105 protein-coding genes and 3 tRNA genes are annotated in these 110,284 nt (G+C 62.7%); 61 read left to right on the plus strand and 47 right to left on the minus strand.

Annotation, left to right across the window (positions count from 1 at the left end):
- Positions 1–141, minus strand: a 141-nt coding sequence (locus AC1DYQ_RS00005; RefSeq protein ID WP_477685834.1) for a winged helix-turn-helix transcriptional regulator, incomplete at its 3' end; no start/stop codon positions are given.
- Positions 142–280: 139 nt separating this feature from the next.
- Here AC1DYQ_RS00005 and AC1DYQ_RS00010 point away from each other — a divergent pair.
- Entirely contained in the window at positions 281–3,253 is a 2,973-nt protein-coding gene (locus AC1DYQ_RS00010; protein ID WP_477685053.1) for a type I restriction endonuclease subunit R, read from the plus strand.
- A gap of 75 nt (positions 3,254–3,328) precedes the next feature.
- Here AC1DYQ_RS00010 and argG read toward each other — a convergent pair whose 3' ends face one another.
- Positions 3,329–4,660: an argininosuccinate synthase gene (argG, locus tag AC1DYQ_RS00015; protein WP_477685054.1), complete on the minus strand. Its 1,332-nt coding sequence runs from the start codon at positions 4,658–4,660 to the stop codon at positions 3,329–3,331.
- An 89-nt stretch (positions 4,661–4,749) separates the two neighbouring features.
- Complete coding sequence (ppnP, locus tag AC1DYQ_RS00020; protein WP_477674520.1) at positions 4,750–5,076, minus strand: pyrimidine/purine nucleoside phosphorylase; 327 nt, start codon at positions 5,074–5,076, stop codon at positions 4,750–4,752.
- 220 nt (positions 5,077–5,296) lie between these two features.
- On the opposite strand from ppnP, the gene AC1DYQ_RS00025 reads away from it, so the two are divergent.
- Positions 5,297–5,872, plus strand: a complete 576-nt coding sequence (locus AC1DYQ_RS00025; protein ID WP_477665541.1) for an RNA polymerase sigma factor — start codon at positions 5,297–5,299, stop codon at positions 5,870–5,872.
- Complete coding sequence (locus AC1DYQ_RS00030) at positions 5,872–6,642, plus strand: anti-sigma factor (RefSeq protein ID WP_477685055.1); 771 nt, start codon at positions 5,872–5,874, stop codon at positions 6,640–6,642. The genes AC1DYQ_RS00025 and AC1DYQ_RS00030 overlap by 1 nt, the downstream gene beginning before the upstream one ends.
- 76 nt (positions 6,643–6,718) lie before the next feature.
- On the opposite strand, the gene AC1DYQ_RS00035 is transcribed toward AC1DYQ_RS00030, so the two are convergent.
- A complete protein-coding gene (locus AC1DYQ_RS00035; RefSeq protein WP_477685056.1) occupies positions 6,719–7,426 on the minus strand; it encodes a glycine zipper 2TM domain-containing protein in 708 nt (235 codons plus the stop codon).
- A 206-nt stretch (positions 7,427–7,632) separates the two neighbouring features.
- The gene (locus AC1DYQ_RS00040) at positions 7,633–7,977 is read right to left on the minus strand and encodes an ArsC family reductase (protein ID WP_477685057.1); all 345 of its coding nucleotides are present in this window, start codon (positions 7,975–7,977) and stop codon (positions 7,633–7,635) included.
- Between the two features lie 190 nt (positions 7,978–8,167).
- Between AC1DYQ_RS00040 and pip the strand changes: the two genes are divergently transcribed.
- From pip to AC1DYQ_RS00090, 10 genes are all read left to right on the plus strand, one after another.
- Entirely contained in the window at positions 8,168–9,139 is a 972-nt protein-coding gene (gene pip, locus AC1DYQ_RS00045; protein ID WP_477685058.1) for a prolyl aminopeptidase, read from the plus strand.
- 133 nt (positions 9,140–9,272) lie between these two features.
- Positions 9,273–10,583, plus strand: a complete 1,311-nt coding sequence (gene folC / locus AC1DYQ_RS00050; RefSeq protein ID WP_477685059.1) for a bifunctional tetrahydrofolate synthase/dihydrofolate synthase — start codon at positions 9,273–9,275, stop codon at positions 10,581–10,583.
- An 89-nt stretch (positions 10,584–10,672) separates the two neighbouring features.
- Positions 10,673–11,464, plus strand: coding sequence for an SPOR domain-containing protein (locus AC1DYQ_RS00055; RefSeq protein ID WP_477685060.1), 792 nt, complete (start codon positions 10,673–10,675; stop codon positions 11,462–11,464).
- Positions 11,465–11,486: 22 nt separating this feature from the next.
- Positions 11,487–11,972: a CvpA family protein gene (locus AC1DYQ_RS00060; protein WP_477685061.1), complete on the plus strand. Its 486-nt coding sequence runs from the start codon at positions 11,487–11,489 to the stop codon at positions 11,970–11,972.
- Positions 11,973–12,006: 34 nt separating this feature from the next.
- On the plus strand, positions 12,007–13,527 hold the full coding sequence (gene purF, locus AC1DYQ_RS00065) for an amidophosphoribosyltransferase (RefSeq protein ID WP_477685062.1): 1,521 nt from the start codon (positions 12,007–12,009) through the stop codon (positions 13,525–13,527).
- Between the two features lie 2 nt (positions 13,528–13,529).
- Entirely contained in the window at positions 13,530–14,744 is a 1,215-nt protein-coding gene (locus tag AC1DYQ_RS00070) for an O-succinylhomoserine sulfhydrylase (RefSeq protein WP_457279914.1), read from the plus strand.
- A 16-nt stretch (positions 14,745–14,760) separates the two neighbouring features.
- A complete protein-coding gene (gene gltX / locus AC1DYQ_RS00075; protein ID WP_477685063.1) occupies positions 14,761–16,155 on the plus strand; it encodes a glutamate--tRNA ligase in 1,395 nt (464 codons plus the stop codon).
- A gap of 74 nt (positions 16,156–16,229) precedes the next feature.
- Positions 16,230–16,305: transfer RNA gene (locus AC1DYQ_RS00080), tRNA-Ala, on the plus strand.
- Between the two features lie 83 nt (positions 16,306–16,388).
- A tRNA-Glu gene (locus AC1DYQ_RS00085) sits at positions 16,389–16,464 on the plus strand.
- 104 nt (positions 16,465–16,568) lie between these two features.
- A tRNA-Asp gene (locus AC1DYQ_RS00090) sits at positions 16,569–16,645 on the plus strand.
- A gap of 120 nt (positions 16,646–16,765) precedes the next feature.
- On the opposite strand, the gene AC1DYQ_RS00095 is transcribed toward AC1DYQ_RS00090, so the two are convergent.
- On the minus strand, positions 16,766–17,896 hold the full coding sequence (locus tag AC1DYQ_RS00095; RefSeq protein ID WP_477685835.1) for an ABC transporter substrate-binding protein: 1,131 nt from the start codon (positions 17,894–17,896) through the stop codon (positions 16,766–16,768).
- A gap of 137 nt (positions 17,897–18,033) precedes the next feature.
- Positions 18,034–19,020, minus strand: coding sequence for a Bug family tripartite tricarboxylate transporter substrate binding protein (locus AC1DYQ_RS00100; protein ID WP_477685836.1), 987 nt, complete (start codon positions 19,018–19,020; stop codon positions 18,034–18,036).
- A 264-nt stretch (positions 19,021–19,284) separates the two neighbouring features.
- Between AC1DYQ_RS00100 and AC1DYQ_RS00105 the strand changes: the two genes are divergently transcribed.
- From AC1DYQ_RS00105 to AC1DYQ_RS00155, 11 genes are all read left to right on the plus strand, one after another.
- Positions 19,285–19,785 (plus strand): Lrp/AsnC family transcriptional regulator, encoded by a 501-nt coding sequence (locus AC1DYQ_RS00105; RefSeq protein ID WP_477685837.1) that lies wholly within the window; start codon positions 19,285–19,287, stop codon positions 19,783–19,785.
- Positions 19,786–20,085: 300 nt separating this feature from the next.
- Positions 20,086–20,664 (plus strand): sigma-70 family RNA polymerase sigma factor, encoded by a 579-nt coding sequence (locus tag AC1DYQ_RS00110; RefSeq protein ID WP_477685064.1) that lies wholly within the window; start codon positions 20,086–20,088, stop codon positions 20,662–20,664.
- A gap of 99 nt (positions 20,665–20,763) precedes the next feature.
- Complete coding sequence (locus AC1DYQ_RS00115) at positions 20,764–21,828, plus strand: FecR family protein (RefSeq protein ID WP_477685065.1); 1,065 nt, start codon at positions 20,764–20,766, stop codon at positions 21,826–21,828.
- A gap of 126 nt (positions 21,829–21,954) precedes the next feature.
- Positions 21,955–24,348 carry a TonB-dependent siderophore receptor gene (locus AC1DYQ_RS00120; RefSeq protein ID WP_477685066.1) on the plus strand — a complete coding sequence of 798 codons (2,394 nt, stop codon included), beginning with the start codon at positions 21,955–21,957 and terminating at the stop codon, positions 24,346–24,348.
- 92 nt (positions 24,349–24,440) lie between these two features.
- A complete protein-coding gene (locus tag AC1DYQ_RS00125; protein WP_477685067.1) occupies positions 24,441–25,754 on the plus strand; it encodes a lysine N(6)-hydroxylase/L-ornithine N(5)-oxygenase family protein in 1,314 nt (437 codons plus the stop codon).
- A 21-nt stretch (positions 25,755–25,775) separates the two neighbouring features.
- Positions 25,776–27,014, plus strand: a complete 1,239-nt coding sequence (locus AC1DYQ_RS00130; protein ID WP_477685068.1) for an MFS transporter — start codon at positions 25,776–25,778, stop codon at positions 27,012–27,014.
- Positions 27,004–27,609 (plus strand): GNAT family N-acetyltransferase, encoded by a 606-nt coding sequence (locus AC1DYQ_RS00135; protein WP_477685069.1) that lies wholly within the window; start codon positions 27,004–27,006, stop codon positions 27,607–27,609. Before AC1DYQ_RS00130 ends, AC1DYQ_RS00135 begins: the two co-directional genes overlap by 11 nt.
- The gene (locus tag AC1DYQ_RS00140) at positions 27,606–29,489 is read left to right on the plus strand and encodes an IucA/IucC family protein (protein ID WP_477685070.1); all 1,884 of its coding nucleotides are present in this window, start codon (positions 27,606–27,608) and stop codon (positions 29,487–29,489) included. Before AC1DYQ_RS00135 ends, AC1DYQ_RS00140 begins: the two co-directional genes overlap by 4 nt.
- Entirely contained in the window at positions 29,486–30,310 is an 825-nt protein-coding gene (locus AC1DYQ_RS00145) for a siderophore ferric iron reductase (RefSeq protein ID WP_477685071.1), read from the plus strand. Before AC1DYQ_RS00140 ends, AC1DYQ_RS00145 begins: the two co-directional genes overlap by 4 nt.
- A 73-nt stretch (positions 30,311–30,383) precedes the next feature.
- Complete coding sequence (locus AC1DYQ_RS00150) at positions 30,384–31,538, plus strand: aromatic ring-hydroxylating oxygenase subunit alpha (protein WP_477685072.1); 1,155 nt, start codon at positions 30,384–30,386, stop codon at positions 31,536–31,538.
- 32 nt (positions 31,539–31,570) lie between these two features.
- Positions 31,571–32,230, plus strand: a complete 660-nt coding sequence (locus tag AC1DYQ_RS00155; protein WP_457279927.1) for a DUF1345 domain-containing protein — start codon at positions 31,571–31,573, stop codon at positions 32,228–32,230.
- Positions 32,231–32,276: 46 nt separating this feature from the next.
- On the opposite strand, the gene AC1DYQ_RS00160 is transcribed toward AC1DYQ_RS00155, so the two are convergent.
- The 4 genes from AC1DYQ_RS00160 to AC1DYQ_RS00175 all read right to left on the minus strand — a co-directional run bounded on the left by AC1DYQ_RS00160 (position 32,277) and on the right by AC1DYQ_RS00175 (position 35,633).
- The gene (locus tag AC1DYQ_RS00160; RefSeq protein WP_477685073.1) at positions 32,277–32,441 is read right to left on the minus strand and encodes a hypothetical protein; all 165 of its coding nucleotides are present in this window, start codon (positions 32,439–32,441) and stop codon (positions 32,277–32,279) included.
- Positions 32,438–33,391, minus strand: coding sequence for a DMT family transporter (locus AC1DYQ_RS00165; protein WP_477685074.1), 954 nt, complete (start codon positions 33,389–33,391; stop codon positions 32,438–32,440). Before AC1DYQ_RS00165 ends, AC1DYQ_RS00160 begins: the two co-directional genes overlap by 4 nt.
- Positions 33,388–33,909 carry a methylated-DNA--[protein]-cysteine S-methyltransferase gene (locus AC1DYQ_RS00170; protein WP_477685075.1) on the minus strand — a complete coding sequence of 174 codons (522 nt, stop codon included), beginning with the start codon at positions 33,907–33,909 and terminating at the stop codon, positions 33,388–33,390. The genes AC1DYQ_RS00165 and AC1DYQ_RS00170 overlap by 4 nt, the downstream gene beginning before the upstream one ends.
- 215 nt (positions 33,910–34,124) lie before the next feature.
- Positions 34,125–35,633: a DNA-3-methyladenine glycosylase 2 family protein gene (locus tag AC1DYQ_RS00175; protein WP_477685076.1), complete on the minus strand. Its 1,509-nt coding sequence runs from the start codon at positions 35,631–35,633 to the stop codon at positions 34,125–34,127.
- A gap of 224 nt (positions 35,634–35,857) precedes the next feature.
- Here AC1DYQ_RS00175 and AC1DYQ_RS00180 point away from each other — a divergent pair, with 224 nt between their 5' ends.
- The 3 genes from AC1DYQ_RS00180 (at position 35,858) to AC1DYQ_RS00190 (ending at position 39,912) form a co-directional block, all read left to right on the plus strand.
- Positions 35,858–37,243 (plus strand): phosphomannomutase/phosphoglucomutase, encoded by a 1,386-nt coding sequence (locus AC1DYQ_RS00180; protein WP_477685077.1) that lies wholly within the window; start codon positions 35,858–35,860, stop codon positions 37,241–37,243.
- A gap of 234 nt (positions 37,244–37,477) precedes the next feature.
- The gene (gene waaC, locus AC1DYQ_RS00185; RefSeq protein ID WP_477685078.1) at positions 37,478–38,536 is read left to right on the plus strand and encodes a lipopolysaccharide heptosyltransferase I; all 1,059 of its coding nucleotides are present in this window, start codon (positions 37,478–37,480) and stop codon (positions 38,534–38,536) included.
- Positions 38,533–39,912, plus strand: coding sequence for a 3-deoxy-D-manno-octulosonic acid transferase (locus AC1DYQ_RS00190; RefSeq protein ID WP_477685079.1), 1,380 nt, complete (start codon positions 38,533–38,535; stop codon positions 39,910–39,912). Before waaC ends, AC1DYQ_RS00190 begins: the two co-directional genes overlap by 4 nt.
- On the opposite strand, the gene AC1DYQ_RS00195 is transcribed toward AC1DYQ_RS00190, so the two are convergent.
- From AC1DYQ_RS00195 to AC1DYQ_RS00240, 10 genes are all read right to left on the minus strand, one after another.
- Positions 39,909–40,352 carry a hypothetical protein gene (locus tag AC1DYQ_RS00195; protein ID WP_477685080.1) on the minus strand — a complete coding sequence of 148 codons (444 nt, stop codon included), beginning with the start codon at positions 40,350–40,352 and terminating at the stop codon, positions 39,909–39,911. The two genes, AC1DYQ_RS00190 and AC1DYQ_RS00195, sit on opposite strands and share 4 nt — an antisense overlap.
- A gap of 77 nt (positions 40,353–40,429) precedes the next feature.
- Entirely contained in the window at positions 40,430–41,452 is a 1,023-nt protein-coding gene (locus AC1DYQ_RS00200) for a cupin-like domain-containing protein (protein ID WP_477685081.1), read from the minus strand.
- A gap of 56 nt (positions 41,453–41,508) precedes the next feature.
- Positions 41,509–42,870, minus strand: coding sequence for a TolC family outer membrane protein (locus AC1DYQ_RS00205; protein WP_477685082.1), 1,362 nt, complete (start codon positions 42,868–42,870; stop codon positions 41,509–41,511).
- Positions 42,871–42,925: 55 nt separating this feature from the next.
- On the minus strand, positions 42,926–43,288 hold the full coding sequence (locus AC1DYQ_RS00210; RefSeq protein WP_477685083.1) for a rhodanese-like domain-containing protein: 363 nt from the start codon (positions 43,286–43,288) through the stop codon (positions 42,926–42,928).
- A 63-nt stretch (positions 43,289–43,351) separates the two neighbouring features.
- Positions 43,352–44,035 carry a protein-L-isoaspartate O-methyltransferase family protein gene (locus tag AC1DYQ_RS00215; RefSeq protein ID WP_477685084.1) on the minus strand — a complete coding sequence of 228 codons (684 nt, stop codon included), beginning with the start codon at positions 44,033–44,035 and terminating at the stop codon, positions 43,352–43,354.
- A 62-nt stretch (positions 44,036–44,097) separates the two neighbouring features.
- Positions 44,098–47,328, minus strand: a complete 3,231-nt coding sequence (locus tag AC1DYQ_RS00220; RefSeq protein ID WP_477685085.1) for an efflux RND transporter permease subunit — start codon at positions 47,326–47,328, stop codon at positions 44,098–44,100.
- A 12-nt stretch (positions 47,329–47,340) separates the two neighbouring features.
- Entirely contained in the window at positions 47,341–48,534 is a 1,194-nt protein-coding gene (locus AC1DYQ_RS00225; protein WP_477685086.1) for an efflux RND transporter periplasmic adaptor subunit, read from the minus strand.
- Complete coding sequence (locus AC1DYQ_RS00230; RefSeq protein ID WP_457279942.1) at positions 48,531–49,232, minus strand: TetR/AcrR family transcriptional regulator; 702 nt, start codon at positions 49,230–49,232, stop codon at positions 48,531–48,533. Before AC1DYQ_RS00230 ends, AC1DYQ_RS00225 begins: the two co-directional genes overlap by 4 nt.
- A gap of 176 nt (positions 49,233–49,408) precedes the next feature.
- Positions 49,409–50,185, minus strand: coding sequence for a YdcF family protein (locus AC1DYQ_RS00235; protein ID WP_477685087.1), 777 nt, complete (start codon positions 50,183–50,185; stop codon positions 49,409–49,411).
- A 74-nt stretch (positions 50,186–50,259) separates the two neighbouring features.
- Positions 50,260–51,456, minus strand: coding sequence for an acyl-CoA dehydrogenase (locus AC1DYQ_RS00240; RefSeq protein ID WP_477685088.1), 1,197 nt, complete (start codon positions 51,454–51,456; stop codon positions 50,260–50,262).
- A 138-nt stretch (positions 51,457–51,594) separates the two neighbouring features.
- On the opposite strand from AC1DYQ_RS00240, the gene AC1DYQ_RS00245 reads away from it, so the two are divergent.
- From AC1DYQ_RS00245 to msrA, 3 genes are all read left to right on the plus strand, one after another.
- Complete coding sequence (locus tag AC1DYQ_RS00245; RefSeq protein ID WP_477685089.1) at positions 51,595–52,488, plus strand: LysR family transcriptional regulator; 894 nt, start codon at positions 51,595–51,597, stop codon at positions 52,486–52,488.
- A gap of 134 nt (positions 52,489–52,622) precedes the next feature.
- Positions 52,623–52,901, plus strand: a complete 279-nt coding sequence (locus AC1DYQ_RS00250) for a hypothetical protein (protein WP_477685090.1) — start codon at positions 52,623–52,625, stop codon at positions 52,899–52,901.
- 118 nt (positions 52,902–53,019) lie between these two features.
- Positions 53,020–53,562 carry a peptide-methionine (S)-S-oxide reductase MsrA gene (msrA, locus tag AC1DYQ_RS00255; protein ID WP_477685091.1) on the plus strand — a complete coding sequence of 181 codons (543 nt, stop codon included), beginning with the start codon at positions 53,020–53,022 and terminating at the stop codon, positions 53,560–53,562.
- 314 nt (positions 53,563–53,876) lie between these two features.
- Here msrA and AC1DYQ_RS00260 read toward each other — a convergent pair whose 3' ends face one another.
- Positions 53,877–54,854: a succinylglutamate desuccinylase/aspartoacylase family protein gene (locus tag AC1DYQ_RS00260; protein WP_477685092.1), complete on the minus strand. Its 978-nt coding sequence runs from the start codon at positions 54,852–54,854 to the stop codon at positions 53,877–53,879.
- A 147-nt stretch (positions 54,855–55,001) separates the two neighbouring features.
- Here AC1DYQ_RS00260 and AC1DYQ_RS00265 point away from each other — a divergent pair, with 147 nt between their 5' ends.
- The 3 genes from AC1DYQ_RS00265 to AC1DYQ_RS00275 all read left to right on the plus strand — a co-directional run bounded on the left by AC1DYQ_RS00265 (position 55,002) and on the right by AC1DYQ_RS00275 (position 59,421).
- Positions 55,002–58,760: a DUF2339 domain-containing protein gene (locus AC1DYQ_RS00265; protein WP_477685093.1), complete on the plus strand. Its 3,759-nt coding sequence runs from the start codon at positions 55,002–55,004 to the stop codon at positions 58,758–58,760.
- Positions 58,761–58,903: 143 nt separating this feature from the next.
- Positions 58,904–59,209, plus strand: coding sequence for a hypothetical protein (locus AC1DYQ_RS00270; RefSeq protein ID WP_477685094.1), 306 nt, complete (start codon positions 58,904–58,906; stop codon positions 59,207–59,209).
- 38 nt (positions 59,210–59,247) lie between these two features.
- Positions 59,248–59,421 carry a hypothetical protein gene (locus AC1DYQ_RS00275; RefSeq protein ID WP_477685095.1) on the plus strand — a complete coding sequence of 58 codons (174 nt, stop codon included), beginning with the start codon at positions 59,248–59,250 and terminating at the stop codon, positions 59,419–59,421.
- 36 nt (positions 59,422–59,457) lie between these two features.
- Here AC1DYQ_RS00275 and AC1DYQ_RS00280 read toward each other — a convergent pair whose 3' ends face one another.
- On the minus strand, positions 59,458–60,039 hold the full coding sequence (locus AC1DYQ_RS00280) for a TetR/AcrR family transcriptional regulator (protein ID WP_477685096.1): 582 nt from the start codon (positions 60,037–60,039) through the stop codon (positions 59,458–59,460).
- Between the two features lie 102 nt (positions 60,040–60,141).
- Between AC1DYQ_RS00280 and AC1DYQ_RS00285 the strand changes: the two genes are divergently transcribed.
- From AC1DYQ_RS00285 to AC1DYQ_RS00300, 4 genes are all read left to right on the plus strand, one after another.
- The gene (locus tag AC1DYQ_RS00285) at positions 60,142–61,323 is read left to right on the plus strand and encodes an FAD-dependent oxidoreductase (protein WP_477685097.1); all 1,182 of its coding nucleotides are present in this window, start codon (positions 60,142–60,144) and stop codon (positions 61,321–61,323) included.
- A gap of 92 nt (positions 61,324–61,415) precedes the next feature.
- Positions 61,416–61,685, plus strand: coding sequence for a hypothetical protein (locus AC1DYQ_RS00290; protein ID WP_477685098.1), 270 nt, complete (start codon positions 61,416–61,418; stop codon positions 61,683–61,685).
- Positions 61,686–61,764: 79 nt separating this feature from the next.
- The gene (locus AC1DYQ_RS00295) at positions 61,765–62,067 is read left to right on the plus strand and encodes a hypothetical protein (protein WP_477685099.1); all 303 of its coding nucleotides are present in this window, start codon (positions 61,765–61,767) and stop codon (positions 62,065–62,067) included.
- A 35-nt stretch (positions 62,068–62,102) separates the two neighbouring features.
- Positions 62,103–62,507: a hypothetical protein gene (locus tag AC1DYQ_RS00300; protein ID WP_477685100.1), complete on the plus strand. Its 405-nt coding sequence runs from the start codon at positions 62,103–62,105 to the stop codon at positions 62,505–62,507.
- 49 nt (positions 62,508–62,556) lie between these two features.
- Here the strand turns inward: AC1DYQ_RS00300 and AC1DYQ_RS00305 are convergent, their stop codons facing one another.
- Genes AC1DYQ_RS00305 through AC1DYQ_RS00315 form a run of 3 tightly spaced genes read right to left on the minus strand, consistent with a single transcriptional unit; the run spans position 62,557 to position 65,197 of the window.
- Positions 62,557–63,471, minus strand: coding sequence for a metal ABC transporter substrate-binding protein (locus tag AC1DYQ_RS00305; protein WP_477685101.1), 915 nt, complete (start codon positions 63,469–63,471; stop codon positions 62,557–62,559).
- Positions 63,472–63,500: 29 nt separating this feature from the next.
- The gene (locus AC1DYQ_RS00310) at positions 63,501–64,403 is read right to left on the minus strand and encodes a metal ABC transporter permease (RefSeq protein WP_477685102.1); all 903 of its coding nucleotides are present in this window, start codon (positions 64,401–64,403) and stop codon (positions 63,501–63,503) included.
- A complete protein-coding gene (locus tag AC1DYQ_RS00315) occupies positions 64,403–65,197 on the minus strand; it encodes a metal ABC transporter ATP-binding protein (protein ID WP_477685838.1) in 795 nt (264 codons plus the stop codon). Before AC1DYQ_RS00315 ends, AC1DYQ_RS00310 begins: the two co-directional genes overlap by 1 nt.
- 327 nt (positions 65,198–65,524) lie before the next feature.
- Between AC1DYQ_RS00315 and AC1DYQ_RS00320 the strand changes: the two genes are divergently transcribed.
- From AC1DYQ_RS00320 to AC1DYQ_RS00360, 9 genes are all read left to right on the plus strand, one after another.
- Positions 65,525–66,085 carry a Fur family transcriptional regulator gene (locus AC1DYQ_RS00320; RefSeq protein WP_477668042.1) on the plus strand — a complete coding sequence of 187 codons (561 nt, stop codon included), beginning with the start codon at positions 65,525–65,527 and terminating at the stop codon, positions 66,083–66,085.
- Positions 66,082–66,738: an ATP-binding cassette domain-containing protein gene (locus tag AC1DYQ_RS00325; RefSeq protein ID WP_477685103.1), complete on the plus strand. Its 657-nt coding sequence runs from the start codon at positions 66,082–66,084 to the stop codon at positions 66,736–66,738. Before AC1DYQ_RS00320 ends, AC1DYQ_RS00325 begins: the two co-directional genes overlap by 4 nt.
- Positions 66,735–67,952, plus strand: coding sequence for an ABC transporter permease (locus AC1DYQ_RS00330; protein WP_477685104.1), 1,218 nt, complete (start codon positions 66,735–66,737; stop codon positions 67,950–67,952). The genes AC1DYQ_RS00325 and AC1DYQ_RS00330 overlap by 4 nt, the downstream gene beginning before the upstream one ends.
- Positions 67,953–67,959: 7 nt before the next feature.
- Positions 67,960–68,244 (plus strand): hypothetical protein, encoded by a 285-nt coding sequence (locus AC1DYQ_RS00335; protein WP_477685105.1) that lies wholly within the window; start codon positions 67,960–67,962, stop codon positions 68,242–68,244.
- 69 nt (positions 68,245–68,313) lie between these two features.
- Positions 68,314–68,895 carry a DUF3299 domain-containing protein gene (locus AC1DYQ_RS00340; protein WP_477685106.1) on the plus strand — a complete coding sequence of 194 codons (582 nt, stop codon included), beginning with the start codon at positions 68,314–68,316 and terminating at the stop codon, positions 68,893–68,895.
- A 108-nt stretch (positions 68,896–69,003) separates the two neighbouring features.
- Entirely contained in the window at positions 69,004–69,966 is a 963-nt protein-coding gene (locus AC1DYQ_RS00345; protein WP_477685107.1) for an AEC family transporter, read from the plus strand.
- 21 nt (positions 69,967–69,987) lie between these two features.
- Positions 69,988–70,350 (plus strand): DMT family protein, encoded by a 363-nt coding sequence (locus AC1DYQ_RS00350; protein WP_457279960.1) that lies wholly within the window; start codon positions 69,988–69,990, stop codon positions 70,348–70,350.
- A gap of 363 nt (positions 70,351–70,713) precedes the next feature.
- Complete coding sequence (locus tag AC1DYQ_RS00355; protein ID WP_477659753.1) at positions 70,714–71,361, plus strand: DUF47 domain-containing protein; 648 nt, start codon at positions 70,714–70,716, stop codon at positions 71,359–71,361.
- A 17-nt stretch (positions 71,362–71,378) separates the two neighbouring features.
- Positions 71,379–72,416: an inorganic phosphate transporter gene (locus AC1DYQ_RS00360; RefSeq protein ID WP_477646378.1), complete on the plus strand. Its 1,038-nt coding sequence runs from the start codon at positions 71,379–71,381 to the stop codon at positions 72,414–72,416.
- 140 nt (positions 72,417–72,556) lie between these two features.
- Here the strand turns inward: AC1DYQ_RS00360 and AC1DYQ_RS00365 are convergent, their stop codons facing one another.
- Positions 72,557–73,033 (minus strand): hypothetical protein, encoded by a 477-nt coding sequence (locus AC1DYQ_RS00365; RefSeq protein ID WP_477685108.1) that lies wholly within the window; start codon positions 73,031–73,033, stop codon positions 72,557–72,559.
- Between the two features lie 7 nt (positions 73,034–73,040).
- Positions 73,041–73,577, minus strand: coding sequence for an N-acetyltransferase family protein (locus AC1DYQ_RS00370; RefSeq protein WP_477685109.1), 537 nt, complete (start codon positions 73,575–73,577; stop codon positions 73,041–73,043).
- A 186-nt stretch (positions 73,578–73,763) separates the two neighbouring features.
- On the opposite strand from AC1DYQ_RS00370, the gene rpsP reads away from it, so the two are divergent.
- From rpsP to hisC, 7 genes are all read left to right on the plus strand, one after another.
- Positions 73,764–74,024: a 30S ribosomal protein S16 gene (rpsP, locus tag AC1DYQ_RS00375; protein ID WP_477685110.1), complete on the plus strand. Its 261-nt coding sequence runs from the start codon at positions 73,764–73,766 to the stop codon at positions 74,022–74,024.
- A gap of 25 nt (positions 74,025–74,049) precedes the next feature.
- The gene (gene rimM, locus AC1DYQ_RS00380; RefSeq protein ID WP_477685111.1) at positions 74,050–74,658 is read left to right on the plus strand and encodes a ribosome maturation factor RimM; all 609 of its coding nucleotides are present in this window, start codon (positions 74,050–74,052) and stop codon (positions 74,656–74,658) included.
- Positions 74,659–74,716: 58 nt separating this feature from the next.
- Positions 74,717–75,496 carry a tRNA (guanosine(37)-N1)-methyltransferase TrmD gene (gene trmD, locus AC1DYQ_RS00385; RefSeq protein WP_477685112.1) on the plus strand — a complete coding sequence of 260 codons (780 nt, stop codon included), beginning with the start codon at positions 74,717–74,719 and terminating at the stop codon, positions 75,494–75,496.
- Positions 75,497–75,638: 142 nt separating this feature from the next.
- Positions 75,639–76,004: a 50S ribosomal protein L19 gene (rplS, locus tag AC1DYQ_RS00390; RefSeq protein WP_077595343.1), complete on the plus strand. Its 366-nt coding sequence runs from the start codon at positions 75,639–75,641 to the stop codon at positions 76,002–76,004.
- 66 nt (positions 76,005–76,070) lie between these two features.
- Entirely contained in the window at positions 76,071–76,778 is a 708-nt protein-coding gene (locus AC1DYQ_RS00395; RefSeq protein WP_477685113.1) for a CoA pyrophosphatase, read from the plus strand.
- 241 nt (positions 76,779–77,019) lie between these two features.
- Positions 77,020–78,048 carry a CobD/CbiB family protein gene (locus tag AC1DYQ_RS00400; protein WP_457279969.1) on the plus strand — a complete coding sequence of 343 codons (1,029 nt, stop codon included), beginning with the start codon at positions 77,020–77,022 and terminating at the stop codon, positions 78,046–78,048.
- Entirely contained in the window at positions 78,045–79,139 is a 1,095-nt protein-coding gene (gene hisC / locus AC1DYQ_RS00405; RefSeq protein WP_477685114.1) for a histidinol-phosphate transaminase, read from the plus strand. Before AC1DYQ_RS00400 ends, hisC begins: the two co-directional genes overlap by 4 nt.
- A 36-nt stretch (positions 79,140–79,175) precedes the next feature.
- Here the strand turns inward: hisC and rsgA are convergent, their stop codons facing one another.
- Genes rsgA through AC1DYQ_RS00420 form a run of 3 tightly spaced genes read right to left on the minus strand, consistent with a single transcriptional unit; the run spans position 79,176 to position 81,762 of the window.
- Positions 79,176–80,159, minus strand: a complete 984-nt coding sequence (rsgA, locus tag AC1DYQ_RS00410) for a ribosome small subunit-dependent GTPase A (protein ID WP_477685115.1) — start codon at positions 80,157–80,159, stop codon at positions 79,176–79,178.
- On the minus strand, positions 80,156–80,476 hold the full coding sequence (locus tag AC1DYQ_RS00415; protein WP_436157846.1) for a 4a-hydroxytetrahydrobiopterin dehydratase: 321 nt from the start codon (positions 80,474–80,476) through the stop codon (positions 80,156–80,158). The genes rsgA and AC1DYQ_RS00415 overlap by 4 nt, the downstream gene beginning before the upstream one ends.
- Positions 80,473–81,762 (minus strand): M48 family metallopeptidase, encoded by a 1,290-nt coding sequence (locus AC1DYQ_RS00420; protein WP_477685116.1) that lies wholly within the window; start codon positions 81,760–81,762, stop codon positions 80,473–80,475. Before AC1DYQ_RS00420 ends, AC1DYQ_RS00415 begins: the two co-directional genes overlap by 4 nt.
- A gap of 35 nt (positions 81,763–81,797) precedes the next feature.
- Here AC1DYQ_RS00420 and orn point away from each other — a divergent pair, with 35 nt between their 5' ends.
- Positions 81,798–82,361, plus strand: a complete 564-nt coding sequence (orn, locus tag AC1DYQ_RS00425) for an oligoribonuclease (RefSeq protein ID WP_477685117.1) — start codon at positions 81,798–81,800, stop codon at positions 82,359–82,361.
- A 380-nt stretch (positions 82,362–82,741) separates the two neighbouring features.
- Positions 82,742–84,676, plus strand: a complete 1,935-nt coding sequence (locus AC1DYQ_RS00430) for a DEAD/DEAH box helicase (RefSeq protein WP_477685118.1) — start codon at positions 82,742–82,744, stop codon at positions 84,674–84,676.
- Between the two features lie 196 nt (positions 84,677–84,872).
- Here AC1DYQ_RS00430 and AC1DYQ_RS00435 read toward each other — a convergent pair whose 3' ends face one another.
- From AC1DYQ_RS00435 to AC1DYQ_RS00450, 4 genes are all read right to left on the minus strand, one after another.
- A complete protein-coding gene (locus AC1DYQ_RS00435) occupies positions 84,873–85,769 on the minus strand; it encodes an NAD(P)-dependent oxidoreductase (protein ID WP_477685119.1) in 897 nt (298 codons plus the stop codon).
- Positions 85,770–85,838: 69 nt separating this feature from the next.
- Complete coding sequence (locus AC1DYQ_RS00440; protein ID WP_477685120.1) at positions 85,839–87,197, minus strand: NAD(P)H-dependent oxidoreductase; 1,359 nt, start codon at positions 87,195–87,197, stop codon at positions 85,839–85,841.
- 4 nt (positions 87,198–87,201) lie between these two features.
- Positions 87,202–88,083 (minus strand): phytanoyl-CoA dioxygenase family protein, encoded by an 882-nt coding sequence (locus tag AC1DYQ_RS00445; RefSeq protein WP_477685121.1) that lies wholly within the window; start codon positions 88,081–88,083, stop codon positions 87,202–87,204.
- A 30-nt stretch (positions 88,084–88,113) separates the two neighbouring features.
- Complete coding sequence (locus tag AC1DYQ_RS00450) at positions 88,114–88,800, minus strand: GntR family transcriptional regulator (protein ID WP_477685122.1); 687 nt, start codon at positions 88,798–88,800, stop codon at positions 88,114–88,116.
- 136 nt (positions 88,801–88,936) lie between these two features.
- Between AC1DYQ_RS00450 and AC1DYQ_RS00455 the strand changes: the two genes are divergently transcribed.
- Positions 88,937–89,827, plus strand: a complete 891-nt coding sequence (locus AC1DYQ_RS00455; protein ID WP_477685123.1) for an alpha/beta hydrolase — start codon at positions 88,937–88,939, stop codon at positions 89,825–89,827.
- A 9-nt stretch (positions 89,828–89,836) separates the two neighbouring features.
- On the opposite strand, the gene AC1DYQ_RS00460 is transcribed toward AC1DYQ_RS00455, so the two are convergent.
- The 4 genes from AC1DYQ_RS00460 to AC1DYQ_RS00475 all read right to left on the minus strand — a co-directional run bounded on the left by AC1DYQ_RS00460 (position 89,837) and on the right by AC1DYQ_RS00475 (position 95,361).
- The gene (locus AC1DYQ_RS00460) at positions 89,837–90,226 is read right to left on the minus strand and encodes a tautomerase family protein (RefSeq protein ID WP_477646360.1); all 390 of its coding nucleotides are present in this window, start codon (positions 90,224–90,226) and stop codon (positions 89,837–89,839) included.
- A gap of 73 nt (positions 90,227–90,299) precedes the next feature.
- Entirely contained in the window at positions 90,300–91,277 is a 978-nt protein-coding gene (locus AC1DYQ_RS00465) for a GMP reductase (protein ID WP_477646359.1), read from the minus strand.
- Between the two features lie 277 nt (positions 91,278–91,554).
- Positions 91,555–94,557: a VIT domain-containing protein gene (locus tag AC1DYQ_RS00470; protein ID WP_477685124.1), complete on the minus strand. Its 3,003-nt coding sequence runs from the start codon at positions 94,555–94,557 to the stop codon at positions 91,555–91,557.
- Between the two features lie 78 nt (positions 94,558–94,635).
- Positions 94,636–95,361 (minus strand): hypothetical protein, encoded by a 726-nt coding sequence (locus AC1DYQ_RS00475; protein ID WP_477685125.1) that lies wholly within the window; start codon positions 95,359–95,361, stop codon positions 94,636–94,638.
- Between the two features lie 222 nt (positions 95,362–95,583).
- On the opposite strand from AC1DYQ_RS00475, the gene AC1DYQ_RS00480 reads away from it, so the two are divergent.
- The 3 genes from AC1DYQ_RS00480 to AC1DYQ_RS00490 all read left to right on the plus strand — a co-directional run bounded on the left by AC1DYQ_RS00480 (position 95,584) and on the right by AC1DYQ_RS00490 (position 100,066).
- Positions 95,584–96,927, plus strand: coding sequence for an NAD(P)/FAD-dependent oxidoreductase (locus AC1DYQ_RS00480; protein ID WP_477685126.1), 1,344 nt, complete (start codon positions 95,584–95,586; stop codon positions 96,925–96,927).
- A 255-nt stretch (positions 96,928–97,182) separates the two neighbouring features.
- Positions 97,183–99,615 (plus strand): UvrD-helicase domain-containing protein, encoded by a 2,433-nt coding sequence (locus AC1DYQ_RS00485; protein ID WP_477685127.1) that lies wholly within the window; start codon positions 97,183–97,185, stop codon positions 99,613–99,615.
- Between the two features lie 49 nt (positions 99,616–99,664).
- A complete protein-coding gene (locus AC1DYQ_RS00490) occupies positions 99,665–100,066 on the plus strand; it encodes a hypothetical protein (RefSeq protein WP_477685128.1) in 402 nt (133 codons plus the stop codon).
- Here AC1DYQ_RS00490 and AC1DYQ_RS00495 read toward each other — a convergent pair.
- Positions 100,059–101,192 (minus strand): ABC transporter substrate-binding protein, encoded by a 1,134-nt coding sequence (locus tag AC1DYQ_RS00495; RefSeq protein WP_477685129.1) that lies wholly within the window; start codon positions 101,190–101,192, stop codon positions 100,059–100,061. The genes AC1DYQ_RS00490 and AC1DYQ_RS00495 overlap by 8 nt on opposite strands.
- A gap of 209 nt (positions 101,193–101,401) precedes the next feature.
- Between AC1DYQ_RS00495 and AC1DYQ_RS00500 the strand changes: the two genes are divergently transcribed.
- On the plus strand, positions 101,402–102,238 hold the full coding sequence (locus AC1DYQ_RS00500; protein WP_477685130.1) for an IclR family transcriptional regulator: 837 nt from the start codon (positions 101,402–101,404) through the stop codon (positions 102,236–102,238).
- A 21-nt stretch (positions 102,239–102,259) separates the two neighbouring features.
- On the opposite strand, the gene AC1DYQ_RS00505 is transcribed toward AC1DYQ_RS00500, so the two are convergent.
- From AC1DYQ_RS00505 to AC1DYQ_RS00520, 4 genes are all read right to left on the minus strand, one after another.
- A complete protein-coding gene (locus AC1DYQ_RS00505; protein ID WP_457279991.1) occupies positions 102,260–102,979 on the minus strand; it encodes a FecR family protein in 720 nt (239 codons plus the stop codon).
- Positions 102,976–103,812 carry a BPSS1780 family membrane protein gene (locus AC1DYQ_RS00510; protein ID WP_477685131.1) on the minus strand — a complete coding sequence of 279 codons (837 nt, stop codon included), beginning with the start codon at positions 103,810–103,812 and terminating at the stop codon, positions 102,976–102,978. The genes AC1DYQ_RS00505 and AC1DYQ_RS00510 overlap by 4 nt, the downstream gene beginning before the upstream one ends.
- 136 nt (positions 103,813–103,948) lie before the next feature.
- Positions 103,949–104,899 carry a homoserine kinase gene (locus AC1DYQ_RS00515; RefSeq protein WP_477685132.1) on the minus strand — a complete coding sequence of 317 codons (951 nt, stop codon included), beginning with the start codon at positions 104,897–104,899 and terminating at the stop codon, positions 103,949–103,951.
- 50 nt (positions 104,900–104,949) lie between these two features.
- Entirely contained in the window at positions 104,950–105,297 is a 348-nt protein-coding gene (locus AC1DYQ_RS00520) for a hypothetical protein (protein ID WP_457279994.1), read from the minus strand.
- Positions 105,298–105,450: 153 nt separating this feature from the next.
- Between AC1DYQ_RS00520 and polA the strand changes: the two genes are divergently transcribed.
- Positions 105,451–108,282 carry a DNA polymerase I gene (gene polA, locus AC1DYQ_RS00525; protein ID WP_477685133.1) on the plus strand — a complete coding sequence of 944 codons (2,832 nt, stop codon included), beginning with the start codon at positions 105,451–105,453 and terminating at the stop codon, positions 108,280–108,282.
- A gap of 4 nt (positions 108,283–108,286) precedes the next feature.
- Here the strand turns inward: polA and AC1DYQ_RS00530 are convergent, their stop codons facing one another.
- The 3 genes from AC1DYQ_RS00530 to AC1DYQ_RS00540 are packed head-to-tail and all read right to left on the minus strand — an operon-like array spanning position 108,287 to position 110,250.
- The gene (locus AC1DYQ_RS00530) at positions 108,287–109,228 is read right to left on the minus strand and encodes an SAM-dependent methyltransferase (RefSeq protein WP_477685134.1); all 942 of its coding nucleotides are present in this window, start codon (positions 109,226–109,228) and stop codon (positions 108,287–108,289) included.
- Positions 109,229–109,253: 25 nt separating this feature from the next.
- Positions 109,254–109,676 (minus strand): hypothetical protein, encoded by a 423-nt coding sequence (locus AC1DYQ_RS00535; protein WP_477685135.1) that lies wholly within the window; start codon positions 109,674–109,676, stop codon positions 109,254–109,256.
- 52 nt (positions 109,677–109,728) lie between these two features.
- Complete coding sequence (locus tag AC1DYQ_RS00540) at positions 109,729–110,250, minus strand: thiol-disulfide oxidoreductase DCC family protein (RefSeq protein WP_477685136.1); 522 nt, start codon at positions 110,248–110,250, stop codon at positions 109,729–109,731.
- Positions 110,251–110,284 lie beyond the last annotated feature (34 nt).

Raw genomic sequence — 110,284 nt, forward strand, 5'->3', positions numbered from 1 at the left:
CTTAGGCTCGCTCTCCTCTGATCGCAGGTGCTTCTTCACGGTGTTGCGAGCCAGGCCTGTACGCCTTGAGATCTCGCGGATGGACATCTGATCCCGCAATGCCCAACGTCTGATGACATTCAATGTCGCCACGTCTATCACTCCTAATTTCCCCCTGCTTTTAAAACAAGCAGAGTAGTGCCTACGTGGGTCAGTTTTGGATGGAAATTACTGCGCTAAGTGGATCAGATTTCGACGGAATTCAACAGTTACTGGACAGATTAAGGTGTAGGGAGTGAAAATGGTCAGTCAAACCAACGAAGCCGCGCTTGAGTCGCACATCGAAAACGCACTTGCGAGGGACGGCTATCGCGTTAGCGACCCGGCTGACTTTGACCGGGAGTTCGCTGTTGACGGCAAGCTCTTTTGGGAGTTTCTCGAAGCCACCCAGCCCAAGGAGTTGGCGAAGCTGAAAGACCGGCCCAACTGGCAGCGGCTGGTACTGGAGCGGCTGAACAAGAAGATCAAGAAAGACAGCGTACTGGCCGTTCTGAAGAAAGGGCTCGATATTGACGATGCTCACTTCGATCTGCTCTACCGCCTGCCATATAACGACCTCAACCCGGAGGTGGTGGCCAACTTCGAGGCCAACCGCTTCAGCGTGACCCGGCAGGTGCATTACAGCCAGACGGACACCTTCAAATCAGTGGACATGGCCCTGTTCGTCAACGGTTTGGCGGTGGCAACGCTTGAACTCAAAAACCCGTGGACCGGCCAGAACGTGCAGAACGCTGTGCGGCAGTACCGCACCGACCGTGACCCCAAGGAGCCGCTGTTCGAGTTTGGCCGCTGCCTGGTGCATTTTGCGGTGGACCCGGACGAGGCTTTCATGTGCGCCCAACTGGCGGGTAACGACAGCAACTTTCTGCCGTTCAACAAGGGCAACAACCACGGCAAAGGCAACCCGGTCAATCCCAACGGGCACAAGACGGCGTACCTGTGGCAAGACATTCTGCCGCGCCGCAGCCTGACCAACATCATTGAGCAATTCGCCAAGTTCACGGTCGAGAAGGACAAGAAGACGGGCAAGGAGCGTAAGACGCTGTTCTTCCCCCGCTATCACCAGCTCGACGTGGTGCGCGGCATTCTGGCCGATGCTCAGCAGAAGGGCGTAGGCCAGACCTATCTGATTCAGCATTCGGCTGGCTCAGGTAAGTCCAACTCCATCACGTGGCTGGCGTATCAACTGGTGGAACAGTACGACACCACGGGCACGGCAAACTTGTTTGGTTCCGTGGTGGTAGTGACAGACCGGCGCGTGCTGGATACCCAGCTCAAGGACAATATCAAGCTGTTCTCTGAAACCAAGAATATCGTCGCCCACTGCGAAAGTGCGCAAGAGCTGAAATACAACCTTGAGCTTGGCAAGAAGATCATCATCACTACGGTGCAGAAGTTCCCCTTCATCGTGGATGGCATCGGGCAGCTGTCTGACCGAAAATTTGCCGTCATCATCGATGAGGCGCACTCTTCCCAGTCTGGCGTAGCCGCCGACAAAGTCAACGAGACCCTTGCTGGGCAGGATGGTGAAGAGCCAGTGGATGTGCAAGACCAGATTCTGGCGGCGATGGACGAACGCAAGATGAGCAAAAACGCCAGCTACTTTGCCTTCACTGCCACGCCAAAGCCAGCCACGCTGGAAAAGTTTGGCCGCCAAGCCCCTGACGGCAAGTTCTACCCCTTCCACCTGTATTCCATGAAGCAAGCCATCGAGGAGAAATTCATTCTCGACGTGCTGGAGAAGTACACCACGTACAAAAGCTACTACGAGGTTCAGAAGTCAGTGGCAGACAACCCTTTATTCGATACCGCCAAGGCACAGAAGAAGCTGAAAGCCTTTGTCGAAGCCAGCCCAAAGACTATTGAGGTAAAGGCCAAGATCATGGTCGACCACTTCACGGCCAGCGTTTGGCAGGCCAAGAAGCTGAAAGGCAAGGCCAAGGCCATGGTAGTGACGCGCAATATCGAATGCGCCATCCGATACTTCTTTGCCATCCGCTCCGCATTAAAAGAGGCCAATGCCCCGTTCAAGGCGTTGGTGGCGTTCTCCGGCGAAAAGATGGTGGACGGCATCAAGCACACCGAAGAGTCCCTGAACGGCTTTTCTGCGCGTGACTTGCCCGACGAATTCGAGAAAGACGACGCCAAGATTCTGGTGGTTGCCAACAAGTACCTGACCGGCTTCGACGAGCCCATGCTGCACACCATGTATGTGGACAAGAAACTGCAAGGTGTTCTGGCCGTGCAAGCGCTGTCCCGGCTCAATCGCTGCAACTGGAAGCTGGGCAAGACTGATACCTTCGTGCTCGACTTCTACAACTCCGTGGACGACATTAAGGCGGCGTTTGACCCCTTCTACACGTCCACCAGTCTGAGCGAGCCAACGGACGTGAATGTCTTGCATGACCTGAAAGACGTGCTCGACAACTTTGGCATCTACGACTGGACTGAAGTGATGACCTTCAATGAGAAGTTCTTTGCCAGCGCCGAAGCCGAAGAACTCGCTCCCATCATCGACACGGTGGTGGTCCGCTTTGATGCCGACTTGAACGACGAGCAACGCATCGACTTTAAGATAAAGGCCAAGCAGTTCGTCAAGATTTACGCGCAAATAGCAGCCATCATTCCGTTCAACAACGTGAACTGGGAAATGCTGCATTGGTTTCTGAAGTTCCTGATCCCCAAGCTGAAAGTGAAAGACCCTGACCAGGACAAGTTGGATGAATTGCTGAACAGCGTTGATCTCTCTACCTATGGGCTGGAACGCTCACGGCTCGAAGCCAAGATTGGCCTTGATGCCGCTGAAACCGAACTAGAGCCGCAAAACCCGAACTTACGGGGCCCACACATGGGACCGGGAGACAAAGACCCGCTGGAAGAGATCGTCCGCGCCTTCAACGACCGCCACTTTGCCGGGTGGGAGGCCACGCCCGAAGAGCAACGGGTAAAGTTCATCAATATCGCCCAGCACGTGGCAAACCACGCAGACTACAAGGCACAGGTCGAAGACAACCCTGATGCCCAGAACCGGCAGTTGGCACTGGAGAAGCTAATCCAACACGCCGTCAGTATCGAGCGCCGCCGGGAGCTGGACTTGTACAAACGCTACGCGGGTGACCCCGATTTCAAGCGAGCCTTTGATGCGAGTATTTCAAGGTTGCTGAGCATGCAAGGCGCCGGTATCAATGGCATTCTTGGGTCTAAGCCGACTTGATGTAGTGCCCAATTTGCAATCGCGCCGTAAAAAAGCCCGCATATGCGGGCTTTTTTATGTCAACTCGAAGGCGCCTTACTTCCCCAGCTTCAAGAAATCATCCCCCTTGCCCAACTCCAGCATCCCAGCATTGGAATAAATCCCCAGCTTGGCACGCGTATCGGTAATGTCCAGATTGCGCATCGTCAACTGCCCAATGCGGTCGAGCGGCGAGAACGGCGCGTCTTCCACCTTTTCCATGCTCAAACGCTCAGGCGCGTAGGTCAGGTTGGGCGACTCGGTGTTGAGCAGCGAGTAATCGTTGCCGCGGCGCAGTTCCAGCGTGACGGTGCCGGTGATGGCGCTGGCGATCCAGCGTTGGGCGGTTTCGCGCAGCATGATGGCCTGGCTGTCGAACCAGCGGCCCTGGTACAGCAGGCGGCCGAGCTTGCGGCCGTTGTCGCGGTACTGCTCGATGGTGTCTTCGTTGTGGATGCCGGTGACCAGGCGCTCGTAGGCGATGAACAGCAGGGCCAGGCCGGGGGCTTCGTAGATGCCGCGGCTCTTGGCTTCGATGATGCGGTTTTCGATCTGGTCGCTCATGCCCAGGCCGTGGCGGCCGCCGATTTCGTTGGCCTTGAGGATCAGGCTCACCAGGTCGGGGTACTGCACGCCGTTGAGCGCGACGGGGCGGCCTTCTTCAAAGGTCACGCTGACTTCTTCGGCCTTGACGACGCAGTCGTCTTTCCAGAACGGCACGCCCATGATGGGGTTGACGATCTTGATGCCGCTGTTGAGGTTTTCAAGGTCTTTGGCTTCGTGCGTGGCGCCCAGCATGTTGCTGTCGGTGCTGTAGGCTTTTTCGGCGCTCATCTTGTAGCCAAAGCCGTTGGCTGTCATGAACGCGCTCATCTCGGCGCGGCCACCCAGTTCGTCGATGAACTGCTGGTCCAGCCAGGGTTTGTAGATCTTCAGCGCGGGGTTGGTCAGCAGGCCGTAGCGGTAGAAGCGCTCGATGTCGTTGCCCTTGAAGGTGGAGCCATCGCCCCAGATGTTCACGTCGTCCTGCTTCATGGCAGACACCAGCATCGTGCCCGTCACAGCGCGGCCCAGCGGCGTGGTGTTGAAGTAGGTCACGCCGGCGGTGGTGATGTGGAAGGCGCCGCTTTGCAGCGCGGCAATGCCTTCAGCGGCGAGCTGCGGGCGGCAGTCGACCAGGCGGGCCTTGATGGCGCCGTATTCCATGGCCTTGCGCGGGATCTCGTCGTAGTCCGCTTCGTCGGGCTGGCCCAGGTTGGCGGTATAGGCGTAGGGCAGGGCGCCCTTCTGTTTCATCCACAACAGCGCGGCGCTGGTGTCCAGGCCGCCAGAGAACGCGATGCCGACCTTTTGGTTGGCGGGAATGTTTTGCAGAATGGTGTTGGACATGTTTTAGGCCTGAATATCGCTGTAAGCCGCGCAGAACGGGCGCGAGCAGCTATAAAAAAAGGAGCGGTTCTTGGTGGGGCTAGACGTTTTTAACCGAAATGGCAGATGTAGTGATAAGCCGCTTCGCCCGCTGCAACGCGGATTTCGAATTTGGCGTTGCCGGGCACGCTGAATTTTTCGCCGGCTGAAGACTTGACCCAGCTGTCGCTGCCGGCCAGCTTGTATTCGCAGGCACCGGCCACGCATTCCATGATTTCGGGCGCGCCGGTGTTGAAGGTCAGGGTGGCCGGCAGGATCACGCCCACCGATTTTTTGGTGCCGTCGGCCAGCGTGATGCCGTGGCTCACGCATTTGCCGTCAAAGTAGACGTTGGCCTTGGTGGTCACGCTGATGTTGTCGATTTTTTCGGTAGGCATGGGAAGGTGCTGAAAAGAGACTGAAAGAGGCGAAAAGAGACGAAAGGGGCCGTTCCGGGCTGCGGGAAAGCACCGCGTGGCGCCCAAACCGCTGATTTTAGGTCACCCGGAGCCCTTCGCCGGGCCCGCGGTGAATCCGGTTGGCCCTTTGTGGCGTATCCCCAATGCCAGCCGCTTGCCGGTGTTTCCCGATAGCCACCAATACCTGACAATGTTCTTCATGAAGCCAGAAAGCCCGGACAGACAATTGATCGCACTGATTGACCGCGTGGCCCAGGCCGATGAGTCGGCCCTGCGGGAGCTGTATGAGCTGACTTCGTCCAAGCTCTACGGTGTCGCGATTCGTGTGGTGACCAACCGTGAATGGGCTGAGGACGTGTTGCAGGAAGCTTTTTTGAACATCTGGCGCATTGCCGGCGACTACAAGGCGACCCTGTCGCCGCCCATGGCCTGGATGGCGCTGGTGGTGCGCAGCCGCGGCCTGGATTTTTTGCGGCGCCGGGCTTCGGACCGGGCCGACCTGATGCAGGAACTCGACGATGTGATTTCCGACACCGTGGCGGGCGATTCGCCCAACCCGATGGACACGACGCAGGCCAGCGAACAGGCCTGGGCGCTGCACCAGTGCCTGGGTCAGCTGGAACACAAGCAGCGCGAGGTGGTGAGCCTGGCGTACCTGCGGGATTTGAGCCATGGTGAGCTGGCCGAGCAGCTGAAGCTGCCTTTGGGGACTGTCAAAACATGGATCCGGCGCGGGCTGGAGCAGCTTCGCGGTTGCATGGCGAGGTTTGCCTGATGAATTTACAAAGTAATCCCGCCCTGATGGAGCAACTGGCGGCCAGCTACGCGCTGGGCACCTTGCGCGGCGGCGCGCGTCGCCGGTTTGAGACGTTGGCACGCGACAACGCCACTTTGCGCGCGGCGGCGCTGGTCTGGCAAAGCCGGCTGTCGTCGGTGGCTGAGCTGCAGCCGCAGGCAGCGCCCAGCCCCGCAGTGTGGAAACGCATTGAAAACCTGGTGCGGGCCGACAAGGAGGCGCGGGCCATGCAGGCGGCACGGGTCGCTCCGGGTGCCATGGGTTGGTGGTCCAGCCTGGGCCTGTGGCGCGGCGGGGCCGTGGCGGGCGCACTCGCGACTGCAGCGGCGGTTGTCGTGGGGCTGAACGTGAACGGCCGGCTGAGCGGGCAGGTGAGCGAGCTGACCGCCAAACTGACAGCCACGCCCGAGATCGAATACGTGGCCGTGCTGACGGATGACAAGGCTTCGGCGTCGCTGCTGGTGACGTTTGATCCGAAGAACAAAACACTTTCGCTCAAGCGCGTGGGCAGCTTCAGGGAGCAGCCCGACAAATCCCTGGAACTCTGGGCTTTGCCGCCCGGCGCGGCGCCCAAATCGCTGGGTGTGATGAGTGCGGACCCCGTGGTTCGCCTGACGGCCGCAGGCACCGACATGCGTCAGGTGCCGACGCTGGCGATCACGCTGGAGCCCAAGGGTGGCGTTCCGCCGGGCAGCGGGCCGACCGGGCCGGTGCTGTTCAAGGGCGCCCTGATTGAAACGCCCAAATAGCAACAGTCGAATATTCGCGGACAGCAAAAAGGGGCGTTGCAAACGCCCCTTTTTTTTGGTTCTGCCGGACCGCGATTTAACGCCAGTGACGGTGGCCACCGTAGCCCCGGCTGTAACCGAAGTTCAACGACAGGCCGATAGGTGCGTAGTACGGCTGGTAATAGGGACGGGGGTAGTAAGCCGGGTAAACCACCGGCTGCTCCACGTAAGTCACGGCAGGCTGGACATACACCGGCTGGGGCGCCGGTTGCACATAGGTCTGGGGCTGCTGCGGCGCGGACTGGAAGGTCTGCGGCGCAGGGGCCATGGCGCCAACCGGTGTGACCTGCAGGCGCACATACTGGCCGGGGTCGGTGGCCATCTGCGTGCTGTACTGCGTGCCCTGGTATTCGTACACCACGTTGTAGTGGCTGGGCCGGTTTTCGTAATAGGTTTGCGTTGTGCACTGCTGCACGTTTTGAATCTGGTTGTTTGAGCCTTCGATGCGGTCGCCAACGATGGCGCCGCCTACCAGCCCGATCATGGTCGCGACGGCACGGCCGCCGCCATTGCCGATGGCGTTACCGGCTGCACCGCCCGCGAGGGCGCCCATCAGTGCCCCTGCGCCCGAGTTCGGCTGCTGGACGACGACGGGTTGGTTGCTGCAGACCTGGCGCGGCACAGCCACTTGCTGCACCACCGGCGTGCTTGAAATCACCCGGGCCAGGATGTCCATGGCGGAGGCGGGTACAGCGGCCAACCCGGAGGCGGCAGCAAGAGCAGAGAGAACAAGCGCTTTTTTCATGATTCAACCCTTTTCAGCACCTGGCTGAAGTTGCACCGCCAAAGGGGTAACCCGTGGTGGGGTAATGACTCGGCGGCAACCCTAATTTTAGTAAGTCAGAGTCATTTTGGGGCGTGGAGTTCGGTAAATCGACGGTAAAGCTGCCCTTTTAGTCTCGTTGGAGGCAAAACAGGCTGCAAAACGTAACCGGTCGGCCTGCCGTGCGTTCAAACCCTTGCTGCCCAGCCCTGGGCGTCAAAACCGACGGTGATGTCCTTGCCCCAGTCCATCACCGGCCGCTTGATGACGCTGGGGTTGGCCAGCATCAGCGTTTGGGCGCTGGCGCTGTCATGCACGCCGGCCTGCAGCGCCGGGTCAAGCTTTCGCCAGGTGGTGCCCTGGCGGTTCAGCAGCTTTTCCCAGCCGGCCGCCTGGGCCCATCGCGCCAGCTGGTCGGGCGGCACGCCCTGCTTCTTGAAATCATGAAACTGGTAGTCAACACCTTGTTCGCCAAGCCATGCGCGGGCCTTTTTGACGGTGTCGCAGTTGGGGATGCCGTAAAGAATGATCATGGCCCGATTTTCGCAGATTTAAGGAAAATAGGCCTTTCGGCCAAGCGGGACGAGCGCCAGCAGCTATCAAATTGGTAGCGTTGCCGCAAATGCAGGCAAGGGCCCGGGCGCGTGGGCAGGCCTGTGGCAAGGCTGGAATAATGAAGAACGCCAACCGGCCCAACCTTTTTTTGTATGGATGCCTTGCCTCATGACCGCTGCTTCAGCCACGCGCACTGCCCCCGCCGTTCTTTACCCGCCTCTTGAGCCCTTTCGCACAGGCATTCTTGAAACCGGTGACGGCCATTCGGTGTACTGGGAGTTATGCGGCAACCCCAAAGGAAAGCCGGCGGTGTTTTTGCATGGTGGTCCGGGCGCGGGCTGCTCGCCCGAGCATCGCCGCCTGTTTGATCCCGAACGCTATTGCGTGCTGCTGTTCGACCAGCGCGGCTGCGGCCGCTCCCGCCCCAGTGCCTCACTGGAAAACAACACGACCTGGCACCTGGTAGCCGACATCGAGCGCTTGCGCACCCTGCTGGGCGTGGAGCGCTGGCTGGTGTTCGGCGGCTCTTGGGGCAGCGCACTGGCGCTGGCGTATGCCCAGGCTCATCCGGCCCGGGTGTCGGCGCTCGTCGTGCGGGGCATTTTTGCGCTGCGCCGCGCCGAGCTGCTCTGGTACTACCAGGAGGGGGCGTCCTGGTTGTTCCCTGATTTGTGGGAAGAGTTCGTCAAACCCATTCCCCCGGCGGAGCGCGGCGACCTGATTGCCGCCTACCGCAAACGCCTGGTGGGTACCGACCGTGCTGCGCAACTGGCGGCAGCCCGCGCATGGAGTCTGTGGGAAGGCCAGACGATCACCTTGTTGCCTGACCCGTCCTTTACCGCGCAGCATGGTGACGACGCCTTTGCCCTGGCGTTCGCGCGCATAGAAAACCATTATTTTGTGCATGCCGGCTGGCTCGAAGAGGGGCAACTGATTCGCGACGCGCACAAGCTGGCCGGGATTCCCGGCGTGATCGTGCAGGGCCGCTATGACGTGGCCACGCCGGCCAAAACCGCCTGGGACCTGCACCGCGCCTGGCCCGAGGCTGAATTCCACATGGTGGACAACGCCGGCCACGCCTTCAACGAGCCCGGCATTCTGCGCCAGCTCATCGCCGCCACCGACCGGTTTGCCAAATAGCTCGAACACCCCCGTTGACGCTCACTGCGTGTAGCGTCCTCCCCCCTTGCAGGGGGCGGCGCCTGCGACCGGCAGAGCCGGACCGCGGCCCCCGCTTGGAGGAAAGGCCGGCTTTGCGACAATAGGGGGCTGTATGCAAAATTTGAAAACTCTCGACGACTGGCTCGCTTACTGCGAGCACCTGCACCCCGTCGGCATCGACATGGGCCTGACGCGCATCAGCGCTGTGGCAAAGCGCATGGGCCTGGCCTTTGACTGCCCCATCATCACGGTGGCCGGCACCAACGGCAAAGGCTCGACCTGCGCGATGCTTGAAGCCATCTTGCTGCAGGCCGGCTACCGCACCGGCGTCTTCACTTCGCCGCACCTGGTGCATTTTGAAGAGCGCTGCCGGGTGCGCGGCGACATCGTGAAGGCTGATGATCTCGTCACCCAGTTCGCGCGTGTCGAAGCAGCGCGCACGCAGGGCGGTGACGCGATCTCGCTCACTTATTTCGAATTCACCACCCTGGCCATCCTGCAACTGCTGGCCGACGCAAAGCTCGACGTCGTCATCCTCGAAGTCGGCCTGGGTGGGCGGCTGGACGCCGTCAACATGCTGGACGCGGACTGCGCGGTGATCACCAGCATCGACCTGGACCACATGGAATACCTGGGACCCGACCGCGAAAGCATAGGCCGCGAAAAGGCCGGCATCATGCGCGCCGGCAAGCCGGTCATCGTGAGCGACCCGGTGCCGCCGCAAAGCATCATTGACTACGCCGCTGCAGTGGGTGCTGACTTGTGGCGCTTTGGTACGGACTTCAATTTTTCGGGCGACAAGCAGCAGTGGGGCTGGGCCGGGCGCGGGCGCCGTTATGCCGGCCTGGCGTATCCGGCCTTGCGCGGCGCCAACCAGCTTGTCAACGCCTCGGGCGTGCTGGCGGCGCTGACGGCCTTGCGTGAGCGCCTGCCAGTGACGGCCCAGGCGGTGCGCAACGGCTTGTCGATGGTCGAGCTGCCGGGGCGTTTCCAGATCGTGCCCGGCCAGCCCACGCTGGTGCTGGACGTGGCGCACAACCCCCATTCGGTGGCTGCGCTGGCCGAAAACCTTGATGCCATGGGCTTTTACCCCTGCACACACGCCGTGTTCGGTGCCATGGCCGACAAAGACCTGGCCCCTATGCTGGCGCGGGTGGCGCCGCTCATCGACAAGTGGTATTTCACCGATTTGCCGACGCCGCGGGCCGCTTCTGCCGAGGGTTTGCAGGCCCGGTGGACGGCGGCCAATACCCGGCCTGATGCAAGCGCCGGCACTTACAAATCCCCCGAAGCGGCGCTGCAGGCGGCGGTCGGGGCCGCAACCCCCGCTGATAGAATTGTCGTGTTCGGCTCCTTCTACACGGTGGGCGGCATTTTGAAGGACGGTGTGCCGCGTCTTTCGGCCCCGCACCTGGCCGCCTGAGGCCGGACAAGCCGGTCCGTCAAGCATTCCAAGGGCCGTCAGCCCGCGTTCACCGTTAACGTCACCCCTTATCGGATCCAAGCCACACCATGCCGTTTTTCAACTTCCGCCGGGGCGGCTCCAACGCTGCCTCCAATGCCGGGTCAGCCGCTCAAACGGAAAGCGTGGAAGTGATCCGCAAGCGTGCCAAACACCGGCTGATCGGTTCTGCCGTGCTCGTGCTGATCGGCGTGTTGGGTTTCCCGCTGCTGTTTGACACCCAGCCCAGGCCCATTCCGGTCGATATCCCGATTGAAATTCCGGGGAAGGGCACGGTCAAGCCCCTGGTGATTCCCGGGCCTGGTGCCCCGGCAGCCACTTCCGCGTCCGCCCCCAAGGTGGCCGACAAGCCCGCCGAAAAAGTGACCGCTGACGCCAGCCTGGCACCCAAGGAAGAAATTCTCTCATCAAAACCGGCTCCAGCCATTGCTGCATCTGCGCCACCAGCTATCAAAAATGAAGCAAAGCCGGAGGCCAAACCTGAGGTGAAGCCTGCGGTCAAACCGGAACCCAAGCCGGCCAAGCCCGCTGCGAATGACGACGCCACACGTGCCGCCGCGCTGCTGAACGGCACCGCCGCGCCGGCCGCCAAACCGTCTGCCAGCGAGGCGGACGGCCGTTTTGTGGTTCAGGTCGGCGCGTTTGCCGATGTGGCCAAGGCCCGCGAAGCGCGCCTGAAGGTGGAAAAGGCGGGCCTGAAAACCTATACACAAGTGGCGGAAACCAAAGACGGCAAGCGCATCCGGGTCCGCGTGGGCCCGTTTGCCACCAAGGCCGAGGCCGACAAGGCGGCGACCAAGATCAAGGCCCTTGATTTACCCGCTGCCATCCTGACCTTGTAATGGGTACTGCCCCGGTGGTGTCGTGACGGCTGTTGACTGGATTTTGCTGGGAGTGCTGGGTTTTTCCATGCTGTTGGGCGCATGGCGCGGGCTGGTGTATGAGGTGTTGTCGGTGCTGGGCTGGGTGGTGTCGTTTTTTGTGGCGCAATGGTTTGCGCCCGACCTTGCCACCCGGTTGCCACTGCAGTCCGCTGCTGATCCTGTGCGCTATGCGGCGGCGTTTGTGCTGATATTTATTGCCGCGGTGTTTGCGGCGGGCTTGCTGGCTTTTTTGCTGAAGAAACTGGTGGCCGCCGTCGGCCTGGCGCCGGTAGACCGGGTGTTTGGAGCGGCCTTCGGCGTAGTGCGCGGCATTATTTTGTTGCTGGCCGCCACGGTGGTCATCAACATGACGGCATTGAAGTCCAGCGACTGGTGGGTGCAGTCCAACGGTGCGCCGATGTTGACGGCCACGCTCAAAGCCCTGAAGCCGGTATTGCCCGAACAGTTTGCCAAGTATTTAATTTAACTTTGAAGAGTCAACTCATCATGATCGGAACACCATGTGCGGGATAGTCGGCGTCGTCAGCAAAGCCCCGGTCAATCAACTGATTTATGACGGCCTGCTGCTTTTGCAGCATCGCGGCCAGGATGCCGCGGGCATCGTCACGCAGCAGGGGCGCAAGTTCTACATGCACAAGGCCAAGGGCATGGTGCGCGACGTCTTTCGCACCCGCAACATGCGTGCGTTGCCGGGCACGGTAGGCCTGGGCCAGGTGCGCTACCCTACAGCAGGCAACGCCTACAGCGAAGACGAAGCCCAGCCGTTTTACGTCAACGCGCCGTTCGGCCTGGTGCTGTCGCACAACGGCAACCTGACCAATGCGGCCGAGCTGAAGGCCGAGCTCTTCAACACCGACCATCGCCACATCAACACCGACAGCGACTCTGAAGTGCTGCTCAACGTGCTGGCGCATGAGCTGGAAAAAACCACACGCGGCCTGCCGCTCAAGCCGGTTGATGTATTCGCCGCCGTGCGCGGCGTGCACAAGCGTGTGAAGGGCTCTTATGCCGTGGTGGCGCTGATCGCCGGTCACGGCTTGCTGGCTTTCCGTGATCCCTTTGGCATCCGACCGCTGTGCATCGGCCGCGGCGAGAATGAAAACGGCACTACCGTCATGGTGGCCAGCGAATCGGTGGCGCTCGAAGGCACTTCGCACCAATTCGAGCGCGACATCGCCCCGGGCGAAGCCGTGTATGTAGACATGGAAGGCGTGGTGCACGCCGAGCAGTGCGCACCCAACGCCAAGCTCAATCCCTGCATCTTCGAATTTGTGTACCTGGCGCGCCCCGACTCGGTGCTGGACGGCATCTCGGTCTACCAGGCCCGCCTGAACCTGGGCGAGACGCTGGCCAAACGCGTGGTCTCTACCGTGCCACCCAGCGAGATCGATGTGATCATCCCGATCCCCGAATCCAGTCGCCCCAGCGCCACGCAGCTGGCGCACCTGCTGGGCATTCCTTACCGCGAAGGTTTCGTCAAGAACCGTTACGTGGGCCGCACCTTCATCATGCCGGGGCAGGGCGTGCGCAAGAAGTCCGTGCGCCAGAAGCTCAACGTGATTGCCAGCGAGTTCAAGGGCCGTAACGTGCTGCTGGTCGACGATTCCATCGTGCGCGGCACCACCAGCCGCGAGATCGTGCAGATGGCGCGTGACGCCGGTGCGCGCAAGGTCTACCTTGCCAGCGCTGCGCCACCCGTGCGCTATCCCAACGTGTACGGCATTGACATGCCCACGCCGGACGAACTTGTGGCCCACGGCCGCACGATTGAAGAAATCCGTGAAGTCATTGGCTGCGACGCATTGATTTACCAGGACGTGGAAGGCATGAAGCGCGCCATTGGCTCACTCAACGGCAAGCTCGACGGCTTTGACGCCTCCTGCTTTGACGGTGTTTACATCACGGGCGACGTGACTGCAGAGACCATCGCAGCGATGAACTCGCAGCGCGCCGATAGCGCCGGCGAAGAAGGCGACGTGGACGTTTCCCGCCTGGCGCTGCCCAATCCGCAAGAAGCCTGAGCATGACGAAAAGAAAACTGCCCGACAACCTGCACCGCGACACGCTGGCCGTGCGCGTGGCGCTGGAGCCCAGCCAGCACGGTGAAAACTCCGAAGCGCTGTACCTGACCAGCGGCTTTGTCCAGCCCGACGCCGAGACCTCTGCGCGGCGCTTTGCCGACCCGACGGAGGGCTACACCTACGGCCGCACGTCCAACCCGACGGTCACAAGCTTTGAACGCCGCCTCGCCGCGATGGAGGGCACCGAAGCCGCCATCGGCGCCTCGACCGGCATGGGCGCGATCCTGATGATGTGCATGGGGCTGTTGAAGTCCGGCGACCACGTCATTTGCTCGCGTTCCATGTTTGGCTCGACGATTGCCCTGATAGGCCGCGAGTTCGGGAAGTTCGGCGTTGAAACCACGTTTGTGTCGCAGACGGACGTCAGCGAGTGGAAGGCCGCATTGCGACCCGGCACCAAGCTGCTGTTTGCTGAAACCCCGACCAATCCGCTGACCGAAGTCTGCGACATCCGGGCGCTGGCTGACCTGGCGCACAGCGTGGGCGCCTTGCTCGCGGTGGACAATTGCTTTTGCTCACCGGCGCTGCAGCGTCCGGTGGAATTCGGCGCCGACCTCATCATGCATTCGGGCACCAAATACCTGGACGGCCAGGGCCGTGTGATGGCGGGTGCGCTCTGCGGCTCGTCCAAACTGATCGTTGATGTGTTCGGCCCGATCGTGCGCACCGCCGGCATGACGCTCGCGCCCTTCAACGCCTGGGTCGTGCTCAAGGGCCTGGAGACGTTGAACATCCGCATGCAGGCACAGAGCGCCAACGCGCTGGCCGTTGCCAGGTGGCTTGAAACGCAGCCTGCGGTTGCGCGCGTTTATTACCCTGGTCTTGAGTCGCATCCCCAGCATGAGCTGGCCATGCGCCAGCAATCGGGACTGGGTGGCGCGGTGCTGTCGTTTGACGTGCTTGGCGACACACCGGAAGCGGCACGCGCAAATGCCTTCAAGGTGATCAACAGCACGCAAGTGCTCAGCATTGCGACCAACCTGGGCGACACCAAGACCATCATCAGCCATTCAGCCACCACCTCGCACGGGCGCCTCAGCGAAGAGCAGCGCCAGGCCGCCGGCATAGGCCAGGGCCTGGTTCGCGTGGCCGTCGGGCTGGACCACGTAGACGACATCAAGGCCGACCTGTCCCGCGGCCTGAGCCTTATCGTATGACTGCATGACTGCCCCAATGACCCAAAAGACAAGAACCCGTTTCGCCCCTTCCCCGACCGGATTCATCCATCTCGGCAATATCCGCTCAGCGCTTTACCCCTGGGCTTTTGCCCGTGCCACCGGCGGCGACTTCGTTCTTCGCATTGAAGACACCGATGTGGAGCGCTCCAGCCAGGAAGCCGTCGACGTGATCATCGAAGGCATGCGCTGGCTGGGCCTGAACCACGACGAAGGCCCGTTCTTCCAGATGCAGCGCATGGACCGCTACAAGGCCGTGCTGGCGCAGATGCAGGTTGATGGCCTGGTCTACCCCTGCTACATGAGCGTGGCCGAGCTCGACGCCTTGCGTGAAAAGCAGATGGCCGCCAAAGAAAAACCGCGCTATGACGGCACCTGGCGCCCCGCGCCCGGCAAGACCCTGCCCACCGTGCCCGAAGGTGTGCAGCCCGTGCTGCGCTTCATGAATCCGCAAGGTGGCAGCGTGGTCTGGGACGACAAGGTCAAGGGCCGCATCGAGATCAGCAACAACGAACTCGACGACCTGGTGATCGCGCGGCCCGACGGCACGCCGACTTACAACTTCTGCGTGGTGGTCGACGACATCGACATGGCCATGACCCACGTGATCCGCGGCGACGACCACGTGAACAACACGCCGCGCCAGATCAACATCTTCAAGGCCCTGGGCAAAGAGCCGCCGGTGTATGCCCATCTGCCGACCGTGCTCAACGAGCAGGGCGAAAAACTCAGCAAACGCAACGGCGCCAAGCCGGTGACGCAGTACGCCGCCGAGGGTTACTTGCCCGACGCCATGGTCAATTACCTGGCGCGCCTGGGCTGGAGCCACGGCGACGACGAAATCTTCAGCCGCGAGCAGTTCATTGAATGGTTCAACCTTGATCACCTGGGCAAGAGCGCCGCGCAGTTCGATGAAGCCAAGCTGCGCTGGGTCAATGCCCAGCACCTGAAAGCCACTCCTGATGACACACTGGCAACGCTGGTGCAGCCCTTCCTGGCAGCCCAGGGCATTACCGGCGTGGACCCGGTATGGGTGACGCGCGGCTGCGGGCTTTTTAAAGACCGCTGCAGCACACTCGTAGAGCTGGCCGGCTGGCTGCAACTGCTGGTGACCGGGGGCAAGCCCAGCGCTGAGGACATCAGCACGCACGTCACGGAGGCAGTGCGCCCGGCCATTGCAAAACTGAGCAGTTCCCTGGTGGCCTGCGAGTGGAGCAAGGCCGCGATCTCGGCCGCCATCAAACAGGTGCTGGCCGACACCGGCCTCAAGATGCCGCAGCTGGCAATGCCCGTACGCGTGCTGGTCATGGGCACGCCGCAAACCCCGTCCCTCGACGCGATTCTGGAGCTCATGAAGCGCGAAGATGTAGTCTCCCGGTTGAAGCTTGTTTGAGGATTTGAAATAGGCCAATTTTTCGGGCTATAATTCAAGGCTCGACAATTGCAGGGAAACCTCAATAACTTGACGGGGGTATAGCTCAGCTGGGAGAGCGCTTGCATGGCATGCAAGAGGTCAGCGGTTCGATCCCGCTTACCTCCACCAAAAGTTAAAAGTTAGTCGGGAAGAATTTGAAGTTTTGTGGGTCCGTGTGAAAGCAGGGGCTCATCCGGAAGTTCCAAGGTTTTGACCCTATCGTCTAGAGGCCTAGGACACCACCCTTTCACGGTGGCTACAGGGGTTCGAATCCCCTTAGGGTCGCCAGAATTCATCGCACCTTGTGTGTGGTGCCCAAGGCGCAAGTTGACAACCGCCGGCCCGCAAGGGCCGAGCGACTTGGCTCGAAAGAGCGAATGTTGTCACTACCAGGAGTGGTAGTTCAGTTGGTTAGAATACCGGCCTGTCACGCCGGGGGTCGCGGGTTCGAGTCCCGTCCACTCCGCCAATATTGATAAGGGTTAGCAGGTAAGTATCTGCTAACCCTTTTCTCTTTTCCGGCCCTTGTTTCGTAACTGCATCCTCAGATTGGATGAGTGGCGCAAAGCAGCGGTATCGCCGCTGCTTTCTATTGCCGGATTCTTCCGTTCCCGCTGATGATCGTCATCTCCACGAAGCGTGAACCACTGTGCATCCCCGGGCGAAATCCGATGACATATCCTCCCAGGTCAAAGCTGTCCAGTCCATCCAGAGCGGAAGCAAAACCTTCACGGGTCACACGCGAGCCTTGGCGCCGGGCCGCTTCAACAATCACCTTGGCCGCGATGAAGCCTTCCATCATTGCGTAGCTGATCGGAACATCCTGCGCGCCGGCTGTTGCCGCGATGTCGTTGAACTCCTTGGAAAGCCGATTTGTCAGTTTGTAGGGACTGGGCGTAACCTGGGCGATCGCGATGCCTTGCATTTGCTCGTCAGAAAGCCGTTTCGCCATCTGCTCAATGTCCGCGCCCGAGTGTGCAAACAGCTGAGCCGTTCCTCCGGCCGAGCGGTATTTCTCAATAAAACCGGAAGCAGCGCCTCCGCTTGCAATCATGATGATCGCCTGCGGCGAGGCTTGCAGCATGGCGTCAGCGGCGGCAGTCACGCGGCTGGTCCCGGCGTCATAACCCGCCGTTTGCACGATCCTCGCCTTGGCATTCGCCGCTGCTTCCTGTGCGGCGGCGATGAGTGGCGCAGCACCGGAGCCGTTTTCGTAAAACAAGCCAAGCCTGGTGATTCCGACTGTCGCCAGGTGCGCCGTGATTCTCGCAAGTTCGTCTCGCAATGTGGCGCGCACGCCATAAAGTTGTGGCACGTCCAGATTCAGTTCGGTCGCGCGAAAGCCGACCAGCACGATGCGCTCGCGCTCAAATACGCCCGCGCTGACCAGTTGGGCGATATTGCGGCTTCCAAAATAGCCGGCAAGCACCACGGGCTTGTCCTCGGCCAGAAGCGCGCGCGTTTGGGTGAGTGTTTCATCGGGGCGTCCAGCGTCGTCGCGGCGCGCCAGGATGAAGGTGTTTCCGTTGACCCCGCCCGCCTTGTTCACGGCGTTGAAATGCAACTGCATTCCAGCCGCGTAGGCGCGGCCCTGGCTCGCGTCAATGCCGGTCAACGGCGCCACCTGACCGACTACAAGCTGAGCGGCCAGCACGGACGACGCTATACCGCTTGCGATAACCAGGCCCGCCAAGCGGGCAATCAACTGACCAGTTCTCATTTCCAGTTTCCTTAACGCGGTCCAACTCGCACGTGCAACGCTTTCACCTGTCAAGCCTGAGGCTGTAGATAGTGAATCCAGCCCCATGGGTAACAATCAATCGGAGAAGGCCACGAGGTCCTTGCCGGCCGCCACTTTCAATCGATCCGGATGTTGGAACGCAGGGCAATCACGCGCATGCGGGGCAGCTCGTTTTCGATGCGCGCCGCAACCGTGGCAGCGGGCTCCCAGGCGTATTCGAGTCCGTTCGCGACGAGTTTTTCGCGAAGCTCCGGATCCTTCATGGTTTCAGCCAGCGCCTTCTGCAGCTTGGCTTTTACATCCGCCGGCACCCCCTTGGGCGTGGCAATGGCCAGCCAGGAATCGGCCGAGAAACCTTTGAAACCGCTCTCCGCCACGGTCGCCACCGTGGGCATTTGCGTCGCGCGGCTTTCGCCGGTGACGGCGATGGCTTTGATCCTCGGCTTGGCCGCCTTCAGCTGCGGCAGCGCCGCCGCGACGGTGTCAATCGAGAAGGGGATCTGGCCGGCCATCAGGTCGGTCATCGCTGGTGCGCTGCCTTTGTAAGCGATGTGCTGCAGCTTGATGCCAGCGGCGCTCCAGAGCATTTCACCGGCGAAGTGCCCTGTGGTGCCGTTGCCGAACGAGCCGTACACGTACTTGTCCGGTGCGCGTTGCACCGCTGCGATCAGCTGCTTCAGGTCGTTGATCGGGACATCGGAGTTGGCCAGAAGAACAAGGGGAACGCGCGCCACCATCCCGACAGGCTCGAAACTCTTGATCGGGTCGTAAGGCAGCTTGGGCATGAGTGCCGGGTTGACCGTGAAAGTGGATCCCGAGCTGATAAGCAGCGTGTAGCCGTCCGGCGCCGCCTTGGCAACAAAAGCGGCACCGACGATGGTGCCGGCGCCCGGCCGGTTGTCGATGACCACAGGTTGCCCCAGGCGCTCACCCAGCTTCTTGGCGACCAGCCGTCCGGCGATGTCGGTGGCGCCGCCCGGCGGAAAAGGAATGACCAGTTGGACCGGCTTGGACGGATAGCCCTGCGCGTGAACGCTGGCCCATGGGGCCAGCAAGACCAGCGCCATGGCCAGGAAGAAGCGCTTCTCATACCTTGGGTTCATCATCGTATTGCTCCTCTTTGATACGGCATGGGCCGCGTTGATCAACCGTTGCGAAACAGGAAACTGCAGGCATTGCGTTTCGACGTATCCAGAATCCCAAGCGGCAAAGTTGGAGGGCATGTCGGAAATCCGCTTGAGGAGTCAAGGAAAGTCTATCGCCGAGGCCGCGCAACAGGGTTGCAACATAATTGACTTTTAAGATTAGGTATTCGAATAATTGGATACAAAAACTTGGAGAAGTGTGTGATTAAAGAAAAAAGAGAAATAAAAGTGCGTTTACAGAATGAAACAACTGCCCCGAGGCCTGACCTGGACCGGGTGGATCGCGTGATCCTGCGCTTGCTTCAGCGCGATGCATCGATTTCCAATGTGGCACTGGCGGCCAAGGTGCACCTGAGCCCCGCAGCCTGCTTGCGCCGGGTGGAGCGCCTGAAATCGATGGGCCTGGTGCAGCGCATCGTCGCGTTGCTCAATCCTGCCTCGCTGAACCTTGGCATGCTGGTTGTGATCGGCGTGGTGTTGGACCGGTCCACACCGCAGTCCTTCGCCGACTTCGAAAAAGCGGTGCAGAAGGTGCCGGGCTGCCTGGAATGCGTGGTGGTGACGGGCGAGTTCGACTACTTCGTCACCGTCCGCACGCAGGACAACGAATCGTTTAACCGCCTGCATGCCGCGGAGCTGCTCTACCTCCCGGGGGTGAGGCAGATCCGCACCTTCGTCGTGCTGAAGCAGGTGCTCTCAACGACGGAACTGCCGGTTATGTAGTTTTCGGGGGTTAACAAACCTGATGGAAATTGCCGCATACCCGATTGGGGCCGTCGCGCATTTCCTCGCTGGCTTCTCACGATGTCTCAGGCCTTCAAGACTCGCATGTGAATTCAGGAGCGACCGCTCAACAGGGCAGTGGTGGTATCAAAGGTAACGATGGTCCCCGCAGCAGAGTCCGATAGCGTGCTTCGTTCATAATGAGAATAATTCCCATCTACGACGCGCGCCTGGTCAGCCACCGCCACATCTCGTCTGCCGCTTGAAGGGATCCGTCACCTCCATGGCAATGACCGACCTGTGCTTGAGCGCTATTACCAAGAACTGCTGAACTTCTGTTCCCGCACGGTGCGAAACCGCAATGCCGCGGCTGATGTCGTGCAGGAGAGCTATGCGCGCGTCCTGGCGGTGCAGCATTCCGGCCAGGCGGTGCCCGAGCCGCGCGCACTGCTCTACCGCACAGCACGCAACCTGCAGATCGACCAGCACCGCCGCAGTGAAGTGCGCGGCGAGGCGCTGCATCCGGATGCCGAGGCTTCGGCGGCCGAACTTGATAACCTGGCGGCGCCGCAGGCCTGTGAGCCGGATGTGGCTGCGTCTTCTGCGCAGGGGGTGAATGCCCTGCTGGCCACCATTGATGCCCTGCCTTTGCGCTGCCGCGAGGCTTTTATCCTGCACAAGTTTGACGGCCTGCCTCATGCGGAGGTGGCCGAGCAGATGGGCATCTCGCGCAAGATGGTCGAGCAGCACATCAAGCTGGCCATGGACGCCTGCAGGCGTTGCAAAGACGCGCTCGACGGGGCGCCCGCCGCCGCCGGCCCAACTTCTACCCCCATCTCTACCCCGGTGCTCCGACGAAGAAAACCTGCCCGCGAATGACTTTCGGCTTTCGAATGAATTTTTATTTGTACTCTTGCTTTCCCGGCATAGGGTTTCAGCTTGTTCGTGCGTCTACATCCAAGAGCCGATAAGCACACCATGAACACCCCGCCGCCAGCCCACCCGCCAGCCGCACCGTCCACAGAGCCCGACGAAGCGGCGCTGGACTGGTTCGTGCGGCGTACCGGTGGGCAGCTTGGGGCGGTGGACGAGGCTGCGTTCCAGGCCTGGCTGGCGGCGGACAGCGCCCATGGCGCGGCCTTTGCGCGCCACCAGCGTGACTGGCGTTTGCTCGACGCGCTGCCGGCAGATGGCTTGCGCACGCTGAGACAGAACCTTGCCGATGACAAGGCTGCTGTCGCCCGTACCGCGCCGCGCCGGCGCGCCTGGTGGCAGGGGCTGTCTGCCTGGGTGCCGCGGGGCGCACTGGCCGCCGTGGCGTTGATGGTTTCCTGCGGGGGCTATATGGCCTGGAGCCTCTGGCGGCAGCAACCGGTGTTCGAGCAGAGTTTTTCCACCACGCGAGGCCAGCAGCTGGAGGTGGTCTTGCCGGAAGGCAGCCGCCTGAGGCTGGACACCCTGACCACCGCCGACGTCACGCTTTACCGTGAGCGCCGTGAAGTGCGCCTGCCGCAGGGAGAGGCAATGTTCCAGGTCAAGGGTGACCCGGCGCGTCCTTTCGATGTGCTGGCCGGGCCCTTGCGCATCACGGTGGTCGGCACGCGGTTTTCTGTGCGCTACACGCCCGGTGTGCCGGGCCGTGCGGGTGTGCAGGTCGCCGTGGAAGAAGGGCGTGTGCGCGTTGCGCGCGCCGAACGGTCCGCTACCGATGCGGTGGTTGAGCTGGTCGCCGGCCAGCAGATCGCGAGCGACATGTCGGGATTGCTGGGCGCGGTGTCTGCCTTGCCCGCAGCCGGGATTGCGCCCTGGCGTGAAAGCCGCGTCAGTTTTGACAACACGCCTCTGAACCAGGCTCTGGCCGAGTTCGAGCGTTACGGCCCGGTGCATCTGACGGTGCGGGAGCCGGCCGTGGCCGCGCTGCGCGTGACGGGCACGTTCGACCCGCGGCGGCCGGGCAACTTCGCCCGCATCCTGCCGCAGGTCTTGCCGGTGCGGCTGCGCGAGCAGGGCGGCGAGGCCGAGATCGTCGCCGCCGGTCATTAGTCATTAGCCCGGACGGGGCTGACATCAGGACACAAAAAAACTTTGTGCCCGACCTAGGGTTTCCCGGGACCCACGCGTCTACATGAGAAGGATTCTTATTTAAACCTTCTCCCGGAGATTGCACGCATGCCTCGTTCCCGCTTCCACCTGCCCCCATTGGCCCTGATTCTGGCCCTCGGCAGCTCGGTGGTTTACTCCCAGGGGGCCGCCAGCGCGCGTGCCGCCACCCCCATGCAGATCAGCCTCGCGGCGCAGCCACTGGCTCAGGCGCTCAACAACCTGGCGCAGCAGGCCGGGCTGGAGTTGATGGTCCAGCCCGCTCTGGTGGCTGGCAAGACGGCGCCCGCGGTATCGGGCCGGTTGACGCCGCAGCAGGCGCTGGACCGGTTGCTGGCCGGCAACGGCCTGGCGGCGACCATCGACGGCAATGTGTTTGTGGTCAAGCCTGTTTCAACGTCATCGGGCGCGGCAACCTTGCCGCTGGTGACCGTGACGGCCGGCGCGGAGCAGGAAACGGCCACCAGCGGCGGCAACGGCTACGTCGCCAAACGCAGCGCATCGGGTTCCAAGACCGACACTCCCATCATCGAGACGCCGCAGTCCATCTCGGTGGTGACCAAGCAGCAGCTGGAAGACCAGAAGCCGCGCAGCGTTTCCGAGGCCTTGAATTACTCGCCCGGCGCCTTCACCGGGCTGGTGGGCGCGTCCAACCGCTACGACTACGTGGCGCTGCGCGGCTTCAAGGACAGCAGCGTAGACAGCACGCTGCTTGACGGCCTGCGCATGCTGAGCGACCAGGGCAGCTACACCTCGATGCAGGTGGATCCTTATTTCCTGGAGCGCATTGACGTGGTGCGTGGCCCGGCCTCTGTGCTGTACGGGCGCGCGTCGCCGGGCGGCCTGGTGGCGCTGACCAGCATGACACCGCAGTTCCAGCCTTACCGGGAAGTGCAGCTCACCATCGGCAACCGCAACCGCCGGGAGGCGGCTGTCGATCTTTCGGGGCCCATCGACAAAGACGGTGTGATGGCCTTTCGCCTGTCGGCACTGACGCGCTCGCTCGACTCACAGTTCAGCACGGTCAAGGAAGAGCGCCAGGCAATCGCGGCATCTCTTGCCATCAACCCGTCAAACGACACGCGCCTGCTGCTGCAGGCTTATCTGCAGGACGACCCTGAGGGCAGCTACCACAGCGGGGTTCCGGCGGACGGCAGCCTCAATGCCCGCCACAACGGCCGGTTGATCTCGCGCTATTTCTTTGATGGAGATTCCAGCGTCGAGAAATACCAGCGCAAGCAACGCTTCCTCGGCTACCAGTTCGAGCATGCCTTTAACGATGCGTGGAAGTTCCGGCAGAACTTCCGCCATGTGACGGCAGACACCACGCTGCGCCAGATCTACGGCTACGGCTGGGCCAGCGCCAATGAGTTGACGCGCTACTATTCCGGCGCCACGGAGTCGACACGCGGCAACACGGTCGACAACCAGCTCGAAGGCCACTTCCAGACCGGCGCGCTCAAGCACACCCTGCTGACCGGGCTGGACTATCAGAAGCGCCGCGTCAGCGGGAGCTGGGAATCGGGCAGCGCACTGCCCATCAATGTGTTCAACCCGAGTTACGGCGCCCCGGGCCTGACCGGCGTGACCAGCGACCCGATCGACCGCAAGCTGGACCAGACCGGCCTCTACCTGCAAAACCAGACCGAGCTGGACCGCTGGCGCTTCACGCTGGGCGGCCGCATGGACTGGGCCAAGGCCTCCAACCAGTATGGTTCGGGAAATCCGGCGCAGTGGAGCGGCTCCAAATTCACCAAGCGGGCCGGCGTTGTCTATCTGTTTGACAACGGCGTTGCGCCCTATGTGGGTTATTCGGACGGCTTTAATCCCAGCCTGCGCAATGACCGGCAAGGCAACAACCTGCCGCCCGCGGAGACCCAACAGCTGGAAATCGGCATCCGCTACCAGCCCAAGGACTCCAACACCCTGCTGTCGGCGGCGGTGTACGACCTGTCGCAGAAAAATGTCGCCACACGCCCGGTAGGAGCCACCTACTTTGAACCTACCGGGAAGGTGCGCTCGCGCGGCCTGGAGCTGGAGGCCCGTTCGCGGCTGAGCAGCAAGGTGTCGGTGCTGGCGAGCTACACCTATACCGACATGAAGTTCACCGAATCGTCGGACGGCTTCACCGGCAACACGCCGTACCAGGCGCCGCGCCATATGGCCTCGGTCTGGGGCGACTGGAACTTCGCACAGGGCTACACCATGGGTGCGGGCGTGCGCCATGTGGGCTCGAGCTGGGTCGACAACGCCAACAGCATGAAGGTGCCGCCCTACACGCTGGTGGACCTGATGCTGCGCGTCGATCTGGCCCAGCTGAATCCGTCGCTCAAGGGCGCCAACCTTCGCCTGAGCGTCAATAACCTCCTCGACAAGACCTATGTGGCGTCGTGCCTGAGCCAGCAGTACTGCTACTGGGGCGACGCGCGCAGCGTCAACGCGACCCTGACGTATCAGTGGTAGGAACGCGGCCCGGTGCTGTAGTCAGCGGCGGGCATTCTTTTGATCACCATGCGCCACCGGATGGCGCACCAGAAATCAGGGAGTTCAGTGCAATGAAAAATGATGTCTATGACTTTATTGCGATCGGGCTTGGACCCTTCAATCTGAGCCTGGCCTGTCTGGCGGAGCCGATCACCGAGGTGAACGCGGTTTTTCTGGAGCGCAATGCGGAGTTCAACTGGCACCCCGGGATGCTGATTGACAACACCACACTGCAAAACCCCTTCCTGGCCGACCTGGTGAGCCTGGCGGACCCCACCAGCTGCTTCAGCTTTCTCAACTACTGCAAGGAAGAAGGGAAAATCTATTCGTACTACTTCCGCGAGAGCTTCTACCTGACGCGGGCTGAGTACAACGCCTACTGCCGTTGGGCGGCGGCGCGCCTGTCCAACGCGCGCTTCGAGTATGACGTGCAGGAGATCGTCCACGACATCGAGAACGGCTGCTATGTCGTGACCGGTGTGCAAGGCCCGCAGCGCGAGCCTTTTGTCATGCGCTGCCGCAAGCTGGTGCTGGGCGTTGGCTCCAAGCCCCGTTTCCCACAATGTTGCGCGCCGGGCGGGCATCGCTACCTGCATACCGCCGACTACATCACCCGCAAGGCCGAGCTGCAGAAGAAGCGCTCCATCACCATCGTCGGCAGTGGCCAGAGCGCGGCCGAGGTCTACCACGACCTGCTCAAGGACGCCGACGGGCACGACTACAGCCTGACCTGGATCACCCGCTCTTCGCGCTTCTTCCAGATGGAGACCACCAAGCTCACGCTGGAGATGTTCTCCCCGGACTACATCGATTACTTCTACAACCTGGCCGATGGGAAGAAGGAGCGCATCGTGCGCGCGCAGGACAGCCTGTACAAGGGCGTCAATGCCAGCCTGATCAACCAGATCTATGACCTGCTGGACGACAGGCGAAAGCAGGGGCCGCTGCGCACGCACCTCATTACCAATTGCGAGTTGCAGGGGTGTCGCTACGACGCCGGAAGCGACAGCTACGAGATCGAATTCCGCCAGCTTGACTGCGACGCACGTTATGCGCATCGCAGCGAGGGGCTGGTCTTCGCCACGGGCTACCGCGAGAACATCCCGTCTTTCGTTGACGGCATCCGCCACCGCCTGCGTTGGGACGAACAAGGCCGCTATCGCCTCGCGCGCAATTACGCCGCCGATTTCAACGGCAACGAGATATTCGTGCAGAACGCCGGCCAGCACACCCACGGCATGACCAACCAGGACCTGGGCATGAGCTGCTACCGCAACTCCTACATCCTGCGCGAACTCACGGGCGTGGAGCACTACAAGATTGAGCGTCGCGTCGCGATCCAGGATTTCACTATTCCGTCCACAGCGGACTTCGTCCTGCTCTGAGGCCTGAGGCGCACAACAAACATGAACCTGAGATTTCACATCATCACGATGACGGTACTGGCCGTTATCAGCGACGCCATCCTGATTCCCTTCTACCCGCAGTTTTTCAGCGCGCGCTACGGTATCGACAGCCCTGTGCACGTGGGCGCCTACGTGGCGGCGATCTCCATCGCCGTGATGTGCACCCTGCCATTGTGGGCACGCGTGGCACGCCGCGTCGAACCGCTGCACCTGCTGGTCTACACGCAGTTTGCCGCCGGCACCTTCAGCCTGCTGAGCGACTGGGCGCCTTCCGTGGAGATCTACTGGATACTGTCGATGCTGATGTTCATGTGCAAGAGCAGCTACCTGCTGATGTACCCGTACATGATGCGCCTGACCCCCAAAGAGCAGCATGCGGCCACCATTGGCATTCTGTCGGTGGTAGTCCACTTCGGCGCCATCTTCGGCGCGGTGGTGGGCGGCTTTGTGCTGCAGACCTGGGGGCCGCGCGCCAGCATTTTTGCCATGGCGGCCGGCGACTATTTTCAGATGGCCGTCTGCTTCTACCTGATCCGCAGCGGAAAGATCATTCGCGTCAACACCGGTGAGCAGGCAATGGCCGAAGCCACCGAGGCGCGCCGCGTCGGGCTGCTGGCCCGCCTGCCCATCCTGAAGCTGGCGCTGGTGATGCTGATGTTTGACTTCAGCGCCTACCTGATCCGCCCCTTCTTCGCGCTGTACTGGCAGAAGATCACTGGCAACGACAGCGAGCTGCTGTCGGGCATGGCCTTCGCCATACCGGGCGTGGTGGCCATCGTCGCGTTGCGCCTGCATGCCTGGATACGGGCACGCGGCGGGGACCTGCCCGACCACACGGTGGGCAACCTGCTGCTGGGTGCGGTCGGGTTGCTGCTGCATGCCGCACCCGATCCTTTCCTGGTCGTGCTGGGGCGCGTGCTGTACGGCTGGGCCTTCTTCCAGATCATTGTCAAGCTGGAGGTCAACCTGTTCCGCCTGTCTACGCCGCAGCGCTATGCGCAAGACTACAGCATCACCAACTTCTTCCAGAACATGGGCGTGTTGCTGTCCTCGTTTGCGGCGGGCGCGATTGTCAATCGCTACGGGCTGCATGTGCCCTTTCTGCTGGCGGCCGGCGGCTTTGTCCTCACCGCACTACTGGACCGCCTGATCCTCAAAGTGCCCAGCGCCGGACATCTGGACGAAACCGGAAGCGTCACAAATTCTTCATCTTTAAAGGAGCCCGCCCATGCTAACTGACACGCTGCACCGCCGCGCCGACGCCGTGCAAAGGCCGTACCGCGACGAGACGGGTTTTGTGTTCCGCCCGTTGCGGATACCGGAGGACATCCCGACTTTGCATCGCTGGTTCATCCAGGAGCGTGCCGCCTTCTGGCTGATGCAGGACAAGACCGAGGACGAAGTTCGTGAGGCTTACCAGCGCATGATGGATTCCGGCACCGCCACACCCTACATCGGCTGGCACGAAGGGCGGCCAGCTTTCCTGGCTGAGTGCTACGACCCCGCGCAGGACCGCATCAAGGCCTTCTACACGGTGCGGCCCGGCGACCTGGGCATGCACATCTTTATCGGCCCGCCCCAGCAGCGCATCGCCGGGCACTCGCGCACGGTGTTTTACGCGCTGATGCGCTTCATGTTCGAGCACCTGGGTGCGCAGCGCATCGTCGTGGAGCCCGACGCCACCAATCACAAGGTCCATGCCTTGAACCGGTCGGCAGGCTTTGCCTACGACCGTGATGTGGTCTTCCCCGAGAAGATCGCCAGCCTCGCCTTTTGCACACGGCGGGATTTTGAACAGGCTACGGCCGCCACCTTAGAGGAAGTCCATTCATGAACGTCACCATCGCCCACCAGATCGCGCACGACCCGGCTCAGTTCGCCGCCCACCTGACGCCGGAGGTCTGGGCCCAGGCCAACCGCCTGCTGCTGCGCAAAGCCATTGCCGAATATGCCCACGAGATCATCATCGAGCCGGAGCTGCTGCGTGCCGGCCAGGGCGGCTTCGCGCTGTACCAGGTGTGCTCGGACGACGGGGCCGCGTGCTACCAGTTTGAGGCACAGCGACTGGCGCTGCGCCATTGGTACATCAAACCGGAATCCATCCGCAAACAAGTGAATGGCGCAGACCAGTCGCTGGACGCGCTCCAGTTCATCATCGAATGCCGCCAACGTCTGGGCATACGTGATGAGCTGCTGCCCATCTACCTCGACGAGATCAGCAGCACGCTCTTCGGGAGCGCCTACAAGCGCATGAAGGCAGACGCACCCAGCAGCGCCCAGCTGGCCGACGCCACCGACTTCCAGACCATTGAGGTCGCCATGACCGAAGGCCATCCGGGGTTTGTCGCCAACAACGGGCGGCTGGGTTTCACCGCAGCCGACTATCAGGCCTACGCGCCTGAGGCCGGCTCGGAGATTCGCGTCATCTGGCTGGCCGTGCACAAGGACCATGCGGCTTTCTCCAGCATCTCCACGCTCAGCTACGAACAGCTGCTGGCCGAAGAGCTGGGGCAGGAGACCGTGGACGGCTTTACCCGTGAAGTGGCAGCGCTGGGCGTCGATCCAGTCGACTACAACTTTATGCCGGCCCACCCGTGGCAGTGGTTCAACAAGCTGTCGATCGCCTTCGCTGGTTATGTGGCCCAGCGCAAGATCATCTGCCTGGCCTACGGCCGCGACACCTACATCGCCCAGCAGTCGATCCGCACCTTCTTCAACACCAGCGACCGCAGCAAGCGCTATGTGAAGACCTCCCTGTCCATCCTGAACATGGGCTTCATGCGCGGCCTGTCGCCTTATTACATGTCGGGCACACCGGCTATCAATGAGTTCATCAAGGACCTGGTGTCGGGCGATGTCTTCCTGCGCGCGAACGGCTTCACCATCCTGCGGGAGGTCGCCTCCATCGGCTTTCGCAATCACTACTATGAGGCCGCAATACCGGTCGATACGCCCTACAAGAAGATGTTCTCGGCGCTGTGGCGTGAAAGCCCGCTGCCCTTGCTCAAACCGGGCGAACGCCTGATGACCATGGCCGCGCTGCTGCATGTCGACAAGGACGGCCACGCGCTGCTGCCTGAACTGATCCGCCGTTCCGGCCTGAGCACAAAGGCCTGGCTGAAAAGCTATCTGGCGTCTTACCTCACGCCGCTGCTGCATTGCTTCTACAAGCACGACCTGACCTTCATGCCGCATGGCGAGAACCTGATCCTGGTGCTCGACAAGCATGTGCCGGTGCGCGCCATCATGAAAGACATCGCCGAGGAATGCGCCATCCTCAATATCGAAGCGAAGGCGCTGCTACCGGAGCGCGTCAATCGCCTGGCGGTCGATGTGCCCGACCACTTCAAACTGCTGGGCATCTTTATCGACGTGTTCGACGGCGTGCTGCGCCACATCAACCAGGTGCTGGTGGAAAACGCCTGCTGCAGCGAGGGAGACTTCTGGCAATCGGTGGCCGACTGCGTATCCGATTACCAGGATGCCCACCCCGAGTTGGCTGCAAAGTTCGCGCACTACGACATGTTTGTGCCCGAGTTCCTGCATTCCTGCCTGAACCGCCTGCAACTCGGCAACAACGTGCAGATGGTCAACCTGGCAGACCCTGCGTCCAGCCTGAAGATGGCCGGCAATCTTGTGAACCCGATTGCCGGGCTCCGCCGCCGCGCCGCGCACCGGGCCGAGGCAGAACCGGTTGCGGAAAGCGTTGCATGAGCTTTGACATGCGGGCGGAGGACACGGTGCGCGACGGCGCGCCGCTGCAGGCGTGGGCGTCCGCGCCCAACGATGACCTCGCCCGCGTGTTGCAACTGGCCGGGCGCATCGCACCCTCGCTGCGCGGCGAGCAGGGCGATGTACCACTGCCCAGCGCACTGCGTCATGGCGACGACGCAGCGGCCAGGCCGGGCCCGTTGCGGGCGCTGTGCCGGCACTGGGCAGAGGCCTACCCCGAAGCCGGCGCGCACTATGTGGCGCTGCGCTGCTGGGGCCTGACGATCTGGCAACCGGTTTACCTCAGCGTGATCGCCGCGCATCTTGATACGCATGTCCCACGGCTGGCCGGCCTGGCGCAGCCCGTGGTGGACGGCTTCCCCAACGGCTTTCAATTGCCGGTGCACGCGCCCATGAAGGCCGCGACGCTGCCTTCACGCATCCGCCTGGCAACAGGCGAGCTGCGCGAACTGTGCCAATCCACGCGCGCGGCACTGATGCCGCTGGTGGCGCTGCATGCACGCGCCGCCGACCGGCTGCAGGCTGAGTGTGTGCTGGGCGCGCTGCTGCTGGTGCATCGCAGCCGGTCAGTTCTGGCCGATAGCGAGGTCGCCGCGGTAGGTGAGGAATGGCTGGCCCGGCTCGGCATCAGCGGCGGCTGCGGCTTTTTTGCCTACCGGGCGCGTGACGGGACGCCCGCGCTCGCTCTCGACCGCAAGGTGTGCTGCCACTACTTTCGCCGCCATGACGGCGAGAAATGCAGCACCTGCCCCAAGCTCCCGCTCGACAAGCGTATCGCCCGACTGCTGGCCGATCCTTCGTAGTCCGGGCCATTGATCCCGCGATGCGGCTGTGCCTTTGAAGGCCGGTGTGCTTCGCCACGCCCTGGAGAGTTCCATGAACGATATTGCACGCCTGGTGCATGTCCTGCCGGCGGACCCGCAGCTGCCCGTAGGCGCTTATTTCGACGAAGCCCTGTTTGCACGTGAACAGGCATTGATCTTCAACAAGTCCGCCCGCTACCTCGGCCATGAAAAAGCCGTGCCGCAGGTCGGCGACTGGCACCGGCTCGCGCAGGAAGGCGGAGGCCGCGTGCTGGTGCGTAATCCGCAGGGCGTGGAGCTGTTGTCCAACGTCTGCCGGCACCGGCAAGCCCTGATCCTGGGTGGCGAGACCGGCAACGTGAGCGGGCCAGCCAACCCGAAAGGTAATCTGGCGGCTGCCGGCGGCAACATCGTCTGCCCGCTGCATCGCTGGACTTACAACAGCAGCGGCGAGTTGCTGGGCGCGCCGCAGTTCGAGCAAAAACCCTGCAAGAACCTGCAGCGGTTTTCCTTGCGCAACTGTCACGGCCTGCTTTTCGAAGGCCCGCGCGACCCGGCCCAGGACATGGCGCCGCTGTTCAAACGGCCCGAGTTCGATTTCTCGGACTACGTGCTCGACCACGTGGAGGTGCACCAGTGCAACTACAACTGGAAGACCTTCATCGAGGTCTACCTGGAGGATTACCACGTCGCCCCTTTCCACCCCGGTCTGGGCAGCTTCGTCAGCTGCGACAACCTGAGCTGGGATTTTGCCGACTGGTACAGCATGCAGCGCGTGGGCGTGCACGATTCGCTGAACGCGCCGGGCTCGGACATCTACCGCACCTGGCACGACCGCCTGCTGAACTACCGCACCGGAACACCACCGGATTTTGGCGCGATATGGGTCACCTACTTTCCTACCCACATGATCGAGCTGTACCCGCACGTGCTGGTGCTGTCCACGCTCTACCCCAAGGGGCCGCAGGACACGGTCAATATGGTGGAGTTCTACTACCCCGAAGAGATCGCCGCCTTCGAACGGGAGTTCATTGAAGCGCATCGCGCCGCCTACATGGAAACCGCCCGGGAGGACGACGAGATCGGCGAGCGCATGGATGCGGGCCGGCGCGCGCTGCTGGCGCGGGGCGTCTCGGACACCGGGCCCTACCAGTCGCCGCTGGAAGACGGCATGCAGCATTTCCACGAGTGGTACCGGCGGACCATGGGTGCCTCATCTCCCCCTTGAAGCCGGGATGCCGCTAGCCTCACAATGCAGCCATGCGCAAACATTTCTCCGAAACCACCGGCCCGCAGCGGCTCACCCTGGGCCTGGTGGCCGGGCTGATTGTGGCGGCGCTGCCGCTGCCCCTGGGCTGGCAGTTTTGCGGCTTGCTGGGCTGGTGTGCCGGCGTCGGCGTTTATCTGTGGCTGGCCTGGTGGCTGTGCGTGCGCTTTGACGCCAAACGGACGCGCGAACGTGCACAGGCTCAGGACGAACCCAGCGTGGTGCTGTTTTTACTGATGCTGCTGGCCACCATGGCCTGCGTCGCCGCCATTACGTTGATGATGCAACAGGCAAAAAACCTGTCGGGTATGGAGCGCACGCTGCACATCGTGCTCTCCGTTGCGGCGCTGGCTGCCTCTTGGCTGTTCATGCAGACGATTTACGCGTTTCGCTATGCCCATCGCTATTACCACGAAGAAAAACTCGGAGAGCCCGATGGACCCGGTCTGTGTTTTCCCGGCGGGCTGGATCCGGACTATTTCGATTTTTTGTACTACGCCCACGTGGTCGGCATGACCTCACAGGTCTCCGACGTGCAGGTCACCTCGCGCGAGATGCGTCGGCTCACGCTGGTGCATAGCGTGCTGTCCTTCGGCTTCAACATGCTGATTTTGGCGCTCAGCATCAATGTGGTGGCGGGGGCGCTGCAATAAGCGGCCGCAACGCCCGTCGGACGCCCGTGCCCAGGCGCGCCGGTTTCTAAATTCGAAGCAACTGCTTGTTCAGCGCCATTTTTTCCTTCTTGCGCAGGCTCGCTTCGGATTTGCGATGCGAGCCCGCCTTGCGTTGCGCTGCGAGCGCCACCAGCGGGTTGCGAGGCTTGGGCGCAGTCAGCTTGAGTTTGGTCTTGCGGGCGGAGGTCATACCTTTTGCTGTTCAGGTTTGCGGCCCAGCTTGAGCAGCCCGGTTGACAGCGCGGTGCCAATCACAATCACCACGGCGCAGATCACCATCCAGGCCGTCACATGCTCACCGAGGAAGATCACGCCATAGATCACCGCAAACACCGGCACCAGGAAGGTGACCGACAGCGCGCGCGGCGGGCCGGCGTTTTCGATCAGGCGAAAAAACAGGATGTAGGCCAGCCCGGTGCAGACCACACCTACGGCCAGCAGCGCCAGCCAGGCATGCGCGCCCGGCATCTGCGCCGGCCACAGCCAGGCGGCGGGCAGGGCCAGGCCGAGGGTTGCGCCAATCTGGCTGCCCGCCGCGGTGACCAGCGGCGGCATGCCTGACAGATAACGCTTGGTGTAGCTGGCGGATATGCCGTAGCAAATGCAGGCAAAGAGGCAGGCCAGCACGGCCCACCCTGGCGCCACGCCCGAAGCATCGGGCTTGAAGGTGGCTTTGTCCCAGGCCAGCATGGCTACGCCGGCAAAACCCACGAAGAGGCCCAGCACGCGTGAGGCATTGGGTTTGTCTTTCAGCCAGAGCCAGGCCACCAGGGCGCCGAACATCGGCACCGTGGCATTGAGGATGGCCGACAAGCCGGTGGTGATGGACAGCAGGGCAAACGAAAAGCACGCAAACGGGATGCCCGAATTCAGTATGCCGATGAAGAAAATCCGTTTCCAGTTTTTCTTCAGGTCAGGCAACAGGCCGCGCAACCATACGATGGGCAGCAGGAACAGCGCCGCAATGCCCACGCGCACTGCGGCGGTGGGCAGGGGACCGAACTCCACCGTGCCGATGCGCATGAAGAGAAAGGAAGAGCCCCAGATGGCCGCCAGCATCACAAAATCGGCAGCCCAGTTTTTGGGCTTGGTGAGGGCCGCACCCACCGGCGCGGCGATAACGGAGGGACTGGAACTCACAGCGTGCTCTCCTGAAGTGCGCCTTCGAGTTTAAGCAAGGCGGTTTTGCGGTGCAGGCCGCCTGCGTAGCCTGTGAGTGAGCCATCGGAGCCCAGCACCCGGTGGCAGGGCACGATCACGCTGACCGGGTTGCGCCCGACTGCTGCGCCCACGGCGCGCACGGCTTCCGGCTTGCCGATACGCTGGCTCACCTGGCCGTAGCTGAGGGTGCCGCCCTGCGGGATGGCCAGCAGCGCCTGCCATACCGACTGCTGGAAGGCCGTTCCGTGACCCAGGTCCAACGGCAGGTCAAATCCGGTGCGTGTGCCGGCATAGTATTCCGTGAGTTGCTTGATGGTCTGCTTGAGCACCGGGTGGTCCGGGTCTTCGCGCCACACATAAGGTTTCACGAGTTGCGGCGGCAGGTGACGCTGGCCGGCAAACCAGGTGCCGGCCAGGCCTTTGTCAGTCGCGGCAATGATCATTTCCCCCAAGGGGCTGTGGAAGGTCGTCTGGACGATGGAGTTGTCGAATTTCATCTTGTTCACCTTTGAATGGTTTCGAGTTTCTGCCTTATGAGGTCTTTTCCGGGCCTGAATAGGCGGCTTAAGCTGACTTGTCTCTTTTACGGGCAAAGACTGGCTCGATCATTCACCGGCGATGTTCGCGCCAAGGCGCTGGACCGTCCAATGAAATCGAAGCGCCGCATTCATTCCCCGAACGCATGAATCGCCATGTTGTCGCTGTGGCACCGTCAGCCGGGGCGCTCCAGCGTGCCGCTCCAGGCGCGTATCACCGCATAGCTGCGCCAGGGTTTCCATGCATCCGAGGCCAGTTCAGCCTCCCGCGCCGGGTTCTTTTTTCCCTGCACACCCAGCGCCTTGTGCAGCGCCACGTCGCCCGCCGGAAAGGCATCGGGCCAGCGCAGCGCCCGCATGGCGATGTATTGCGCCGTCCAGTCGCCGATGCCGGGCAGCGCTTTCAGCGCGGCCACTGTCGTGTTGACGTCAGCGCCGCTGTGCAGTTGCAGCCGCTTGTCCACCACCGCCTGCGCAATGCCCACAATGGCGGCCTGGCGCTGCCTGACGATGCCCAGTTGCCCGAGCGCGTCCCCGCTGGCCGCGGCCAGCACGGCCGGCGCGGGAAAGAGGCGCGTCAGCTGTGGCCACGGTGTTTCCACGGGTTCGCCAAAACGGTCGACCATGCGCTGCGCCAGCGTGCGTGCGGCGGCCACGGTGATCTGCTGGCCCAGCACGGCGCGCACCGCCAGCTCGTAGCCATCCAGCGCGCCCGGCACACGCAGGCCGTCGCCTTCGGGAAAACTTACGTGCAGCACGCTGTTGATGGTGGCCGGATCGGCGTCCAGGTCAAAGGTGGTGCGCACGCGGCGTATGACCAGCGGCAGCACTTCGCGCAGTGAATCGCTGACGCGCAGCACCAGCTGCGAACGGCTTTCATCAAAGCTTGCGAGCAGCCAGCCGGCATGCAGCTTGCCGCCCGACTCGATGCTGAAGGTCCTGCCCAGAGCGGGCTGCGCAGCATCCGCGGCAATGAATTCAATGGCGCTGATGCAGCGCTTGCTGAAGAAGGCCAGCATGGCCTGCACGTCATAGGGCGGGCGGTAGCCCAGCCGCACGATGACGCCTTCACCCACCTCACCGACCCGGGCCGGGCCCTGGCGTCGCAACTGCGTGGGGTTGAGTTTGTAGTGCTCCACAAAGGCTGCGTTGAAGCGCCGCACGCTTGCAAAGCCGCTGATCAGCGCAATCTGCGTGATGGGCAGATTGGTGTCGGCCAGCAATTGTTTGGCGGTGTGCAGCCGGTGCGTCTGCAGGTATTGCATGGGGGAGACGCCGAACTGTGCCTCGAAAATCCGCCGTACGTGGCGGTCGCTCACGCCCAGCCTGGCGGCCAGCTTTTCTACAGAAGGTGCTTCCTCGGTCCACACCTCGGGCTCATCCAGCAGGCGCGCCGCCTGGTGCGCCAGGATGTAGGACGCATCCTGTATTGACCACACCACCGAATGCGGCGCCAGCTCGGGCCGGCAGCGCAGGCAAGGTCGAAAGCCCGCGTTCTCGGCCTGGGCGGCATGGTGGAAGAAACGGCAGTTCTCGCGCTTGGGCGTCTTCACGCTGCAGACCGGACGGCAGTAGATGCCGGTGGAGGTCACGCCGGTGAAAAAGCTGCCGTCAAAACGGGCGTCCCGCGCCTTCAGGGCGAGGTAGCAGTCGTTGTCGGCAAGAGGGGTGGTTTCGCGGTTCATGAGGGAAATGATACGCCGCAGGGTGGCTTTCACTAGCCGTTTTCGGACATGTCCCTGAGGGCCTGAAACCCTCTGTTTTGGGGCCGGCCTGGCTGGTTTTTGAGGCGCCGCAATAGTCTGAACGGACCTGCCGGAAAGGGCTACGGCCTACAGCTGGCGCATAGGCCGGCACCTACAATGAAAATCAACCTTCTTTCTGCTTGTCTTTCCAGGAACCGCACCCGATGCAAATCAACCCGTCCATTTTCAAGGCGTATGACATTCGCGGTGTGGTGCCGTCCACCATCCATGAAGACATGGCCGAGGCCCTGGGAAAAGCGTTTGGCATGGCCGCGCTGGCAGAAGGTGAAAAGGCGGTAGCTGTTGGCCGCGACGGCCGGATCAGCGGGCCTGCGCTCAGCGCGGCGCTGATGCGCGGCCTGGCCGCCACCGGCATTGATGTGATTGATGTGGGCATGGTGACCACACCCATGCTCTATTTCGCGGCCAGCACGCTGGCCGGCTCGGGCATCCAGGTCACAGGCAGCCACAACCCCAAGGACTACAACGGCTTCAAGATGGTGTTGGCCGGCCGCGCCATTTACGGCGAAGAGATTCAGGGTTTGCGCCGCGTGATTGAGGGCGACAAGTGGGTGCTGCCTTCACAGGCCGGCGCCATCCGCCAGGTTGACGTGGGCACGGCCTACCGTGACCGCATCGTCTCTGGCATCAAGCTGGAGCGCCCGATGAAGATCGTCATCGACTCCGGCAACGGTATTGCCGGCGCGTCGGCGCCCGCCATCTTCCGCGCGCTGGGCTGCGAAGTGACGGAGTTGTTCAGCGAAGTGGACGGCAACTTTCCCAACCACCACCCCGACCCGAGCAAGCCCGAAAACCTGCAAGACCTCATCAAGGCCTTGCAAAGCGGCGACGCCGAACTGGGTCTGGCCTTTGACGGCGATGGCGACCGCCTCGGCATCGTCACCAAAGACGGCCAGAACATTTACCCGGACCGCCAAATGATGCTGTTTGCCCGCGACGTGCTCTCGCGCGTGCCGGGCGGCACCATTTTGTTTGACGTGAAATGCTCGCAGCGCCTGGCGCCCGAGATCGAGGCCGCCGGCGGGGTAGCGATGATGTACAAGACCGGTCACTCGCTCATCAAAGCCAGGATGAAAGAGGTCAACTCGCCCCTGGGCGGCGAGATGAGCGGCCACATCTTCTTCAAAGAGCGCTGGTACGGTTTTGACGACGGTACCTATGCCGGCGCGCGCCTGCTCGAAATTTTGAGCCGCGTGCCCGACGCCGGCATCGTGCTCAATGCCTTGCCGACCAGCTTCAGCACGCCTGAACTCAACGTGGCCTGCAAGGAAGGCGAGCCGCACAAGGTGGTGGAGGCCTTGATCAAATCCGCGAAATTCGCGGCACCCGCCAAAATCTCGACCATCGATGGCGTGCGCGTTGACTGGCCCGACGGCTTTGGCCTGATCCGTGCGTCCAACACCACGCCGGTGCTGGTGCTGCGCTTTGAGGGCCACACCCAGCAGGCGCTGGAGCGTATCGAGGCTGACATGCTGACCCTGCTGCGTAGCGTCAAGCCCGACGCGAGCTTTGCCGCAGCCATGCACTGAGCCCACCCCCTTCCAGACTCACTTCGTGTAGTCTGTTCCCCCCTTCCAGGGGGCGGTGCCTGCGGCCCGGCAAAGCCGGTTCCGCGGCCCCCGCTGGTATTGGACGGCTCGCTTCGCATCGCGTTTGGGGTGCCGTGAGGGACGCTGAGTGGCTTTTTTGGAGTTTCCGGGGCAAGTGGGCGTTCTGGGCGCTTTCTGCGGTGAAAATCAGCGTTTTCGCCTTTCACTGTCTTCATGAAAATTTTGCTGGTCAAGCTGTCCTCGCTCGGCGATGTGGTGCACACCCTGCCGGTGGTGCAGGACATCCACGCCGCGCTCCCGGACGCGCAGATTGACTGGGTAGTGGAAAAGGCCTTTGCCCCCTTGCTGGCGCGCCACAAAGGTCTGCACCGCGTGATTCCCTGTGAGATTCGGCGCTGGCGCAAATCATTCTGGACGCTGGCCACGCGAAACGAATGGCGTGCCTTCCAGCACGAACTTCAACGTGAAGCCTATGACGCCGTCATCGACCTGCAGGGCTTGACCAAGTCGGCGCTGGTGGCGCGGCTTGCCACGGTGGCGCCCGGCGGCAAGCGCTACGCCCTGGCCAACCAGACCGAGGGCTCGGGCTATGAGGCGCCTACCCGCTGGGTGGCCGACGTGGCCATCACCCTCCCACCGCATATTCACGCGGTGCAGCGCTCGCGCGAGCTGGCGGCGCGTGCGCTGGGCTACACCCTGAAAGGCGCATCGGATTTTGGATTAAAAATGCCTGCAGCCCATGAGGGACGGGCGCAAGCAGCTCCTGAAAAGATAGCGCCTGCAGCGTCGAAAGGCCGGGTGGTGCTGGTCCACGGCACCTCGCGCGCCGACAAGGAGTGGCCGCTGGACCACTGGATCACGCTGGGGCGTCGCCTCCATGCGGCCGGCTACCCGGTGGCACTGGCGCACGGCAACGCACACGAGCTGGCCACCAGCCAGGCCATTGCGCAGGCGCTGACCAAAACCGCCGCGGACATAGCCCTGGTGCTGCCGCTGCTGCCGCTCGATGCGCTCACCGAAGCGCTGGCGCAGTGCGCCGGTGTCATTGGTGTCGACAGCGGTGTCAGCCACATTGCCGTGGCATTGGATTTGCCGCATGTGCAGATCTACAACTTCGACACGGCGTGGCGCACCGGCCCCGGCACCCTTGACCACGGGGGGCGGCAGGTCAGCGTGTTTGCGCGCCCGGCACCCACGGTGGAAACCGTCTGGCAGGCCTGGCTGGCATGCTGGGCGGTGAGCAGCCCCGCAAGCGCCGGAGGGGCGAAATGAGCGCGCTGGCCCTGAAGCTTTATTCGCTGCTGATGTGGCTGGGCCAGCCGCTGCTGCGCCGCAAGCTGGCGCGCCGCGGCAGGCGGGAGCCCGGTTACCTTCAGGCGGTGCAGGAACGGTTTGGCCACTATGCCCAACCGGCAGAAACTGCCTCGGAGCTGGTCTGGCTGCATGCCGTTTCGCTCGGCGAAACGCGCACGGCGGCCATGCTGCTCAAGGCGCTGCGCGCGCAACACCCCGGCTTGCGTATTTTGCTGACGCATGGCACGGCCACGGGGCGCGCCGAGGGCGTCGGCCTGCTGCAGCCCGGCGACGTGCAGGTGTGGCAGCCCTGGGACAGCCCGGGCGCAGTGGCGCGGTTTTTTGGCCACTTCAAGCCGCGCCTGGGCCTGCTGATGGAAACCGAGATCTGGCCCAATATGGTGGCCGCAGCCCAGGCGCGTGCCATGCCGCTGGTGCTGGTGAACGGCAGGCTGTCCGAAAAATCCCTGCAGCAGGCACTGAAAATGTCGCCGCTGTCGTTTCCGGCTTACGCGGCGTTGTCTGCGGTGTATGCCCAGACCGATGACGACGCCCGGCGGTTTCGCCAGGCGGGTGCTGCGGTGAGCGCCGTGTTCGGCAACCTCAAATTTGACGCTTCGCCTGACGACGCCCAGCTGGAAAAAGGCAAGGTCTGGCGCCGGACGCTCGGGCTTCCGGTGCTTATGTTTGCCAGCTCACGTGAAGGCGAAGAGCAGGAATTTTTAAAGCAATTAAGTGCCACAGCCCAATCTGAACGGGCGCAACCAGCTATCAATTCTGTAGCAGATGAATCGCGGGAAGAAGCGCACAAGGAGGGGCCGGGAAGCCAGTTCAGGGTGTTGCTGGTGCCGCGCCACCCGCAACGGGTCAACGAGGTGGAGGCGCTGGTGCAGCAGCACGGCCTGCGCGTCTCGCGCCGCTCGCACTGGCCCGATACGGAGGGCGGCCCGGCCGTGAACGACGATGCGTTGCACGCGGATGTGTGGCTGGGCGACTCACTGGGTGAAATGGCGCTGTATTACGCGATGAGCGATGTCGCGCTGCTGGGCGGCAGCTTCGCGCCGCTCGGCGGGCAAAACCTGATCGAGGCGGCTGCCTGCGGCTGCCCGGTCGTCATGGGCCCCCATACCTTCAACTTCACCGAAGCAGCCGAGCTGGCCATCGAGGCGGGGGCAGCCCGGCGTGTGGTCGATATGGAACAAGGCGTGCGCGCCGCCCGAAAGCTGATGGACAAACCCGAAGCACGCGCTGCCGCGGTGGCCGCCGGGCTGGCTTTCGCCGACAGCAATCGGGGTGCGACGGTGAAGACGGTGGATGCGCTCCGGACCTATTTAAGTCGCTTTAACGGCACCTAAGCCGCCTGGTCGTCAATGAGCTCCAACAGCTCAATTGCACTCTTGGCTCGCGCACCCGTGCCGTTAGCGAGTGGTGCAATGCGGTGGCGCATTGAGTGGATGAACGCATTGAGTGTTGCTTTGACCGAGGCTCCAAGATATGTGTCGTAACCTTTTTCAGGGACGAATGAGCCACCAAGATCTATTAATGACTCCATAACTGCTCGCTGCGCCCACTCTTTCCCCTTCATGAGAATCTGTTCAATCTCCGGAAGGACACCCAAGACGACCGGATAGTACGTACCCCTGTGGTTGTTTCCAGTTGCCCAGAGAAGCGCATCGTAGGCGTCATTTGCGGTCGATTCGTCGTATGCATTCCAGAGCGCGTCGAGCGCGGCTTCCACGCTACCGGCCGCGTTAGAGTCCGGCTGGGGAAAGTGATCGAGATCGAGCGGCTTCATGGCTGTTTTGGTGGTCCAGCGATTGACATCAACACGGGGGCAAGTGACGTTTTGCTGAAAGGCGTTCGTTCGATGGCCTAGCGCTTGCCCAGCACCTGGTGGCAAGTGCAATTGCCCCACGCGTACATGCGCAGGTGATGCGCCCAATCGCGCAGCGTGGCCCAGGCGCCGCCGGTCGCCACTTCATAGGGTGTCAGGCCGAACATGCCGAGGCTGATGGAGGGCTCCACTGACACCACGGAGTGCCAGGTTCGCCTCGGGATGAACAGTGCATCGCCGGCCTCAACGCGGGCGTGGTAGCCATGGGCTTTTTCGAAGGAGGCGAGTTCGCGGACTTGCTCGGGCAGGCGCGAGACGTTGATGTCGCTGAGCGTGGCACCCCAGTCGTATTTGGCGGCCGGGCACATGTGCTGGCGCTGGTCGGGTGAGAAAAGGATGAACTCCTTGACGCCCTGGAGTTGCACAAACCAGTTGTGCGGGAAATCGTTGTGCAGGCCGGTCACGGTATTGGCCGGGCCCATGAACACATATTCCCAGGTCATGCGGCCGGGCCACAGGCTCTTGATGAGCAGGTCGCGCCGCAGCTCGGGGTATTTTTCGAGAATGTCCCACTGCGCGAGGTACAAGGTCGTCGGCTTGAACGACTGCATGTGGGCCCAGTTCAGGTGAAAGCGCTCGCCGGGTTTGTAGCTGTCCCGCACCGGCTTGGGTAGCAGGCCGGCCATGGGGTCCGGTGTGCGTTGCGCCGCCTTGCCGAGTTCCCGCAGGTAGGGCGCAACCGGAAGGAAGGGGCGGCCCTTGGTCACGCCCTGTTCGACCAGGCCATCGGTGAACTTGACCGGCACCTCGGCGCCCTTGCCGGCACAGACGTCGGCGAGGAATTCAAACGACCATTTTTTCCAGGCCGGCCAGTGATGGATGCCGCCCTTGACCAGCACGGGTTTGTCAAACGGTTGCCGGCGGCCCGCGCGCTTGAGTTCTTCCCAGGTGGTTTCCTCGATCAGCTCGAAGCTGGGGCCTTTGGGGATGTGTAGCGGCGCATCGGTCACGCGTTCAGCCTCTATCGGCAAGGGCAGGGGATTGTGTGCGGGCATCAACATGGAAATTCTGGCCCCGGGCCGGGCCTTTGTTGGAGTGTTGTGAAGCGTACCGCGATTTACCTGGCCAGCAGTGCGTTGATTTTTTGCAGGTCTTCCGGTGTCAGCGTGCCATTGGCCTGGCGCAGTTTCAGGTCGCCCAGCAGCACGTCGTAGCGCGCTTTGGCCAGGTCGCGTTTGGTCTGGAACAGCTGGCTCTGCGAGTTGAGCACGTCGATGTTGATGCGAACGCCGACCTGGTAACCCAGCTTGTTGGCATCCAGTGCGCTCTGGCTTGACAGTTCGGCCGCCTCCAGCGCCTTGACCTGTCCCTGGCCCGATTGCACGCCGAAGTAGGCGGTGCGCGTGGCCTGCGCCACGGTGCGCCGCGCGCCTTCGAGATCGCTTTGAGCCTTGTCGCGCAGCGACAGGGTTTCGCGCACGCGGTTCTGCGTGGCGAAACCCGCAAACAGCGGCACATTGAGCAGCACGCCAACGGTGGTGGTGTTGGTGCGGAAGGCAAACGGCGGGATGGTGGTCGCCGTGCCCGAGGGGTTGCGCGTGACGTTGTAGCTGGCTGTCGCGTCAAGCGTGGGCTTGTGGCCGGCTTCGGCCTTGTTGACCTCCAGTTCCGCGATTTCCACATTGCTTTGCGCCTGGCGGATGCTGGGATGCACCAGCTCGGATTGCGAGACCCAGATGCCGACGTCGGCCGGCGTCACTGTGGGCAGGCCGACCGGGTTTACCAGGGGCTTGGGCTGGGTTTCCGTTTTGCCGACCAGCGTGTCCAGCGCGAGTTTCTTGACACGCAGGTCGTTCTCGGCGGCGATCTCCTGGGCAATGACCAGGTCGTAGCGGGCCTGCGCCTCGCGGGTGTCGGTGATGGTGGAGGTGCCCACCTCGAAGTTGCGCTTGGCCGACGCGAGTTGCTCGGCCACCGCAGCTTTCTGGGCCCGTACAAAGGTCAGGGTGTCCTGCGCGGCCAGCACATCGAAATAGGCCTGGCTGGTACGCACGATCAGGTCCTGGTCGGCGGCCTCCAACTGGGCCTTGGCCAGGTCCACCTGCCTGGATGCCTGCTGGTAGGTGGCCCAGTTGGCCGGGCGGTACAGCGGCTGAGAGAGGTTGAGCGTGGCATTTTGCGTATTGAAGCTGCGCTCGATCACCGGTGCGGTGTTTTCAAAATTGGTGCGCGACACGCCCGCCGAGATGCCGGCTGTCGGCAAGATGCCGGCCTTGGCCTGGTCGGCCCTGGCGAGGTTGGCGTCGTATTGGAGCTTGGCGGACTGGTAGGCAGCGTCGAAGGCGCGGGCCGACTCATACAGCTCCACCAGGCTCTGGGCCTGCGCGGCCGGGGCCGCCATCATCAGCGCCGCAGTGACGGCAATCGACAGGGGCAACATCGACAGGCGTAGCGCCGGCGGTTTCTTGGGCGTGGTCATAAAGGTCCTGAGGAATGGGTGAATCGGCGATAGGGAGGTATGCGGTGCGCGGAGATCAGTACACGGGGACCGACGGGTCCACCTGCTGCGACCAGGCGTCAATGCCGCCCTGCAGGTTGACGACCTCGGTGAAGCCACTTTGTGTCAGATAGTTGGCCACCTGCAGGCTGCGCATGCCGTGGTGGCAGAGGCAGGCGATCGGCTGGCCGGTGCCGGCTCCGATTTCCTGCAGCTCAGCCAGACGCGTGGGTATTTCCCGCATCGGGATGTGCACCAGCCTGAAGCCGTCCTCCTTGACCGAGGCCGTCTGCAGTTCCCAGGGCTCTCGCACGTCCAGCACCACAGGCAGGGCGGGCGCGCCTTCCCCGGCGTTGTTGCGCCACTCGGCGAAGTTGGCGGGGCTCAGTTGGGGAATCATGGTCGGCTGTCCTGCGTTGGAATGCGTGCTTGGCGTTGGTGAAGTCGTGTACGGCGGCCAGGCTCAGAAGCTGAATTTCGAGGGTTCAGGGAAATTCAGCAGGCGCGGCGCCACGGTGTCCCAGGCCTGGGTGGTGCGCCAGGCGTCTTCGGCCACGCGTGTGACCAGGGTGGCGCGCATCATCGGCTCAAAACCCACGATGGCGCTCAGGCGGCCGCCCACCTTGAGCAGGGACAGCAGCGAAGCCGGCACCTCGGCGACCGAGCCGCTGAGCACGATCACGTCAAACGGTCCACGAAGCGGGTCGTTGCTGGAAACGGCCTGGGCGATTTTTGCCGCGCCGTCGCCGGTGCGCACTTCGGCGTTATAAAGGCCCGCCCTTTGCAGGTTGTCGCGTGCGGTCTGTGCCAGCTTGGGATCGATCTCCAGCGTGATCACCTGCTGCGCGCGGTGGGCCAGCAGTGCGGCCATGTAGCCGGAGCCGGCGCCGATTTCCAGAACCTTTTCATGCTTTTGCACGGCCAGTTCCTGCAGGATGCGGGCTTCGACCTTGGGCGCCAGCATGCACTGGCCTGCTCCGGTGCCCAGCGGGATTTCCATGTCGACAAAGGCCAGTGCCTTTTGGGCGGCCGGCACAAAGTCTTCGCGCTTGACCACGGCCAGCAGGGAAAGGACCTGGTTGTCCAGCACTTCCCAAGGGCGGATTTGCTGCTCAATCATGTTGAATCGGGCTTGTTCGTAGTTCATGGCGGACCTGTAGGTTGGCGAAATGGGGGAGGGTGAGCTGTACACGAGATAAACCTTTGATTTTAGCGGTCGCCCATGACGGCGGCCGGCGTTGCAGCAGGCATGTCTGCGGGGTCTTGCGGCGGTGTTCTGGGGCCGAATTTGCGCTTGAACCACTGGCCCAGGTCGTCCAGGTAGCAATATGTCACCGGCACCACCACCAGGGTCAGCAGCGAAGAGGTGATGACACCGCCGATCACGGCCTGGCCCATGGGCGCGCGTTGCTCCGAGCCTTCGGTCAGGGCAAAGGCCAGCGGCACCATGCCGAAGATCATCGCCAGCGTGGTCATCAAGATGGGGCGCAGCCGCACCTTGGCGGCATGCAGCAGCGCATCGCTGCGGTTCATGCCCGGAACGCGGTGGCCATCCACATCCACCTGGTCGGCACGCATGCGAATGGCAAAGTCCACCAGCAAGATGGCGTTCTTGGTGACCAGCCCCATCAGCATCACCACGCCGATGATGGAAAACATCGAGAGCGTGGAGCGGAACAGCAGCAGGGCCAGCACCACACCGATCAGGGTCAGCGGCAGCGAGGTCATCAGCGCCATCGGCTGCAAAAAACTCTTGAACTGGCTGGCCAGGATCATGTAGATGAACAAAATGGCCATCACCAGTGCCGACACCGCGTAGCCAAAGGATTCGGCCATGTTCTTGGTGGAGCCGCTGAACTGGTAGCGATAACCGGGCGGAAAGCTGAAGTTCTCCAGCGCGGCCTTGATGTCGTTCGACACCTCGCCGGCCGAGCGGTTGTAGACGTTGGCGTTGATGGCGACTTCGCGTGCCATGTCGCGCCGGTTGATCTGGTTGGGCCCGGTGGATTCCTTCACGGTGGCCACCTGGTTGAGCCGGACCATGTGCGCGGCGCCGTCGGCACTGCTGCCGGGCGTGCTCATGAAGGGCAGGCGCTCCAGGTCTTGCGGCGCGTTGCGCGCATCGGGTGCCAGGCGCACGTTCACGTCGTAGGTCTGGTCGTCGGGCGCGCGCCAGTTGCCCACCGTCTGCCCGGCCACCAGTGTGCGCAATGAGGCAGCGATCTGCGACACCGACAGGCCCAGGTCGGAGGCCGCGTCGCGTCGCACATCAATTTCAATCACCGGCTTGTCGGCCTTGACGCTGGAGTCCAGGTCCACCAGACCGGGGATGCCGCGGATCTTGTCGTTGATGGCGCGCGTGAGGCGTTCCAGCTCTTTCAAATCCGTCCCCTGCAGCGAGAACTCCACCTGCTTGTTGCCGCCCACCGCGTCGAGCAGCCCGACGTGCGTCACGGTGATGCCTGGCACCTGCTTGAGGCGTTCGCGCAACACGCCCGACATTTCGTCGACGCTGCGGGTGCGTGCCTTGCGGTCCACCAGGCGCACGTAAATGCTGGCGTACATCTTGCCCTGGGCGTTGCCGGTGTTCAGGGTGGCCAGCGTGTACTTCACTTCGGGGAATTCGCGGATGATGGCTTCCACCTGCCGCGCCTTGGCTTCGGTGGTTTCCAGCGACGAGCCCACCGGCGTGTAGAAGTTGAGTGAGGTTTCCGAGAAGTCGGCCTTCGGCACGAACTCGGTGCCCAGCAGCGGAACCATGAAAATGCTGGTGACAAAAATCACCACAGCCAGTGCCAGCGTGGCCAGTTTGTGGCCCAGCGACCAGCGCAGGATTCCCTGGTAGCTGTTGCTTAGCGAGTCGGTGGCGTGGTCGAACCAGCCGGTGACGCGGCCTATGGTCTTGTCGTAGAAAGTGACGGGCGCATGGCGTTTGCCGTGCGCTTCGATGGAAGGATCGTGCCAGATGCTGGAGAGCATCGGGTCCAGCGTGAAGCTCACAAACATCGAGATCAGCACCGCCGCCACGATGGTGACGCCGAACTCGTGGAAGAACTTGCCGATGATGCCGCCCATGAAGCCGATAGGCAGGAACACGGCGACGATGGAGAACGTGGTGGCCAGCACCGCCAGGCCGATCTCCTGCGTGCCGTCCAGCGAGGCCTGGTAGGGTGCCTTGCCCATCTGCACATGGCGCACGATGTTCTCGCGCACCACAATCGCGTCGTCGATCAGCAGGCCCACACACAGCGACAACGCCATCAGCGTGATCATGTTGATGGTGAAGCCGAACAGGTTCATGAACAAAAAGGTGCCGATGATGGAGATCGGCAGCGTGAGCCCGGTGATCACCGTGGAGCGCCACGAGTTCAGGAAGAGGAAAACAATCAGCACCGTCAGCAGCGCGCCTTCAATCAGCGTGCGGCGTACGTTTTCAACCGCCACGCGAATCGGCCGCGAGCCGTCGGTGATCAGCTCCAGCCGCGCGCCGGGCGGCAACTGCGGCTGGATGTCCTTGATGGCCTGGTTCAGGCCATCCACCACGGCAATGGTGTTTTCGTCCTGCGCTTTTTGCACCGACAGCAGCAGCGTGCGCTGGCCGTTGTACAGCGCCAGGCTGTCGATTTCCTGCGCGCCATCGGCAATGCGCGCCACCTGGTCCACCGTGACCGGCGCAGCGCCCTTGCGTGCCACAATGATTTTTCCGAAATCTTCGGGGCGCTTCATGCGTGCATCGATCTTGACGACCCGCTCCTGCTGCAGCGAGCGGATCGCGCCCACCGGCAGGTCCTGGTTTTCGTTGCGCACGGCATTGACTACCTGGTCGGCCGTGATGCCCAGCGACTCCATGGCCTGCGGATTCAGGTAGACGTTGATCTCGCGCTTGGTGCCGCCCACCAAAGTAACGGAGCCTGCACCGCGTACGTTCTCCAGGCGCTTTTTCAAGACCTGGTCGGCCCAGTTGGTCAGCTCCACGGCCGACATGGCATTGCCGCTTTGGGCATTGGGCAACACCGCAACGGACCAGATCGCCCGGCTTGCCGGGTCGAAGCGCAGCACGCGCGGCTCTTTCACTTCGTCGCGGAAGTTGGGGCGGATGGCTGCGATTTTTTCGCGCACATCTTCGGCGGCGCGGCGCCCGTCGACGTAGAGCTGGAACTCCATGATGACGACCGACTGGCCTTCGTAGCTGCGCGAGGTCAGCGCGTTGATGCCGGCGATCGAGTTGACGCCTTCTTCAATTTTTTTGGTGACTTCGCTTTCAACGATTTCGGGCGAAGCGCCCGGGTATTCGGCGGTGATGACGACCACCGGGAAGTCGATGTTCGGGAACTGGTCGACCTGCATGCGCTGGTAGGAGAACAGTCCCAGCACCACGATGGCTAGCATGACCATGGTGGCGAACACCGGGTTCTTGAGGCTGACCTGCGTGAACCACATGCGCGCGAGTCCTCAGGGCGCCGGCTTGGCCGGTGCACTGGCTGCTTGCGCCGCAGCCGGAGGCTGTGTGAAGCGCACCTTGGTGCCTTCGCGCAATGCACCGATCTCGCCGCGGATCACCACCGCGCCGTCGGCCAGGCCCTTGACGGCGACCACGCTGTCTTTGCCTGCGGTGCCGCGCGCGCCGAGTTCGACGCTCTTGTGCACCACCGTGTCGTTTTCAACCGCCTGCACATAAGGCGTGGGTTTGTCGGTGCGCACGGCGCTGACCGGCACCGACAGCAGCGAAGCGCTGGCCGTGCCCAGCGTGCCCTGCGCAAACAGCCCCTGGCGCAAGGGCGGTGCGCCGGCGTCGCCTGCTGCGCCCGGGTTGTCGATGCTGAGGTAAGCCATCACACTGCGGCTGCCGGCCTGCGCCGTGGGATTGATGCGCACCACCTTGGCCGTGACGGGCTGGCGGCTGCCTTCAATCTGCAGCTGCGCGGTCTGGCCCACACGCACGTCCATGGAGTCGGTGGCGCTCAAGGTGGCTTCCAGTTCGAGCCGGCTCAGGTCCACCACCTCGACGATTTTGGTGTCGATGCCCACGCGCTCACCGGGTTGCGCCAGGCGCTGCGATACCTGGCCGGAGATGGGGGCTTTGAGAATCGTGTCGTCCACCGATTTGGCCGCGACCTCGGTGGCAGCTACCGCCGCCTTGTAGGTAGATTGCGCGGCGTTGAGGTTGGCCAGCGAGGTGTCGAGCGCAGTCTTCGAGATGAAACCCTGGTCAACCAGCGCCTTGTTGTTGTCGTACTGGCGCTGCACCACATCCACCTGTGCCTTGGCCGACTCGGCCTGCTCCCTGGCCTGGCGCACGCGTGACTGGTATTCGGTGGCATCGATGCGCGCAATCACCTGGCCGGCCTTGACCACGTCGCCTTCGCGAACCGTGAGGCCCTGCAGCTCGCCGGCCACGCGTGCCTTGATGACAGCGGAGTTGACGGCCTTGAGCGAGCCCGACACCGGCAGCCCCTGGACCACGTCGCGCGTCTGGGCCTTGACCACATCGGTGGCGGCCAGCTCGACCTGCCCCATGTCCTTGACGGCGGTGCTTGCGGCGAGTGCCTGTTGCTGGGCCTTGCGCGCGGACAGCGCACGCAGTACCCCGCCCACGATGAGCAGCACGATGAGCCCGGCGACCCCCCACTTGACCCATCGCTTCATGCTGCGGCTTTCCTGTTGGACTGTGCGGCGGCACCGGCCGGTGCGGATATGCCGTTCAGGATGGTTTCCACCTGGAAGGCGATGTATTTTTGCGGATCCAGGTCCGCGTCGCTGCTGATGCAGATGCCGGCGGTGTGCCTGGACAGGATCAGGAAAATCATGGGAGCGACCACCAGGTAAACCGCATAGTCCAGGTCCATGGGCCGGAACTCGCCGCGGTCCATGCCGCGTTGCAGGATGCTGCGGATCAGCCCGTGGCCCGGCATGATGACTTCTTGCTGGTAGAAGGCCGCGATGTCGGGGAAGTTCTTGGCCTCGCTCATCATCAGCTTGGTCAGGCCCGAGGCGCGCGTCAGGCCCACGCGCTCCCACCAGCTGTTCATGCAGTAAGCCAGCAATTCAGGGGTGGTGCCTTCAAAGGTGTCCAGCTCGGCGCGCCATTCCGTGAAGCGGCCCGAAATGTTTTCGCGCACCACGGCCTTGAACAGTTCTTCCTTGCTCTGGAAGTAAAGGAACAATGTGCCTTTTGATACTCCTGCGCGGGCGGCCACTTCTTCGGCGCGGGTGGCGGCAAAGCCTTTTTCCACGAACAGGTCAAGCGCGGCGTCCAGCAGTTCGCCGGGGCGTGCTTCCTTGCGGCGCTCGCGTTTGGCGGCGACCGCGGAGGTTTTGTCGCAAAATAATTTGGAAAGTGACATAGTTACTGACTGACTGGTTAGTAATATATCTGCTTACTTTCCGACCGTCAACCAAAACTGCCTAGGCTACACCGTAGCGGGGGAGGCGGTAGCTCCCAGAAAGGTAAACCCGCGGTAAAGCCGCCAGGTGACGGGCTCAGGTTCGGTTCGCTGCCGCCGTCTGTGGGCCGGTCTGCCTAAACAGGCGTGAACCGGCCGACCATCAGCGCCAGCCATTCACGCAGTACCTGCTGCGAAACCACCAGGCCCGACGCGGAAGGCACCCATTCCATCAGGTCGTGCTGTGCGGGCCGCACCTGGCCCATGGGGGCGGGTGTCACCGTCAGGCCGGCACGCTCAAAAGCCCGGACAGCGCGCGGCATGTGCCAGGCGTCGGTGACCAGCGCGATGCGCTGCACGCCGCTTTGCTGCAGCAGCGGCGCCAGCAGGCGGGCATTGCCCGCTGTGTCGCGCGACTGGGCTTCGTTCCAGCGCAGTGTCATGCCGTAGTCCTGCTGCACCATGCGTGCGGCCACCACGGCTTCAGAATCGGTCTGTGCGCTGCTGGCCGCCCAGCCCATGCCGCCGGTAAAGGCCAGCGGCAAGCCCGACTGCCGGGCCAGCCAAACACCGTAGCGCAACCGCGCCGCCGTGTGCGCGCCCGGCTGGCTGCTGCCGTATTCAGCCGCCTCGGGCAGCACACCTCCGCCCAGCACGACGATGGCCTGCACCTTGTGAGCCCTGAGGCTGGCCACCGGCATGGCGGCAAACTGCGGCAGCACGGTGCGCGCCAGCCATACGGCCGTGCCGTGGCAGCTGAGCAGCGCCAGCAGCAGTACCGAAAAGGTTGCCAGCGCCAGCCCGGCCTTTTTATTGCGCCAGGCCAGCACGAGGCCAAGCAGGGCCAGCAACAGCAGCAAGGCTGGCGGCAGTGCCAGGCTGGTTAGCAAAGGCTTGAGCGCGCCGAATTCCATGCGTTGTATTTATTTGCTATGAAAAATATAGCTGCTCGCGCTCGTCCTGATTGGGCTGGAGCCCTGAAAGGTCATCAATAAAAGGCTTGCAGGCCGGTCTGGGCACGGCCAAGGATGAGCGCATGCACGTCATGCGTGCCTTCGTAGGTGTTAACCGTCTCGAGGTTGATCATGTGGCGGATCACATGGTATTCGTCATGGATGCCGTTGCCGCCGTGCATGTCGCGTGCCAGGCGGGCGATGTCCAGCGCCTTGCCGCAGCTGTTGCGTTTGATCAGCGAAATCATTTCCGGCACGGACTTGTCTTCATCCATCAGCCGGCCCACGCGCAGGCAGCCCTGCAAGCCGAGCGTGATTTCGGTTTGCATGTCGGCCAGCTTCTTCTGGATCAGCTGGTTCTGCGCCAGCGGGCGGCCGAACTGAACGCGGTCCATGGTGTACTGGCGGGCACGGAACCAGCAATCTTCAGCAGCACCCAAAGCGCCCCAGGCGATGCCGTAGCGTGCCTTGTTGAGGCAGCCGAACGGGCCCTTGAGGCCGCTCACGTTGGGCAGCAGATTGGCTTCTGGCACAAACACGTCGTCCATCACGATCTCGCCGGTGATCGAGGCACGCAAACTCATCTTGCCTTCGATCTTGGGGGCGGAGAGGCCTTTCATGCCTTTTTCAAGCACAAAGCCGCGGATGCTTTCCTGGCCGCCGACCTTGCCGTCAGGGTCTTCCAGCTTGGCCCAGACGATGAACACGTCGGCGATCGGGCTGTTGGTGATCCACATCTTGGCGCCCTTGACGATGAAACCGCCGTCGACAGGCTTGGCGCGCGTCAGCATGCTGGCCGGGTCAGAGCCGTGGTTGGGCTCGGTCAGGCCGAAGCAGCCCACCCATTCGCCGGTGGCCAGCTTGGGCAGGTACTTCTGCTTTTGTGCTTCGCTGCCGTAGGCGTTGATGGGGTGCATGACCAGCGAGCTTTGCACGCTGATGGCGCTGCGGTAGCCGCTGTCGACGCGCTCGACTTCACGTGCGACCAGGCCGTAGCTCACGTAATTGAGGCCGGCGCAGCCATAGCCTTCAATGGTGGAGCCCAGGAAACCCATGGCGCCGGCTTCGTTCATGATTTCGCGGTCGAACTTTTCGTGGCGTGCGGCCATCAGCACGCGGGGCTGCAGTTTTTCCTGGCAGAAAGCGTGGGCGGCGTCGGCAATGGCGCGCTCGTCTTCGCTCAGCTGCTCCATAAAGAAAAACGGGTCTTGCCAGTTGAATTGGGTTTTCATGGGTTGTCTCCGAAAAAGGTGGCTTGGTTTGCAGTGTAGGGCGCGTGGCTGGGATGCCCGCGGGCAGCTCGATTGTTTGACAGGCATGAATAGTTGTCTAATATCAAATATCGATCCAACGATATAAAAAACATATTCATGGAATTTCGTCACCTCCGCTATTTCCTTGTCCTGGCCGAAGAGCTGCATTTCGGCCGGGCGGCCCGGCGCCTGTCGATTTCCCAGCCGCCGCTGTCGCTGAACATCCAGCAGCTTGAAGCCTCGGTCGGCGCCAAGCTGCTCACGCGCAACAGCAAATCGGTGCAACTCACCGCCGCCGGGCAGGCCTTTGTGCCGGCGGCGCGCGCCTTGCTGGATCAGGCCGCGCAGGCCGCCGGCCATGCACGTGACGTGGGGCAGGGCATGGCCGGCAGTCTGGCCATCGGCTTTTCAGGAACCATGCTGTACAGCGGCCTGCCGGAGATACTGGAGCGCTTCCAGGCCAGCCACCCCCTGCTGCGGCTGACCCTGAAGGAGCTCAGCTCCAGCGAGCAGCTGATCGAGCTCGCGCATGACCGGCTTGACCTGGGGTTTGTGCACACCACGCACGTGCCGCCCGAGCTTTCGCAGGTGCTGGTGTCCAGCCAGGCCTTTGTGTGCTGCCTGCCGGCCGGACATGCGCTGGCGCGCAAGCGCTCGGTGTCGCTCAGGCAATTGCAAGGTGAGCCGTTTGCCGTGGTGTCGCGCGCGGTTTCGCCTGATTACCACGAACGCATCCTCGCGATCTGCACTGAAGCCGGGTTTTACCCGGAGATCCGCTACGAACTGCGGCATTGGCTCAGTGTGGTGTCGCTGGTGTCGCAGGGCATGGGCGTGGCGCTGGTGCCGGCTGCGCTCAGGCAGTCGGCCATGGCGGGGGCGGCCTTTGTGCCGCTCGACGCCGCCACCACACCTTATGAAACGCATTGCCTCTGGAAAACCGCACGCGACCACCAGGCGCTGGCCGCGTTTGTGAAGGCGGTGCGTGCAATCGCCCCGGCGGCGAAGGCATGAAGATTCCATCCCGCCAGGTGCCCTGGGGAATGACCTTGGTAAAAGTATGTCCCCCGCTGGGCAGGTAAAGCTGTCACCATGGGGCAGTTCATAGTCTTCAGGAGAACGGCATCAACCCGTATATCTGGTGTGCGGTGGGTGCCCTTCTCGGCGGGGCCGCCTGCCTGCTCGCGGGCTCCCGCGAAAAAATCCTCATCCTCGAAAGCCTCGGCGTCGGCATGTTCGGTGCTTTCATCGGCGGCGACTTCGTGGCGGCCCTGATCAGCCATGGCAAGACCAACGACACGGTTTTCAGCATGAGCTCGCTCGGCATGGCTGTTGGCGGTGCCGTTGTAGCGCTGGGCCTGCTGCGGCTGATGCGCCATGCAGTCGGTCCCCAGCACGTCACCAAAGGCCCGCGCCGTCGCGACTGAGCCGGGCGCGTTTTCCGCTTCTTTTCAGGGGTCCATGTGTGGGCCTCTGCGCAGGCTCGCGGGCCCGGCGTAAGATTGCCGCTCCCCGTACGACCAACGGATTTCAGCGGAGATTTCCATGCCTTCTTCCCCCCAAACCATCACGCTCGGCGGCGGCTGCTTCTGGTGCACCGAGGCGGTGTACGTCAAGGTGCGCGGTGTCACCGACGTTGAGTCGGGCTACAGCAACGGCCAGGCCGCACGGCCCAGCTATGAAGAGGTCTGCACAGGCCGCACCGGCAGCAACGAGGTCGTCAAGCTCACCTACGACCCGGCCGACATCACGCTGCGCGAGATCCTCGAAATTTTCTTCGTCATCCACGACCCGACGAGCCTGAACCGCCAGGGCAACGATGCCGGCACGCAATACCGCAGCGGCATCTATTACTCGACGCCGGAGCAGAAGACGGAGATCGACGACTTCATCCGCCAGGTCAGCCAGGACAAGACCTTTGGCAAACCCATCGTCACCGAAGTGCTGCCGCTCGAAAACTACTGGCCCGCCGAGTCCTACCACCAGGACTATTTCGAAAACAACCCCAACCAGGGTTACTGCGCCTTTGTAGTGGGCCCCAAGGTTGAGAAATTCCGCAAGACCTTTGCGTCACGTGTGAAGGACTGAGCGGGTTGGGGCGTGAGCGCTGTCAGTTCGCTATCAAATAGATAGCTGCTTGCGCTCGTCAGCATTGGGCTGAGGCTAATTTTGATACTGAAAAATCGTGTTTTGCGGCGGCTGGGGCTGCTTGAAACCGTTTTTTCGGGGTTTCAAACGGGTTTTAGCCCGTTTTGACGCAAAAAAGCCCTTCATTTAGCCATCAAATTGGCCTGTAAGCCAATAGGGTCGGGCGCAAGCAGCTATTAAATAGATAGCAATGTCGGGGCCTTGCGGCAAGCCGTAGCCACCCCCGCAACGGCGCTGGCCCGGCCCATGCGGGCTCAAACCCGCCGCTGCGCGAAATAAAACCACTCCTGGCCAGCTTCGCTGCGCGGGTTGGGAAACACCACAAAGCCGTCTACCGGCGCGGTGATGGGCTCGCCGCCGTGGCGCGTGCCGATCACTTCGCCCCGCTGGACCGGGTCAAAGCTGCGCCACTCGCGGGCAAAGGTGTCGCCCGCATGGTCGCGGTCCACCACCTCGACCAGCCGCAGGATCTCCCGCTCCGCCGGTTCCGGCGCGGGCGGCTTCGCAATGAGGCGCAGCAGGCCCAGCGTCTGCAAAATCGCATGCCGCGCCACCTGCACCGCCTGTGGGTCGTCATGCTGGCCGCACTCCAGCGTCACGCCGTAGCCGCCGCGCGAGCGCATGTATTCGGTCGTACCCACGCCGTAGTTCGGGTTGGTCACCAGGGCCTGCTTGCGGTCGCTGGCGCCGGCGCTGGCGGCTTCCGCCCGCCGTTTCACACCGCGCGCATAGGTGTCCAGCCAGCCTTCCACAATCCGGTGCGGCCCGGTGTGCAGTGCCAGTTGCATTTCTTCCGCGGCATGGTCAAAAGGCTCCAGCGCCCCGGTATTGTTCTGCGGGCCGATCATCACAAACGGCGCGCCGCCCGTGTGAAAAGAGTGCAGGTCCAGCAACACATCATGCGCATCCAGCAGCGGGCACAGCACGTTCGCAATGCGGTCCTCAAAGTCCTGGGGAATCGCACTCGGCGCCATGTTGCGGTTGAGGTTGCGCTCACCGGTGCGCTGCTTGAGCCGGTAGGCCAGCGGGTTGGTAATGGGTACAAAAGTCACCGTGCCGCGCTCGATGCGCAACTGGCCATTGTCGATTTCTTCCAGCAGCTGCGTGATGGCGCGCGTGCCGCAGGTTTCGTTGCCGTGCACGGCGCCGGTGACCAGAAGGCGCGGGCCGGGGGCGAGGCCGTGGAAGGTGTGGCTGCGCAGGTGGGTGGGGTGCTTGGAGTGGGTTGTCATGTGCGATAGGTGTCGTGAGCAAGGGCGCCCATGGGATTGTTTATACCGCTTGCCGGCTAGGCTGGCATGGCCGCGGCTGTCCTTCAATCAGAGGATACGTTTTGATACGTTTTCCGCCTATGATGAATCGCCTCTTGCGCTACGGCTTTGTCACGGGCTTCGCCGGCCAGCGACGGCTACGGCGTGGTGACAGGCGTGTTTTATTTTTTACCGGGCTTGTCCATGCTCTCTACCCTGTTCGTCATCTCGGCTGTATGCCTGTTCGGATTGCTCTTTGCCTTTGAGTCAGCCGGCGATTCCTCGCAGCCGAAGTTCAGGCCAGCCGGCCTCATCAGCTGGCTGATTTCAGGCAACTGGCCGGCCAAGGTCGGGGCCGGCCTGCTCATCCTTGGCGTCGGCGCACTGCTGCGCTATGCCTTGTTGAACATTGACGTTCCTCCGGAGCTCAAGCTGGGAAGCGGCTTTGTCGCCGCCGCCGTGCTGGGTGCCGCCGCGCTGGCCCTGAAGTCCCGCCCCGAGCGCCGCGCCATATATCTGGCACTCGGCGGCACGGCGTTTGCCGTCGCCTACCTCACGGCTTATGCCGCCTACGATTTTTTCCATTACCTCAACGACGTCAGCGGACTGGCGCTGATGGTGGTGGTGTCTTTGGCGGCGGGATTGTTTGCGGTGTCCGCGCGCGCCATGTCGGTGGCGGTCCTGGCCATGGCGGGCGCATACATTGCGCCAAAATTTGCCATTAACGCCCCCGACCCTGGCGTGCTTTACGGCTATTACCTGGCCGCCAGCGCGGTGACTTTTGTCATGGTGCGCCTGCGCGGCTGGCGCCCGTTGATTCATCTGAGCTTTTTGTTCACGCTGGCCGGCGGTCTCTTTTTTGCATGGACCCACCAGTTTTACCGGGCCGAGCATTACCAGGCCATGCAGCCGCTGCTGCTGGCCCTGGTGGCGTTGCACCTGGCGATGCCGATCGCCGAGCATCGCGGCACGCCTTCACGCTGGCTTGCCCGTTTTGACTTGGGCTATTTCGTGTTGCTGCCGCTGGTGGCCGCAGGGCTGACGCTGAAGATCGCGCCTCAGGTTTCCCGCGAAGGTGCGATGGGGTTGGGTCTGCTGGCGCTGCTCTGGGGTGTTGCCACGGTGGTGCTGGCTTTTCTGCAGCGGAAGCCGGAGGCGGCAAAGCATGCCTGTGTGGCCGGACTGTTGGTGATTGCGGCGGGTGCCCTGGCCGCCACAGATGTGCCCTGGCTGATGCTGGGCCTGGCCCTGGCCGTCATGGGCCTGGTTGCCGCTCCGCGACTGGGATGGTCCCTGCGCGCGCAGGAGTTGCTGTGCGGCGGCGCCATGCTGGCCGGCGCGCTGCATATGGTGTTTTCGATTTTCCAGTCGGCGGCAGGCCAGCCGTTTGTCAACGAACTCTTTGCGCAGCGTGCGCTGGCCAGTGCCTTGATGGGCCTGGGCGCGTGGTTTGCGAGCCGGGGCGAGGTATCGTTCGGCCGCATGCTGGGCGCCATGGCTGCGGCCTGGGGCTGCCTTGCGGTCGCGGCGGAGTTGCTGCGCCTGCACGTGGACTTTTTGCCCCAGCTGGCTTATGGCGCGCTGCTGGCTGTTGCGCTGGTGGCATCGTTTCCGCGCCGTCTTTTGCATACAGCGCCGGTCTGGGGTGCCTTGCTGCTGTTCGCCGTCACCGGGGTCAGTTTCTGGGCCGCGACCGATGCGGCTTTCGAGATAGCCGTGGTATTTGCCGCAGGCACGCCGTTGGCCTTCCTGTGGATTGCCTCAAATGCCGGATCCACCCAGGCAAACAAGGCAAGCCAGGAGGATGACCTCGCCTTCTCCGTGGCGCTGGGCTTGCTTCCGCTGGCCTGGGCACCCTGGGTATTTGCCCTCGCGCCGGAATTCGAGGCAACCGGCAACTGGCTGGAAATGTCGGTGTTGGTGGGCAGTGGCTTTGCCGTGATGCTGGCCGCCAGGATGTGGAGCCCGGCAGGATCCGTCTGGTATCGCCATATCTCGCTCGTTCACTTTGGCGTGGCCAGTGCGGCACTCCTGTATGCCGTGCTTTTCCATATCGAGCGCGGGCTTTGGCCGGTCGTGTTTGAGGTGCTGGCGCTGGCCTACATGGCGATGTTTGTCGGCTTGCACAGGAACCCCGCCGGAGGGGCACAAGGCGTGGTCGTCATCATTGCGGCATTCCTGGTTGTTCAGGCCATGCTGCTGCGTATCTTCGGACCTGACCGCATCATGAGTGCGGCCGATATTCTGCAGATGAAACTGCCCGCGGTGGTGTCTCTGCTGTGGGGCGGCCTCGGTGCCGGCCTCGCGTGGTGGGGCACCAAAGTCAAGTCGCGCGGCCAGTGGAGTGCCGGCGTCGCGCTGTTGGCGTTGACTGCCTTCAAGCTGGTCTTCAGGGATTTTGGCGCGCTGGACCAGTTGGGAAACATCCTGGCGCTCATCGGTGCGGGGCTGCTCTTTCTGGCGGTCGCATGGTTTGCGCCGATTCCTCCGGCCGTATCGCGTTCGCAGCGGGAAGCCCGGCGTGAAACACCCCCCGCAGCGCAGCACAACGAAGCGCCTGCACAGCCTGAGGATGAAGACTACGAGCAGACACAGCCGAGCCCGCTGCAAGGTCAGCCTGCGGCCCCGAGCCCATTTGAAAAACCCGCGGGCATCGCTGCAGCGGCTGTTGCCGTTCCCGCCGATTTCACCTCTGTGCCCGCTGCGGCGCCTGGTGCGGAACGCCCCGCCGTCCGTTCCGCGCCGCGGACCGCTGCGCCGGCGGGTGGCTTTAACTGGTTGCTGGTATTGGTGATCGGCTTGCCCCTGGGGATCGCCGTCCTGGGGCAGCAATGGTGGACGCACCATCACCGCAACACGCGTCAAGCCGTCGAAATGAAACTTGCGAGCGAGTCCGCCGCACAATCGGCAGCGACGGCAGCGGAGCGGGCCGTCGCCCGGACAGTCCAGGCGAATGCGCAGGCCGCCCCGCCCGTGAAGACGGCATTGACGGAGAACCGCAACCCGCCGGTCATCGTGCCGTCAAGCAGACCATCAACTGCCGCGGCACCGATCAACATATCGGATGCCTGCACGGTGTTTGCCGGCCAGTTGCCGCCAGATTACGTGCTCTACGCCGGTGGCGCATACAGCGGAAGCAAACTCGATTTCCAGATCGACCAGTCCGGCCACGAAGCCACCCGTTTCGATGTCCTGGTGAATGAACCGGGCAAGAAGGTGGTTCTTGCGCTGGGCGCTTACGAGCCCTCTGTCTGGAACATTCGCTGGTCACCGGGAACCGTGGTGGCCGGTGTGCTGGTGTCGGGCTATCACCGGCAGGCTGTAGCAGGACTGGGCACCGAGGTGCCGGTGCTGAATGCCAGCTATGAAAACCGGTCACCCTGTGGCTATTTCTACCTTGACCGCAATGATGTGACCAAAAGCGATGTGATGGTGAGGAAGGTGTTTGGCCGCTCCGCCGAAACCTATTTTGCGGCCTCAGGCGGCCAGGTCACGTTTGGCAACCAGGCCTCTTCCTATGTTCAGGGATTGGGGCCGACTGTCAGCAGCTACCGGGACAAGGATGCCCCGCTGGCCGGGCAACCCGGCATTGAGCAATTGCTTCGGGAAGGCAAGTTGCGCATGGCGACGCCGCAGGACCTGTCTGCATGGCGCGATGCCATCAGCCGGTCCCAAAACCTGCCGCGGGTCCGTGTGATTGGGGAGGAGTCGGAAATGTCTTCCGGCAATTTTCTACGCGGGAGGGCGTATGTCGTCCTCAAGCCCATGCGTTATCCAGCGGGACTCTATGGTGCGCACTCCGTCACCTTCTTCGTGGCTGCGGGCGTGCCGCGGCCAGAAGGCAATCCCGGGCATTCCGGGGTGTACGACATGAATCAGCCCCGGTAAGCAGGCCTGACAGCAGGCCGGGCTTTGGAGTTCGGAGATTTTGCATGGGTCACGTGGTTTTCTGGATCGGATGGACCGCATTGGGATACGCCGCGTGGTCCGCATGGCTGCAACGTGCATGCCCTCACGCAGGCTGCAGCTTTATGCTGGTGGCGCCGAAACTGCTGGAGCTGATCGTGCCATTCATGGTGTGGGGCGCGGTTGGCGTGGCAGCCTCCATCGGCATCAAGCTGATGCGCGGCCGGCGCGGACCGCCCGCTGAGAGCAGGGTGCAGGCAGCGCCTTCGCCATTGCCCGATGCGGTGCAGGCGCCGGTGAGTGCTGAAGCGTTGATGCATGAGCTAGGCATCACATTCGATGGACGCCTGTATGGGTTTCGTGAGTACCGTTATGAAAAGCTGGCGGATGCCATTGCCTATGCAAAGCTAGCGCAGCGGCGCAATGGCTGACTGAACCTGGAAACCTGGAAACCTGGAAAGGACTCACCATGTTTCTGCTAACTCCCGCTGACAGTGACGCCACCGCCCGCATTTATCAAAGCGACGTAGAGCAACAAGGCTTTGTGATGAACCTCAGTCACCTGTGGGCATGGCGGCGTGAGGTGTGTGAGGCTTTTGGCGCGCTGCGCACGCAACTGACGGGCAATTCGACTTTGTGGTGACGTTTGGGCGCCCGGTGGCGGAGCGTCCCTAGCCTCTCAGTTGTCGTACAGGTAGGCCTGAACGGTAGCGCCCACGCGGCGCACGATGTCCGGGCGCTTGAGCCCGACCACCGGCGGCAACCTCAGCACATAGCGGCATAAAGCCAGGCCCAGGATCTGAGTGGCGATCAGCCCTGCGCGCGCGGCGGCTGCCGGGCGCGGCTCGCCGCTCAGCTTGGCAATCAACGGGGCCATCTGTGTAGCGAAGATCTCCTGCAGGCGCGCTGCTGCCGCCTCGTTGGTGACGGCAGTGCGAAGCAGGGCCATCAGCGTTTCGTCATTCTCCCAACGATTGAGGAAATGCTCCACCAGCGCGGCGCCCACGTCTTCGCGCGGCACATCGCTCAAGTCGGGCAGGCGCAAATCGAACTCGGCGGCTGCCGCGAATAGCTTCTCCTTGTTGCCGAAATAGCGCATGACCATGGCGGGGTCGATTTCGGCCGCCGTTGCGATGGCGCGGATGGTGGCCGCCTGATAACCCACGGCGGCGAATTGCTCGCGGGCGGCCGCCAGGATGGCGGATTTGGTGGCGTCGGAGCGGCGGGGTGGGGGAGGTGGACTGGGGGGCGTTTCGGTCATGTCAACAAGTATAGGCCAACACGTGTTGACTTTTTGAAAAATGCCAATTATGATTGCCAACAGTTGTTGACCAACACTTGTTGACTTTTTTTGGAGCAAACCATGACCTTTCCCTCAAGCAATCCCATTTCCCCCGCCTCATCCGCGGGTTTTGACGCCGACGTCCTGATCGTCGGCGCCGGGCCCACGGGCCTCACGCTGGCGGCATCGCTGCTGGCGCGCGGCGTGAGTACCTGCGTCATCGACCGGCAGGCCGAAGGCGCCAACACCTCGCGCGCGGCGGTCGTACACGCCCGCACGCTGGAGGTGCTGGAGCCCCTGGGTGTCACGCGGCGCCTGGTTGCGCTGGGCATACAGGCACGGCGGTTCACCATCCGCGACCGCGACCGGGTGCTGATGCCTATCGGTTTCAGCGAGTTGCCGACGCAGTACCCGTACACGTTGATGGTCTCGCAGGCAGTCACCGAGAGCGTGTTGCTGCAACGCCTGGTGGAGCTGGGCGGGCAGGTGCTGCGTCCACGCACATTGGCTGCGCTGGTGCAAGACGCGTCGGGCGCTACAGCCACACTGGACGACGGCAGCCGTCTGCGTGCCCGCTATGTCGTGGGCGCCGACGGCATGCACAGCGCGGTGCGTGAGAGCGCGGGCATCACCTTCAACGGTGGCAGCTATGGTGAATCGTTTGTGCTGGCAGACGTGCGTTTGAGCGGCGGCGTCCCGTCGGACGAAGTGATCCTCTACTTCTCGCCTGCCGGCATGGTGGTGTTGGCTCCCCTGTCTGATGGTGTGCATCGCGTGGTCGCAACGGTCGACGACGCGCCGGAGCAACCTGATGCCGCGTATGTGCAGGCGCTCCTGGATGCACGCGGCCCGCAGCGCGAACGCGCCGAAGTGCATGAGGTGGTGTGGGGCTCCCGCTTCCGCGTGCACCACCGCGTGGCTGAAAATTACCGCGCCGGCTGCATCCTGCTGGCGGGTGACGCTGCCCATGTGCACAGCCCGGCCGGCGGCCAGGGCATGAATGCCGGCATTCTCGACGCGATCAGCCTGGCGGATGCGCTGGAGAAGGCATTGGCCGGCAGCACCACCGCACTTGATGCCTACGGTGCAGAGCGGCAACCCGTGGCCCGCCAGATCGTCGCCCTGGCTGACCGCCTGACGCGGCTGGCCACGGTCCGGCCCGGGTTGCGTGCGTTGCGCAACCTGGCGATGTCGGTGGTGTCGCGCCTGCCGCAGGTACGCAAGCGCCTGGCGTGGCAGCTGTCGGGTTTGATCTACCGCTGATGAAGCGTCCGCTGCGTGCTGCCCCGCCTGCAGTTGCCTATGATGTCAGGGGCCGCACACTCTGAACATCTCATGTTGAATCTGGAGGCACCATGGACGCAGACCTTGAGGGCTTGTCACGTGAGCAACTGATTGAGGAAGTCAAAAAGCTCCGCCAGGGCATTCGCGAGCACCGCGACAGCACAGGCCACGAACTGTGCTGGCACCACCCGGCGCTGTGGGCGCTGCTGCCGGAGAAGACCGACCCGGTGCCCGTTGTACCCGACTGGCCGCAGTTTTTTCGCGGCTGTATCCGTTACCGCCAGTCGCTGGATGAACAGTTGCCGGATGCGCCGCGAAGTAATGAACCCTATCGTGACTGAACACATTTGACTGTCGATATCCGTGTATTCGTGGTGCGCTGCAAACGGCCAGATTTTCGAGAGTAAAAAATGAGTGAGATTGGCAATGAACTTCACCGTTAACCGTTGGGTGTCATGGGTGCTGATCCCGCTGTTGGTGGCCCTGCCCCTGGCTTTTTTTATGTGCTACGGAGCGCTTGATCACAACCCGCAGGAAGAGTTCTGTTCTTATGTGGCCCGCGACGTATCTGCAAATTATTCAGTCCAGGGCGAAAACTGCAACATCAAATGGGGTGCAATAGGTCTGTTGTTTGCGGTCTGGATTTTTGCGCAACTGGCGGTCTTGACGGTGGTGCGCCTGATGCTGTCCGCATTTCGCGATGACAAACGCGGTCTTTCCTGATTTCGGATAAACGACGGATAAACAAGGACGAATCAATGATGCCTGTTCTGCCTGAACTTCGTTACCCGCTGCGCCTGCTCTTTGCCCTGCTTTTCTGCGTGTGCGGCGCAAGCCATGCTGCGCCAGCCTGCGATGCGGTGGCATTGCACGCTGACGGATACGCCCGCTCCGTGAAATCAGTTCAGCATTTGCCTGAACTGGTCGCATGGGCCCGTTCGCACAAGTTTCCTGTTGTGTACGGCCAATCCACGGACAAACAAGCGTTGATGCGCGGCCATTGCTACTGGTCGGTATCCGTTTATGCCAATCGGCCGGATCGCCTGGAGCTTTGGCATGTTTTCTATGTAGAGGTCACTGGCAAGCAGTTGCTTGTTCAGGATCCGGTTTCAGGGACGGCCATCCCGCTGCAGAAATGGCGCGCCAAAGGAAAGGGCGCGTGACTGACGGCAAGCAGGCATTCATCGAATGGGCAGCCGCGTTATTCCGTGTTCAGTTCTGCCTGATCCCCGCCACCAGCTGCGTCACGTTGTGCCGCATCAGCGTGAGGTAACTGTTGGCCGGGCCGCCGGCTTTTGACAAGGCATCGACATACAACGCGGGGCCGGGCGTCACGCCAGCGTCCTTGCTCAGCTGGGCGAGCAGCTTGGGGTTGCTCATGTTTTCAAAAAACACGGCCTTGATTTTTTCACGCTGGATCTGCCGTATCAACTGGGCGACTTCTTTTGCGCTGGGTTCGGCTTCGGTGGAGATTCCTTGCGGTGCCAGGAAGCTGACCTGGTAGTGAGCGCCGAAATAACCGAAGGCGTCGTGTGAGGTGATGACCTTGCGTTTGGCGGGCGGCACGGCGCTGAGCTGCTCTTTGGCCCAGGTGTCCAGCGCCTGCAATTCCTTCACGTAGGCTTCGCTGTTGTCTTTGTAAGTGGCGGCGCCGGCGGGGTCGAGCCGGGCGAGGGCTGCGGCGATGTTGCGCACGTAGATCACGACGTTGGCTGGATCCTGCCAGGCGTGCGGATCGGTTTCTTTCCCGCCTTTTTCACCGGGCATGGTGCGCGCCTTCACGCCTTGCGAAGCGACCGCCGCCTGGCCCTTGTAGCCGGCGGATTTGACGAGTTTTTGTGCCCACGGTTCAAAGCCCAGGCCGTTGCTGACCAGAAGCTTGCTTTGCAACAGGTTTTTGGCATCAGCGGGTTTGGGTTCGAACACGTGCGCGTCTTCGTCGGCGCCGACCAGCGTGGTGACGGCGACGCGGTCACCGCCGACTACACGGACGAGGTCGCCGAGGATGCTGAAGCTGGCGACTACAGGGATTTTGTCGGCGGCCATGCTGACGGTGGCGGCGGTCAGCAGTGCGGCCCCGACCAGGGGTGTCAGCAGTTTGCGCGCCAGGTGTTGGATGGATGTCATGGAAGCTCCGGGGTGGTAAAAAAATGGGCTCATGCAACACGGTGCACGCGCGTGAATGTGCGCGGCAGCCAGCCGCCGGGCGCCAGCAGCAGTGAGGCTAAGTACAGCGCGCCGGCGCAGCCGATGATGGTCGGGCCCGAAGGTGTATCGAAGTGATAAGACAGCAGCAGCCCGGCGTAGCCGGCCGCCATGGCCTGTGCCCCTGCGTTGGCAAGCTGTGCGGGCAGGGTGTCATGCCAGAGGCGCGCCGACACCGCGGGCAGCATCATCAGGCCGACGGCCATCAGTGTGCCCAGGGTCTGGAAACCGGCCACGAGGTTGATGACGACCAGCATCAAAAAGCCCTGCTGCCACGCCCATTTGAAAGAGGCGCTGCGGCCCGTTGCAGCCAGGAACACCGGGTCAAAACTCTCCAGCACGAGGCCGCGGTAGGCTGCCGCCAGCGCGACCAGGCTGATGCTGGCCACACCCGCCACCAGCAGCAGGCCCGGCGTGTCGACGCCCAGCGCACTGCCGAACAGGATGTGCAGCAGGTCAAGCTGCGTGCCGTGGCCGGAAATGAGCGTCACGCCCAGCGCCAGCGCCACCAGGTAAACGGCAGCCAGGCTGGCGTCTTCTTTCAGCGTGGTGGCGCGGCTGATGAAGCCGGCCAGCGCGGCCACCAGCATGCCGGCCAGCACGCCGCCCGCGGCCATGGCCGTGAGCGACAGGCCGCACAGCATGAACCCGATGGCGACGCCCGGCAATATGGCGTGGCTGAGCGCATCACCCAGCAGGCTCATGCGCCGCAAGGTCAGGAAAACGCCCAGCGGCGCGGCGCTGAGCGACAGCGCCATCGTGGCCACCAGCGCGCGGCGCATGAAGGCGTATTCGGCGAACGGCGCAAACAGAACGGCCCAGGCACCGTGAAGGGCGTGCTGCGCGGCTTCCATCACGCCGCAGCCTTGTGCAGCAGGGGCTCGTGCAATGCCATTGGTGTGGCTACTGCCTTGTCGTCGATGCGGCAGGCTTCGGCGCTTTCGTCCCATGCCTCGGTCATCGCGCGGGCGCGTGCCAGGTTGCCTTCGGTCATGACCTGTGCGGTGGGACCCCAGGCAATGGCCTCGCGTGCCAGCAGCAGCGTTTGCGGAAAATGTTCGCGCACCTGGGCATCGTCGTGCAGCACGGCAATCACGGTGCGCCCCTGGGCATGCCACTGGTGAATCAACGCCAGCAAGGCGGCGGTGGTCTTGCTGTCTATTGCGTTAAAGGGCTCGTCCAGCAGGATCAGGCGGGCGTCCTGCACCAGCAGGCGGGCAAACAGCACGCGCTGGAACTGCCCGCTGGAAAGCGTGCCAATGGGCCGCGCTTCAAAACCTTCCAGGCCAACGGTGCGCAAGGCCGTGCCGACGGCGGCCCACTGCGCCTCACTGACACATCCCCATGCGCCCTGTGAAGGCCAGCAGCCGAGCAGCACGGCGTCGCACACGTCCATCGGAAAGCTCCGGTCCAGCTCAGCCTGTTGCGGCAGATAGGCGATGCGCGCGCGCGGCGTTACCGTGGTGACCTGTCCGCCCGAACGGGGCAGCAAACCCATGATGCTTTTGCACAGCGTGCTTTTGCCGGCGCCGTTGGGGCCGACCACTGCGGTCAGCGAACCCGCCGCGAAGTGACCGCTGACGTGGTGCAGCGCCGGATGCTGCCGGTAGCTGACGGTGAGGTTGTCCAGCGCGACCATGGCGCTCACCATGGCACTATTTCCGCCGAAGCCCAGGCGACCGCCAGCCACAGCAGCGCCACGGCCGGCAATACCGCGAGCACCCGGCGCCAGGCTGGCCAGGCGAGGATGCTGCGGCGGCGCGCAGATTGTGGGGAGAAGGGAGGGAGTGAAGCTGGCAAGGGAAGTCGTCTTTACAAACAGGCGGGCCGGGAAGTCATCAAAAGCCACTCGGTTGCGGTAATAATGCAACTGAATTGCTTTATAGTTTAATGCAACATTGTTGCGTTATGCGCGCGCATGGTGAAAATACACCGCGCGCTCTTTTGCCAAACTCTTTCCGAACGGCTTCATCCCATGGCATCCGTCCAACCTGTCAGGCGTTCCAGAACCGGCCCCGGCATCACCGCCGACGCGGACCCGATTGATGTGCTGCTGTCAGCCCACGGCCTGCGCCGCACCAGCGCTGCGCGGCTGGTGCTGGGCTGGCTGCTGGCCCACCCGGACACCAGCTACACGCACGCGCAGCTGCAGGCGGCATTGGGCGGTGACGATGATGCCGGCGAAGGCGTGACACTGGACCGCGTCACGCTGTACCGGCTAATTGACCGGCTCACGCAGGTGGGCTTGCTGCTGTGCCGCGTGGACGCCAACCGCGTGCGGCGCTACCAGGCCATGCCGAGCAGCGTGCACGCCATTCCCCATTTTGAATGCCAGAGCTGCCACCGCGACAGCCCCTTGTCGGGTGCGTTGTCGGGCAAGCGTTCGGGTGCGCTCAAGGCCAGCACCAAAGACCTGGAGCGCGCCGCGCAGACCGCGCTGGAAGCATTGAAGGCGCTGGGCTACCAGGGCATGAGCATGGACTTTGCCGTGCGGGGCGTGTGCGCCGACTGTGCCACCGGCGCGGCCTCTTCATGATCAGCACCCGGCAACTGGCTTACCGTTATGCCAACGGCCCCGGCCTCCAATTCGGGGATGTGGACGTTGCCCAGGGCGGTGTGCTGCTGCTGCGCGGTGCGTCGGGATCGGGCAAATCCACCTGGCTGGCGCTGGCGGCGGGTTTGCTGGCGCCCAGTGAAGGCGACATCACGGTGGCCGGCCGGTCCATCAAGGCGCTGGGCGGACGTGCAGGTGACGCATGGCGGGCTAAAACCATTGGCTTTTTGCCGCAGAAACTTCACCTGAGCACGGCGCTGACGGTGCAGGGCAACCTGGCCATGGCGCAGTGGGCCGCCGGCCAGCCGGATGATGAAGGCCGCATCGCCGAGGCGTTGGACGCGCTGGACGTGCGCGCGTTGTCTGATCGCAGGCCGTCTCAACTATCAGGCGGGCAGGCGCAGCGTGTGGCGCTGGCGCGCGCGGTGTTGCTCAAGCCGTGCGTGATCCTGGCCGATGAACCCACCGCCAGCCTGGACGACGACGCGGCCGCGGCGTCGCTGGCCTTGCTGCAAAGCGCGGCGCAGCAGCAGGGCGCCACGCTGGTGATTGCCACGCACGATGCGCGTGTCCAGGCCTTTTTTAAAGATAAAAAAGGCCTGCAGTCCTTATTGGTCGGGCGCAAGCAGCTATGAAAACGATAGCATTAAAAACCGTTGTGTTTTCATGGCGCTACCTGTGGTCGCGGCCGCTGGCGGCAGCGCTCAACCTGCTGCTGCTCACCCTGGGACTGGCTTCCATCACTTTTCTGCTGCTGGTCAGCCACCAGATCAGCCAGGCGTTTGACCGTGACGTGGCCGGCATTGATGTGGTGGTGGGCGCCAAGGGCAGCCCGATGCAGCTGATTTTGTCGGGCGTGTTTCACCTCGACGTGCCGACGGGCAATGTGCCGCTGGCGGCGGTGAAGGAGCTGGAAAAGCATCCGCAGGTCGCCAAGGTCATCCCCATCAGCCTGGGCGACAGCTTTCGCGGCTTTCGCATTGTGGGCACCACGCCCGACTACATCCACCATTACGACGCGCAGCTGGCGCAGGGCGCGCTCTGGTCCAAACCCATGCAGGCAGTCATTGGCGCGCAGGTGGCGCAGCAAACCGGCCTGAAAGTGGGCGACAGCTTTACCGGCACGCACGGCCTGGGGGGCGGCGGTGAAGAGCACAAGCTGAGCCCTTATGTGGTGTCGGGCGTCCTGGCCGGCAGCCACACGGTGCTGGACCGCCTGGTGCTGACGGCCACCGAGTCCGTCTGGCAGGTGCATGAAACCGACACCGCGCTGGACGACGACGACCGCAAGGTACTGGAAGAAGAACGCGAAATCACGCTGGCGCTGATCCAGTACAAGACGCCGCTGGCGGCCGTGACCTTTCCGCGCTACATCAACAGCAGCACCGAGATGCAGGCCGCTGCGCCGGCGCTGGAAATCACGCGCCTCCTGAGCATGGTGGGGGTGGGCACCGACGTGCTGCGGGCGCTGGCCGGCGTGCTGCTGCTGACGGCGGGTCTGAGTGTTTTTATTGCGCTGTGGGGCGCCGTGCGTGAGCGCCGGGCCGACCTGGCGCTGCTGCGCATGCTGGGCGCACCGCCGGCCCGCGTGGCCGGCCTGCTGCTGTGCGAAGCGCTGTGGCTGGCGCTGCTGGCGACCGTGCTGGGCGTGCTGGCGGGGCAGGGCCTGACGGCGCTGCTGGCCTGGGCGCTGCAACTTGAAAAATCTGTCTTGATCGGTGCGCTGTCATGGCCGGTCGAGCTGGTCAGTGTGCCGGTACTGGCCTTGGGTGTGGCGCTTGCGTCTGCGTTGCTGCCCGCCTGGGAAGCCTACCGGGTCAGTGTGTTTGAACTTCTCCAATCAAGGTAACCTTCTTATGACAAACCCTTCTTCGATCAAAAAATTCCTCACCCTGTCTCCTGTTGCAGTTGCGTTTGCAGCGGTGGCCCTGAGCGCCACGTTCTCGCTGGCCCATGCGCAGCACAACGACAAGGAAACCAAGGAAGACATCCAGCGCCACCGCGCCATGGCCGCCGCCCATGAAAACGCCGCCAAATGCCTGGAATCGGGCAAGAAAGACGAAGTTTGTGAAAAAGAGCTGCAGGCCGCTTGCAAAGGCCTGGCCGTCGGCAAATACTGCGGGATGAAGCACGTTCATTAACGTCCACTGACGTCACCGGGACGCCCCTGAAGTGGCCTCACCTTTTGTCTGGATTTTCTGGAGTACCGCATGACCGCCTCTTTTCGCCCTCGCACACCAAGCCTTTACGGACTGAGGTGGGCATTGGCCTGCAGCACGCTGCTGGCCGCTGCTGGCCTTTCGGCGCAAACGCTGTCTTCACCGCTGGCGAATGGCGGCAAGCCTGCCGCGGCAGGGCCGGCGTTTGACATACCGGTCGGGCAGGGTGCGGGCGTGCATGGCGCCAACAGCCCGTTTCCGCCGCTGGCAGCCCGCACGGACGTGGTGCCCTGGTCGGTGCTGACCGCCGTGAAAACCAAAACCGAGAAAAACCGCATCCTGCCGGTCTTCACCCTCGACCAGATGGCGCTGAACCAGAAAACCCAGCGCATCCAGGGCTTCATGATGCCGTTGGACCCGGGCGAAAAGCAAAAGCATTTCCTGCTGTCGTCGGTGCCGCTGACCTGCGCCTTCTGCCTGCCCGGCGGGCCTGAGAGCATGGTCGAAGTCAAAACCAAAACGCCGGTGAAATACAGCATGGAGCCGGTGGTGGTGGAGGGGCGCTTCCTGGTCCTGAACGACGACTCTTACGGCCTTTACTACCGCATCACGGATGCCACCAGCGTCAGGTAAGAGCCGCGCACAAAACTGCCGTGGCTGAAGCTTTTCAAGCGGAGCCGTCCCGCAAAATACGGAGACGGCACCGCGACGGCCTGGCAACCCGCACGCTAAGATTGCGCAATGAACCAGCTTGTCTTCGTGTCCCTGCTTCCCGTCGTGTTGTTGATTGCTACAGGTTTCATAGCTGGTCGCGCACAGTGGATAAGGCCCGGAGCGATAAAAGACCTTTCAAACCTGATCTTCCTGCTGCTTACGCCGGCTTTGTTGTTTCGCACCATGAGCCGGGTGCATGTGGAGGAACTGGACTTCAAGCCGGTGCTGGCTTACTTTCTGGCGGTCGTGGTGCTATTTGGCGGCACCTTGCTGCTGCAGGGCTTTAACCGCCGCGCAGCGGTGCTGGCGCTGGCCAATACCTTTTCGAACACCGTGATGATCGGCATTGCGCTGATCGGGCTGATGTATGGACCGCAAGGTCTGATTACGCTGTTCACGTTGGTCTCGGTGCATTCGCTGGTGCTGCTGACCAGCGCCACGGTGGTGCTGGAGCTGGCGGTGGCGCATGAACAGAAGCTAGGCACGTCTGATGAAGTCACCACTGCGCCGCGCCACCCGGTGGCCACGGTGTTGATGGCCGTGAAAAACGCGTTGCTGCACCCGGTGCCGCTGCCCATCATGGCCGGCTTGCTGTTTGCGCAGACGGGTCTTACGATTCCCGTGGTGGTCGACAAGCCGCTGGAACTGCTGGCCAATGCTTTCGGTCCGCTGGCGCTGGTGCTGGTGGGCGTGACGCTGGCCAACACGCGCGTGGGTGAGCACTGGCGGCCGGCGCTGGCACTGGCCGGCGTGAAAAACCTGCTGCACCCCTTGCTGGTGTTCGGCCTGTGCCGCCTGCTGGGTGTGGGCGGCGTGCCGATGGCCGTCATGGTGGTGGCTTCGGCCCTCCCCATTGGCGCCAATGTGTTTTTGTTTTCCCAGCGCTACAAGGTGGCGGAAGACCTGATTACCGCCAGTGTCGTGGTGTCTACCGCGCTGGCCCTGGTGACGCTGACCATTGTGCTGCTGCTGGTCGGGCGGTTTGTCTAAATCTCATTCACGGAGCCATTGATGCAGTTCCTACAGTCCCTTCCGGTATCGGCGCAAACCATCGGCCTGCTCCTGCTGTCCAACGTGTTCATGACCTTTGCCTGGTACGGACACCTGAAAAACCTGGCCACCTCACCCTGGTACATCGCAGCGCTGATCAGCTGGGGTATCGCACTGTTTGAATACCTGCTGCAGGTGCCAGGCAACCGCATCGGCTTTACCCAGTTCAGCGTGGGCCAGCTCAAGATCATGCAGGAGGTGATCACGCTGAGTGTGTTCGTGCCTTTTGCAGTGTTCTACCTGAACGAGCCGTTGAAGCTTGACTATCTGTGGGCCGCGCTGTGCATGGTGGGCGCGGTGTATTTCATCTTCCGTTCCGCCTGAGTACTCGGTATTTGTCCCTGCCCCTGATTGGCCCTTGTGGATGCGCCGAGGAGCGGAGGTTCAGACGGATCAGGGCAAAAACTTGTTTGAGCCGAAGGCGAGTTGTTTTTGACCCCGGCTGGACCGAGCACCGCAGGTTGCCCGCAGCGAAGCGTAGGGACGCAGGAACCAGGGTCGCCTTTTCTTTGCTTACTTTCTTTTGGCGAAGCAAAAGAAAGTGAGTTGCATGCCGGGCAACCCCCGGCCAGCAGCCTAAGCAGTAAACCCACCGTCAGACACCCAAGCTACCTAAAATCCCGGGCGGTTAAACTTCTAGCTGTTACAAAAACGTCATATTTTTGACTTACTCCCTGAGGAACTGACATGCTGTTTGGCAAATTGCTGCCGCGCGAAGGCAATTTTTTCGAGATGTTCAACCAGCATGCCGAACGCATCGTCGAAGCCGCCCATGCGTTTTCGAACCTGGTCGCGAACTACGCTGACGTGCAAAAGCGCGAAGCTTTCAACCGCGAAGTTGACCACGCCGAGCGCGCCGCCGACCGCATCACGCATGAAGTCAACCGGGCGCTACACAAGACTTTCATCACCCCGATCGACCGCGAGCAGATCCACAAGCTGATCAACACCATGGACGACGTGGCCGACCTGATCCAGGATTCGGCCGAAACCATGGCGCTGTACGACGTGCGCCACATGACGGAAGACATCGTGCGGCTGACCGACCTGAGCGTCAAATGCTGTGAACGCCTGCAGGACGCCGTGGCGCTGATCGAAAAAGTCAGCGATGCCGCGACGGCCGAAGCCGCCCTGAAAACCTGCGAGGAAATCGACAAGCTCGAGTCCGACGCCGACCGCGTCATGCGCTCCGCCATGAGCCGGCTGTTCCGCGAAGAGCCCGATGTACGGGAAGTGATCAAGCTCAAGGCGGTGTACGAACTGTTAGAGACCATCACCGACAAGTGTGAGGACGTGGCCAACCTGATCGAGGGCATCGTCCTCGAGAACTCCTGATCACGGGCGGCTGAACCATGCAAACCGTACAGGCCGCCCTGTGGGTGGTGTTCCTGCTGGTCTTCCTGGCCATTGCGTTCGACTTCATGAACGGCTTTCATGACGCGGCCAACTCGATCGCCACGGTGGTGTCGACGGGCGTGCTCAAGCCGGGGCAAGCGGTGCTGTTCGCCGCTTTCTTCAACTTCCTGGCGTATTTCATCTTCCACCTGAGCGTGGCGGCGACCATCGGCAAGGGCATCGTGATGCCGGGTGTGGTGGATACGCATGTGGTGTTTGGCGCACTCATGGGTGCCATTACCTGGAACATCGTGACCTGGTTTTACGGCATTCCCAGCAGCTCTTCGCATGCGCTGATAGGCGGCATCGTGGGGGCCGTCATCGCCAAGGCCGGTGCCAGCGCGCTGATCGCCTCGGGCGTGTTCAAGGTGGTGGCATTTATCTTTGTCTCGCCGCTGCTCGGATTCTTGCTGGGCTCGTTGATGATGGTGGCGGTGGCCTGGGTGTGTCGCAGGACGACGCCGTCGAAGGCCGACCGGTGGTTTCGCCGGCTTCAGCTGGTGTCCGCCGGCGCTTACAGCCTGGGGCACGGCGGCAACGACGCGCAGAAAACGGCCGGCATCATCTGGTTGCTGCTGATTGCCGCGACCACCAGCAATGTGCAGGGCTTGCCCGTGTGGATGATGGCGACCACGGAACACCTGCCGATCTGGGTGGTCATCGTTTGCTACATCGCGATCGGCTTCGGCACCATGTTCGGCGGCTGGCGCATCGTGAAAACCATGGGCCAGAAGATCACCAAGCTCAAGCCCGTGGGCGGCTTCTGCGCCGAGACCGGCGGCGCGCTGACGCTCTTCCTGGCGACCGGACTGGGTATTCCTGTCTCCACCACGCACACCATCACCGGCGCCATCGTGGGCGTAGGCTCCACGCAGCGCGCTTCAGCCGTGCGCTGGGGCGTGGCCGGCAATATCGTCTGGGCCTGGATTTTCACGATCCCGGCTTCAGCATTCGTGGCAGCAATCGCGTACTGGGTCAGTCTTCAGGTTTTCTGATCGCGCCACGCACTGAGCATGCGTCGTGGCCTCTCTTTAATCAAGCCGGGGCCGCGGAACTGGCTTTGCCAGGCCGCAGGCGCAGCGGCCCCCTCGGGGGGCAGAGAGCTACACGAAGTGAGCGACCGTGGGGGCCATATTCACTGCGATATCTTCTTGGCCTCTTCGACTTGGTATTCAAAGTAGCGCTGGAAGCTGAAGACGATGCTGGACATCAGCGAGATGGTGCCGAACAACAGGGCAAACACCACCGCGCCTATGGTCAGCCAGTTGGTGTTGCCCGCCTGGGTATCGGGCGTAGCCGTGTTGTGCAGCGCGTTCCATTTGTCGGTCGACATCAGGCCGTAGTAAATCGCGGTGAGCGCCGTACCGGCCAGCGTAAAGCCCAGCAGCGGAATCAGCACCCAGGCGAGGTGGTCGTCCTGCCCATAAAGCCGTACACGTTCCACGCCCCACCAGCCCAGCGCGGCGGCGATGGGGTGCAGCCAGGCCCAGACGTCGCCCAGGCCGAACAGGTAGAGGCGGTGCACGCCGAGCTGGCCGGTGATGAAGGCGAGCCAGGCGGCGAGGGTTTTGTTTTTGGGCGCTTTAGGGGCTGTGGAGGCAGTTGCTTGCATGCGGCGATTATGCGGCGGGTGCATCCACCGGCGGCTGCGTGTCGCCTGCGCCCAGGGTCTTTTCCATGATGACGATGTCGCGCCAGGCGCCGAACTTCCAGCCGCAGGAGGCAATGGTGCCGACCTCTTTGAAGCCAAGCGAACGGTGTACGCCCACCGAGCCGGCGTTGGCCGAATCACCGATCACGGCCATGGCCTTGCGTACGCCCACCGCTTCAAGCTGTGCCAGCAACTCGGCCAGCAACGCGCGGCCCAGGCCCTTGCGGTGCAGGTCAGGCGCCAGGTAGATCGAGTCTTCCACCGAGAACCGGTAGGCCGGGCGCGGCTTGAACCAGTTGCCGTAAGCGAAGCCCACAATTTTCCCGTCTTCCTCGGCGACCAGGTAGGACAGGCCCTTGGACAGTACGTCGGCCCGGCGGGTCGTCATGTCGGCCACACTGGGAGGCTCGGTTTCGAACGTTCCTGTGCTGTGCAGGACGTGATGACCGTAAATGGCCGTGATGGCGGGAATGTCTTCTTCGCGGCTGGGACGTATGAGGGGCATGTCTGTCGTGGTTTCGGGGATAGGAGAAGGGCGGGGAGGTGAATTTGGGCCAAAACCGTTCCGCAGGCTATAATCTCAGGCTTTGCAGCAATTCGCTGGCCGGGTGGCCATGTCGTGTGTCTCAAGCGCTGCAGAACATTGGGGTATCTACCTTACCGGTAAGCCCCACCACCCGAAGGATAAATCATGGTCGTCATTCGACTTGCACGCGGCGGTTCCAAGCACCGTCCTTTTTTCAATATTGTTGTGGCTGACAAACGCGTTCGCCGCGACGGCCGTTTCATCGAGCGCATCGGGTTTTACAACCCGATTGCCAAAGGTGGCGAAGAAGGCCTGCGCATTGCGCAAGACCGCCTGACCCACTGGATCGGTGTGGGCGCCCAGCCGTCTCCTACCGTTCTGCGCCTGGTCAAGCAAGGTGCTACGGCTGCTGCCAAAACGGCCTGAAGAACTCGGTCTGATTTAGAGATTGATGCAGCCCGGCCTTCAATCGTCGGCAGGCTTGACACCCTCAAGCCTTCCGCACGACGCCATCGAAGTCGGGCGCATCCTGGATGCCTGGGGCGTCAAGGGCTGGGTGAAAATCCTGCCGCACAGCACCGATCCAGAAGCGCTTTTTGCGGCCAAATCCTGGTTTTTGCAGGCGCCTGACGCCAAATTCCGCCCGGGGTTTACCGTGTTCTCCGGCACAGTCACGCTCAGCGTCGACGAAGCCAAAGTCCATTCCGATACCGTTGTCGCCAAATTCATGGGCCTTGATGACCGCAATGCGGCCGAGGCCTTGCGTGGCGCGCGTATCTTCCTGCCACGCAGCAGCTTTCCCGCCGCCTCCAAGGATGAGTACTACTGGGTCGACCTGATCGGCCTGAACGTGGTCAACCGCGAAGGCGTGCCATTGGGCCTGGTGCGTGACCTGATGGCCACCGGCCCGCACTCTGTCCTGTGCGTGGAGTACACCGTCCAGCAGGAAGACGGCTCGAGCGTGACCGCCGAACGCATGATTCCGTTTGTCTCCGTGTATGTCGACACGGTGGATATCGCCGGCAAATGCATCACGGTTGACTGGCAGCCGGACTACTGATTTTTATGGCCCAAAGGGGCTGTTGCCCCGAAGCGCCGGGCTCGCACACAATAGCCCCATGCGCTTCGACATCATCACACTTTTTCCCGAGCTTTTTGCCCCCTTCCTGGTCAGCGGCGTGACCCGCCGCGCCTACGAATCAGGCCTTGTTGAGGTCAAGCTCTGGAACCTGCGGGACTTTGCCGACGGCAACTACCGCCGCGTGGACGACCGCCCTTTCGGCGGCGGCCCCGGCATGGTGATGATGGCTGAGCCGCTGGCACTGTGCCTTGAAAAAATACAGGCTGATCGTGCTGCGAGCGGTGCGCCCAAGGTTCCCACAGTGCTTTTTTCTCCCGTGGGCAAGGCTTTGGACCATGCCGGCGTTGAAGGCTGGTCGGCCGGCGCCGGTGCGGTATTGATCTGCGGCCGCTACGAAGGGCTGGACCAGCGCTTCATCCAGGCGCATGTTGACTTGCAGGTCAGCCTGGGCGATTTTGTGCTGTCGGGCGGGGAAATTGCCGCCATGGCCTTGCTCGATGCGGTGGCCCGGCTCCAGCCCGGCGTGCTCAATGACGAGGGCAGCCACCAGCTGGACAGCTTTAATCCTGCACTCGACGGCTTGCTGGATTGCCCCCATTACACGCGGCCCGAAAGCTGGCGCGGCCAGCCTGTTCCGACCACCCTGATGTCTGGAAACCACGCCCACATTGAGCGGTGGCGGCGCGAACAGCGCCTGGCGCTGACGCAGCGCCAACGCCCGGAATTGGTGCAAATGGCACGGCAGAGTGGGAATTTGAGCGAAAGTGACGAGGCTTTTTTGGCCGATTTGGTCGAAAACCCGGACAAAGACGCTTGAAAAAGCAGTGACTTGCTATAATCAAAGGCTTTTCGATCCTCTGGCGGCCACTGCAACCATCTGAATCATCTTCGGGTGAATCCATGGATTTGCGGTCTTTAGCGTAGCGCGTGTATGAGCGAAGAAGTTAGATGGAAAAATCATGAATCTGATCCAGACCCTTGAGCAGGAAGAAATCGCCCGCTTGAACAAGACCATTCCCGTTTACGCTCCCGGCGACACCGTGATCGTCAGCGTCAATGTGGTGGAAGGTACGCGTAAACGTGTGCAGGCTTTTGAAGGTGTGGTGATTGCCAAGCGCAATCGCGGCCTCAATTCCAGCTTTATCGTTCGCAAGATCTCCAACGGCGAAGGCGTGGAACGTACGTTCCAGGTTTACAGCCCGCTGATCGCGAAGATTGAAGTCAAGCGCCGTGGTGATGTGCGTCGTGCCAAGCTGTACTACCTGCGTAGCCGCAGCGGCAAATCCGCACGTATCAAGGAAAAGCTGGGCGCCAAGGCTGCCTAAAAGCACCTCCGCCCTGAAAAGCCGCTCTGTCGAGCGGCTTTTTTTTGCCTGCTAACCTCTCATTCCATGAACAACACCCGGCCCCTGCCGAAGTTTGACCCCCGCAGCATCCCGGTGCTGGGTATTGATGACCATCTGGCGGGCGTCCCTTCTGCGCATCTTTCGCCGGAAGCGCTGCGCCAGCGTTTTCGGCATCCGCCTGTTTGGACACCCGAACACAGCGTTGAAAAGAAATTTACCGACCGCACGCCTGCGCTGGCTGCGGTGCTGATTCCGCTGGTCATGCGGGACGAGCTGACACTGCTGCTGACGGAGCGGACCACCAACCTGTCCACGCACTCAGGCCAGGTCGCCTTGCCCGGCGGCCGCACGGATGAGGCCGACCGCGATGCAGTGGACACCGCGCTGCGGGAAGCGCACGAGGAGGTCGGCTTGCCGCGCGACCATGTGGAGGTGCTGGGCACCTTGCCGACCTACGTCACCGGCACCGCTTTCATCATCACACCGGTCGTGGCGCTGGTAAAGCCCGGCTTCGTGCTGCAGCCCAACCCCGGTGAAGTCGCAGATGTCTTCGAGGTGCCGCTGGGCTACCTGATGAACCCGGCCAACCATCGCCGCCACGAGATGGAGTTCGACGGCGCCCTGCGCCAATGGCTTTCGATGCCGTACTTCGACCCCTCCATGGAAGGTGATGGCAACGAGGCCAGGGAGCGCTATATCTGGGGCGCGACGGCCGGCATGCTGCGTAATCTCTATCGTTTTCTGGTGGCCTAGCACCCCTGTCCGGACTCACTTCGTGTAGTCCGTTCCCCCCTCTAGGGGGCGGCGCCTGCGGCCCGGCGAAGCCGGTTCCGCGGCCCCCGCTTGGACGGCCCACGCTGGCAGCGCCCCAAAGAATTCTGCAAGCCAGCATGAGCCGCGGGGCTGGCTATGCCAGACCGCAGGCGGGCGGCCCCCTCGGGGGGCAGGGAGCTACACGAAGTGAGCGACCGTGGGGGCCAAGTTATGATTCCTCATGAGCTTTTTTGCCGTTTTGTTTGCACTCATCATCGAACAGGCCCGTCCGCTGGCCCGCGGCAACTGGATTCATGCGGGATTCCGGGGCTGGGCGCGCTGGACTAATCGCAGCCTGGATGCCGGCAAACCGCACCATGGCTGGATCGCATGGACGGTCGCCGTGCTGGTGCCGGCGCTGGTCACCTTCCTGATTCACTGGCTGCTGTGGACCATCAATCCCGTGCTGGCTTTTGCGTGGAACGTGGCAATCCTCTATGTCACGCTGGGCTTCCGGCAGTTCAGCCACTACTTCACGGACATACGCGATGCGCTGGATGACGGCGACGAAACGACAGCGCGCGAATTGCTGGCGCAGTGGCGCCAGGTCGATGCGAGCGAGCTTCCGCGCAGCGAAATCGTCCGCCACGTGATTGAATATTCGGTGCTGGCCGCGCACCGCCATGTGTTCGGCGTGCTGGGCTGGTTTTCGGTGCTTGCTGCGCTGGGGCTGGGGCCCGCGGGCGCCGTGCTCTACCGCATGAGCGAGTTCGTTTCACGCTACTGGGCCTATAAAAGAAGGACCGCCGCCGCGGCAGGCGAGGGCGCCAGTACGGCGCTGCAGCTCGCCGCAAGCCGTGCCTGGGGCGTGATCGATTTTGTGCCTGCCCGTGTCACCTCGCTGGGTTTCGCGGTGGTCGGCAGTTTTGAAGACGCCATTGATGCCTGGCGCAACTACACGCACCGGTTTCCGGTTGGCACACCTTCGGCCTCTGAAAACCGCAACGACGGGATCATCCTGGCTGCTACGTCCGGTGCCGTGAACGTGCGCCTGGGCGGCGAAGCGCTCAAGACCACGTTTTCAGCGGACACCTCGCAAAGTTTCCAGGCGGGTGGCCTGGACGCGGAAGACGGCATCGCCACAGAAGCCACGCCTGGCCGTGAACCCGAAGTGGCGCACCTGCGAAGCATCGTGGGGCTGGTGTGGCGTTCCGTGGTCCTGTGGATGGTCTTGCTGGCGCTGCTGACCCTGGCACGCCTGCTCGGATGAGCGGCAGCCCGCCTTCCGCCTTGCCCTTCGGGCAATCCTTCTGGAGCCCTGCGGTGCGCGGTCTTGTGCCGTATGTGCCGGGGGAGCAGCCCGGCGTTGCGGACCTGGTCAAGCTCAACACCAACGAGAACCCTTACCCACCGTCGCCCCGTGTCGTTGCCGCCATCACGGCAGCGGCTCAAAACGGCCTGCAGCTTTATCCCGACCCGCAGGCCAACGCACTCAGGCGGGCGATTGCCGGCTGCCACGGCATAGATCCTGATCAGGTGTTTGCCGGCAATGGTTCGGATGAAGTGCTGGCGCACGCTTTCTGCGCATTTTTCCGCCACGGCCAGCCGCTGTTGATGCCGGATGTCAGCTACAGCTTTTACAAGGTGTACTGTGGGCTCTATGGCATTGAGGCCGGGCTCGTGCCGCTGGATGCGTCTCTGCGCATCAATGTGGCGGATTACACCGCACCATGCGCAGGCGTGGTGATTGCCAACCCGAATGCGCCCACCGGCACCGGGCTGCCACTGGCGCAGATCGAGCAATTGCTGCAGCAACAGCCCGAGCGGGTTGTACTGGTAGACGAGGCCTATGTGGATTTCGGCGGTGAAACCGCCATCGGACTGATTGCGCGCTATCCCAACCTGCTGGTGGTGCACACGCTGTCCAAGTCGCGCTCGCTGGCCGGGTTGCGCGTTGGTTTTGCCGCCGGCCAGCGCCACCTGATCGAAGCCCTTGAGCGCGTGAAAGACAGCTTCAACTCCTATCCGCTGGATCGCCTGGCCATCGCCGGCGCCGTGGCCGCTTACGAGGACCGTGCTTATTTTGAAGCGACCTGCACGGCCGTGATCCAGAGCCGCGATCTGTTAAGCCGGCAGCTGCAAGGCCTGGGCTTTGACGTCTTGCCCTCGCAAGCCAACTTCGTGCTGGCTGGTCATCCTGGCCACGACGCAGCGGCCTTCGCGGTCGGCTTGCGCGAGAAAAACATCCTGGTGCGGCACTTCAGGCAAGCACGCATCGATCAGCATTTACGCATCAGCGTGGGCACACCGGCGCAATGTGAGGCACTGGTGCAGGCCTGCCGCGAGCTGCTCAAGGCCTGACGTTATTGCCCGGCCAGCCGCTGCCCGTCAATTCCGTCAATAGCGGGGTTGCGACAGTTCGGCAAACAATTCGCTATACAAACGATAGCGGCTCGCGCTGATTCCGTCTGGGCTGGGGCCCGATTTGACCTTTGAAATCACGCCACAACCCGGCTCATGCAGGTGGGTGCAGTTGTAGAACTTGCAGTCTTGGGCGTGCGCCTTGAGGTCGGGCATGTAGTTGGCCAGCTGCACTGGGTCAATGTGGTGCAGCCCGAACTCCTGAAAGCCCGGCGAGTCGATCAGCGCAGTGGTCCTCTGGTTGCCCGTGCCGGTATTCACCCAATACAGCGTGGTACTGGTGGTGGTGTGTTTGCCTGAATTCAGGGCCTGCGATATTTCCGCCGTCAGCACCCGTGCATCGGGCACCAGCAGGTTGGTCAGGCTGCTTTTACCGGCACCCGAAGGTCCCAGCACCAGCGTCTTCTTGTCCCGCAACAAATCCGTCAGTTCCTGCAATTCCGGATGCGGGGCATCGGCCGGCCCGCTTGTCGCTGTTTTGGGCTTGATGGCCAGCGAGAGCATTCTGTAGCCCATGGCCCGGTAGGGTGCCAGCTTGGCCCAGGCGCGCCCGAAAGGCTCGGTGAGGTCGCTTTTGTTCAGGGCGATGATGGGGGTGATGCCCTCGGCTTCAGCGGCAATCAACGCGCGGGTCAGCTGGCTTTCCGAGAACTCTGGCTCGGCTGCGATGAGGATCAGCACCTGGTCGAGGTTGGCGGCGAAGGACTTGGTGCGCATCTCATCCTGCCGGTAAAACAGGTTGCTGCGCTCTTCAATTTTCTCGATGGTGCCTTCGTCTTCGGAAGGCAGCCAGCGAATGCGGTCTCCCACCACGGCCTGGCTTTTTTTGCCGCGCGGGTGGCAGATGAGGCGTTCGCCGGTGTCGGTTTCTACCAGCACATGGCGGCCAAAACCCGCCACCACCAGCCCGGGCCGCGTGCCTGCGATGGGCGCGGCGGCAGGGCGTGCCGGTTTGCTCAAGCCAGCAAGGCGTCAACCTTCGACGCACAGAAAAAATCACTGACAGAGACACCATCGACGTCGTGCGTGTTGAAACGCACCGTGCATTTGCCGTAGCTCACGGCCAGGTCGGGGTGATGGTCTTCGGCGTTGGCAATGAAAGCCAGTGCGTTGACGAAGGCGATGGTCTCGTAGTAGTTCTTGAAGCTGTAGGTTTTTTCCAGCGACCCGTCAATCAGGCGCCAGCCCAGGGCCTGCTCGCCATTGAGCTTGCTCAGCTGGGTGACGATTTCCGTGGCGCTCAGGGCGCGGCGGTTTTGGTGGATGGGGTTGCTCATGTCGCGGTGCTTTCAACAGAAGGGATCATGCGGCCCAGCCGTTCGGAGGCGGGCGGATGCGAATAGTAAAACTTCACAAATACCGGGTCGGGCGTGAGGGTGCTGGCATTGTCCTGGTAGAGCTTGAGCAGGGCGCTCTGCAAATCCTTGCCGTCCGTCTGTGCCACGGCATAGGCGTCGGCCTCGAACTCGTGTTTACGCGAGAACTGCGCAAATACTGGCGAGATGAAGAAGCTGAAGAGCGGCACCACCAGCAAAAAGAGCAGCAGCGCCAGCGCGTCGTTGGCGCCGGTGAGGTTGGGCCGCACGCCCAGGCCGGTGTAGAACCAGACCTGTGACGACACCCAGCCCAGCAAGGCAAAACCGGCCAGGCTCATGGCAAACATTGAGACGATGCGTTTGATGATGTGCTTGTGCTTGAAATGGCCCAGCTCATGCGCGAGCACGGCATCCACTTCACCGGGGTTCAACTGTTTGAGCAGGGTGTCGTAGAACACCACGCGCTTGGCTGCGCCGAAGCCGGTGAAATAGGCATTGGCGTGGGCCGAGCGTTTGCTGCCGTCCATCACGAAGAGGCCTTTCGCCGCAAAGCCGCAGCGCTGCATCAGCGCTGTCACGCGCGCCTTCAGCGTTTCGTCTTCGAGCGGTTTGAACTTATTGAACATCGGCGCGACGACGGTGGGGTAGAGCACCAGCACCAGCAGGTTAAAACCCATCCAGGCGCCCCAGGCCCATAGCCACCACAGGCTTCCCGCGCTGCCCATCAGCCACAGGATGAGCGCCACGATGGGCAGGCCGATGACGATGCCGACCAGCGTCGACTTCACCAGGTCGGCCAGCCAAAGTTTCAGGGTCATCTTGTTGAAGCCGAAACGTTCTTCAATGCGGAAAGTGCTGTACAGGGTGAAGGGCAGGTCGAGCAAACCGCTGATGAGGCCAAAGGCGGCCAGCAGGGTCAGCTGCGGCACCAGCGCGCCCCAGGCGGCCAGGCCCGAACCGGCTATCGCCTGGTTCAGCGTGTCGATGCCGCCCAGCAGCGTCCAGCCCAGCAGCACGGCGGCGGCGAAGGCCATTTCCAGCATGCCAAAGCGTGCCTTGGCGATGGTGTAGTCGGCGGCCTTCTGATGCGCCTGCAGCGAAATCGTGGCCGCAAAAGCAGCGGGCACGACATTGCGGTTCCGTGCCACATGGCGGATCTGCCGCGAAGCCAGGTAGAACTTCGTGAGCAGCCCCAGCACCAAAAAGGCAGAAAACACCCCGGTGAAAACAAGCGAATAGTCAGTCATGGCTGGCAGTTTAGGCGATCAGCGAGAATCGCAAGATGCCTGAAACTGAACCCCTACTTAAAAAATCAGACCAGAACCTCGTCTGGCTGGACTGCGAAATGACCGGCCTCGACCCGGAAAAAGAGCGCCTGATCGAAATCGCCGTCATCGTCACGGGCCCACAACTCACGCCGCGCGTTGAAGGCCCGGTTCTGGCGATCCACCAGACCGACGAGTTGCTGGATCAGATGGACAACTGGAACAAAGGCACCCACGGGCGCAGCGGCCTGATCGACAAGGTCAAGGCCAGCACCGTGGACGAGGCAGATGCTGAAGCGCAGATTCTGGCTTTTTTGGCCCGATACGTTCCCAAGGGTGTTTCGCCGCTGTGCGGCAACACGATCAGCCAGGACAGGCGCTTCCTGGTCAAGTACATGCCCAAACTCGAAGCCTTCCTGCACTACCGCAACGTTGACGTCAGCACCTTCAAGGAACTGGCCAAGCGCTGGAGTCCCGAGGTTTACAGCGCCTTCAAAAAGCGCCAGAGCCATACCGCCCTGGCCGATGTGCATGAGTCGATTGACGAGCTTGAGCACTACCGGCAACACTTTCTGAAGTGAACGTGGCTTAAGCCTTTTTTGGGATTTGGCGAGGCAGGACGGGCGCAAGAAGCTATTGAAATGATAGCAAATCAGCGTGCATGCGGCTGCGGCAGGAAGCCGCAATGGACTCGTTTGGTCAGGGGGACTGGTAGAAACCCGCAAAGCACGCTATAATCGTGGGCTTGCAGTGCACTGGGTGCCCTGCATTTGTACATCTACCTCACACTTTTGACTCCAATAACGGAGTCACCGCTTCGGGCACATTTCTGCTGCCTGGACCGCATATTCGTTTGATGGTTGATGTTTTATTAACCATGAACGAATCCTCCGCATCGCGGGGGTGAAGTTTCCTGTTCCCTCGCCAAAAGCGTTGCGCACAGGTGATTAGTGAGAAAAACATGACTGACTCTTTTGAGGCTCGTGGCGACGTTTTGCCCGACACAAATATTGATACCACCGCTGAAGCCGTGATCCACGTGATTCCGGACTTCTCTTCGGACGAGCCTTCGATGGCTCCCACCTCCCTGGAAGCCGTAGTAGCCGAACCCAATGGTTTCGTGAAGCTGGGCCTGGCCAAGGAACTCCTGCAAGCTGTCGCCGACATGGGTTTTACCCAGCCGACGTCCGTGCAGATGGCCACCATTCCCAAGGCCATGCAGGCCCTGGACCACGACGCCAAAAGCGACCCCAAAGCCAAATTCACCGACCTGCTGGTTTCCAGCCAGACCGGTAGCGGCAAGACCGCAGCCTTTCTGCTGCCCGTGCTGCACACCCTGCTGAAACAGCAGGAAGAAGCCGAGCGCTTTGAGCGTTCCGAATTTGAACGCCTGAGCGCAGAAGCCGTAGCCCGCGGCGAAGCACCCCTGAAAAAACCCAAGCGCAAGGACCCGACCAGCCCGCGCAACTTCAAGGCAGCCACGCCCGGCGCACTGATCCTGTGCCCGACGCGTGAATTGGCCCAGCAGGTTTGCGCCGACGCCATCGACCTGGTTCGCCATTGCCGCGGCCTGCGCATTGCCAACGTGGTGGGCGGTATTCCTTACCAGCTGCAAATTGCCAAGCTGCAAAATGCCGACCTCGTGGTAGCCACCCCCGGCCGCCTGCTCGACCTGCAGCGCAGCATGCAGATCAAGCTGGACCAGGTGCAGTTCCTGGTCGTCGACGAAGCCGACCGCATGCTGGACCTCGGCTTTGCCGATGACCTGACCGAAGTCAACCAGCTCACGATCGAGCGCAAGCAAACCATGATGTTCAGCGCCACGTTTGCGCCGCGCATCATGCAACTGGCCACGCGCGTGATGCGCCAGCCGCAGCGTGTTGAGATCGACTCGCCGCATGAAAAACATGCGTCGATCACCCAGTCGCTGCTGTGGGCCGACAACATGACCCACAAGCGCAAGCTGCTGGATCATTCGCTGCGCGACACCACCATGAACCAGTCGATCGTGTTTGCCTGCACCCAGGTTGAATGCGACGGCCTGGCCAATGACCTGGTGCAGGAAGGTTTCAGCGCTGTGGCGCTGCACGGCGCGCTGGGCCAGGGCCTGCGCAACCGCCGCCTGATGGCTTTCCGCGATGGCCGCGTCCAGATTCTGGTCGCGACCGACGTGGCTGCCCGCGGCCTGGACGTTCCGTCGATCACCCACGTGATCAACTACGGCCTGCCGATGAAAGCCGAAGACTATGTGCACCGCATCGGCCGTACCGGCCGTGCCGGGCGCGAAGGCCAGGCGATCACGATTGCCGAATTCCGCGATCGCCGCAAGATCCAGGACATCGAGCACTACATGCAGCAGAACCTCAAGCCCAGCGTGATCGCCGGTCTGGAGCCACAGCAGCGCTTTGCCCCGACCTCCGACCGCCCACGCGGCAACTTCGGCGGTGATCGCGGCGACCGCGGTGGCCGCAGCTTCGGCGGCGGTGGTGGTGATCGCGGCGGCTATGCCGGCCGCAAGCCGGCAGGTGGCTTTGGTGGTGGTGCTGGCGGTGGTTTCGGCGGTGGCGGCTTCGGCGCACCCCGTCACAACGACCGTGACGACCGCGCTCCCTTCCAGGGCCGCGCTCCTGGACCACAAGGTGGTTATGGCGACCGTTCCGGTTTCAATGACCGCGGCCCGCGCCGCCAGGATGACCGTGGCTTTGGTGGCGGCAACAATACCGGTTTCGCCCCGCGTGAAGACCGCAACTTCGGCGCCCGCAACGAAGGCTTTGCACCGCGCCCTGACTTTGCCAATCGCAAGCCAGGCGGCTTTGCCAAACCCGCAGGCAAGGTGTTTGTGCCCCGCGATGCGGCCAAGAAGGCCGGCAAGTTTTCCAAGCCAGCGCGTGACTGAACGCTAAAGGACGGTCCCTGGTGGCCGCCTCAGAAAAATGCCGCTGCGGAGCAATCTGCAGCGGCATTTTTCATGGGCGTCACCGGTTCGCATCGTGCGGATTGCTATGAATTCAATAGCTGCTTGCGCTCGTTGTCATTGGCTTGCAGGCCATTTTTATGAGAAATTGCCGGCATGCCTGCATGGGCAGCGCAAGTCAGCTCATGCCGTTGCGGCTGGCCAGCTCGACAAACAACGCCGACTGGTCCAGGTCGGTGAGGCCGTTTTCAACGCCTTCGGCATAGAGCTTTTCAAACAGGGCTGTCACGGGCGCTTCAAAGCCGATCTCCTGTGCGGTGGCCAGCGCATTGCGTATGTCCTTGAGCTGGATGTCCATGCGGGCGCGCGGCGCGAAGTCGCGCTCCAGCATGCGCTGGCCGTGCAGCTGCAGCACGCGGCTGTCGGCAAAGCCGCCGGTAATCGCTTCCTTGACTTTGGCCATGTCGGCCCCACCGCGCGCGGTGAACAGCAACGCCTCGGCTACAGCGCCTATGGTGATGCCCACAATCATCTGGTTGGCCAGCTTGGTGAGCTGGCCGCTGCCGTGCGGGCCCACGTGAACGGCGTGGCCGAGGTGCTTGAGTACAGGCAGGGCCCGCGCAAAATCTTCCGCCTTGCCGCCGGCCATGATGGCCAGCGTGCCGCTTTGCGCGCCGCCCGGGCCGCCTGAAACCGGCGCATCCACATGGGCAATGCCCAATGCGCCCAGGCGGGCCGCATGGTCGCGTGCTTCGCGCGGCTGGATGGAGGCCATGTCCAGAAAGAGCGCGCCCTGTTTCATCGCGGCGGCCACGCCCTGCGTGAACAGCACGTCTTCCACCACCGGGCCGCTTTCGAGCATGCTGATGACGATATCGGCAGCGGCCACTGCGGTGCTGGCTTGTGTGTGTTGCGTGGCGCCTAGCGCCGCCAGCGGGCCGGCCTTGCCCGGCGTGCGGTTCCATGCCTGCAGTGTGTAGCCCGCTTCGCACAGGCGCCTGGCCATGGGCAGACCCATGATGCCCATGCCCAAAAACGCGATGCGGGGCAGGGGGGTGTCACTTGTGATGGTCAATTCATGTCCTCGGAATGGCGTTGAACCATCATGAAGGAACCGGCGGGTAGAAGGCTGTCAGGCAGCTTTCTAGGCGGCTTTTTTCATCGCCGGCACAAACATGCTTTCCATCTCCTGGCGCACTTTCCAGGCGTGGGTCGATGTGTCCATCGCCACATCGGCCCAGCTCAGACTCTGGCCTTTCTTGACCGCGCGCACGACCTTGACGTTATGCGCCAGGCCCAGCGGCAGCCCGCCCATCTTCATCGAGGTGTCGGCCGGTAGCAGCTTGCCCCACACGGTATAGCCGCCTTCGCCGTCCAGCATGTCGCCGGGCTGCAGGTCGCGTTTGGCCGTGGCCACCACGTCAGCGTTCCAGCAAGTCGCCACGCCGGTGGGTTCACCACGCAGCGCCACACTGGCCACCGACACGCCGACTTCCAGCCCGATCAGGTGCCAGCGCTTGTACAAGGTGAAGTAACGCCCGCTCGGGTCGGTGTGGGCGTTGTATTCCTCAAAGCAGTTCTTGATGTAGTCCGTTTCGGCCTCTACCGTGACCCAGACGCCCATGCGGATGTCGTACGGAATCTTGCGGCCGTTGGCCTCCAGTGACGAGATCACTTCGACCATGCCTTTGTGCTCGAGCACGCCGCCTTCACTGATGGGGCGTGTCACGTAGGGAATGTCTTCCACGCTGGCCGGCGGGTAAAGCAGGCCATTGCTGGGCACGGTCAGGCCCGTGGCGTTGGCCACAGCAGTCGATTCGATGGAGGGCTTGGAGCCGTCGAGAAAGCTGTTGAACATCTTTGGGTTGAGCCCGCCGCGCGCGGCCTGTTCGGGCGTGAGGCCGTAGTTGCCCCACACGGTTTCGGGTGTTGATTCGCAAAAATGCGGCAGCCATTTGTGGCCGCGTCCTGCCGCCACCACCGGGAAGCCGCAGGTGCGCGCCCAGTCCACCAGGTCGCAGATCAGCGCCGGCTGGTCACCGAAAGCCAGCGAATACACCACGCCGGCCTCTGCGGCCTTGCGCGCCAGCAGCGGGCCGCAAAAGGCATCGGCTTCTACCGTGACGTTGACCACATGCTTGCCGTGCGCAAAGGCTTTCAGGCAATGCTCTACCGCCGCGATCGGATTGCCGGTGCATTCCACAATGATGTCGATCTGCGGATGCGTCACCACTGCCTGCCAGTCGTCGGTGATCCAGGTTGCTCCTGTTTTGATAGCTGCTTGCGAAGATTCTGCCTGGGCTAGAGCCGGATTCCAACCCACACGGGCGAGGTTGGTGCGCGCCGCGTCAGGCGACAGGTCGGCAATCGCCACCAGGTGTACGCCAGGCGTCCGTGGAACTTGCGCCAGGTACATGGAGCCGAATTTGCCGGCGCCTATAAGGCCGATGCGCACCGGTTTGCCTTCGGCCGCGCGCTGCTGGAGTTTTGTATAGAGGTTCATGAATTCAGGCCGCCTTGCGCTCAGGCGCAATCTCTTCCATCGACGTCTGCAACGCCGTGGCGGGCACACCGTCCTTCCACGGCAGATCCACCGGGTAGTCTTTGAGCAGGCAGTCGTCGGGCAGGCATTCGATCGGCGTGAAGTCGCGGTGCGCGATGTATTCGGGGCGTTTGTGGCGACGGATGTGATTGCTCACCGCGCACAGGCTCAGGTAGACGCTGACACGGTTGAAGGGTGAGAGGTTGCTGCCCGAGGCGTGCACCAGGCAGGAGTGAAAGAGGATCATCGAGCCTGCCGGGCCCTTGGGGCTGACGATACCACCTTGCTTTCCACCGGCGCGTTGCACCAGCTGGCGGATCAAATCGTTGTCCACCGTCCAGAGCGGGTAGCTGGTGGTCGTCAGGTCGTGCTTCGCATCGACCACGCCTTTTTTGTGGCTGCCGGGGATGAACATCAGTGGGCCGTTGTGCTCGGTCACGTCGTCCATGAAGATGGCCACGTTCATCGCGCGCTCGGTCGGCATCATGTCGTCATTGAGCCAGGTGCCGTAGTCCTGGTGCCACTGCCAGACGTCGCCTTCAAACGCCATCTTGCCGTTGATCTTGAACTGGTGCATGTAGAGTTTTTCGCCCAGCAGGTCTTCCACCGGTTCGATCATGCGTGGGTGCCGCGCGAGCCGCGCGAATGGCTCGCTGTACATGTGCGCGGCGAAATTGGTGCGCACCGCGTCCTTGCCTTTTTCACGCACGTTGTAGTCTTCGCGCCGGCTGTAGAGCTCAGGCACGGCCTCGTTGAGCACGCGGGTTTCTTCGGGCGTGAAGAGGCCGGGGAAAAACAGGTAGCCGTCGCGGTCGAATTGCGCGAGTTGCTCCGGGGTCAGTTTCATCGCATGTCTCCTGGTGTGTGTTGTCGGGTGTCAGGGCGCTGCGCGAGCGCCGGTCTGGCTGAGTGCGCTGGACAGCAGGTTTGCCAGGTTGTGGCCCGCTTCCTCGCCATGCTCGCGGATCAGTGCTTCGGCCCGGGTTTCATCACCGGCCGCGATGGCCTCGGCAATGGCTTCGTGCTCATCCCAGATCGATTCCCGCATGGTCGAGACCTGCAACACAGCACCCATGGCGCGGCGGATGTGGTGCCAGTGCAGCTGCGCGCTCTGGGCGATCAGCGGGTTGCCTGAGGCGGCGTAAATGGCCGCGTGAAATTGCGCGTCGGCCGCCATCATGGCCTTGACGTCGTGGCCGCGCGCGGCCTTGCGGCCCTGGCCGATCAGTTGCGGGTCGAGCCGGCAGCGGCCTTGCGCGGCCAGCCGGGCGGCCAGCGCATCGAGTGCGCTGCGCACCTGGTAGATCTGTACCAGCCATGCCACGTCCAGTGGCGCCACCAGCACGCCGCGCCCCGGGGCGTCCAGTACAAAGCCGTCTTTTTTCAAGAGGCGCAAAGCCTGCAGCACCGGTTGTCGCGACACCGCGAGTTGCTCGGCAATGTCCTCCTGCATGATGCGCGCACCCGGTGCCAGCGAACCTTCGCTGATGGCGTCCAGCAGGCTGCGGTAGACCTGGTCGACGAGGTCGGGAGTGGATTCGATTTTGATCAGTTGTTGCGGCATATTCGTACTCTGTATACAGAATACACCGCTATCAAAGGCGTGAAATTGCGGGTTTACCCGGAAATGGCTGCGGGTGGCCGGGCTGTGCCAAGATGGCACCCATTGAAGCCGTTTTGACACTTTCAGGAGAAGAACAATGACCCAGCCCGATCCCGCCTGGCTTGACCGCATGTACAACAACCGGGCTTTGGTACCGGACCACGGGGTGTATTTCGCTCGCTGGGCTGACAGCTCGCAGGCCATTCGCAAGCGCGTGCCCTGCCAGATCGATATTCCCTATGGCAACCATGCGGGTGAAATGCTCGACGTGTTTCCGGGGGGTGATTTCGCCACCCATGGCGGCACCCACGGGCAGGCCGGTACGCCGGTGCTGGTGTTCATTCACGGAGGGTACTGGCGGTCTCTCGACAAGGCCGACCATTCCTTTGTGGCACCGGCCTTTACGCAGGCCGGCGCTTGTGTCGTGGTGCCGAACTATGCGCTGTGCCCCGCAGTGACCATTCCCCAGATCACGATGCAGATGGTGGCGGCGCTGGCCTGGACCTGGCGCCATATTGCCCATTACGGCGGGGACCCATCCCGCATCACGGTGGTGGGCCATTCAGCCGGCGGCCACCTGGCAGCCATGCTGATGGCATGCGACTGGCAGGCCTATGCCCGCGACCTGCCGGCAGATCTTTTGAAAAATGCCTTGTCGATTTCCGGCCTGTACGACCTTGAACCCATGCGCCACACGCCTTTCCTGAAGGATTCGCTGAAACTCACGCCTGAACAGGTGCTCAAGGCCAGCCCGGCCCTGCTGCCGGCACCAAGCCGCGGCACCTTGTACAGCGTGGCCGGCGCCGATGAAAGCGCGGAGTTCCTGCGCCAGAACGTGTTGATCCAGCAGGCCTGGGGCGCCGGGGTGGTGCCGGTCTGCGAATCCCATCTGGGGCGCAACCATTTCAGCATCCTGGAGGCGCTGACGGAGCCGTCTCACCGCCTGCACCAGCTTGCATTGCAATTGCTGGCGGCTGGCCGGCGTTAGCTAGCCAGCCTAGATATCGACGTCGTACTCCAGCACCACGTCGGACGCCGGCAGGCCGCCCCGGATCGCCCAGTTTTCGCGCGACGCTTCACGCAGCAGCACTTTCACGTGGTCTGCGGGAATGCCGCACAGCCCGAGCTTTTGCACAATGGCCTGGTACAGGGCGCGTTTTGTTTCCAGGGATCGGCCGACGAAGCAGTCGATCGTCACCAGCGTGTAGCGGTCGCCTTTGTCCGGCGGCGCGCGAAAGCGCTGCGGCTCATGGACAACCAGCCGGATGGAGGTCGTCCAGAGCGGCACTTTCAGCGCAGAGGTCAACGCCTCCTGGACGGCGTCCATGAGGGCGGATTCTTCTTCACCGGAATAGGGCCGGCGTACTTCAATGGCTGCGGTGGGCAAGGGGAGTGAGTCTCTTCAGGAACAAGGCTTATTGTCGCCGGAGCCGGCCTTGCTACTATTTGTTACCACCGGCCTACATCAGCAGGTGTTCACCGGCGTTGTCGCCGCCCAGGGTCACATAGTTGACCTTGCGGATGTCCAGCAGCTTCGTGCCGCCGGCATAACTGATGGAGCTCTGGATGTCTTCTTCCATCTCGCGCAAGGTGTCGGCCAGCGTGCCCTTGACCGGCTCCAGGATGCGCTTGCCTTCGACGTGCTTGTACTCGCCCTTGTTGAAGTCCGAGGCGCTGCCGTAGTATTCCTTGAAGAGCTTGCCGTCCACCTCGACGGTCTTGCCCGGGCTTTCTTCCAGGCCCGCCAGCATGGAGCCGATCATCACCATGGTCGCGCCGAATCGCACCGACTTGGCGATGTCGCCGTGTTCGCGGATGCCGCCGTCGGCAATGATGGGTTTGGTCGCCACGCGGGCACACCACTTGAGTGCCGACAGTTGCCAGCCGCCGGTGCCGAAACCGGTTTTCATTTTGGTGATGCAAACCTTGCCGGGGCCGATGCCAACCTTGGTCGCGTCGGCGCCCCAGTTTTCCAGGTCGATCACGGCTTCGGGCGTGCCCACGTTGCCGGCGATCACGAAGGACGCAGGCAGCTTCTGTTTGAGGTAGGCGATCATCTTCTGCACCGTGTCGGCATGGCCGTGTGCGATGTCGATGGTGATGTAGTCGGGCACCAGGCCCTCGGCGGCCAGGCGGTCCACCGTGTCGTAGTCGGGTTTTTTCACGCCCAGGGATATCGAGGCGTAGGCGCCGCGGGCCTTCATGTCTTTGACGAACTGCACGTTGTCCAGGTCGAAGCGGTGCATCACGTAGAAGTAGCCGTTCTTCGCCATCCAGGCGCAGATCTCCTCATTGATGACGGTCTTCATGTTGGCCGGCACCACCGGGATGCGGAAGCTGCGGCCGCCCAGCGTCGCGCTGGCGTCGCACTCAGAACGGCTTTCCACGCGGCATTTGCGCGGCAGCAGCAGAATGTTGTCGTAGTCGAAGATTTCCATGATTCCCAAGCCTTTGAAAAAACTGTTGAAGAACAGAAGGCGCTTGGACTGGACCGGCTTTCGCTGCCTGGCGGCAACAAAAAACTCTCGCAAGAGAGTTTCAGCGGAAGCTGACAATTGCCCGAAGGGCTTGTCATGCTGAAGCTAAAACCGGGCGCAATTGCTTGGGCCCGGTGATTGATTTTATGCGCCTCTCAAGCGGGCGCTACCCCGCAAAGCGGTATAGCCTTTATATGCATAGTGGCATCTTGATAACCCGGGCTTGAGGCGCCAAGCCTCAGCGCACCTCGACCTCGGCCACGCGCACTGTTTCCTGGCCGCGCGCCAGGCGCAAGGTCGTCCATTCATCACGCGCCTGCGGCGTGCCGAACCCGGTGGTAACGCGCACCATCACGGTGGTGCCGGCCGACAGCACCTGCTGGCGGTGGCCGTAGAACTGCGCCTCTATGCCGTACTTGCCGGTTTTGGCGGTCTTTAGCGAAAACTCCTCCGGCCCGTAGCCGCCCCTGGCGTCGGGGCTCATCGCGCCGCCCTGATGGGTCAGCCGGTTGGCATAGCTGGCCCTTTCGCCGTTCGGGTCGCTCACCCACATGTCGATGTCGGTGTCGTCGCTGTCCCAGGCCATCACCACACGCAGGGCCAGCGGCAGGTTGCGGCGCAGGCGCGTGTCCACGCGGCCCAGGTCCAGCGCCGGCTGGCCACTGGCGACGGGCTGGGCAGCAATCGCGTTGAGTTCGGCCAGCGCGATCATGTTGATGCCGGCGAAGCGGCCGTTCCAGGGCTGCGACACGACTTCCCACAAGGCGTTGACGGCGCGCTGCGGCTGGCCGCTCTCGGCCAGTGCCAGGCCCAGGTCGCGCCAGGATTGCGGCTCGTTGGGCGCCAGTTCGCTGATGCGTTCGAACACCGGCACGGCCAGGTCGTTGCGGCGCGCCTGCACCAGACGGTAGGCGTAAAGGCGCAGCAGCTGGCGGTTTTCCAGGTTCATCTCCGCCAGGTTGGAGAGCACGCGCAGCCCCAGCTCCGGCAGGCCGCGGTCAAAGAACACGCCCGCTGCATCCATGTAGAAAGAGCTGCTGCTGAGGTAGGCGGCGCGTTCGTCGAGATAGACGCGGTAGAGCTCGTCCTTGCCGGCATTCTGCAGGCGCTTCATGTAGGGCGCGTCGGGCACCCAGGCCTGCAGCGCGATGGTGGCGACGGGCGCTGCCGCAACCGCCTTGGCGCTGCGTTTGTCCATGGCGTCGGAGCGTGCTTCGGCCATCACGGCCGGTGCGGCTGCGGGGGCTGCAGCGGGGGCAAAGGAAAGTGGTGCTACGGGCGCGCCCTGGGCCTGCTCGCGTGAGCGCGCTGTGCCGGCCAGACTGCCCAGGCCGCCCTGGCTGATGTGCTTCTCGGCCTTGGGCCCCGCACGTTTGGGCGCTTCCTTGGGGAAGTCCCTGCCCCACCAGCGCTGCTTCTCGTCAAACTGCCCCACCATGGCCTCAATGTGTGCCTGCCGCGTCTGCATGGCCTGTGCGAGTTGTTGCTGGCCCAGCCGCGCCACTTCATCCGCCAGCTCGGGCGGGGCAGGGAGGTTGTAGCGGGCATAGTCGGTGGCCAGCTCCAGCACGATCAGCGAGCTGTTGGGCCCCACGACACCGTGCGCCGCCGCGATACGCTGAAGTTCTGCGCTGTGCAGGCCGGCATTTTCGGCCAGCTCGGCGCTGCGCCACTGGGCCCACTGCTGGCCCGGCCAGTGGCCGCTGACCGGCTTGGCGCTGACTTGCAATACCAGGGTGCGCTTGCGTCCGTCCGGGTGCGCCAGCGTGATATCGATGCGGGCGGTGCTGTCCAGCAACTCGCCTGCCACCGAGACGCGGCCCTGGTTGATCCGCGTCGTCGGCGTCACGAGTTGCCGCGCGGACAGGCTGTCCAGCTTCTCAATGCGCCAGCCGTGCATCAACATGGCTTGCGCGCCCTCGTCGGGCGATTGCAGCGCAGCATCGACCAGCGCACCGCCGGTGCGGTCGGCCAGCCTGGCCAGGCGCGCCATGTCGGCGGAGGCTGCGCCGTTGATCACCATCACCGGTGCGGTGTGGGTGTAGCGAATGAGTTTTTTACCGTCCGTCATCAGGCCGTCGGTCACCATCAGGGTGGTATCCACGTCGGCGGGAATGGGCAGGTCGTCAAAATTGCTGGAGCCGTCGAAGGGCTCTGCGCGCAATGCGTCGGCCAGTTCACCGAAGCGGCCCGGCGTGACGGTGAAGCTGCGCACAGCCTCGGCCTTGTTGCGCACCACGAGCAGGCTGAGCTTGACGGGCTTGCCCAGCTTGCGGAAGTAGGCCTCCAGCACCGGCAGCACCCGGGCCTGCGCGGTGGCCGAAGCCGATGCGTCCCACACCAGTGCGATGTGTGCAGGGGCGGGCCGCCTCACCAGCTCGTCGCGCACGTCGAGTTGCCCGGCAAAGAACGGCTTGCCGCCGGTTTCGCCCACCATGACCTGCGGCTTGCCGGTGCGGCGCAGCGCCAGTTGCAGCCAGCCTGCAGGGCCCTGGGGCGCCTGCCAGTGGTTTTTTTGCAGGGCCAGTTCCGTGCCGGTGGCGCTGGCGTTCAGCTCGGTGCCGGCGGGCGCCTGCAGCAGTTGCACATCTTGTTGGGCGGCGCCGTGGGCGCGCACTTTCACCTGCAACTGGCCCACGCTTGACGCGAACACCAGCGGCACCCTCAGTACACCCGCATCACGCTGGCGCGGCACGGTTTCGTTGAATGTGATGAGCACGCGGCGCTCCCCCTGGGCCGGGATGGGATAAACGCGCAGCTTGTACTGGTTGCCGGCGGCGGCTTCCAGCAGGCCCGGGTCTACGCGCCTGCGGCGTATGTCTTCAAAGATCTCCTGCCCTTTGGCCTTGGGCACGGGCACTGCGTCGCGCAATTGGCCGTTGATATCCAGCGCGAAGCCGGTCACGACCTGGCCCTCCTGCAGCGGGAACTGCAGTTCGCCTTCCAGCACGCGGGGGTTGGGGTTGAAAAGGCGCAGCTCAACGCTGGTACGGGCCTGGTCGCCGAAGAGGTCGACTTCGATGGAAACGGCCCGCAGCTGGATGGGCTGGCCTGCATGGTTCACAGCGATGACCGGCGGCCGCCAGTCGGGCGGCGGCGCGAACTTTCCGTTGGGGAAAGGCTGCGGCATCGGGCTGAGCGCCAGCGCCTGCAGGCTGAAGCAGGCTGCGGCGGTGGCCTGAAGGATGCGGGCGGCAGTCAGCCGGGTGAACCCGCGAAAGACGTGAAAGCCGTTTGGCATGAAAACCCCTTTTGTTGTTGGCGATGCACCGTGAAACGGCGCCCGCAACGCAAAGGGGTTAAATGGCGCGAAATATTTTCAAGGCGCGCAGCGCGACTGCGCCGCGGCCACCACCAGGCCTTTTTCGTTTTCCACCCAGCCCACCACGCGCATACGGTCCGGGTTGGCGCCCTCTGCAATGCTCATGGAGCGTGCATCAAAGAACCGGTTTTGCTCTGTTTTTGATAGCTGCTTGCGCCCGTTCCAATTGGTCTGGAGCACGTTTCGAATCAAATTCCGCTCGACCGGGGAGCCCTCGGTGCCGGCCGGCAAGGTTTCGACCAGGGCAAGCCAGGCTGTCCATTGGCGGCCCTTTGCGGCGGCTGGTATGGGCTTGAGCTCGATGGAAGTGCCCAGGTAGCCGCTCAGCGGCAGGCCATGCGCCACACGCAGGGTGGCACCCCTGATGGTTTTGACGGGCGAGGTGTTGGCCAGGCTCTGCGCGGGGACAGGCTGGCGCAGCGCCTCCAGCCGTTGCAATCCTTCGCTTGCGGCGACGGCGGACAGCGGGGCGTCGCTGCCCTTGTCGCCAGGAACCACCCAATCCAGCGCAACCTGGCCGGCCGTGGCCTTGGGAGTGGCCGGGTCGGCCCAGCAGGTGTCGCAGTTGGCGTTGATAAAACGCTCAAGCAGCGTCACTGGCCGGCCCTGGCCGTCGCTGGAGCAGGACGACTGTGCGCGCGCCATGCCGGCAAAACCGAGACCCGCCGCCAAAAGGCAGCCAGCCAGCCAAGCAGGCCCTGATGGGCCCAAACCTGTAGTCATGAAAACCCCAAATACGGCTATGTTCGCAGAAGCTGCGGCCGGGCGGGGATTTACGGGTTTCCCGGTCACAGTCTGGCGGGTGCAGAAGAAACTGAACCATACAATTTCAAAAGAAGCAAAGTTGAACCCGCGGCGCGAGCGGTGTTACCCTGCGCGCAGTCTTTCACAATTGCAGCGGCATGCCTGGCATACCGTTGCGCGAACCCATAGCCAATGCCTGCCATGAACGAAATCCCCACTTCTACCTCCACCTGTGACGTACTGATTGTGGGCGGCGGTCCGGCCGGCTCCACCATTGCAGCCTTGCTGGCCGCCCAGGGGCGCGACGTGGTGCTGCTCGAAAAAGCGCACCACCCGCGGTTCCACATCGGTGAATCGCTGCTTCCGGCCAATGTCGAGCTTTTCGAACGCCTGGGGGTGCGCGACCAGGTTGACCGCATCGGCATGCCCAAATGGGGCATTGAGTTTGTTTCGCCCGAACACGCGCACTGCAGCTACATCGAATTCGCCGATGCCTGGGACAAGTCCATGCCTTCGGCCTGGCAGGTGCGGCGCTCCGAACTGGACGAACTGCTGTTTCGCAACGCGGCGACGCGTGGGGCAAAAACGCTCGAAGGCTGCACCGTGCGCGATGTGGTGTTTGACGCGGAAGGCGCCACCGTGCAGGCGGAGCTGGAGGGCGGCGCGAAGCGCAGCTGGCGGGCCCGTTTTGTGGTGGACGCTTCCGGACGCGACACATTGCTGGCGAACAAGCTGCGCTCCAAAGCCAAGAGCAAGGAACACAACAGCACGGCGCTGTTTGGCCATTTCACCAATGTCGAGCGGCTGCAGGGCAAGCGCGAAGGCAACATCAGCATCTGCTGGTTTCCGCATGGCTGGTTCTGGTTTATTCCGCTGGCCGACGGCACCACCAGCGTCGGCGCGGTGTGCTGGCCGTATTACCTGAAGTCGCGCGAAAAGCCGTTGCGCGAGTTCTTCATGGACACCATCGCCCTGGCGCCGGAGCTGAAACGGCGCCTTGCCAACGCCACGCTGGTCGATGACGCGGTGCACGCCACCGGTAATTTTTCGTACAGCAGCACCCACGCCACCGGCGACCGCTACCTGATGCTGGGCGATGCATTCACCTTCATCGACCCGATGTTCTCGTCAGGCGTTTACCTTGCGATGCACAGCGCTTTTGACGGCGCCGAGCTGGTGGCAACAGCGCTTGACCAGCCGGCCGACCTGCCCGCTGTGCGCAAAAGCTTCGAAGCCATGATGCGCAAGGGACCCAGGGAGTATTCGTGGTTTATCTACCGCGTGACCAACCCGACCATCCGGCACATGTTCATGCACCCGGCCAACCCGCTGCGCGTCAAGGAAGCCCTGCTGTCACTGCTGGCGGGCGACATTTTCGGCAAGACGCCGTTCTGGGGACGGCTGCGCATGTTCAAGGCGATCTATTACGGTATTTCGCTGGCGAATTTCCGCCGTACCTGGGACGGCTGGAAGCGCCACCGCATGGCCATCCGCGACGTGGGAGCGCTCAAGGGTGAGACCATCCTGAAGACGGACGCGAGCTAGAGCCCCCACGGTCGCTCACTGCGTGTAGCCCCGAGACCTTGCAGGCCGCGGCTCGCTAGAAGCTTCACCTCTGTCGCCTGTCCAAAGCTGCTCAAGCAGCTTTGGAGCCGCAGGCTCCAGCCCCTCGGGGGCGCTGCGCCTGCGGGCTGGCAAAGCCAGACCCGCCGGCCCCGGCTGGTGAAGAGAAATTTGCCCCGGGCGTACGGGGAGTATCCCGGCACCGTGCCGGTGCCGTTGATCTTTCTACAATGGGGGATGTTCCCAGAAGCCTCCAGCTCCCCTCTCCTGCAAAACCTCAATCCGGAGCAACTCGCAGCGGTCACGCTGCCCAACACGCATGCGCTGATTCTGGCCGGCGCCGGGTCCGGCAAGACCCGGGTGCTGACGACACGCATCGCCTGGCTGCTGCAAACCGGCCAGGTGTCGCCAGGCGGCATTCTGGCGGTGACGTTCACCAACAAGGCCGCCAAGGAAATGATGGCGCGGCTGTCGGCCATGCTGCCGGTGAATGTGCGCGGCATGTGGATAGGCACCTTCCACGGCCTGTGCAACCGGTTTTTGCGCGCGCACTACAAGCTGGCCAACTTGCCGCAAAGTTTTCAGATCCTCGATACGCAGGACCAGCTCTCGGCCATCAAGCGACTGTGCAAGCAGTTCAATGTGGACGACGAACGTTTTCCTCCCAAGCAGCTGATGTGGTTTATTGCCGGCAACAAGGAAGACGGCTTGCGTGCCAAAGACGTGCAAGTGCGCGACGAAGAAGGCCGCAAGAAGGTCGAAATTTATGCCCTGTATGAAGAGCAGTGCCAGCGCGAAGGCGTGGTGGATTTCGGTGAACTCATGCTGCGCAGCTATGAACTGCTGCGCGACAACGCCCCCGTGCGCGAGCACTACCAGCGGCGCTTTCGCCACATCCTGATCGACGAGTTTCAGGACACCAACAAGCTGCAGTACGCGTGGATCAAGATGCTGGCCGGGCAAGGGCCTGATGCGACCCAGGGCGCGGACGCCATGCCGGGCGGCTCGGTGGTGGCGGTGGGCGACGACGACCAGAGCATTTACGCTTTTCGCGGCGCGCGCGTGGGCAACATGGCCGACTTTGTGCGTGAGTTCGAAGTGACACACCAGATCAAGCTCGAGCGCAACTACCGCAGCTTCGGCAACATTCTCGATTCTGCCAACGAGCTGATCAGCCACAACAGCAAACGCCTGGGCAAAAACCTGCGTACCGAAGCGGGGCCGGGCGAGCCGGTACGTGTGTACGAATCAACCAGTGATTTTGCCGAGGCCCAGTGGTTTGTGGATGAAGTGAAGCAACTGGTACGTGACGGCACCGAGCGCAAGGAGATCGCGCTGCTGTACCGCAGCAACGCACAAAGCCGGGTGATGGAGACAGCGCTCTTCAATGCCGGTGTGCCCTACCGCGTCTACGGCGGCCTGCGCTTTTTCGAGCGCGCTGAAATCAAGCATGCGCTGGCCTACCTGCGCCTGCTGGAGAACCCGCACGACGACACGAGCTTTATGCGCGTCGTCAATTTTCCGCCGCGCGGGATTGGCGCGCGCAGCATTGAGCAGCTGCAGGATATTTCGCGTGCGGCCGGCTGTTCGCTGTACGACGGCGTGAGCGCCGTGCCGGGCAAGGCCGGTGCGAACCTCGGCGCCTTTGCCGCCAAAATCCAGGTGCTGAGCGAGCAGACCACAGGGCTGACGTTGCGGGAGATCATTGAACTGGTGCTGCAGCACAGCGGCCTGGAAGAACACTACAAAACCGAAAAAGAAGGCCAGGACCGGCTGGAGAATCTGGCCGAACTGGTCAATGCAGCAGAGTCTTTCGTCAGCCAGGAAGGCTTTGGCCGCGATGCGGTGGCGCTGCCGGTTGACGAGCTGGGCGGGCGGCTCACGCAGTCGCCGGCCAGCCAGGGGTTGGACCCGTCCGCGCCGCTCGTCAGCGAGCCTTTGCCCGAGGCCCTGGCGCCCGACACCGAGACCGGCGAAACGCTGTCGCCCCTGGCGGCCTTCCTCACGCACGCCGCGCTGGAGTCTGGCGACAACCAGGCCCAGGCCGGGCAGGATGCGGTGCAGCTCATGACCGTGCATTCGTCCAAGGGGCTGGAGTTTGACTGCGTGTTCATCACCGGTCTGGAGGACGGCATCTTTCCGCACGAGAACTCCATGAGCGACCGCGACGGCCTGGAAGAAGAACGCCGCCTGATGTATGTCGCGATCACGCGCGCGCGCAAGCGCCTTTATCTCAGCCATTCGCAGACGCGCATGCTGCATGGCCAGACGCGCTACAACCTCAAGAGCCGGTTTTTTGACGAGCTGCCCGAAGCCGCGCTCAAATGGATCACGCCGAAGAACCAGGGTTTTGCCTCGGGCATGGGTTCCGGCGGATGGGCTGGTGCTAGCAATTCAGGAGCTGGTGGCGCCCGTGGGGATTGGGCCAGTGGCGTTTTCTCTTCAAAAACTGGCGGCGCAGAGCGTTTTGCCAACCCACCGGTGCCGCCTCAGAAGAGTGCGCCTTCGCATGGGCTCAAAAGCGGCATGGAAGTGTTCCATGCCAAGTTCGGCGAAGGAAAAGTGCTGATGCTGGAGGGCAGCGGCGACGATGCCCGGGCGCAGATCAACTTCACGCGGCACGGCGTGAAGTGGCTGGCCCTGAGCGTGGCCAAACTGACGGTGGTGTAGTTGCCGCGCTGCTGGCGGCATTTTGTTGAATTCAAACTGACGGGAAAAAATGACAGAGACAAATTCCGAAACCGGAATCGAGACCGGAAAAAATGAAGGCACTGAAAACCCTGAAAGCCCGTCAGCGATTTACGTTCCGCACCAGGAATTCCGCACCGGCCTGCCGCACGGCCGGTTCCGCGTGATCGTGAATCCGGAGCGTGCGCAAAAATACGTCAAGCACCGGCTCTTTGTGGTCGGCATTTCCTTGCCCCTCCTGGGCATCGGTGTGGTGCTTTCCATGTACGGCTACCTCTGGGTGGGCCTGCCGATGGTTATCGTCGGCGTGTTGATGCACAGGGTCATCAAGGCCCATGCACCCAGGATTCTGCTGCACCTGGCGCTGAGCGACGCCAAGACCTACGAGGAAGCGATGGAGTACGAGATCCTGGAAGTGCGCCGCGCTACTTGAGCAACCTGCCGTCGCGGCCGATCACGGTGACTTCAACAAACTTCGAGCCGACACGGTTCTCCGGCGAAAAGCTTACCTTGAAACCTCCTGCGTCATAGCTGTTCATCTTCTCCAGCTGGGTGATGATTTTCTGGCGCGTTGGATCGGCGCCGCTGCGGCGCATGGCTTCAACAAGAATCTTGGCTGCAATGAAGGACTCCATGCTGGCGTAGGAGACCACCTTGTCCGGCTGGTATTTGGCCATCAGGGTCTGGAACTCGCGGGCCACCGGCGCCAGAGTGGAATAAGGGTAGGGCATGACCTGGGAAATGCCGATGCCGCGGGCGTTGTCCTCCCCGGCATTCTTCAGCAGTTCCTTGAAATTCACCACCGAGATACTGAACAGGCGAGCCTTGCTGCCTTGCGCCCGCATCTTCTTGATGAAAGCGGCGGAGGCACGGTTGACTGAAACCATGATGATGGCGTCCGGATTGGCCGGGGTGATGGCCGCGACCGCTGCATCAACTTCCTCGGGCTTGGTGCGGTCGTAGTTACCCGTGGCCACGGCCGTCATGCCAAGTTTTTTCAGTGCACTTTCCGCACCTGCCAGGCCGCTTTTGCCGAAGGGGTCGTCCTGGTACATCACCGCGAAGCGGCGCAGGCCAATGGTGTGCAGGTGTTCCACCATGCGGGCAGTTTCGTCGGCGTAGCTGGCCCGGATGTGAAAAATCAGGGGGTTGACCGGGTCACGCAAATCCTGAGCGCCCGTGTAAGGTGCCAGCAGGGCGATGCCCGCTTCCTCAAGCACCTTGTTCTTGTTCAGGGCCAGCACGTTGCCGGTTCCGACAAAACCAAACAGGGCCAAAGGCTTTTCCTCGGCCAGCAGTTGGCGCGTCAGGGCAAGGGTCTGTTCCGGCTTGTAGCTGTCGTCCTTGAGGGCGACGCGAATCTTGCGGCCGTAAATTCCGCCGTTGTCGTTGACATAGGCGAAATACGCAGCGCCGCCAGCCACGTATTCGTTACCGGTTCCGGCGATGGTGCCCGTCAGCGGTGCCACCTGCCCGATCACCAGATCTTCGCGTGCCGGCGCCGCCTGCCCGGACAGGACAACCGACAGCAGGGCGGCCAAGCTCAGGGCTTTGGCCATGAGATGTATTTTTTTGTTTTCCATCAGTCTTCCTGGTTAATTAAGATTACTTACTTGTTCTGCATTGCAGAACTGTTTGCTTGATCATTTGTTCAAATTGTGAAACATTAAGATACATTTTTACTAGTGGATTTCCCTTGAGTGATACGCCCGATGCTGCCTGGGCGCCACAATCGCTGAACTTTTTATTCCGCAATGCAGAACTAGCAATGTCTCAATCTCCTGTTCCCGGCAGGCCGGCTCCCGGAGCGGTCAGCCCTGTTCATGCCAAGGAGGACCGGCACTTTGTGACGGCGTTGGCACGCGGCCTGGATGTGCTCAGCGCTTTTCGTTCACGAGACCGGTCCTTGGGCAACACGGAACTGGCACGCCGTTGCGGCCTGCCCAAGTCAACGATTTCGCGATTGACCTACACGCTGACCAAGCATGGCTACCTGGAGCATGCGCAGGACGCCAGCGGTCGCGCGGGGTATCGGCTGGGGAGTGCGGTACTGGCGCTGGGCAGCGCCATGCTGGCGCGCATGGACATGCGGCAGCTCGCCAGGCCGCTGATGCAGGATCTCGCCGACAGTTCGCAGGCCATGGTGTCGTTGGGGATACGCGATCGCCTGAGCATGATTTATGTGGAAAACTGCCGCAGCGAATCTGCACTCACGCTCAGCCTGGACGTAGGTTCGCGCATTCCACTGGCCAGCACTGCGATGGGGCGAGCCTACCTGTGCGGCTGTTCGGATAAGGAGCGTGAGACCCTGCTTGAGCGTATTCGGATCCAGGACGAGGAAGCGTGGCCTAAAACCCGCGAGGCGATGGCGCTGGCGCTGGCGCATTACCGCGATCACGGCTGCTGCGCCTCTTTTGGTGATTGGCAGAAGGACGTTAACGCTATTGCTGCTGCATTCCGGCCACCGGGTAGACGCTCCGTCATGGTGGTGAGCTGCGGTGGCCCGGGGTTCAATCTTTCGCCGCATTTCCTGATGACGCAGGTGCAGCCGCAACTGGTGGCATTGGTCAGGCGGCTGCAAGACGCATCCGGCGATGCCTTGTAGGCAGCGCTGGCGCGGCCGGAATCAGTAGGTCATTTTTCCGCTACCGTCCTTGATGCCTTTCCTGCCTGCAATTTGCCAGGAGGTCCGCTGATCGATCAGGCCGGCGAGGAATTCCAGTTCCTCGTCACTGTGATTGATCGCGTTGGCGGGGGTGAGGCGGCGGCCGTTTTTGGGCTCCACTTCGCCCCAGAATGACTGGTGGTAACTTGACTGTGACACGGTCTTTTCCCCGTTCGACTCCATGTCAACCGTACCATAGCAGTTGCAGAAATAGCTGCGGTTGCCCTGGTCGGCGAAGACCTCGGCATAGACGCCCGTGCCGCGTATGCCGGCCGTCAGCGTGGGCAGGACAATGGCGCGGCTGCTGCCCTTGCCCCAGACGCTGACCACGGCGCCCGTGAGCAGGCGCAGCAGGCTCACGGTACTGAGCGAGCTGCCGCGTTCCACCTTCATCATGGAGTTCTCACGCACCTGGAATGCCGAGTTGCCGATGACAAACATCAGGTTGGAACCCGGGCCGGTCTGGATCTGGTCACCGGTGAGGATGGTTTGGCCGGTCTGCAGCCGGTTGCCGTTGAGCAGGGCATCGCCCCTCAGCTCGACGATATTGCTTCGCTGCTGGGCCATGGCTGCAGGCAAACCTCCCATCGCTACCCAGGCGGCTGCTGCCTTGAGCGTGTCACGCCGTTGAAACCACAAAATTTCCTGTTCGGTACGGCCTTGCAGCTGGTGCTGGGTCATGAAGAATCTCCTGGGGTAGCGGGGTCGTTGTTGGTGTTTTCCGGGTTATTGGCGCCGTCCGGCGAGTCACCGGGTAGCGTGGCCACGAAGCTATCACGAAACGTGAAGTAAATCGAGGTGGAAAACATGGCTGCGATGAGCAAGCCCAGGGGCATCATTGCCGCGGCCATGAATTCAGCGCTGCCTGTCAGGCCGGCAAGCACGCTCAGCACGATGGCCATGCCCATGGATACGCCGAGCCAGCCCAGCCCGAACATCAGGAAGGCCCCCGCGTTGCGAACACAGGCGACAACGCTGAAAAAGAGGCTTTTGACCGGAGAAACGCCGTGCCAGTGAACCAGGGCAGGTGCGTGCCAGAACAGCAGCAGCACAGGCAGGTACAGCAGCAGGGACACCGACATGTTCTTGGCCATGGCCAGCTGGAACTGCGGCGTCATCATCGCCTCGCGGCTCGCGTCGGCGGCAACCGGGGGGTCCACCAGCATCGGTACGATCCAGTTGATCAGCACGCAGAACGCTGCATAGATCGCGCCAAGGACAAGCATCGCGCCCAAACGCTCGCGTCCAGCACGAAAAGCGCTAAGGAGCACCGTGGGCATGGGAAATTTTCCCTTCACGGCTTCCTGTGTGGCGGCCATCAGACCCAGCATGGCAGCGGGAACAATCATCAGTGCCAGGATCAGTCCGAAAAACGGCAGCAAGGAAAGCACCGTGACTGCAGCCAGGTACAGGAAAAACAGGCCCGACATGGCCAGCGGCTGCTGCATGAAAGTCTTGATGCCCAACCTGACCCAGGTCATGCCGGTGCTTGCGGGAACAATATTAAGTTTCATGGTCTTCAGCGGGAAATGGGCCGGACGAGACCGGGATATTGCAGGAGGGCAGTTTGCCTGAAAGCAGCGACGCTTGGCGCTGGCCCTCAAACGGGCCTTTGGCCAAAGGGCAATCAAGCCTGCGGGATGGCTTTGGCTAGAGGACGTAAGGGTGTGTGAGCCGCTCGCGCAGGACACGCTCGAAATGGCTGGGGTCGTGCGGCTTGAGCACTGCAGCTTCACGGGGCAAATGCAAGTCCCACAGCCGCGACAGCCAAAAGCGCAGGGCTCCGGCGCGCTGCATGGCAGGCAGGAGCCTGCGCTCCTGCGCCGTCAGGCGCCGCACGCTTTCGTAAGCCCTCATGAAGGCCGCCGAACGGGCTTCGTCCTGTACGCCGGTTTCCAGGTCTATGCACCAGTCGTTGAGGCACACACCAATGTCAAACAGGAAGGTGTCGCAGCCGGCGAAGTAAAAATCAAAAAAACCGGTGAGCCGGCCGTCTTCGAACATCACGTTGTCGCGAAAGAGGTCGGCGTGTATGGCGCCGCGCGGCAGGCTGCCAAAGGCGGATGAAGCCGCTACATGGTTCTGGTAGGCCAGCTCGCCCAGAATAAGGCTGCGCTGCTCGGGTGTCATGTAGGGCAGCACGACCGGAACGGTCTCGTTCCACCAGGCCAGGCCCCGCAGGTTGGGCTGGCGCCGCGGGTATTCGAGGCCTGCGAGGTGCATGCGTGCCAGTGTTTCCCCGACACCGGCGCAGTGGCCGGCTGTGGGGGCCAGTTCACTGTGGCCGCGCAGCTTGTTGACGACGGAGGCCGGTTTGTCTTTCAGGCGGTGAAGAATGCTCCCTTTGGGGTCGGCTGCGGGATCAGGCACCGGAATGCCGTGTGCCGCCAGGTGCTTCATCAGGTGCAGGTAAAACGGCAGTTGCTCGAATGTCAGGCGCTCGAACAGGGTCAGCACATACTGGCCCCTGTCGGTGTCCACAAAGTAATTGGTGTTTTCGATGCCGCCTGCGGCACCTTTGATAGTTTGCAGCTGCCCCAGATTCAGGGCGTTCAAGAACGCTGCAGCCTCGTCAAACGAGACTTCGGTATAGACGGCCATGCCTGAAACTGGATCCTGGAGTTCTTGGAGTACGTGGGAGCTGCGAAAAATCAGAACTTCAGCACGTTCCAGACGCGTGAGCCGTTGGTGTCGTTGTTGGTCGACGCGGGGGCGGTGCCCCGGGCGCCTTCTGCGGGCTTGATTTCGTAAGCCGCACCGCCGACTTTGGGCTGGACCAGGATTTGCTGCGTTTCGCCGCCCACACGGAGTTCGTCGATCCGGCTGCCCGCGTCTTCAGTGCGAATGCGCTGGATTGCCTTGTCCGGCCGGCCTGCAGGCGCCGGGGCCTCCGCCGTCACGGGCGGCACTGCGTTTTGTGCAGGCGCTTGAGCCATGGCCGCAGCCAGCGGCAGCACCGCAAACGCGGCGGCAAGAAGAGGGCGGAAAGCGTGGTTCATGTCTGCATTGTAGGCCGCAGGGCCCGGCCGACAAGCCCGGCATGTCGTAATAAGGGGGCTGCGGCTGTAGGCGGAAAGCTTCCCCACAGGCCAGCGCGGGGCGCTATCGGCGCCGCGGGCGGCGGCGGGCCGATATCCCCGACAATCGGCTTCATGAGTACCGACAAAAAAACACTGCTGCTGGTGGACGGCTCCAGCTACCTGTACCGCGCCTTTCATGCCATGCCCGACCTGCGCGCCAACCCGGGCGACCCGGCCAGTCCGGCGACCGGCGCCATACGCGGCATGGTCAACATGATGCAAAAGCTGCGCAAGGACGTGCGCGCTGACTTCGCCGCCTGCGTGTTCGATGCCAAAGGGCCGACATTTCGCGATGCGCTGTACCCTGAATACAAGGCCCAGCGCTCACCCATGCCCGACGACCTGCGTAGCCAGGTCGAACCCATCCACGAAGTAGTGCGCCTGCTGGGCTGGAAAGTGCTGGACGTGCCCGGCGTGGAGGCCGACGACGTGATCGGAACGCTCGCCTGCATGGCTTCAACTCAGGGGATCGAAGTCATCATCTCCAGCGGCGACAAGGACTTGAGCCAGCTGGTCGACGAAAATATCACCGTCATCGACACCATGAACGACCGCCGGCGCGACCTGGCCGGGGTGGAGGCTGAATTCGGCGTACCGCCGCGCCTGATGGTCGATTACCAGGCACTGGTCGGCGACGCGGTCGACAACGTGCCCGGCGTGCCCAAGGTCGGCCCCAAGACGGCAGTGAAATGGCTGCTCGAATATGGCTCGCTCGATGCGCTGGTAGCCCGAGCCGGCGAGATCAAGGGCGTGGTGGGTGAGAACCTGCGCCAGTCACTCGATTGGCTGCCCAAAGGCCGTGAGCTGCTGACCATCAAGAAGGACTGCGAACTGGACGGCTACATCCCCGGCCTGCCCGCCCTGGATGCCATCACCATCGGCGGCCAGCAGACGGAACCCCTGAAAGCCTTTTATGAAAAGTATGGCTTCAAAGGCCTGGTCAAGCAGATCGAAATCGAAAGCACGCCGCCGGAATTGATTGGCGGACCTGAAGGCAGGCACAAGCCCGCGCCCGCCGGCGGTTCAGGCGGCCGTTCGGACTCGCCGGGCCTGTTTGACGAAGCGCCCCTGACCGACACGCCGCCGGCTGAACGTGCCAGCAACCTGAACTACGACACGGTGCTCACCTGGGAGGCGTTTGACCGCTGGCTCGCCAAAATCGAAGCGGCTGAGCTGGTCGCGCTGGACACGGAAACCACTTCCCTTGATGAGATGCAGGCCGAAATCGTTGGCCTGAGCTTCAGCGTCACGCCCGGCGAAGCGGCCTACATTCCGCTCACGCACGACTACCCCGACGCGCCCGCGCAATTGCCGCGCGACGAAGTGCTGGCTCGCCTGAAACCCTGGCTGGAAAATCCAGCCAAAGCTAAGCTGGGCCAGCACGTCAAATACGACCGCCATGTGTTTGCCAACCACGGCATTGAAGTGCAGGGCTATGCGCACGACACCATGCTGCAAAGCTATGTGCTGGAAGTGACCAAGCCGCACGGCCTGGCCAGCCTGGCCGAGCGGCATGTGGGCCGCAGCGGCATCAACTATGAAGACCTGTGCGGCAAGGGTGCGCACCAGATCAAGTTCAATCAGGTCGACATCGCCAAGGCCGCCGAATATTCCTGCGAAGACTCCGACCAGACCCTGGACGTGCACCGCGTGCTGTGGCCGCAGCTCGAGGCCAACGAGAAGCTGCGCTTTATCTATGAGCTGGAAATGCAGAGCAGCGAAACGCTGTACCGCATTGAACGCAACGGCGTGATGATCGATGCGCCCACGCTGGCCGCGCAGAGTCACGAGCTGGGCCAGCGCATCATCCAGCTGGAAGCCGAGGCCTACGAGATCGCCGGCCAGCCCTTCAACCTGGGAAGTCCCAAGCAGCTCGGCGAGATTTTCTTCGACAAGCTCGGCATGCCGGTCATCAAGAAGACCCCCAGCGGCGCGCGCAGCACCGACGAGGAGGTGCTGGAAAAGCTGGCCGAAGACTATCCGCTGCCTGCCAAGCTGCTCGAGCACCGCTCGCTGAGCAAGCTCAAGGGCACTTACACCGACAAGCTGGCGCAGCTGGCATTGCCCCGCACCGGCCGTGTGCACACCCACTATGCACAGGCTGTCGCGGTGACTGGGCGGCTTTCCAGCAACGACCCCAACCTGCAGAACATCCCGATCCGCACTGTGGAAGGCCGGCGCGTGCGCGAGGCCTTCATTGCACCAGCGGGCAGCGTGATCGCCAGCGCCGACTATTCGCAGATCGAGCTGCGCATCATGGCGCACATCAGCGGCGACGAGGCGCTGCTCAGCGCCTTCACCAACGGCCTGGACGTGCACCGCGCCACGGCCGCGGAGGTCTTCGGCGTCGCGCTGGACCAAGTCAGTAGCGAACAGCGCCGCTATGCCAAGGTCATCAACTTCGGCCTGATCTACGGCATGAGCAGCTTCGGCCTGGCGCGCAACCTGGGCATAGAAACCAAGGCCGCGGCCGCCTACATCGACAAATACTTCCAGCGCTATCCCGGTGTCAAGAACTACATGGACCAGACCGTGATGTTTGCCCAGGAACACCATTACGTCGAAACCGTTTTCGGCAGGCGCCTCTACCTGTCGGAGATCAACGGCGGCAATGGCCCTCGCAAAAAAGCGGCCGAGCGCCAGGCCATCAACGCGCCCATGCAGGGCACGGCGGCCGACCTCATCAAGCTCAGCATGAACAAGGTGCAGGAAGTGCTCGACGCGGAAAAGCGCGCCACCAAAATGATCATGCAGGTGCATGATGAGCTGGTGTTTGAAGTGCCCGAAGCCGAAGTCGAGTGGCTGCGTACCGAGATCCCGCGCCTGATGGCCAGCGTCGCTGAGCTGAAAGTGCCGCTGCTGGCGGAGATTGGCGTTGGGCCCAATTGGGACAAGGCGCACTGATTAGTTAACGCGGCGATGCGTCGCCGTTCGCAGGTTTGCGCGCGGTGACCATGTAGTAGCCAAAACCCGGCAGCCACAGGCCCAGGAGGAAGGCCGCATAGGACGCCACGATGTGGCCACGGCGCAGTGGCGAAAGATGGAACCGGGCTCGCCATAATTCTCGCAACGCAAAGCGCGTGGCGAACAGCGGAATCTGCAAGGCGCTTGGCGCCAGGCGCAGGCTGATGTCCTGGAACCGGATGTCGGTGAACCCCTGGCTGGCGAGCGCGGTGTGAAGCGCCTCTTTCTCGGCCAGCTCGTTCACCGCCCAGTGATGGCACCAAAGCCTGTAAATCCGCTCCATGAACCCTGGCAGCGGTTTGTTGTTGCGGCGCAAGGCGTCGGCAATTACCAGCGTACCGCCGGGGCGCAGCAAGCGGGCCGCTTCCCGCACCAGGGCGCGCTTGTCGGCGCCCGGTGCGTGGCAGGCACTTTCAAGCGCGTAGACACCGTCGTACGCACCCGTGCGCAAGCCGGTGTCTACATAGTCGGCCAGGTGAAAGCGGACCTGGTTGGGCAAGGCCGCGGCCTGGTTGAGTTGGGCGCCCTGGACAATTTGCTCCGCTACCAGTGTGACGGCGTCCACCGTGCTGTGCTTGCGGCTCTGGACGATGGACCGCGCCGTGGCGCCAGCGCCGCAGCCTAGGTCCGCAAGCAGGACGGCGCCACTGTCTGGCAAGGCCAGCCGCTCAAGCACCTCCCGGTTCATGCGCTCCAGCATGGCTTCGCGGGCCAGGGGGTTGACCTTCCAGGTCCAGTAACCGAAGTGCATGTTCATGCCGGGGCTCCAGGCCCGGTAGTCCTCGGCCACGGCGTTGTAGTAGGACCGGATGCCCGCCAGCCGTGCTTCACCTCCTTTGGCGGGCGGGGTGATGGCGCGGGGCGTGGCAGGTGTTGCGGTGATCATTTCTGTTCTCCGTTCATGAGCCTCTTCAGGCGGGCCAGCCAGCCGTGGAGGATTCATCGGACACAGCCGATCCGGCGGGCCTGGCGATGCGGGCACCTTGCACATGGGCAGCCAGTTCTTTCGCCGCCAGCCATTGCCGCACCTGCATCCACACATTGCGCGAAATGATCGCCACGGTGACAAACACGCCCGCCAGCACCAGCCACAGCGAACGCCGCACGGTATCGATGACGCTGCTGCGGTCATTGAATTCGCCGAAGGTCAGCATCAGCAGCAAGGTGCCCGACACCGCCAGCAGGTAGGCGCAGCGTATCCAGAACTCCGCGCCACCGTCGGCATCGCACAGCATGCGCAGCACCTTGTAGAGGATGGGTTTGAGGTAAGTGATCGCAACGACCGGGCCGACCAGCGCGATCAGCAGGGAGACAAAAAACAGGTTGGCACTCATGATGATTTCCTTTCGTTTGCTCGGATGGTTGGGTGAGTGGTGATGGAACGGCTTAGCGTGAGCAGCTTCCGGCGTCGCAGCGCGCCAGGACCGAGCGCTCGGCCGCGCGCCGCACCGCGCCTTCAAACAGCAGGCGCACAAAGCCGCGTGGGATGCGGTGGCGGTTACGCGCCAGCACCGGGTAGCCCCATTCGGCCAGCGGGCGCAGCAAGGGCATGCGCATGGCGGAGCTGACCCAGCCCAGGCCGACAGCCTCGTACGCCAGCCGGAACACTTCAACGCCCTTGAGTACGCGGCCATCCGCGGTCCGTGCATGGATCAGCGTCAGCAGATCTTCCATCGTGGCGCCGGCGGGCACGTCGTTGAAGTCCGGCGCCGAGACGTCGGCAAAGCGCAGGTGCCCTTCGGTGTCACGCAGCATGAGGTTGCTCATCTCGGCGTTGCACAGCGGGCAGGCGGATTCGTAGAACAGAGTCAGCGGGTAAATGGTGGGATCCAGCCCTGCCTTGAAGCTGTTGTAACGGGTATTGCCCAAGTCGGGCACGCTGCGGATTTTCGGTCGGATGCTTGTCATATTTCTCTCCTTTAGAAATTTCAGTACAAACAGA

The organism is Polaromonas sp. P1_F4, assembly GCF_056405675.1.

Excerpts from the sequence above, each read along its gene's own strand:
- AC1DYQ_RS00010 (WP_477685053.1), top strand. The coding sequence starts at position 281 with ATGGTCAGTCAAACCAACGAAGCCGCGCTTGAGTCGCACATCGAAAAC.
- argG (WP_477685054.1), bottom strand. The coding sequence starts at position 4,660 with ATGTCCAACACCATTCTGCAAAACATTCCCGCCAACCAAAAGGTCGGC.
- ppnP (WP_477674520.1), bottom strand. The coding sequence starts at position 5,076 with ATGCCTACCGAAAAAATCGACAACATCAGCGTGACCACCAAGGCCAAC.
- AC1DYQ_RS00025 (WP_477665541.1), top strand. The coding sequence starts at position 5,297 with ATGAAGCCAGAAAGCCCGGACAGACAATTGATCGCACTGATTGACCGC.
- AC1DYQ_RS00030 (WP_477685055.1), top strand. The coding sequence starts at position 5,872 with ATGAATTTACAAAGTAATCCCGCCCTGATGGAGCAACTGGCGGCCAGC.
- AC1DYQ_RS00035 (WP_477685056.1), bottom strand. The coding sequence starts at position 7,426 with ATGAAAAAAGCGCTTGTTCTCTCTGCTCTTGCTGCCGCCTCCGGGTTG.
- AC1DYQ_RS00040 (WP_477685057.1), bottom strand. The coding sequence starts at position 7,977 with ATGATCATTCTTTACGGCATCCCCAACTGCGACACCGTCAAAAAGGCC.
- pip (WP_477685058.1), top strand. The coding sequence starts at position 8,168 with ATGACCGCTGCTTCAGCCACGCGCACTGCCCCCGCCGTTCTTTACCCG.
- folC (WP_477685059.1), top strand. The coding sequence starts at position 9,273 with ATGCAAAATTTGAAAACTCTCGACGACTGGCTCGCTTACTGCGAGCAC.
- AC1DYQ_RS00055 (WP_477685060.1), top strand. The coding sequence starts at position 10,673 with ATGCCGTTTTTCAACTTCCGCCGGGGCGGCTCCAACGCTGCCTCCAAT.
- purF (WP_477685062.1), top strand. The coding sequence starts at position 12,007 with ATGTGCGGGATAGTCGGCGTCGTCAGCAAAGCCCCGGTCAATCAACTG.
- AC1DYQ_RS00070 (WP_457279914.1), top strand. The coding sequence starts at position 13,530 with ATGACGAAAAGAAAACTGCCCGACAACCTGCACCGCGACACGCTGGCC.
- gltX (WP_477685063.1), top strand. The coding sequence starts at position 14,761 with ATGACCCAAAAGACAAGAACCCGTTTCGCCCCTTCCCCGACCGGATTC.
- AC1DYQ_RS00095 (WP_477685835.1), bottom strand. The coding sequence starts at position 17,896 with ATGAGAACTGGTCAGTTGATTGCCCGCTTGGCGGGCCTGGTTATCGCA.
- AC1DYQ_RS00100 (WP_477685836.1), bottom strand. The coding sequence starts at position 19,020 with ATGAACCCAAGGTATGAGAAGCGCTTCTTCCTGGCCATGGCGCTGGTC.
- AC1DYQ_RS00115 (WP_477685065.1), top strand. The coding sequence starts at position 20,764 with ATGAACACCCCGCCGCCAGCCCACCCGCCAGCCGCACCGTCCACAGAG.
- AC1DYQ_RS00120 (WP_477685066.1), top strand. The coding sequence starts at position 21,955 with ATGCCTCGTTCCCGCTTCCACCTGCCCCCATTGGCCCTGATTCTGGCC.
- AC1DYQ_RS00125 (WP_477685067.1), top strand. The coding sequence starts at position 24,441 with ATGAAAAATGATGTCTATGACTTTATTGCGATCGGGCTTGGACCCTTC.
- AC1DYQ_RS00130 (WP_477685068.1), top strand. The coding sequence starts at position 25,776 with ATGAACCTGAGATTTCACATCATCACGATGACGGTACTGGCCGTTATC.
- AC1DYQ_RS00135 (WP_477685069.1), top strand. The coding sequence starts at position 27,004 with ATGCTAACTGACACGCTGCACCGCCGCGCCGACGCCGTGCAAAGGCCG.
- AC1DYQ_RS00140 (WP_477685070.1), top strand. The coding sequence starts at position 27,606 with ATGAACGTCACCATCGCCCACCAGATCGCGCACGACCCGGCTCAGTTC.
- AC1DYQ_RS00145 (WP_477685071.1), top strand. The coding sequence starts at position 29,486 with ATGAGCTTTGACATGCGGGCGGAGGACACGGTGCGCGACGGCGCGCCG.
- AC1DYQ_RS00150 (WP_477685072.1), top strand. The coding sequence starts at position 30,384 with ATGAACGATATTGCACGCCTGGTGCATGTCCTGCCGGCGGACCCGCAG.
- AC1DYQ_RS00155 (WP_457279927.1), top strand. The coding sequence starts at position 31,571 with ATGCGCAAACATTTCTCCGAAACCACCGGCCCGCAGCGGCTCACCCTG.
- AC1DYQ_RS00160 (WP_477685073.1), bottom strand. The coding sequence starts at position 32,441 with ATGACCTCCGCCCGCAAGACCAAACTCAAGCTGACTGCGCCCAAGCCT.
- AC1DYQ_RS00170 (WP_477685075.1), bottom strand. The coding sequence starts at position 33,909 with ATGAAATTCGACAACTCCATCGTCCAGACGACCTTCCACAGCCCCTTG.
- AC1DYQ_RS00175 (WP_477685076.1), bottom strand. The coding sequence starts at position 35,633 with ATGAACCGCGAAACCACCCCTCTTGCCGACAACGACTGCTACCTCGCC.
- AC1DYQ_RS00180 (WP_477685077.1), top strand. The coding sequence starts at position 35,858 with ATGCAAATCAACCCGTCCATTTTCAAGGCGTATGACATTCGCGGTGTG.
- waaC (WP_477685078.1), top strand. The coding sequence starts at position 37,478 with ATGAAAATTTTGCTGGTCAAGCTGTCCTCGCTCGGCGATGTGGTGCAC.
- AC1DYQ_RS00190 (WP_477685079.1), top strand. The coding sequence starts at position 38,533 with ATGAGCGCGCTGGCCCTGAAGCTTTATTCGCTGCTGATGTGGCTGGGC.
- AC1DYQ_RS00195 (WP_477685080.1), bottom strand. The coding sequence starts at position 40,352 with ATGAAGCCGCTCGATCTCGATCACTTTCCCCAGCCGGACTCTAACGCG.
- AC1DYQ_RS00200 (WP_477685081.1), bottom strand. The coding sequence starts at position 41,452 with ATGTTGATGCCCGCACACAATCCCCTGCCCTTGCCGATAGAGGCTGAA.
- AC1DYQ_RS00205 (WP_477685082.1), bottom strand. The coding sequence starts at position 42,870 with ATGACCACGCCCAAGAAACCGCCGGCGCTACGCCTGTCGATGTTGCCC.
- AC1DYQ_RS00210 (WP_477685083.1), bottom strand. The coding sequence starts at position 43,288 with ATGATTCCCCAACTGAGCCCCGCCAACTTCGCCGAGTGGCGCAACAAC.
- AC1DYQ_RS00215 (WP_477685084.1), bottom strand. The coding sequence starts at position 44,035 with ATGAACTACGAACAAGCCCGATTCAACATGATTGAGCAGCAAATCCGC.
- AC1DYQ_RS00220 (WP_477685085.1), bottom strand. The coding sequence starts at position 47,328 with ATGTGGTTCACGCAGGTCAGCCTCAAGAACCCGGTGTTCGCCACCATG.
- AC1DYQ_RS00225 (WP_477685086.1), bottom strand. The coding sequence starts at position 48,534 with ATGAAGCGATGGGTCAAGTGGGGGGTCGCCGGGCTCATCGTGCTGCTC.
- AC1DYQ_RS00230 (WP_457279942.1), bottom strand. The coding sequence starts at position 49,232 with ATGTCACTTTCCAAATTATTTTGCGACAAAACCTCCGCGGTCGCCGCC.
- AC1DYQ_RS00235 (WP_477685087.1), bottom strand. The coding sequence starts at position 50,185 with ATGGAATTCGGCGCGCTCAAGCCTTTGCTAACCAGCCTGGCACTGCCG.
- AC1DYQ_RS00240 (WP_477685088.1), bottom strand. The coding sequence starts at position 51,456 with ATGAAAACCCAATTCAACTGGCAAGACCCGTTTTTCTTTATGGAGCAG.
- AC1DYQ_RS00245 (WP_477685089.1), top strand. The coding sequence starts at position 51,595 with ATGGAATTTCGTCACCTCCGCTATTTCCTTGTCCTGGCCGAAGAGCTG.
- msrA (WP_477685091.1), top strand. The coding sequence starts at position 53,020 with ATGCCTTCTTCCCCCCAAACCATCACGCTCGGCGGCGGCTGCTTCTGG.
- AC1DYQ_RS00260 (WP_477685092.1), bottom strand. The coding sequence starts at position 54,854 with ATGACAACCCACTCCAAGCACCCCACCCACCTGCGCAGCCACACCTTC.
- AC1DYQ_RS00270 (WP_477685094.1), top strand. The coding sequence starts at position 58,904 with ATGCTGGTGGCGCCGAAACTGCTGGAGCTGATCGTGCCATTCATGGTG.
- AC1DYQ_RS00275 (WP_477685095.1), top strand. The coding sequence starts at position 59,248 with ATGTTTCTGCTAACTCCCGCTGACAGTGACGCCACCGCCCGCATTTAT.
- AC1DYQ_RS00280 (WP_477685096.1), bottom strand. The coding sequence starts at position 60,039 with ATGACCGAAACGCCCCCCAGTCCACCTCCCCCACCCCGCCGCTCCGAC.
- AC1DYQ_RS00285 (WP_477685097.1), top strand. The coding sequence starts at position 60,142 with ATGACCTTTCCCTCAAGCAATCCCATTTCCCCCGCCTCATCCGCGGGT.
- AC1DYQ_RS00290 (WP_477685098.1), top strand. The coding sequence starts at position 61,416 with ATGGACGCAGACCTTGAGGGCTTGTCACGTGAGCAACTGATTGAGGAA.
- AC1DYQ_RS00300 (WP_477685100.1), top strand. The coding sequence starts at position 62,103 with ATGATGCCTGTTCTGCCTGAACTTCGTTACCCGCTGCGCCTGCTCTTT.
- AC1DYQ_RS00305 (WP_477685101.1), bottom strand. The coding sequence starts at position 63,471 with ATGACATCCATCCAACACCTGGCGCGCAAACTGCTGACACCCCTGGTC.
- AC1DYQ_RS00310 (WP_477685102.1), bottom strand. The coding sequence starts at position 64,403 with ATGGAAGCCGCGCAGCACGCCCTTCACGGTGCCTGGGCCGTTCTGTTT.
- AC1DYQ_RS00320 (WP_477668042.1), top strand. The coding sequence starts at position 65,525 with ATGGCATCCGTCCAACCTGTCAGGCGTTCCAGAACCGGCCCCGGCATC.
- AC1DYQ_RS00325 (WP_477685103.1), top strand. The coding sequence starts at position 66,082 with ATGATCAGCACCCGGCAACTGGCTTACCGTTATGCCAACGGCCCCGGC.
- AC1DYQ_RS00330 (WP_477685104.1), top strand. The coding sequence starts at position 66,735 with ATGAAAACGATAGCATTAAAAACCGTTGTGTTTTCATGGCGCTACCTG.
- AC1DYQ_RS00335 (WP_477685105.1), top strand. The coding sequence starts at position 67,960 with ATGACAAACCCTTCTTCGATCAAAAAATTCCTCACCCTGTCTCCTGTT.
- AC1DYQ_RS00340 (WP_477685106.1), top strand. The coding sequence starts at position 68,314 with ATGACCGCCTCTTTTCGCCCTCGCACACCAAGCCTTTACGGACTGAGG.
- AC1DYQ_RS00345 (WP_477685107.1), top strand. The coding sequence starts at position 69,004 with ATGAACCAGCTTGTCTTCGTGTCCCTGCTTCCCGTCGTGTTGTTGATT.
- AC1DYQ_RS00350 (WP_457279960.1), top strand. The coding sequence starts at position 69,988 with ATGCAGTTCCTACAGTCCCTTCCGGTATCGGCGCAAACCATCGGCCTG.
- AC1DYQ_RS00355 (WP_477659753.1), top strand. The coding sequence starts at position 70,714 with ATGCTGTTTGGCAAATTGCTGCCGCGCGAAGGCAATTTTTTCGAGATG.
- AC1DYQ_RS00360 (WP_477646378.1), top strand. The coding sequence starts at position 71,379 with ATGCAAACCGTACAGGCCGCCCTGTGGGTGGTGTTCCTGCTGGTCTTC.
- AC1DYQ_RS00365 (WP_477685108.1), bottom strand. The coding sequence starts at position 73,033 with ATGCAAGCAACTGCCTCCACAGCCCCTAAAGCGCCCAAAAACAAAACC.
- AC1DYQ_RS00370 (WP_477685109.1), bottom strand. The coding sequence starts at position 73,577 with ATGCCCCTCATACGTCCCAGCCGCGAAGAAGACATTCCCGCCATCACG.
- rpsP (WP_477685110.1), top strand. The coding sequence starts at position 73,764 with ATGGTCGTCATTCGACTTGCACGCGGCGGTTCCAAGCACCGTCCTTTT.
- rimM (WP_477685111.1), top strand. The coding sequence starts at position 74,050 with ATGCAGCCCGGCCTTCAATCGTCGGCAGGCTTGACACCCTCAAGCCTT.
- trmD (WP_477685112.1), top strand. The coding sequence starts at position 74,717 with ATGCGCTTCGACATCATCACACTTTTTCCCGAGCTTTTTGCCCCCTTC.
- rplS (WP_077595343.1), top strand. The coding sequence starts at position 75,639 with ATGAATCTGATCCAGACCCTTGAGCAGGAAGAAATCGCCCGCTTGAAC.
- AC1DYQ_RS00395 (WP_477685113.1), top strand. The coding sequence starts at position 76,071 with ATGAACAACACCCGGCCCCTGCCGAAGTTTGACCCCCGCAGCATCCCG.
- AC1DYQ_RS00400 (WP_457279969.1), top strand. The coding sequence starts at position 77,020 with ATGAGCTTTTTTGCCGTTTTGTTTGCACTCATCATCGAACAGGCCCGT.
- hisC (WP_477685114.1), top strand. The coding sequence starts at position 78,045 with ATGAGCGGCAGCCCGCCTTCCGCCTTGCCCTTCGGGCAATCCTTCTGG.
- AC1DYQ_RS00415 (WP_436157846.1), bottom strand. The coding sequence starts at position 80,476 with ATGAGCAACCCCATCCACCAAAACCGCCGCGCCCTGAGCGCCACGGAA.
- AC1DYQ_RS00420 (WP_477685116.1), bottom strand. The coding sequence starts at position 81,762 with ATGACTGACTATTCGCTTGTTTTCACCGGGGTGTTTTCTGCCTTTTTG.
- orn (WP_477685117.1), top strand. The coding sequence starts at position 81,798 with ATGCCTGAAACTGAACCCCTACTTAAAAAATCAGACCAGAACCTCGTC.
- AC1DYQ_RS00430 (WP_477685118.1), top strand. The coding sequence starts at position 82,742 with ATGACTGACTCTTTTGAGGCTCGTGGCGACGTTTTGCCCGACACAAAT.
- AC1DYQ_RS00440 (WP_477685120.1), bottom strand. The coding sequence starts at position 87,197 with ATGAACCTCTATACAAAACTCCAGCAGCGCGCGGCCGAAGGCAAACCG.
- AC1DYQ_RS00445 (WP_477685121.1), bottom strand. The coding sequence starts at position 88,083 with ATGAAACTGACCCCGGAGCAACTCGCGCAATTCGACCGCGACGGCTAC.
- AC1DYQ_RS00450 (WP_477685122.1), bottom strand. The coding sequence starts at position 88,800 with ATGCCGCAACAACTGATCAAAATCGAATCCACTCCCGACCTCGTCGAC.
- AC1DYQ_RS00455 (WP_477685123.1), top strand. The coding sequence starts at position 88,937 with ATGACCCAGCCCGATCCCGCCTGGCTTGACCGCATGTACAACAACCGG.
- AC1DYQ_RS00465 (WP_477646359.1), bottom strand. The coding sequence starts at position 91,277 with ATGGAAATCTTCGACTACGACAACATTCTGCTGCTGCCGCGCAAATGC.
- AC1DYQ_RS00470 (WP_477685124.1), bottom strand. The coding sequence starts at position 94,557 with ATGCCAAACGGCTTTCACGTCTTTCGCGGGTTCACCCGGCTGACTGCC.
- AC1DYQ_RS00475 (WP_477685125.1), bottom strand. The coding sequence starts at position 95,361 with ATGACTACAGGTTTGGGCCCATCAGGGCCTGCTTGGCTGGCTGGCTGC.
- AC1DYQ_RS00480 (WP_477685126.1), top strand. The coding sequence starts at position 95,584 with ATGAACGAAATCCCCACTTCTACCTCCACCTGTGACGTACTGATTGTG.
- AC1DYQ_RS00485 (WP_477685127.1), top strand. The coding sequence starts at position 97,183 with ATGTTCCCAGAAGCCTCCAGCTCCCCTCTCCTGCAAAACCTCAATCCG.
- AC1DYQ_RS00490 (WP_477685128.1), top strand. The coding sequence starts at position 99,665 with ATGACAGAGACAAATTCCGAAACCGGAATCGAGACCGGAAAAAATGAA.
- AC1DYQ_RS00495 (WP_477685129.1), bottom strand. The coding sequence starts at position 101,192 with ATGGCCAAAGCCCTGAGCTTGGCCGCCCTGCTGTCGGTTGTCCTGTCC.
- AC1DYQ_RS00500 (WP_477685130.1), top strand. The coding sequence starts at position 101,402 with ATGTCTCAATCTCCTGTTCCCGGCAGGCCGGCTCCCGGAGCGGTCAGC.
- AC1DYQ_RS00505 (WP_457279991.1), bottom strand. The coding sequence starts at position 102,979 with ATGACCCAGCACCAGCTGCAAGGCCGTACCGAACAGGAAATTTTGTGG.
- AC1DYQ_RS00510 (WP_477685131.1), bottom strand. The coding sequence starts at position 103,812 with ATGAAACTTAATATTGTTCCCGCAAGCACCGGCATGACCTGGGTCAGG.
- AC1DYQ_RS00515 (WP_477685132.1), bottom strand. The coding sequence starts at position 104,899 with ATGGCCGTCTATACCGAAGTCTCGTTTGACGAGGCTGCAGCGTTCTTG.
- AC1DYQ_RS00520 (WP_457279994.1), bottom strand. The coding sequence starts at position 105,297 with ATGAACCACGCTTTCCGCCCTCTTCTTGCCGCCGCGTTTGCGGTGCTG.
- polA (WP_477685133.1), top strand. The coding sequence starts at position 105,451 with ATGAGTACCGACAAAAAAACACTGCTGCTGGTGGACGGCTCCAGCTAC.
- AC1DYQ_RS00530 (WP_477685134.1), bottom strand. The coding sequence starts at position 109,228 with ATGATCACCGCAACACCTGCCACGCCCCGCGCCATCACCCCGCCCGCC.
- AC1DYQ_RS00535 (WP_477685135.1), bottom strand. The coding sequence starts at position 109,676 with ATGAGTGCCAACCTGTTTTTTGTCTCCCTGCTGATCGCGCTGGTCGGC.
- AC1DYQ_RS00540 (WP_477685136.1), bottom strand. The coding sequence starts at position 110,250 with ATGACAAGCATCCGACCGAAAATCCGCAGCGTGCCCGACTTGGGCAAT.